This is a genomic window from Nonomuraea sp. NPDC002799 (genome assembly GCF_053592075.1).
This window is the reverse complement of the sequence record NZ_JBSFVA010000004.1, coordinates 339,307-448,458: the sequence shown is the minus strand read 5'-3', so window position 1 is coordinate 448,458 and position 109,152 is coordinate 339,307. Positions and strand designations below refer to the sequence as shown.

The 109,152-nt window shown below is 69.5% G+C and carries 108 protein-coding genes, 2 tRNA genes, 1 pseudogene and 1 riboswitch (1 of these 112 only partly in view); of the genes and pseudogenes, 54 read left to right on the top strand and 57 right to left on the bottom strand.

Translation table 11 applies throughout. The features are described 5' to 3' along the window. Nucleotides 1–406: 406 nt before the first annotated feature. The 6 genes from ACWD0F_RS11470 to ACWD0F_RS11445 form a co-directional block, all read right to left on the bottom strand. Nucleotides 407–2,980 (bottom strand): valine--tRNA ligase, encoded by a 2,574-nt coding sequence (locus tag ACWD0F_RS11470; RefSeq protein WP_449874280.1) that lies wholly within the window; start codon nt 2,978–2,980, stop codon nt 407–409. Between the two features lie 152 nt (nt 2,981–3,132). Then, nucleotides 3,133–4,416, bottom strand: coding sequence for an ATP-dependent Clp protease ATP-binding subunit ClpX (gene clpX, locus ACWD0F_RS11465; RefSeq protein WP_449874279.1), 1,284 nt, complete (start codon nt 4,414–4,416; stop codon nt 3,133–3,135). Between the two features lie 184 nt (nt 4,417–4,600). After that, nucleotides 4,601–5,224, bottom strand: coding sequence for an ATP-dependent Clp protease proteolytic subunit (locus ACWD0F_RS11460; RefSeq protein ID WP_449874277.1), 624 nt, complete (start codon nt 5,222–5,224; stop codon nt 4,601–4,603). An 11-nt stretch (nt 5,225–5,235) separates the two neighbouring features. Beyond that, entirely contained in the window at nt 5,236–5,868 is a 633-nt protein-coding gene (locus ACWD0F_RS11455; RefSeq protein ID WP_449874296.1) for a ClpP family protease, read from the bottom strand. A 463-nt stretch (nt 5,869–6,331) separates the two neighbouring features. Then, complete coding sequence (tig, locus tag ACWD0F_RS11450; RefSeq protein ID WP_449874275.1) at nt 6,332–7,720, bottom strand: trigger factor; 1,389 nt, start codon at nt 7,718–7,720, stop codon at nt 6,332–6,334. Nucleotides 7,721–7,886: 166 nt separating this feature from the next. After that, nucleotides 7,887–8,753 (bottom strand): helix-turn-helix domain-containing protein, encoded by an 867-nt coding sequence (locus ACWD0F_RS11445; RefSeq protein WP_449874273.1) that lies wholly within the window; start codon nt 8,751–8,753, stop codon nt 7,887–7,889. A gap of 233 nt (nt 8,754–8,986) precedes the next feature. Between ACWD0F_RS11445 and ACWD0F_RS11440 the strand changes: the two genes are divergently transcribed. After that, nucleotides 8,987–9,466, top strand: a complete 480-nt coding sequence (locus tag ACWD0F_RS11440) for an ATP-binding protein (protein WP_449874271.1) — start codon at nt 8,987–8,989, stop codon at nt 9,464–9,466. A gap of 62 nt (nt 9,467–9,528) precedes the next feature. Here the strand turns inward: ACWD0F_RS11440 and ACWD0F_RS11435 are convergent, their stop codons facing one another. Both ACWD0F_RS11435 and ACWD0F_RS11430 read right to left on the bottom strand, forming a co-directional pair. After that, on the bottom strand, nt 9,529–10,029 hold the full coding sequence (locus ACWD0F_RS11435; protein WP_449874270.1) for a DinB family protein: 501 nt from the start codon (nt 10,027–10,029) through the stop codon (nt 9,529–9,531). Then, a complete protein-coding gene (locus tag ACWD0F_RS11430; RefSeq protein ID WP_449874269.1) occupies nt 10,022–10,801 on the bottom strand; it encodes a hypothetical protein in 780 nt (259 codons plus the stop codon). The genes ACWD0F_RS11435 and ACWD0F_RS11430 overlap by 8 nt, the downstream gene beginning before the upstream one ends. Before the next feature lie 114 nt (nt 10,802–10,915). Between ACWD0F_RS11430 and ACWD0F_RS11425 the strand changes: the two genes are divergently transcribed. Further along, nucleotides 10,916–11,272, top strand: coding sequence for a hypothetical protein (locus ACWD0F_RS11425; RefSeq protein ID WP_449874267.1), 357 nt, complete (start codon nt 10,916–10,918; stop codon nt 11,270–11,272). Between the two features lie 148 nt (nt 11,273–11,420). Here ACWD0F_RS11425 and ACWD0F_RS11420 read toward each other — a convergent pair whose 3' ends face one another. The 3 genes from ACWD0F_RS11420 to ACWD0F_RS11410 form a co-directional block, all read right to left on the bottom strand. Continuing rightward, a complete protein-coding gene (locus tag ACWD0F_RS11420; protein WP_449874266.1) occupies nt 11,421–12,068 on the bottom strand; it encodes a 2'-5' RNA ligase family protein in 648 nt (215 codons plus the stop codon). A 131-nt stretch (nt 12,069–12,199) separates the two neighbouring features. After that, nucleotides 12,200–12,619, bottom strand: a complete 420-nt coding sequence (locus tag ACWD0F_RS11415) for a YciI family protein (protein WP_449874264.1) — start codon at nt 12,617–12,619, stop codon at nt 12,200–12,202. 376 nt (nt 12,620–12,995) lie between these two features. Beyond that, the gene (locus tag ACWD0F_RS11410; RefSeq protein ID WP_449874262.1) at nt 12,996–13,661 is read right to left on the bottom strand and encodes an EamA family transporter; all 666 of its coding nucleotides are present in this window, start codon (nt 13,659–13,661) and stop codon (nt 12,996–12,998) included. Nucleotides 13,662–13,796: 135 nt separating this feature from the next. Between ACWD0F_RS11410 and ACWD0F_RS11405 the strand changes: the two genes are divergently transcribed. Beyond that, complete coding sequence (locus tag ACWD0F_RS11405) at nt 13,797–14,477, top strand: TRADD-N-associated membrane domain-containing protein (protein ID WP_449874260.1); 681 nt, start codon at nt 13,797–13,799, stop codon at nt 14,475–14,477. A 78-nt stretch (nt 14,478–14,555) separates the two neighbouring features. Here ACWD0F_RS11405 and ACWD0F_RS11400 read toward each other — a convergent pair. Further along, nucleotides 14,556–14,632 (bottom strand) — tRNA-Pro (locus ACWD0F_RS11400). Nucleotides 14,633–14,721: 89 nt separating this feature from the next. On the opposite strand from ACWD0F_RS11400, the gene ACWD0F_RS11395 reads away from it, so the two are divergent. The 3 genes from ACWD0F_RS11395 (at nt 14,722) to ACWD0F_RS11385 (ending at nt 16,914) form a co-directional block, all read left to right on the top strand. Beyond that, nucleotides 14,722–14,792, top strand: a tRNA-Gly gene (locus ACWD0F_RS11395). 137 nt (nt 14,793–14,929) lie between these two features. Beyond that, entirely contained in the window at nt 14,930–15,562 is a 633-nt protein-coding gene (locus ACWD0F_RS11390; RefSeq protein WP_449874258.1) for a uridine kinase, read from the top strand. A gap of 41 nt (nt 15,563–15,603) precedes the next feature. Continuing rightward, complete coding sequence (locus tag ACWD0F_RS11385; RefSeq protein ID WP_449874256.1) at nt 15,604–16,914, top strand: TrpB-like pyridoxal phosphate-dependent enzyme; 1,311 nt, start codon at nt 15,604–15,606, stop codon at nt 16,912–16,914. Between the two features lie 42 nt (nt 16,915–16,956). On the opposite strand, the gene ACWD0F_RS11380 is transcribed toward ACWD0F_RS11385, so the two are convergent. Then, complete coding sequence (locus ACWD0F_RS11380; protein ID WP_371252575.1) at nt 16,957–17,034, bottom strand: 50S ribosomal protein bL37; 78 nt, start codon at nt 17,032–17,034, stop codon at nt 16,957–16,959. A gap of 143 nt (nt 17,035–17,177) precedes the next feature. Between ACWD0F_RS11380 and ACWD0F_RS11375 the strand changes: the two genes are divergently transcribed. From ACWD0F_RS11375 to ACWD0F_RS11340, 8 genes are all read left to right on the top strand, one after another. Continuing rightward, on the top strand, nt 17,178–17,957 hold the full coding sequence (locus ACWD0F_RS11375; RefSeq protein ID WP_449874255.1) for a DeoR/GlpR family DNA-binding transcription regulator: 780 nt from the start codon (nt 17,178–17,180) through the stop codon (nt 17,955–17,957). Then, nucleotides 17,954–19,033 (top strand): galactose-1-phosphate uridylyltransferase, encoded by a 1,080-nt coding sequence (gene galT / locus ACWD0F_RS11370; RefSeq protein ID WP_449874253.1) that lies wholly within the window; start codon nt 17,954–17,956, stop codon nt 19,031–19,033. The genes ACWD0F_RS11375 and galT overlap by 4 nt, the downstream gene beginning before the upstream one ends. A gap of 69 nt (nt 19,034–19,102) precedes the next feature. Then, a riboswitch (cyclic di-AMP (ydaO/yuaA leader) is annotated at nt 19,103–19,245 on the top strand. A 5-nt stretch (nt 19,246–19,250) separates the two neighbouring features. Next, nucleotides 19,251–20,210 carry a coiled-coil domain-containing protein gene (locus ACWD0F_RS11365; protein ID WP_449874251.1) on the top strand — a complete coding sequence of 320 codons (960 nt, stop codon included), beginning with the start codon at nt 19,251–19,253 and terminating at the stop codon, nt 20,208–20,210. Between the two features lie 202 nt (nt 20,211–20,412). Then, a complete protein-coding gene (locus ACWD0F_RS11360) occupies nt 20,413–21,363 on the top strand; it encodes a tyrosine-type recombinase/integrase (protein WP_449874298.1) in 951 nt (316 codons plus the stop codon). Beyond that, nucleotides 21,255–21,512 (top strand): tyrosine-type recombinase/integrase, encoded by a 258-nt coding sequence (locus tag ACWD0F_RS11355; RefSeq protein ID WP_449874295.1) that lies wholly within the window; start codon nt 21,255–21,257, stop codon nt 21,510–21,512. Before ACWD0F_RS11360 ends, ACWD0F_RS11355 begins: the two co-directional genes overlap by 109 nt. Then, complete coding sequence (locus ACWD0F_RS11350) at nt 21,512–21,850, top strand: helix-turn-helix domain-containing protein (RefSeq protein WP_449874249.1); 339 nt, start codon at nt 21,512–21,514, stop codon at nt 21,848–21,850. The genes ACWD0F_RS11355 and ACWD0F_RS11350 overlap by 1 nt, the downstream gene beginning before the upstream one ends. 469 nt (nt 21,851–22,319) lie before the next feature. After that, the gene (locus ACWD0F_RS11345) at nt 22,320–22,973 is read left to right on the top strand and encodes an IS5 family transposase (RefSeq protein WP_449874247.1); all 654 of its coding nucleotides are present in this window, start codon (nt 22,320–22,322) and stop codon (nt 22,971–22,973) included. Nucleotides 22,974–23,026: 53 nt separating this feature from the next. Further along, nucleotides 23,027–23,614, top strand: a complete 588-nt coding sequence (locus ACWD0F_RS11340) for a site-specific integrase (protein ID WP_449874245.1) — start codon at nt 23,027–23,029, stop codon at nt 23,612–23,614. Between the two features lie 59 nt (nt 23,615–23,673). On the opposite strand, the gene ACWD0F_RS11335 is transcribed toward ACWD0F_RS11340, so the two are convergent. The 4 genes from ACWD0F_RS11335 to ACWD0F_RS11320 all read right to left on the bottom strand — a co-directional run bounded on the left by ACWD0F_RS11335 (nt 23,674) and on the right by ACWD0F_RS11320 (nt 25,573). Next, entirely contained in the window at nt 23,674–23,874 is a 201-nt protein-coding gene (locus ACWD0F_RS11335) for a hypothetical protein (RefSeq protein ID WP_449874244.1), read from the bottom strand. Continuing rightward, nucleotides 23,871–24,608 carry a recombinase family protein gene (locus ACWD0F_RS11330; RefSeq protein WP_449874242.1) on the bottom strand — a complete coding sequence of 246 codons (738 nt, stop codon included), beginning with the start codon at nt 24,606–24,608 and terminating at the stop codon, nt 23,871–23,873. The genes ACWD0F_RS11335 and ACWD0F_RS11330 overlap by 4 nt, the downstream gene beginning before the upstream one ends. 5 nt (nt 24,609–24,613) lie before the next feature. Then, nucleotides 24,614–24,886 carry a hypothetical protein gene (locus tag ACWD0F_RS11325; protein ID WP_449874240.1) on the bottom strand — a complete coding sequence of 91 codons (273 nt, stop codon included), beginning with the start codon at nt 24,884–24,886 and terminating at the stop codon, nt 24,614–24,616. Between the two features lie 177 nt (nt 24,887–25,063). Continuing rightward, nucleotides 25,064–25,573, bottom strand: coding sequence for a MarR family winged helix-turn-helix transcriptional regulator (locus ACWD0F_RS11320; RefSeq protein ID WP_449874238.1), 510 nt, complete (start codon nt 25,571–25,573; stop codon nt 25,064–25,066). 96 nt (nt 25,574–25,669) lie between these two features. Between ACWD0F_RS11320 and ACWD0F_RS11315 the strand changes: the two genes are divergently transcribed. Both ACWD0F_RS11315 and ACWD0F_RS11310 read left to right on the top strand, forming a co-directional pair. Then, complete coding sequence (locus ACWD0F_RS11315) at nt 25,670–26,335, top strand: FMN-dependent NADH-azoreductase (RefSeq protein WP_449874236.1); 666 nt, start codon at nt 25,670–25,672, stop codon at nt 26,333–26,335. Nucleotides 26,336–26,387: 52 nt separating this feature from the next. Beyond that, the gene (locus tag ACWD0F_RS11310; protein ID WP_449874235.1) at nt 26,388–27,176 is read left to right on the top strand and encodes an SDR family NAD(P)-dependent oxidoreductase; all 789 of its coding nucleotides are present in this window, start codon (nt 26,388–26,390) and stop codon (nt 27,174–27,176) included. A 252-nt stretch (nt 27,177–27,428) separates the two neighbouring features. Here the strand turns inward: ACWD0F_RS11310 and ACWD0F_RS11305 are convergent, their stop codons facing one another. Beyond that, the gene (locus ACWD0F_RS11305; RefSeq protein ID WP_449874234.1) at nt 27,429–28,214 is read right to left on the bottom strand and encodes a Tn3 family transposase; all 786 of its coding nucleotides are present in this window, start codon (nt 28,212–28,214) and stop codon (nt 27,429–27,431) included. Between the two features lie 47 nt (nt 28,215–28,261). Beyond that, the gene (locus tag ACWD0F_RS11300) at nt 28,262–29,527 is read right to left on the bottom strand and encodes a DUF4158 domain-containing protein (protein WP_449874232.1); all 1,266 of its coding nucleotides are present in this window, start codon (nt 29,525–29,527) and stop codon (nt 28,262–28,264) included. A gap of 128 nt (nt 29,528–29,655) precedes the next feature. On the opposite strand from ACWD0F_RS11300, the gene ACWD0F_RS11295 reads away from it, so the two are divergent. From ACWD0F_RS11295 to ACWD0F_RS11280, 4 genes are all read left to right on the top strand, one after another. After that, nucleotides 29,656–30,897: a tyrosine-type recombinase/integrase gene (locus ACWD0F_RS11295; protein ID WP_449874230.1), complete on the top strand. Its 1,242-nt coding sequence runs from the start codon at nt 29,656–29,658 to the stop codon at nt 30,895–30,897. A gap of 48 nt (nt 30,898–30,945) precedes the next feature. Then, on the top strand, nt 30,946–31,713 hold the full coding sequence (locus ACWD0F_RS11290) for a DUF6193 family natural product biosynthesis protein (RefSeq protein WP_449874228.1): 768 nt from the start codon (nt 30,946–30,948) through the stop codon (nt 31,711–31,713). 222 nt (nt 31,714–31,935) lie between these two features. After that, nucleotides 31,936–32,862 carry a hypothetical protein gene (locus ACWD0F_RS11285; protein WP_449874226.1) on the top strand — a complete coding sequence of 309 codons (927 nt, stop codon included), beginning with the start codon at nt 31,936–31,938 and terminating at the stop codon, nt 32,860–32,862. Nucleotides 32,863–32,979: 117 nt separating this feature from the next. Further along, entirely contained in the window at nt 32,980–33,978 is a 999-nt protein-coding gene (locus tag ACWD0F_RS11280; RefSeq protein ID WP_449874224.1) for an MFS transporter, read from the top strand. On the opposite strand, the gene ACWD0F_RS11275 is transcribed toward ACWD0F_RS11280, so the two are convergent. Continuing rightward, entirely contained in the window at nt 33,939–35,243 is a 1,305-nt protein-coding gene (locus ACWD0F_RS11275) for a M50 family metallopeptidase (RefSeq protein ID WP_449874222.1), read from the bottom strand. The genes ACWD0F_RS11280 and ACWD0F_RS11275 overlap by 40 nt on opposite strands. A 156-nt stretch (nt 35,244–35,399) precedes the next feature. On the opposite strand from ACWD0F_RS11275, the gene ACWD0F_RS11270 reads away from it, so the two are divergent. After that, a complete protein-coding gene (locus tag ACWD0F_RS11270) occupies nt 35,400–35,996 on the top strand; it encodes a response regulator transcription factor (RefSeq protein ID WP_449874220.1) in 597 nt (198 codons plus the stop codon). Nucleotides 35,997–36,122: 126 nt separating this feature from the next. On the opposite strand, the gene ACWD0F_RS11265 is transcribed toward ACWD0F_RS11270, so the two are convergent. Next, complete coding sequence (locus ACWD0F_RS11265) at nt 36,123–37,238, bottom strand: PP2C family protein-serine/threonine phosphatase (RefSeq protein WP_449874218.1); 1,116 nt, start codon at nt 37,236–37,238, stop codon at nt 36,123–36,125. A gap of 118 nt (nt 37,239–37,356) precedes the next feature. Here ACWD0F_RS11265 and ACWD0F_RS11260 point away from each other — a divergent pair, with 118 nt between their 5' ends. Both ACWD0F_RS11260 and ACWD0F_RS11255 read left to right on the top strand, forming a co-directional pair. Further along, the gene (locus tag ACWD0F_RS11260; RefSeq protein ID WP_449874217.1) at nt 37,357–38,586 is read left to right on the top strand and encodes a GNAT family N-acetyltransferase; all 1,230 of its coding nucleotides are present in this window, start codon (nt 37,357–37,359) and stop codon (nt 38,584–38,586) included. A gap of 15 nt (nt 38,587–38,601) precedes the next feature. After that, on the top strand, nt 38,602–38,790 hold the full coding sequence (locus ACWD0F_RS11255) for a hypothetical protein (protein WP_449874215.1): 189 nt from the start codon (nt 38,602–38,604) through the stop codon (nt 38,788–38,790). On the opposite strand, the gene ACWD0F_RS11250 is transcribed toward ACWD0F_RS11255, so the two are convergent. Then, nucleotides 38,787–39,254 (bottom strand): ribose-5-phosphate isomerase, encoded by a 468-nt coding sequence (locus tag ACWD0F_RS11250; RefSeq protein WP_449874213.1) that lies wholly within the window; start codon nt 39,252–39,254, stop codon nt 38,787–38,789. The genes ACWD0F_RS11255 and ACWD0F_RS11250 overlap by 4 nt on opposite strands. Nucleotides 39,255–39,342: 88 nt before the next feature. Between ACWD0F_RS11250 and def the strand changes: the two genes are divergently transcribed. Both def and ACWD0F_RS11240 read left to right on the top strand, forming a co-directional pair. After that, nucleotides 39,343–39,828: a peptide deformylase gene (def, locus tag ACWD0F_RS11245; protein WP_449874211.1), complete on the top strand. Its 486-nt coding sequence runs from the start codon at nt 39,343–39,345 to the stop codon at nt 39,826–39,828. A 9-nt stretch (nt 39,829–39,837) separates the two neighbouring features. Then, on the top strand, nt 39,838–40,569 hold the full coding sequence (locus tag ACWD0F_RS11240) for an SDR family oxidoreductase (protein WP_449874209.1): 732 nt from the start codon (nt 39,838–39,840) through the stop codon (nt 40,567–40,569). A 100-nt stretch (nt 40,570–40,669) separates the two neighbouring features. Here ACWD0F_RS11240 and ACWD0F_RS11235 read toward each other — a convergent pair whose 3' ends face one another. Both ACWD0F_RS11235 and ACWD0F_RS11230 read right to left on the bottom strand, forming a co-directional pair. Further along, complete coding sequence (locus tag ACWD0F_RS11235; protein WP_449874207.1) at nt 40,670–42,073, bottom strand: aldehyde dehydrogenase family protein; 1,404 nt, start codon at nt 42,071–42,073, stop codon at nt 40,670–40,672. A gap of 130 nt (nt 42,074–42,203) precedes the next feature. Further along, nucleotides 42,204–42,806: a mycothiol-dependent nitroreductase Rv2466c family protein gene (locus tag ACWD0F_RS11230; RefSeq protein WP_449874293.1), complete on the bottom strand. Its 603-nt coding sequence runs from the start codon at nt 42,804–42,806 to the stop codon at nt 42,204–42,206. A gap of 107 nt (nt 42,807–42,913) precedes the next feature. Here ACWD0F_RS11230 and pepN point away from each other — a divergent pair, with 107 nt between their 5' ends. The 3 genes from pepN (at nt 42,914) to ACWD0F_RS11215 (ending at nt 47,990) form a co-directional block, all read left to right on the top strand. Beyond that, a complete protein-coding gene (gene pepN / locus ACWD0F_RS11225; RefSeq protein ID WP_449874206.1) occupies nt 42,914–45,478 on the top strand; it encodes an aminopeptidase N in 2,565 nt (854 codons plus the stop codon). Between the two features lie 148 nt (nt 45,479–45,626). Further along, on the top strand, nt 45,627–46,913 hold the full coding sequence (locus ACWD0F_RS11220) for a serine/threonine-protein kinase (protein ID WP_449874204.1): 1,287 nt from the start codon (nt 45,627–45,629) through the stop codon (nt 46,911–46,913). 120 nt (nt 46,914–47,033) lie between these two features. After that, on the top strand, nt 47,034–47,990 hold the full coding sequence (locus ACWD0F_RS11215) for a hypothetical protein (RefSeq protein ID WP_449874203.1): 957 nt from the start codon (nt 47,034–47,036) through the stop codon (nt 47,988–47,990). Nucleotides 47,991–48,024: 34 nt separating this feature from the next. Here the strand turns inward: ACWD0F_RS11215 and ACWD0F_RS11210 are convergent, their stop codons facing one another. From ACWD0F_RS11210 to ACWD0F_RS11200, 3 genes are all read right to left on the bottom strand, one after another. After that, entirely contained in the window at nt 48,025–48,387 is a 363-nt protein-coding gene (locus ACWD0F_RS11210; RefSeq protein WP_449874201.1) for a DUF5130 family protein, read from the bottom strand. Nucleotides 48,388–48,464: 77 nt separating this feature from the next. Further along, entirely contained in the window at nt 48,465–48,755 is a 291-nt protein-coding gene (locus tag ACWD0F_RS11205) for a hypothetical protein (RefSeq protein WP_449874199.1), read from the bottom strand. Nucleotides 48,756–48,856: 101 nt separating this feature from the next. After that, complete coding sequence (locus ACWD0F_RS11200) at nt 48,857–50,263, bottom strand: amidase (protein WP_449874198.1); 1,407 nt, start codon at nt 50,261–50,263, stop codon at nt 48,857–48,859. A 139-nt stretch (nt 50,264–50,402) separates the two neighbouring features. On the opposite strand from ACWD0F_RS11200, the gene ACWD0F_RS11195 reads away from it, so the two are divergent. Beyond that, on the top strand, nt 50,403–51,233 hold the full coding sequence (locus tag ACWD0F_RS11195) for a nuclease-related domain-containing protein (protein ID WP_449874196.1): 831 nt from the start codon (nt 50,403–50,405) through the stop codon (nt 51,231–51,233). 91 nt (nt 51,234–51,324) lie between these two features. Here ACWD0F_RS11195 and ACWD0F_RS11190 read toward each other — a convergent pair whose 3' ends face one another. Beyond that, entirely contained in the window at nt 51,325–52,020 is a 696-nt protein-coding gene (locus ACWD0F_RS11190; RefSeq protein ID WP_449874194.1) for a TetR/AcrR family transcriptional regulator, read from the bottom strand. 69 nt (nt 52,021–52,089) lie between these two features. Between ACWD0F_RS11190 and ACWD0F_RS11185 the strand changes: the two genes are divergently transcribed. Beyond that, the gene (locus ACWD0F_RS11185; protein WP_449874192.1) at nt 52,090–52,899 is read left to right on the top strand and encodes a thioesterase family protein; all 810 of its coding nucleotides are present in this window, start codon (nt 52,090–52,092) and stop codon (nt 52,897–52,899) included. Nucleotides 52,900–52,923: 24 nt separating this feature from the next. Here the strand turns inward: ACWD0F_RS11185 and ACWD0F_RS11180 are convergent, their stop codons facing one another. Further along, nucleotides 52,924–55,671, bottom strand: coding sequence for a hypothetical protein (locus ACWD0F_RS11180; protein WP_449874190.1), 2,748 nt, complete (start codon nt 55,669–55,671; stop codon nt 52,924–52,926). Between the two features lie 144 nt (nt 55,672–55,815). Here ACWD0F_RS11180 and ilvD point away from each other — a divergent pair, with 144 nt between their 5' ends. From ilvD to ACWD0F_RS11165, 3 genes are all read left to right on the top strand, one after another. After that, entirely contained in the window at nt 55,816–57,654 is a 1,839-nt protein-coding gene (gene ilvD / locus ACWD0F_RS11175) for a dihydroxy-acid dehydratase (protein WP_449874188.1), read from the top strand. Nucleotides 57,655–57,738: 84 nt separating this feature from the next. Further along, entirely contained in the window at nt 57,739–58,233 is a 495-nt protein-coding gene (locus ACWD0F_RS11170; RefSeq protein ID WP_449874186.1) for a helix-turn-helix transcriptional regulator, read from the top strand. 66 nt (nt 58,234–58,299) lie between these two features. Next, complete coding sequence (locus ACWD0F_RS11165) at nt 58,300–59,187, top strand: serine hydrolase (protein ID WP_449874184.1); 888 nt, start codon at nt 58,300–58,302, stop codon at nt 59,185–59,187. Here the strand turns inward: ACWD0F_RS11165 and ACWD0F_RS11160 are convergent. From ACWD0F_RS11160 to ACWD0F_RS11150, 3 genes are read right to left on the bottom strand one after another with little or no spacing between them, the layout of a single operon-like run. Further along, complete coding sequence (locus tag ACWD0F_RS11160) at nt 59,184–59,387, bottom strand: FmdB family zinc ribbon protein (RefSeq protein ID WP_449874182.1); 204 nt, start codon at nt 59,385–59,387, stop codon at nt 59,184–59,186. The genes ACWD0F_RS11165 and ACWD0F_RS11160 overlap by 4 nt on opposite strands. A 60-nt stretch (nt 59,388–59,447) precedes the next feature. Then, nucleotides 59,448–60,242, bottom strand: a complete 795-nt coding sequence (locus ACWD0F_RS11155) for a GNAT family N-acetyltransferase (RefSeq protein ID WP_449874180.1) — start codon at nt 60,240–60,242, stop codon at nt 59,448–59,450. Between the two features lie 45 nt (nt 60,243–60,287). After that, nucleotides 60,288–60,794 carry an HNH endonuclease gene (locus ACWD0F_RS11150; RefSeq protein ID WP_449874291.1) on the bottom strand — a complete coding sequence of 169 codons (507 nt, stop codon included), beginning with the start codon at nt 60,792–60,794 and terminating at the stop codon, nt 60,288–60,290. 283 nt (nt 60,795–61,077) lie between these two features. On the opposite strand from ACWD0F_RS11150, the gene ACWD0F_RS11145 reads away from it, so the two are divergent. The 3 genes from ACWD0F_RS11145 to ACWD0F_RS11135 are packed head-to-tail and all read left to right on the top strand — an operon-like array spanning nt 61,078 to nt 64,294. Then, entirely contained in the window at nt 61,078–63,135 is a 2,058-nt protein-coding gene (locus ACWD0F_RS11145) for a prolyl oligopeptidase family serine peptidase (RefSeq protein WP_449874179.1), read from the top strand. A gap of 10 nt (nt 63,136–63,145) precedes the next feature. After that, nucleotides 63,146–63,916, top strand: coding sequence for a helix-turn-helix domain-containing protein (locus ACWD0F_RS11140; protein ID WP_449874177.1), 771 nt, complete (start codon nt 63,146–63,148; stop codon nt 63,914–63,916). 27 nt (nt 63,917–63,943) lie between these two features. Next, entirely contained in the window at nt 63,944–64,294 is a 351-nt protein-coding gene (locus ACWD0F_RS11135; RefSeq protein ID WP_449874176.1) for a VOC family protein, read from the top strand. Nucleotides 64,295–64,336: 42 nt separating this feature from the next. On the opposite strand, the gene ACWD0F_RS11130 is transcribed toward ACWD0F_RS11135, so the two are convergent. Beyond that, complete coding sequence (locus ACWD0F_RS11130) at nt 64,337–64,996, bottom strand: TetR/AcrR family transcriptional regulator (RefSeq protein ID WP_449874174.1); 660 nt, start codon at nt 64,994–64,996, stop codon at nt 64,337–64,339. A gap of 47 nt (nt 64,997–65,043) precedes the next feature. Between ACWD0F_RS11130 and ACWD0F_RS11125 the strand changes: the two genes are divergently transcribed. Beyond that, a complete protein-coding gene (locus ACWD0F_RS11125; RefSeq protein WP_449874172.1) occupies nt 65,044–65,733 on the top strand; it encodes a zinc-binding dehydrogenase in 690 nt (229 codons plus the stop codon). Between the two features lie 32 nt (nt 65,734–65,765). On the opposite strand, the gene purU is transcribed toward ACWD0F_RS11125, so the two are convergent. Continuing rightward, nucleotides 65,766–66,620, bottom strand: a complete 855-nt coding sequence (gene purU / locus ACWD0F_RS11120; protein ID WP_449874171.1) for a formyltetrahydrofolate deformylase — start codon at nt 66,618–66,620, stop codon at nt 65,766–65,768. 268 nt (nt 66,621–66,888) lie between these two features. Between purU and ACWD0F_RS11115 the strand changes: the two genes are divergently transcribed. Together ACWD0F_RS11115 and ACWD0F_RS11110 are read left to right on the top strand one after the other, a co-directional pair. Further along, nucleotides 66,889–67,839 (top strand): anion permease, encoded by a 951-nt coding sequence (locus tag ACWD0F_RS11115; protein ID WP_449874169.1) that lies wholly within the window; start codon nt 66,889–66,891, stop codon nt 67,837–67,839. Between the two features lie 113 nt (nt 67,840–67,952). Next, nucleotides 67,953–68,543 carry a DUF47 domain-containing protein gene (locus ACWD0F_RS11110; protein WP_449874168.1) on the top strand — a complete coding sequence of 197 codons (591 nt, stop codon included), beginning with the start codon at nt 67,953–67,955 and terminating at the stop codon, nt 68,541–68,543. A 53-nt stretch (nt 68,544–68,596) separates the two neighbouring features. On the opposite strand, the gene ACWD0F_RS11105 is transcribed toward ACWD0F_RS11110, so the two are convergent. After that, nucleotides 68,597–69,478, bottom strand: a complete 882-nt coding sequence (locus ACWD0F_RS11105; protein WP_449874166.1) for a TIGR03620 family F420-dependent LLM class oxidoreductase — start codon at nt 69,476–69,478, stop codon at nt 68,597–68,599. Between the two features lie 32 nt (nt 69,479–69,510). On the opposite strand from ACWD0F_RS11105, the gene ACWD0F_RS11100 reads away from it, so the two are divergent. The 3 genes from ACWD0F_RS11100 to ACWD0F_RS11090 all read left to right on the top strand — a co-directional run bounded on the left by ACWD0F_RS11100 (nt 69,511) and on the right by ACWD0F_RS11090 (nt 71,373). After that, complete coding sequence (locus ACWD0F_RS11100; RefSeq protein ID WP_449874165.1) at nt 69,511–69,867, top strand: ArsR/SmtB family transcription factor; 357 nt, start codon at nt 69,511–69,513, stop codon at nt 69,865–69,867. Between the two features lie 64 nt (nt 69,868–69,931). After that, complete coding sequence (locus ACWD0F_RS11095; RefSeq protein WP_449874289.1) at nt 69,932–70,894, top strand: YbgA family protein; 963 nt, start codon at nt 69,932–69,934, stop codon at nt 70,892–70,894. A 26-nt stretch (nt 70,895–70,920) separates the two neighbouring features. After that, nucleotides 70,921–71,373 carry an NUDIX hydrolase gene (locus tag ACWD0F_RS11090; RefSeq protein WP_449874163.1) on the top strand — a complete coding sequence of 151 codons (453 nt, stop codon included), beginning with the start codon at nt 70,921–70,923 and terminating at the stop codon, nt 71,371–71,373. A 13-nt stretch (nt 71,374–71,386) separates the two neighbouring features. Here ACWD0F_RS11090 and ACWD0F_RS11085 read toward each other — a convergent pair whose 3' ends face one another. Then, a complete protein-coding gene (locus ACWD0F_RS11085) occupies nt 71,387–72,208 on the bottom strand; it encodes a hypothetical protein (RefSeq protein WP_449874161.1) in 822 nt (273 codons plus the stop codon). Continuing rightward, nucleotides 72,198–72,824 carry a TetR/AcrR family transcriptional regulator gene (locus ACWD0F_RS11080; RefSeq protein ID WP_449874159.1) on the bottom strand — a complete coding sequence of 209 codons (627 nt, stop codon included), beginning with the start codon at nt 72,822–72,824 and terminating at the stop codon, nt 72,198–72,200. The genes ACWD0F_RS11085 and ACWD0F_RS11080 overlap by 11 nt, the downstream gene beginning before the upstream one ends. Before the next feature lie 86 nt (nt 72,825–72,910). Here ACWD0F_RS11080 and ACWD0F_RS11075 point away from each other — a divergent pair, with 86 nt between their 5' ends. Then, nucleotides 72,911–73,837 carry a zinc-binding dehydrogenase gene (locus ACWD0F_RS11075; protein ID WP_449874157.1) on the top strand — a complete coding sequence of 309 codons (927 nt, stop codon included), beginning with the start codon at nt 72,911–72,913 and terminating at the stop codon, nt 73,835–73,837. A gap of 69 nt (nt 73,838–73,906) precedes the next feature. Here ACWD0F_RS11075 and ACWD0F_RS11070 read toward each other — a convergent pair whose 3' ends face one another. From ACWD0F_RS11070 to ACWD0F_RS11045, 6 genes are all read right to left on the bottom strand, one after another. Then, complete coding sequence (locus tag ACWD0F_RS11070) at nt 73,907–75,049, bottom strand: pyridoxal phosphate-dependent aminotransferase (protein WP_449874155.1); 1,143 nt, start codon at nt 75,047–75,049, stop codon at nt 73,907–73,909. 65 nt (nt 75,050–75,114) lie between these two features. Beyond that, the gene (locus ACWD0F_RS11065; RefSeq protein ID WP_449874153.1) at nt 75,115–75,567 is read right to left on the bottom strand and encodes a hypothetical protein; all 453 of its coding nucleotides are present in this window, start codon (nt 75,565–75,567) and stop codon (nt 75,115–75,117) included. 15 nt (nt 75,568–75,582) lie between these two features. Continuing rightward, complete coding sequence (locus tag ACWD0F_RS11060) at nt 75,583–77,292, bottom strand: tetratricopeptide repeat protein (protein ID WP_449874151.1); 1,710 nt, start codon at nt 77,290–77,292, stop codon at nt 75,583–75,585. A gap of 196 nt (nt 77,293–77,488) precedes the next feature. Beyond that, on the bottom strand, nt 77,489–78,712 hold the full coding sequence (locus tag ACWD0F_RS11055) for a DMT family transporter (protein WP_449874149.1): 1,224 nt from the start codon (nt 78,710–78,712) through the stop codon (nt 77,489–77,491). Between the two features lie 358 nt (nt 78,713–79,070). Next, on the bottom strand, nt 79,071–79,553 hold the full coding sequence (locus ACWD0F_RS11050) for a GNAT family N-acetyltransferase (RefSeq protein ID WP_449874147.1): 483 nt from the start codon (nt 79,551–79,553) through the stop codon (nt 79,071–79,073). Beyond that, entirely contained in the window at nt 79,550–81,100 is a 1,551-nt protein-coding gene (locus tag ACWD0F_RS11045) for an XRE family transcriptional regulator (RefSeq protein WP_449874145.1), read from the bottom strand. The genes ACWD0F_RS11050 and ACWD0F_RS11045 overlap by 4 nt, the downstream gene beginning before the upstream one ends. A gap of 272 nt (nt 81,101–81,372) precedes the next feature. On the opposite strand from ACWD0F_RS11045, the gene ACWD0F_RS11040 reads away from it, so the two are divergent. From ACWD0F_RS11040 to ACWD0F_RS11025, 4 genes are all read left to right on the top strand, one after another. Beyond that, on the top strand, nt 81,373–81,657 hold the full coding sequence (locus ACWD0F_RS11040) for a hypothetical protein (protein ID WP_449874143.1): 285 nt from the start codon (nt 81,373–81,375) through the stop codon (nt 81,655–81,657). A gap of 534 nt (nt 81,658–82,191) precedes the next feature. Continuing rightward, nucleotides 82,192–83,058, top strand: coding sequence for a mechanosensitive ion channel family protein (locus tag ACWD0F_RS11035; RefSeq protein WP_449874141.1), 867 nt, complete (start codon nt 82,192–82,194; stop codon nt 83,056–83,058). Nucleotides 83,059–83,108: 50 nt separating this feature from the next. Beyond that, the gene (locus ACWD0F_RS11030; protein ID WP_449874139.1) at nt 83,109–83,489 is read left to right on the top strand and encodes a globin; all 381 of its coding nucleotides are present in this window, start codon (nt 83,109–83,111) and stop codon (nt 83,487–83,489) included. 16 nt (nt 83,490–83,505) lie between these two features. Beyond that, nucleotides 83,506–85,014 carry a glycoside hydrolase family 13 protein gene (locus ACWD0F_RS11025; RefSeq protein WP_449874138.1) on the top strand — a complete coding sequence of 503 codons (1,509 nt, stop codon included), beginning with the start codon at nt 83,506–83,508 and terminating at the stop codon, nt 85,012–85,014. 55 nt (nt 85,015–85,069) lie between these two features. On the opposite strand, the gene ACWD0F_RS11020 is transcribed toward ACWD0F_RS11025, so the two are convergent. The 3 genes from ACWD0F_RS11020 to ACWD0F_RS11010 are packed head-to-tail and all read right to left on the bottom strand — an operon-like array spanning nt 85,070 to nt 88,106. Then, entirely contained in the window at nt 85,070–86,233 is a 1,164-nt protein-coding gene (locus ACWD0F_RS11020) for an MFS transporter (RefSeq protein WP_449874136.1), read from the bottom strand. Then, nucleotides 86,230–86,649 carry an acyl-CoA thioesterase gene (locus ACWD0F_RS11015; RefSeq protein ID WP_449874134.1) on the bottom strand — a complete coding sequence of 140 codons (420 nt, stop codon included), beginning with the start codon at nt 86,647–86,649 and terminating at the stop codon, nt 86,230–86,232. Before ACWD0F_RS11015 ends, ACWD0F_RS11020 begins: the two co-directional genes overlap by 4 nt. Nucleotides 86,650–86,672: 23 nt before the next feature. Beyond that, entirely contained in the window at nt 86,673–88,106 is a 1,434-nt protein-coding gene (locus tag ACWD0F_RS11010) for an MFS transporter (protein ID WP_449874132.1), read from the bottom strand. Between the two features lie 74 nt (nt 88,107–88,180). Here ACWD0F_RS11010 and ACWD0F_RS11005 point away from each other — a divergent pair, with 74 nt between their 5' ends. Then, complete coding sequence (locus ACWD0F_RS11005; protein ID WP_449874130.1) at nt 88,181–89,080, top strand: SDR family oxidoreductase; 900 nt, start codon at nt 88,181–88,183, stop codon at nt 89,078–89,080. Between the two features lies 1 nt (nt 89,081). Continuing rightward, nucleotides 89,082–89,906: a MaoC/PaaZ C-terminal domain-containing protein gene (locus ACWD0F_RS11000; RefSeq protein ID WP_449874129.1), complete on the top strand. Its 825-nt coding sequence runs from the start codon at nt 89,082–89,084 to the stop codon at nt 89,904–89,906. A 156-nt stretch (nt 89,907–90,062) separates the two neighbouring features. Here the strand turns inward: ACWD0F_RS11000 and ACWD0F_RS10995 are convergent, their stop codons facing one another. Then, nucleotides 90,063–90,674 (bottom strand): TetR/AcrR family transcriptional regulator, encoded by a 612-nt coding sequence (locus ACWD0F_RS10995; RefSeq protein ID WP_449874127.1) that lies wholly within the window; start codon nt 90,672–90,674, stop codon nt 90,063–90,065. A 109-nt stretch (nt 90,675–90,783) separates the two neighbouring features. On the opposite strand from ACWD0F_RS10995, the gene ACWD0F_RS10990 reads away from it, so the two are divergent. Both ACWD0F_RS10990 and ACWD0F_RS10985 read left to right on the top strand, forming a co-directional pair. Next, the gene (locus tag ACWD0F_RS10990; RefSeq protein WP_449874125.1) at nt 90,784–91,938 is read left to right on the top strand and encodes an acyl-CoA dehydrogenase family protein; all 1,155 of its coding nucleotides are present in this window, start codon (nt 90,784–90,786) and stop codon (nt 91,936–91,938) included. Nucleotides 91,939–91,943: 5 nt separating this feature from the next. Further along, entirely contained in the window at nt 91,944–94,052 is a 2,109-nt protein-coding gene (locus ACWD0F_RS10985) for an acetate--CoA ligase family protein (protein ID WP_449874123.1), read from the top strand. 144 nt (nt 94,053–94,196) lie between these two features. Here ACWD0F_RS10985 and ACWD0F_RS10980 read toward each other — a convergent pair whose 3' ends face one another. After that, nucleotides 94,197–94,448, bottom strand: a complete 252-nt coding sequence (locus ACWD0F_RS10980) for an SCO4226 family nickel-binding protein (protein ID WP_449874121.1) — start codon at nt 94,446–94,448, stop codon at nt 94,197–94,199. 403 nt (nt 94,449–94,851) lie between these two features. Between ACWD0F_RS10980 and ACWD0F_RS10975 the strand changes: the two are divergent. Together ACWD0F_RS10975 and ACWD0F_RS10970 are read left to right on the top strand one after the other, a co-directional pair. After that, nucleotides 94,852–95,031: pseudogene (locus ACWD0F_RS10975) on the top strand (three-helix bundle dimerization domain-containing protein); the annotation flags it as partial. Nucleotides 95,032–95,292: 261 nt separating this feature from the next. Further along, nucleotides 95,293–96,315 (top strand): hypothetical protein, encoded by a 1,023-nt coding sequence (locus ACWD0F_RS10970; RefSeq protein ID WP_449874287.1) that lies wholly within the window; start codon nt 95,293–95,295, stop codon nt 96,313–96,315. Nucleotides 96,316–96,534: 219 nt separating this feature from the next. On the opposite strand, the gene ACWD0F_RS10965 is transcribed toward ACWD0F_RS10970, so the two are convergent. The 3 genes from ACWD0F_RS10965 to ACWD0F_RS10955 all read right to left on the bottom strand — a co-directional run bounded on the left by ACWD0F_RS10965 (nt 96,535) and on the right by ACWD0F_RS10955 (nt 98,710). Then, nucleotides 96,535–97,662 carry a thiolase C-terminal domain-containing protein gene (locus tag ACWD0F_RS10965; RefSeq protein ID WP_449874119.1) on the bottom strand — a complete coding sequence of 376 codons (1,128 nt, stop codon included), beginning with the start codon at nt 97,660–97,662 and terminating at the stop codon, nt 96,535–96,537. Further along, nucleotides 97,659–98,066, bottom strand: coding sequence for a Zn-ribbon domain-containing OB-fold protein (locus tag ACWD0F_RS10960; RefSeq protein ID WP_449874117.1), 408 nt, complete (start codon nt 98,064–98,066; stop codon nt 97,659–97,661). The genes ACWD0F_RS10965 and ACWD0F_RS10960 overlap by 4 nt, the downstream gene beginning before the upstream one ends. A 131-nt stretch (nt 98,067–98,197) precedes the next feature. Then, nucleotides 98,198–98,710, bottom strand: a complete 513-nt coding sequence (locus tag ACWD0F_RS10955) for a VOC family protein (RefSeq protein ID WP_449874115.1) — start codon at nt 98,708–98,710, stop codon at nt 98,198–98,200. 233 nt (nt 98,711–98,943) lie between these two features. Between ACWD0F_RS10955 and ACWD0F_RS10950 the strand changes: the two genes are divergently transcribed. Further along, entirely contained in the window at nt 98,944–100,203 is a 1,260-nt protein-coding gene (locus ACWD0F_RS10950) for an MFS transporter (RefSeq protein ID WP_449874113.1), read from the top strand. Nucleotides 100,204–100,480: 277 nt separating this feature from the next. On the opposite strand, the gene ACWD0F_RS10945 is transcribed toward ACWD0F_RS10950, so the two are convergent. From ACWD0F_RS10945 to ACWD0F_RS10920, 6 genes are all read right to left on the bottom strand, one after another. Next, nucleotides 100,481–101,290, bottom strand: coding sequence for a class I SAM-dependent methyltransferase (locus ACWD0F_RS10945; protein ID WP_449874111.1), 810 nt, complete (start codon nt 101,288–101,290; stop codon nt 100,481–100,483). Nucleotides 101,291–101,368: 78 nt separating this feature from the next. Next, a complete protein-coding gene (locus tag ACWD0F_RS10940; RefSeq protein ID WP_449874109.1) occupies nt 101,369–102,526 on the bottom strand; it encodes a winged helix DNA-binding domain-containing protein in 1,158 nt (385 codons plus the stop codon). A 315-nt stretch (nt 102,527–102,841) separates the two neighbouring features. Beyond that, nucleotides 102,842–104,506 (bottom strand): energy-dependent translational throttle protein EttA, encoded by a 1,665-nt coding sequence (ettA, locus tag ACWD0F_RS10935; protein WP_449874107.1) that lies wholly within the window; start codon nt 104,504–104,506, stop codon nt 102,842–102,844. Nucleotides 104,507–104,807: 301 nt separating this feature from the next. Next, a complete protein-coding gene (locus ACWD0F_RS10930) occupies nt 104,808–105,962 on the bottom strand; it encodes a GGDEF domain-containing protein (RefSeq protein ID WP_449874105.1) in 1,155 nt (384 codons plus the stop codon). Between the two features lie 1,063 nt (nt 105,963–107,025). After that, nucleotides 107,026–108,129, bottom strand: coding sequence for a single-stranded DNA-binding protein (locus ACWD0F_RS10925; RefSeq protein WP_449874104.1), 1,104 nt, complete (start codon nt 108,127–108,129; stop codon nt 107,026–107,028). 203 nt (nt 108,130–108,332) lie between these two features. Continuing rightward, on the bottom strand, nt 108,333–109,152 hold the 3' portion of the coding sequence (locus ACWD0F_RS10920) for a GTP-binding protein (RefSeq protein WP_449874102.1). 803 nt of this gene lie beyond the right edge of the window; only the last 820 of its 1,623 coding nucleotides appear in the window; its start codon lies beyond the right edge, outside the window — the gene reads right to left on this strand; it ends in the stop codon at nt 108,333–108,335.

Below are 109,152 nucleotides of genomic sequence, written 5' to 3'. Positions count from 1 at the left end.
CAACCAAAGGAATCCGTCATAAATGACGGGGTTTGTGCATCATGCACTGGCTTTTAACACACTGTTGAGTTCTCAAGAAACGGACGCGTACATCCCCACCAGATTCCCTTACGGACCTTGGTGCAGGAGGCGCACATTTCGTCTCGCTAAGCTTATCAGATCTGGGCGGTTCTTGTCAAACCGCCCTATCCGGGATCTTCCGGACTTGCCCCTCTTGGAGGCAACCCTGCTAACTTACCCGAACTTTCGGCTCTTGTCCAACCATGCGGTCAGACCAGCCCGAGAACCGGGGTCCATCAGAAGGAGTGTCAGGGCTGAGTGGCCCTGCGTTGAAAACTGTAGCAGCCTCTCGGGCCGCGAAGGTCCATTCCAGGTAACGAATGGACCTTCCCAGCGTTCGGACCGTTCAAACACCGAGCCCGGCGAGCTGAGTCTCCAGCCGGGCGATGTCCGCGGCGGCCTGCTCGGCCCGCCCCCGGACCTTGGCCACCACGTCATCCGGCGCCTTGGCCATGAACTGCTCGTTGCCCAGCTTGGCGGCCGCTTGCGAGGCGTCCTTGTGGGCGACCGCGAGATCCTTCTCCAGCCGCTTGCGCTCGGCCACGACGTCGATGGCTCCGGCGGTGTCGATCTCCACGCTGACGCCGCCCACGGTGAACCGGGCGGTGGCGTTGAAGGACGCCGGCGGCTCCGTCAGCCGCAGGAGTGAGCGGATGGCGCCCTCCTGCGCGGCCAGCGGTGTGCCGGCGAGCCCGAGCCGGGCGGCCACCTTCTGGCCGGGCTTGAGCCCCTGATCCGAGCGGAATCGGCGCACCTCGGTCACCAGCTCCTGCAACGCCCCGATCTCACCCTCCGCCGCCGCGTCCGTGTAGCGCGCGTCGGCCTCCGGCCAGGGGGCCGCGATGATCGACTCACCCCCGGTGACGGCCCGCCACAACTCCTCCGTCACGAACGGCACCAGCGGATGCATCAGCCTCAGCAGCGCGTCGAGCACGTGCCCGAGCACCAGCCGGGTGTGCTCCCGCCCCTCGCCCAGCTGGATCTTGGCGAGCTCCAGATACCAGTCGCAGACCTCGTCCCAGGCGAAGTGATAGAGCAGATCGGACGCCTTGGCGAACTCGTAGTCCTCGAAGGCCGCGTCGGCGGCCGTCACCACGGTCTGCAGGCGCGACAGGATCCACCGATCGGCCGAGGTCAGCTCGGCGTCGTCGAGTGATCCCACGGCCGCGCCGTTCATCAGCGCGAAGCGGGTGGCGTTCCAGATCTTGTTGCAGAAGTTGCGCGAGCCCGCCGCCCACTCCTCGCTCACCGCGACGTCGGCGCCGGGGTTGGCGCCGCGCAGCAGGGTGAAGCGGGTGGCGTCGGCACCGAAGCGTTCGATCCAGTCGAGCGGGTCGACCACGTTGCCGAACGACTTGGACATCTTCTTGCCGTACTGGTCGCGCACCATGCCGTGCAGCGCGACGACGCGGAACGGCGGCTCGCCGTCCATGGCGTAGAGCCCGAACATCATCATCCGCGCCACCCAGAAGAACAGGATGTCGTATCCGGTCACCAGCACGGACGTCGGATAGAAGCGCTGCAGCTCCGGCGTCGAGTCGGGCCAGCCCATCGTGGAGAACGGCCACAGCGCCGAGGAGAACCAGGTGTCCAGGACGTCGGGATCCTGGGTGTAGCCGGCGGGCGGCTCCTCGTCGGGGCCGACGCAGACGACCTCGCCGCCGGGCCCGTACCAGACCGGGATGCGGTGGCCCCACCAAAGCTGGCGGGAGATGCACCAGTCGTGCATGTCGTCGACCCAGTCGAAGTAGCGCTTGGCCAGCTCCGGCGGGTGGATGCGGGTGCGGCCGTCGCGCACGGCGTCACCGGCGGCCTTGGCCAGCGGTGAGACGTTCACGAACCACTGCAGCGACAACCGCGGCTCCACCACGGTCTTGCAGCGCGAGCAGTGGCCGACCGAGTGCACGTAGGGGCGCTTCTCGGCGACGATCCGGCCGTCCGCGCGCAGGGCGGCGACGACGGCGGGACGTGCCTCGAAGCGGTCGAGCCCCTGGAAGGGCCCGTGGGCGGTGATCACGCCGCGTTCGTCCATGACCGTCAGCGACGGCAGCGAATGGCGGCGCCCGATCTCGAAGTCGTTGGGGTCGTGCGCGGGGGTGACCTTGACCGCGCCGGTGCCGAAGGCCGGATCGACGTGCTCGTCGGCCACCACGGGGATCATGCGCCCGGTGAGAGGCACCTCCACGAGCGTGCCGACCAGGTGCGCGTAGCGCTCGTCGGAGGGATGGACGGCCACGGCCGTGTCGCCGAGCATGGTCTCGGCCCGCGTGGTGGCCACCACGATGTCGTCGGAGTAGCGGATCGAGACGAGCTCGCCCTCGTCCTCGCTGTGCTCCACCTCGATGTCGGAGAGCGCGGTCAGACAGCGGGGGCACCAGTTGATGATGCGCTCGGCGCGGTAGATCAACCCGTCGTCGAACAGCCGCTTGAAGATCGTCTGGACGGCTCGGGACAGGCCCGGGTCCATGGTGAAGCGCTGGCGCTCCCAGTCGACGCCGTCGCCGAGCTTGCGCATCTGGCCGAGGATCCGGCCGCCGGACTCCTCCTTCCACTCCCAGACCTTCGCCACGAACGCCTCGCGACCGAGGTCGTGCCGCGACAGGCCCTGCTTGGCCAGCTCGCGCTCCACGACGTTCTGGGTGGCGATGCCGGCGTGGTCCATGCCGGGCAGCCAGAGCGTCTCGCGGCCCTGCATGCGGGCGCGGCGCGTCAGCGCGTCCTGAATGGAGTGGTCGAGCGCGTGCCCGATGTGCAGCACGCCCGTCACGTTGGGCGGAGGGAGCACGATGCTGTACGGCGGCCGCGAGCTGCCCGGGTCGGCATGGAAGTGGCCTTCGGAGACCCAGCGCTCGTAGCTACGGGTCTCGACCTCGGCCGGTGTGTACTGGGTAGGCAGCTCTGGCGTCGTCACAGTGACCAATTCTAGAGAGGCGGGCAAGCGGAAAACCCCACGGCACGAAGCGGGGCGGGCAAGCGGATAGCCCCACGGCAGCAAGCCGGCGGGCACCCGGAGAGCCGAAAGCGCCCCGTGACTCCTGGTCACAGGGCGCTCGGTGGGCCGGGATGCGGCGGCTAGGCCGACTTTTCCCGGGGTGTGCGCTGCTGCTTGGCGGCGAGCTGGTCGCGCGGCACGAGCGTCGGGATCGCGTGCTCGATCACCGACTCACGGGTGATGACCACGCGGGCCACATCCTGCCGGGAGGGCACCTCGTACATGACGGACTGGAGCACCTCCTCCAGGATCGCGCGCAGCCCGCGGGCGCCGGTGCCGCGCAGGATGGCCTGGTCGGCGATGGCCTCGAGCGCGCCGTCGGTGAACTCCAGCTCCACGCCGTCGAGCTCGAGCAGCTTGCGATACTGCTTGACCAGCGCGTTGCGCGGCTCGGTGAGGATCTGGATGAGCGCCTCACGGTCGAGGTTGTGCACCGAGGTGATGACCGGCAGACGCCCGACGAACTCGGGGATCATGCCGAACTTCAGCAGGTCCTCCGGCATCACGTCGGCGAAGATGTCGGCCATGTCGACCTCTTCCTTCGACCGGATGATGGCGTTGAAGCCGATGCCCTTCTTGCCGATGCGCGACTCGATGATCTTTTCCAGACCGGCGAACGCGCCACCGCAGATGAACAGCACGTTGGTGGTGTCGATCTGAATGAACTCCTGGTGCGGGTGCTTGCGGCCGCCCTGTGGAGGCACCGAAGCCGTGGTGCCCTCCAGGATCTTCAGCAGCGCCTGCTGCACGCCCTCACCGGAGACGTCTCGCGTGATCGACGGGTTTTCGCTCTTGCGGGCGATCTTGTCGACCTCGTCGATGTAGATGATGCCCGTCTCGGCCTTCTTGACGTCGTAGTCGGCGGCCTGGATGAGCTTGAGGAGGATGTTCTCCACATCCTCGCCGACGTAGCCGGCCTCGGTCAGCGCGGTGGCGTCAGCGATGGCGAAGGGAACGTTGAGCATCTTCGCCAGGGTCTGCGCCAGCAGCGTCTTGCCCGAACCGGTGGGCCCGAGCAGCAAGATGTTGCTCTTGGCCAGTTCGAGGCCGTCGTCTCTGCCCCGGTCGCCGGACTGCACCCGCTTGTAGTGGTTGTAGACCGCCACCGAGAGCGCCTTCTTCGCCTTGTCCTGACCGATGACATAGGCGTCGAGGAACTCGTAGATCTCCCTCGGCTTGGGCAGGTTGTCCCACTTGAGCTCGGAGGACTCGGAAAGCTCCTCCTCGATGATCTCGTTGCAGAGATCGATGCACTCATCGCAGATGTAGACGCCTGGACCGGCAATGAGCTTTTTGACTTGCTTCTGACTCTTCCCGCAGAAAGAGCACTTCAGCAGGTCTCCCCCGTCGCCGATGCGTGCCACCCCAGATACTCCTTTGCGTGGGACCGCCCTGCTCTCGCGAGCAGTGTCTCCGGACATCCTCCGGACTTGGCCGAACCGCTCAGGTTTCGACGTTACCGTCTTCTGGGCCCTCAGTGAGCCCCCTAGCGGCGAGTCGCACCGGAACGTGCCCTATTGGGCAGCGCCCCGGTGCGTCACGTCTCGTCTAGGAAGCTACGGCCGCAGCGCGTTTCTTCCTGGACGGAATGATGTCATCGATCAGACCATACGCCTTTGCCTCGTCCGCGTTGAGAATTTTGTCGCGTTCGATGTCTCTGCGGACTTCGGCGGAGGACTTGCCCGTGTGCTTCGCCACGATGTCCTCAAGGAGGGAGCGCATGCGAAGGATCTCGCGGGCCTGGATCTCGATGTCACTGCCCTGGCCACCGCCCTCGGTGGACGGCTGGTGGATCAGCACCCTGGCGTTGGGCAGTGCGAACCGCTTGCCCGCGGTGCCGCCGGACAGCAGCACGGCCGCGGCGGACGCGGCCTGGCCCAGGCAGACGGTCTGGATCTCCGGCCGGACGAACTGCATCGTGTCGTAGATCGCCGTCATGGCGGTGAACGAACCGCCGGGCGAGTTGATGTAGATGCTGATGTCACGGTCGGGATCGAGCGACTCCAGCGTGAGCAGCTGGGCCATCACGTCGTTGGCCGACGCGTCGTCGATCTGCACCCCGAGGAAGATGATGCGGTCCTCGAAGAGCTTGTTGTACGGGTTCATCTCCTTCACGCCGTAGGACGTGCGCTCGACGAAGGAGGGGAGAACGTAACGACTTTCGATATTCATGTCAGCTCCCCCTAGGAGACCGGGCCCACGGAGGGCACCTGCCGCGCGCTGCGCACGACTTCGTCGATGAAGCCGTAGTCCTTCGCCTCTTCGGCCGTGAACCAGCGGTCGCGGTCGGAGTCGGACTCGATCTGGTCGACAGGCTGCCCGGTGTGGAAGGCGATCCGCTCGGCGAGCGTCTTCTTCACGTAGAGCATCTGCTCGGCCTGGATGGCGATGTCGGCGGCGGTGCCGCCGATGCCGCCCGACGGCTGGTGCATCATGACACGGGCGTGCGGCAGGCCATAACGCTTGCCCCTGGCGCCCGCGGTGAGCAGGAACTGCCCCATCGAGGCCGCCATGCCCATGACCACGGTCGACACGTCGTTAGGCACGTATTCCATCATGTCGTAAATCGCCATGCCGGCACTGACGGAGCCGCCCGGCGAGTTGATGTAAAGCGTGATGTCCCGGTCGGGATCGTCGGCCGCGAGCAGCAGCAGCTCGGCGCAGATGCGGTTGGCGATCTCGTCGTTGACCTCCTGTCCGAGCACGATGATGCGCTCGCGCAGCAGGCGCTGGTAAAGCTGGTCCTCAAGCCGGTAGGACGAGCCGTTCTCACGGCCTCGCGACTCAGGCTGAAAGAAGGTCGGCGGGCTGGTCACAGCGTCACCTTCCGATGCGTCGTAATCGATTGGCTTTGCTTGTGACCTTAACGCGCGCTGCCTATAGGTCATGCCCGGTCCCCGTACTGTTCGCTGACGGCGCATGTTCGAGAAGAGTCGGGGCTGTTACTCTGCGCGGCAATTTGCGGCTTTCGTCCCAGCGTGGGCCCGCCATGGCGACGGTTCCTCCCCCGGCGCGCTGAAGAGACGGCTCACCGCAGCGGACCGGCGTGGCGACCGGCGGGGACCACGGGGGCGCCCAGGAGCCGCCAGAGGGCCCCTCCGCGCCCTGTGGAGGGCCACGCCCCACGAGGGCCACCCTGAGCTTCTCGCTGCGAGGACCGGGGAGCGCAAAGCAGCAGTAAAAGACGAAGCCCCCGAACCGGCCGGCTCAGGGGCTTCGTTCTGCTCTCGAAGGGGACGATCCGCGACGAAGTCGCGGTGTCCGCTCGAAGCGAAAGGCTTACGCCTCGGTCTTGTCCTCGGACTTCTCCTCGGCCGGCGCCTCGTCCTCGACGACCTCTGCACCGTTGATCTCGCTGTAGATCGCCTTGAGGTCGACGTCGTTGCCCTCGGAGTCGACGACCTTGGCGGCGTCGCCGATCACGGCCTTGGCCTTGTCACGGACGATCTCGACCATGGCCAGCGTGAGCTGGTCGTTGTCGGCGAGGTGCTGGGCCAGCTCGTTGGGCTGGACGCCCATCTCCATGGCGCGGCGGACGACGAAGTTGGTCAGCTCCTGCTCGGAGACGCCCAGCTCCTCGGACTTCACGATCTTGTCGAGCACGAAGCCGACCTTGAGCGCGCGGGCCGAGTTGGTGTCGAACTCGGTGAAGCGCTCCTCCTCCGTCGTCTGGTAAAGACGGAAGTAGGCGTCACGGCTGAGGCCGCTCTCGGAGATCTGGTGGTCGAGGTTGTGCTTGCGCGCGTCGATCTCGGCCTTGAGCGCGCTGTCCGGCAGCGGGATGTCGATCTGCTCCAGCAGCGCGTCGAGGGACTTCTCGCGGGCCTGGACGACCTGGTCGATGAGCTTGTTGCGGCGGGCCTGCTCGCGAATGCTGTTCTTCAGCTCGTCCAGCGTGTCGAACTCGCTGGCGAGCTGGGCGAACTCGTCGTCCAGCTCGGGCAGGACCTTCTCCTTGACCGCCTTGACGTTGATGATCACGTCGGCTTCCTCGCCGGCGTTCTCACCACCGACCAGCTCGGTCTTGAAGCTCTTCTCCTCGCCCGCGGACATGCCCTCGAGCGCGTCGTCGAGGCCCTGCAGCACCGAACCGGCGCCGACCTCGTAGGAGACCTCGGTGGCCTGCTGCTCCTCGATGTTCTTGCCATCGATCTCGGCGCGCAGGTCCATGACGACGAAGTCGCCGGACGCGGCGGGCCGCTCGGCGCCGGTCAGCGTCGCGAAGCGCTGGCGCAGCGCGTCGAGCTGCGCGTTCACGTCGTCGTCGGACACTTCGGCGGAGTCGACCGTGATGTCGAGGCCCTGGAAGTCGGGCACGTCGAAGTTGGGCCGGATGTCGACCTCGGCGGTGAACTCGATCTGCTCACCGTCCTCGATCTTCGTGACCTCGATGTCGGGCTGGCTGACGGGGAAAACGTCGACCTCGTCGATGGCCTGGCCGTACAGCTTGGGCACCGCGTCGTTGAGGGTCTCCTCCAGCACTACCGCCCGGCCGAAGCGCTGCTCGATGATGCGGGCCGGAACCTTGCCAGGCCGGAACCCGGGGACGCGCACCTGCTGCGCGACCTTCTTGTACGCCGCATCCATGCTCGGGCGCAGCTCGTCGAACGGCACCTCGACAGTGAGCTTGACCCGGGTCGGGCTGAGCTCCTCGACAGCGGTCTTCACGGAATGGTCTCCTTGATCAAGCTACGAGTGATCGCGGGCGCGTCCATCGGTTCGGCTCACGCGCCGCGCCCACATGTGCGGTGTTGGGGCATGCTCCGCCACGGCGGGATCCAACGCCGGTGGCCAGTCTAGGGCAGATGCACACCCAACGACGACGGCGCCGCCGTCAGAACTCGTCCGCGATGGTCCGCAACAGCTCGATCGTCTCATCCGGAGTGGTGCTCACGGCGCACAGCCGCTCCATCACCTCGGTGTATCGGTCCACGTCCTCACGCTTGTCCAGGTAGAGCGCGCTGGCGAGCTGCTCCACGTACACCACGTCCGGCAGATCGGGGTCGGGGAAGCGGAGGATGCTGAACGCCCCGCCCTCCGAAGGGTGCCCGCCGAAGCTGAACGGCATGATCTGGATCGTGATGTTCGGCTGGCGCATCAGGTCGATGAGGTGTTCGAGCTGAGCCCGCATCACCTCGACGCCGCCGATGGGCCGCCGTAGCGCGGCCTCGTCGATCACCGCCCAGAAGACGGGCCCGTCAGGCCGGTCGAACATCCGCTGGCGCTCCAGTCGGAGATCCACCCGTCTGGCGATCTCCTCCGGCACGATGCCCGCCGATCCGGCGGTCACCACAGCCCTTGCGTACTCCTTGGTCTGCAACAGTCCCGGCACGAACTGGACCTCGTAGGTCCTGATCCTGGCGGCGGCCTCTTCAAGGCCGACGAACGCCTGGAACCACGTGGGCAGGACATCGTTGAACCTGTGCCACCAGCCAGGCTCGTTGGCGGTGGCGACCAGTTCAAGTACGGCGGAGCGGGCCTGATGATCCACGACCCCGTACAGGGTCAGCAGGTCCGCCACGTCGCGTTCTTTGAACCCCACTCGACCCAGCTCCATGCGGCTGATCTTGGATTCGGAGCCCCGGATGAGGTGGCCCGCCTCCTCACGAGTGACGTTCTTTGCTTCCCTGAGCTTGCGCAGCTGGGAGCCCAGGAGGATGCGCAGCGCCGTCGGTCCGGAACCCGGCTGGTTCTGCGTCACTTTGCCTCCTATCAAGGTCCGCACACACAGTGACACCACATTGCCGGGTATGACAAGGTCTCAACCTCGTGTCCGATTCGGAGACTTTTGCCCTGAAACGCCGCTTGCTGTTGCACATGGCACATGCACGTGCATTTGGGTCTTGCAGCAGCCGCGATCGTGACCCATGATGGCTTAGTGCATATTGGGCCAAACATGCACTAACCAAGGTTGAACGGGGAGGTATCGGCAGCATGGTGGAGGATCCTCTGGCCACTGCCGATTGCCTGCAGATCACCCGCGAGGTGGGCTTCGACCACCTTCTGCTGGGTGGCGGCAGACCGTACACGACCGCGTGGCCCTTGCCCTTCCAGGCCGACTCCGTCAAGACCGCCAGGGACGTGACCCGCTCGACGCTGCGGCGCTGGGGGCTGAACGACCTGAGCGACGACGCCGCGCTCGTGGTGTCGGAACTGGTCACGAACGCGGTGCGGTACGCGATGTACGCGGCGGGCCGCCGGGAGATCGAACTGCTGCTGATGCGGGTCGCGCCGCACGTGCTGCTGGCGGTGGCCGATCCGAGCGACGAGGTGCCCCGGCCCAAGGAGCCCGACTTCATCTCCGAGAACGGGCGGGGCCTTTACATCGTGGAAACGTACAGCCAGTGCTGGGGCTGGGACCCGCTGGCTCGCGGCGGCAAGGCCGTCTGGGCGCTGTTCCGCGCCGACTCCTGAGCCCCAGCCCATCTTGATGATCGCGGCCGCGCGATCGGCTTCCGTGCGGCCCGGCCGGGCCGTTAATCGCCGGTGACACCATCGATACGCTCGCGTAGCAGGTCCGCGTGGCCGTTGTGGCGGGCGTACTCCTCGATCATGTGGACGAGGATGTAGCGGTGCGTGCACTCCGCGCCGTTGCGGTCACCGGCCGCGTCCAGCGGCTTGGCGGCCGAGATGACGCGGGCGCGCTCGATCTCGTCCTGCCACGTGACGAAAGCCTCCTTGACGGAGGCGGTGTCGACCTCGTTGAAGTCCGCGTCGTTGTCGACGTCCTTGTTCCACAACTTGGGGATGTCCTCGCCGTTCAGGACCCGGCGGAACCAGACACGTTCGACGTGGGCCATGTGCCTGACCAGGCCCAGCAGGGACAGGGTCGAGGGCGGCGCGGAGCGCAGCCGCATCTGCTCGTCGGACAGGCCGGCGCATTTGACGGCGAGGGTGCCGCGATGCCATTCGAGCCAGGTGTTCAGAACGGTCAGCTCGTCGCCGGACAGAGGTGGAGGGGTGCGGCTATCAGTCATGATGTCCGACCTTATCGATATTCGGCGGTCGCCTGGCGCGGTGTTGGGCCTGAAAGAGGCGGTAGACGGCCTCGCGAACGGTGTCGTCCTGAACGTTGGTCACGAAGTCGTCGGCGGTGTCGCCGCACAGGTGGCGGAGTCCGGGCGACACGTCCAGGAGAGACTGGATCAAGGCCCGCTGGGAGGTCAGGCGCCGGGGGCGGCCCTCGCCGTCGGCCAGGCAGCCGTGCCGCCCCGTGTAGACGTAGGCCCGCAGACGGACGGCCCGGTCCAGCGTGATCGGATGGGCGAGCGGCTCGCGGCGGTAGTTCGGCTCGGTCAGGTCCAGGGCCGCGAGCTGACGCTCGTCGAGCCAGAGGGCGAACAACCTGGAGGTCTCGCCGGGGGTCCTGATCGGCGCGGCGGGCACGTAGCCCCACTTGCTCACGTGCGCGGACACGCCCGGGGCGACGTCTCGTACGCGGGCGAGCGTCATGGGGACGATCGGCCGTACCTGATGGCCGGTCAGCTTCCTGAGCAACTGGCTCGGCGCGGCGTTGGAGCCCACGGCGACGACCACGTGGCGCTCCGGCAGCGGGGCGCAGCCGTGGCGGGCCAGCAGCGCGCCCAGCGTCTCGGCCCCCTCGGCCCCCGCCCGCCACTCCTCCGGCGGGCCGCCTGGGGCGGCTCGCAGCGGCACGTACGCGTCGTCGACCAGGACGCCGGACGTCCCCGGGACGCGCCCGGGATAGGTGAGCGGCCGCGAGATCGGATCGTCCTCGAACAACTCCACGGCTCCAGCGTGCCCCACACCGGGGCGGAGCCGGGTCAGCGCCGCGCGATCAGGCGCACGGTGCTCTGCCCGCGCCCACGGCGATGGCGGCGGTTCTCGACATACTGCCTCATCATGCAGTTCACTTCCGGTGGCACCGAGGGGCCGCGCCTCGACACTGCGGCGGCCGAGCTTCTGCACCTGGGCGACAACGTGTACGGATCGCTTCCATCCGTCTCCAGTGCGCGGCAAGCCGCTGAGGCCTTCCACCAGGCGGGCTGGCGAGTGCGCAGGTCCAGCGAGACCGAGTACGAAGTCGAGCACACCTTCGCTGAGCTGAACCTGAGCCCCCTGGAGCCGGTGACCTTCGCCGGGTTCGTCGACCCGGGAAGAATCGATGCGTTGCACGCTGCACTGAGCGCGCTTGGCCTGCCCTACGAGGTCGAGTTCGAAGCTCCCGACCGCACCTACGGGAGAGACGAGGGGACGTGATCTCCCTGGTCACCCACTCAGCAGGCCCTTTTCCGATCAGGGAAGGGGTTCACCGGCCGGTCAGGGCTCGCTAAGGCATCGCTCACGCACGGGAGCAGCGGCTCCACGAGGACGAGTCGCACAGCGCCATCCGAGCGCTCCACCGTCGCTAGCGAGCCTTCAAGGGCACCGTCGTGAGAGTGTTCCAGCGGTAGACCCACTCGGGCTCGAGGACACGGTTCTGCACGATCAGCGCTACCCGATCGACGTTGACCGCGACTGGTTCGGCTTCGACGGTGTTCAGTGCGTCGATGTACGGCTTGGCCGGTCCCGGCGTGTTGCAGTAGGTCACGCTCACGTGCGGGTGAAAGCCCTCGGCCTGCTCGGGTGCCGTGGGCGCGTGCCCGATCACCTCGGCGATCCCGCTCCTGATCTCCCGCCGGACGCGGTGCACGGACTCTGCGGGACCCGGAGCCAGGACCACTCCCTCACCGAGGACCGCAGGACGCTGGAAGACCAGCTCGACGGGCTCGAGCTCGCCCAAGCGTGCGCTGACGGCCCTGGTCACCTGCTCCAGCTGCTCGTCGGGCACTTCATCGACGAAACCGATGCCTTGCACGGTGAGGTGAAGCCACTGCGATGGGATCGGGTTGTGGCCGGCGATCGCCGCCAGAGCATTCTGATAGCGCGCGACGAGCCGGTGAAGGTGCGGCGCGTGCTCGAAGGTCAGGTGCCAGGTGTAGACGAGGCGGCCCGGCCGCCAGCCTTCTCGTGGCCACCAATGGGAACGCATCTCGTCCGCGTTGTGGATGGTCATCGGCCTGCCTCAGTTCTGAGAGGGAGCATCAGGTACGCATCGATGATCGCGAACGGCACGGGCCAGGCCGAGCAGCCTGGCGGATTCGATCCGCCAGGCCACATCGATCGCCTGCTGGGTCGCCGAGGTCGCTACTCCTTGGCGGCGAGCTCCGCGCTCATCCGCTTCTCGGCCGCCGCGATCTCGGCCGGGAAGGAGGCGTCGAAATCCTCAGCGTCAAGGATCTTTCGGAGTTCGACCTCGCTGCCGCGCAACGGCGAGCGCTTGACCCACTCGACGGCCTCCTCCATGGAGGCGACCTCCCAGATCGAGAAGCCGGCGACCAGTTCCTTCGTCTCGGTGAACGGGCCGTCGATCACCGTGGTGTTGCCGTCGGCGTCGAAGGCGACCCGCTTGCCCTTGCTGCTCGGCTGGAGCCCGTCGCCGGCCAGCACGACGCCCGCCTCGACAAGCTTCTGGTTGAACAGGTCCATCGCCACGAACTCCTCGGCGGAACCGAATTCGCCGGACTCGGACTGCTCCGTCGCCTTGCCCAGAACCATGACCCTCATCGCGATGCTCCTTCACCTCCGCCCGGGATCGGCCCCATTGACCGATTCAACCCTGGCTCACCCCTGCGTCGAACGGGAAGGGCTGAATTCGACATGACGCCGAAGTTTTTCTCGCGAATCTTGGAGCGTCGGCCCGACAACGCCGAACCTGGCGGCCGGTCTATGGGGAGCAATCAGACAGGCAGAAGGCCCCTCCCGGATCGGGAGGGGCCTTCTGGCTGGTCGGGGCGACAGGATTTGAACCTGCGACTCCTTGCTCCCAAATCAGATCGAACACTTGTTCCCATCGAGCTGCCAGCACTCGTCGCCAGGGGGCATGCATCCATGAGAGTCCGGTTACGTCCGCCACTGTCCGCCGCGATTGTCTCCCAGTTCGTCACCCAGCCCGCCCCGCCCAATGGGCGCCTGAGAGCTTCAGGACTGAGGCCGCGAGCAAGGCCAGCACCCATAAAGGCCCGATGCTGCGATCAACTGGCTGGCTGAGAGAACCAGGGGCGGCAGTCCCCGGTTGACAAGGAAGCGATCCATGTACAGGTAGCTGATCGCGTACGAGAAAGAAGCGCCAAGGCAGGCCAGGCCACCCCAGGACAGGATCTGACTCCCAGAGGACCAGGGCGAAAAGATCAGGAAAGCTCCTACGAAGGCCGTCAGAAGCCCGAGAAGCCGAGGGGCACTCAGGTTCCGGTCTGATCTCAAGATGTACGCAAGAACCATGGTCCACAGGGGCGTAGTGCAGTTGATGATGCCGGCGACTGATGACGAGACGGTTTGCTTCCCCCAGGGCAAAGAGCAGGTAGGGAGCCGCGTTGGCGAATAGGGCTGCTCCCGCAAGATGAACCCATAGGTATCGTCCACGAGCCAGCCGTTGCCGCTGCACATGCACGACGACCACAAGAACGATCGCTCCAAGAACAAGCCTCGCGAGCGTCACTTGCGTGGGAGACAGACCCCGCAGAGAAATCTTGATCCACAGGAAGCCTGGCCCCCACAGCATGGCCAAAGCCGCTACTCGTACGATGCCGCCAGCGCCGACGCGAGTCATTCCGGATCGCATCTTCGGGAGACGGAACGCATAACAGGACAATCGGAATAGACCACCAAGAGGCCGGAGGCTGAATCGCCGAGCCGGTTAGGCTGTTACAGGCAGCCAACATCTTCTTCTTATGATCGGAAAAAGATGACACGAGTTCTGGCGGGCGATGATGATTCCGAACGCCCTACCGATCAGGCGAACGTAGAGATCAAGTCCATTGGTGGCGCGGTCTACCAGGCCGGTGGCGACATCTACTTCAGTGATGGGTGGACCGGCGCACCCGCACCTGACGTGGCGGCACAGCGTCAAAGCTTCTTTTTTGACTTTCTTAGGCAGGCATTGAAGCAGGCGGAGACCACCTTCCGCCTTAGCGTGATCTTCATGTCTGCCGGTGCCGTGATTCTCCTGACCGGCGGAGTTCTGGCCCTTGTGAATGCCGGGAATCCGGACTGGAGCTACCTACCCTTGCTCACCAGCTTGAGCGGCTTGCTCATCACCACCTGCGGAGGGGCGTTCGCGCTTCACGCAAACCGCGCTCGGAAACACCTAACCGTCCAAGCCGAGCGTATTCATGAAAATATGCAGGCCGATACCACCCTGGCTCAAGCTCTTGAGCTGATCGATCGGGTGGACGACCCCATACTCCGTGACCGACTCAAGTCTTTCACCGCGATGCGTGTCCTCAACCTCCAGCCAGAGCCCAACCGGGTGGCGGAGCAACTGTTCTCGCCACAGAGGCAGGACCCGCCCCCGGAGATCCAGCAAGGTCGCGCCAAGCGCAAGCCTGGTTCCAAGGGAGAGCACTCAGCCCGCGACGCCACGTGATCGCATCCGCCAGGGCACAGTAGTCACTCACTTAGTCACCCAGGAGGCCCCTCCCCAATCGGGAGGAGCCTCCTGGCCTGGTCGGGGCGACAGGATTTGAACCTGCGACTTCTTGCTCCCAAAGCAAGCGCGCTGCCAAGCTGCGCCACGCCCCGTTTTGCCGAGTGCGCATACGCCCCGCGACTCCGGTACGCTTACGCCCTGACGACCGGATGAAGTCTAGACCAGAGTTCGACCGGTTCGCGCGGACGTAGCTCAATGGTAGAGCCCTAGTCTTCCAAACTAGCTACGCGGGTTCGATTCCCGTCGTCCGCTCGGTAGCGAAAAAGGCCAGGTCATCCGCATGCGGAGACCTGGCCTTCGCCATGTTCGCCGACGCCACACCGTCCTGGTGACGTTTCGCCGGTGATCGCGGGCAAGGACCGGAAGCCAGGCCCATAAGCTGGATCCCGATGCGTGCGCGACCGATCTCCCGTGACGTCCTGATCGAGGAGCTGGCCGGGCTGATCTCCGGCCGGCCACCCGGGTCGTGGGTGCGGGTGGCCGTGGACGGCGCCCCGGCCACGCGTCCCGGTGAGCTGGCCGACGACCTGGTCGCCCCCCTCCGGCTGCGCGGCCGCCCCGTGCTGCGCGTCTCGGCGGACGACTTCCTGCGACCGGCCTCGCTCCGCCTGGAGCACGGCAGGGACGATCCCGACGCCTTCTACGAGGGCTGGCTCGACGTGAAGGCGCTGCGCCGGGAGGTGCTGGAGCCGCTGGACGCGGGCGGGTCGGGGCAGGTGCTGCCGTCGTTGTGGGACAGCCGGGTCGATCGGGCCTACCGGCTGCCGTACCAGGCGCTGCCCCCGGGCGGCGTGCTGGTGGCCGACGGGACGCTGCTGCTCGGGCTGGGGCTGCCGTTCGAGGTCAGTGTGCACCTGTGGTTGTCGGCGGGAGCGCTGGAGCGCCGGACGCCCGAGGAGGAGCGGTGGCGGCTGCCCGCCTACGCGCGGTACGAGCGCGAGGCGCGGCCCCAGGACGTGGCCGACGTCGTCGTCCGGGCCGACCATCCGCGACGACCGGCCGTTCTGGTCCGGGATTTGTGAACACGCTGGAACACAGCGCGTAACCGGCGCAGACTTGGTCGATGGTCCCCAGCAACTGGTACAACATCGTTCCCGATCTGCCGGCCCCGCCTCCGCCGCCGTTGCATCCGGCCACGCGGCAACCCATAGGCCCCGACGATTTGGCCCCGCTGTTCCCGCTGGAGCTCATCCGCCAGGAGGTGAGCGGCGAGCGTTACGTCGAGATCCCGCAGGAGGTGCTCGACGTCTACCGGCTCTGGCGGCCGACGCCGCTGATCAGGGCACGCAGGCTGGAGCGCTCGCTGGGCACGCCGGCCAGGATCTACTACAAGTATGAGGGCGTCTCCCCCGCCGGCTCCCACAAGCCGAACACGGCCGTGCCCCAGGCGTACTACAACGCCGCGGAAGGCGTGCGGCTGCTCACCACCGAGACCGGCGCCGGGCAGTGGGGCTCGGCTCTGGCGTTCGCCTGCGCCCAGTTCGGCGTGGAGTGCCAGATCTGGATGGTTCGCGCCTCGTACGACCAGAAGCCGTACCGGCGCTCGCTCATGCAGGTGTACGGCGCCACCGTGCACGCCAGCCCGTCCTCCGTGACCGGCTCAGGGAGCAAGGTGCTCGCGGACGACCCCGGCTCTCCGGGCAGCCTGGGGATGGCCATCAGCGAGGCGGTCGAGGTGGCCGCGGCGACGCCCGACGCCCGCTACGCGCTCGGCTCGGTGCTCAACCACGTGCTCATGCACCAGACCGTGATCGGCGAGGAGGCGCTCGACCAGCTCCCCGAGCTGCCCGACCTGATCATCGGCTGTACCGGGGGCGGCTCGAACTTCGCCGGCCTGGTCTTCCCGTTCCTGCGCGAGAAGCTGGCGGGAGGGCTCAAGACGGTGTTCCGCGCGGTCGAGCCCGCCGCCTGCCCGTCGTTCACGCGGGGTGTCTACGCCTACGACTTCGGCGACACGGCCGGGCTCACGCCGCTGCTCAAGATGCACACGCTGGGGCATTCGTTCGTCCCCGACCCGATCCACGCGGGCGGCCTGCGTTATCACGGCATGTCGCCGCTGCTGTCGCACATGTACGACCTGGGCCTGTTCGAAGCGGTCACCCGCGCCCAGAACGAGTGCTTCGAGGCCGGCGTCCTCTTCGCCAGGACGGAGGGCATCGTGCCCGCGCCCGAGCCCACGCACGCGCTGGCCGAGACCATCGCCGAGGCGCTGCGCTGCAAGGAGACGGGCGAGGAGAAGGTCATCCTGACCGCGCTGTGCGGCCACGGCCACTTCGACCTGGGCGCGTACGACCGCTACCTGTCCGGCCGGTTGGAGGACTACACGCTTCCGCAGGACCGCATCGACCAGGCGCTCACCGAACTGCCGGGATGATCAAGGGCGAACCTGGGTGGCCGCCGCACCGGCGGCCACCCCTCAACGCGCCGTGGGACGCTTGCCGTGGTTCGCCTTCTTCTTCTTGCGTGCCTTGCCCTTACGCGCGCGCCTGGCCATAAGCTCGCCTCCGGTGATCGGGTGCCGCAGTGTGCTCCCAACGTCTCGCGGCTGCGACCGCCGGGCAAGCCATCCACGCGAACTAACATTCCCCAACAATTCCGTGTCATAATTTGGTGGAATCTGTTGGAAGGAGAGCGGGCGTGCTCGCACAGCAGCGTCAGCAGGCGATCCTCGAACGCGTGCGCAGCAGCGGCGGCGTCCGGGTGGCCGATCTCGTCCGCGAGCTCGGCGTCTCCGACATGACCATCCGCCGCGACCTCGAACTCCTGGCCGAACGCGGCTTGCTGGAGAAGGTGCACGGCGGCGCGACCGCCCTGGGCCCCGGTTCGACCGAGGAGCCGGGCTTCACCGCGAAGTCCGCCCGTCAGCAGCAGGAGAAAGAGGCCATCGCGCGGCGGGCGGCCGAGTTCGTCCACCCCGGCACCGCCGTGGCCCTGTCCGCCGGCACCACGACGTGGGCGCTGGCCCACCACCTGATCGGCGTGCCCGACCTCACCGTGATCACCAACTCGATCCCCGTCGCCGAGGTCTTCCACCGCAACCCGCGTACCGACCGCACGGTCGTGCTGACCGGCGGCGTGCGCACGCCCTCGGACGCCCTGGTCGGCCCGGTGGCCGTGGCCGCGATCCGCCGCCTGCACGTGGACACGCTCTTCCTCGGGGTGCACGGGATGAGCGTGCGGGCCGGGTTCACCACGCCCAACCTCCTGGAGTCCGAGACCGACCGGGAGCTGGTGACCGCCGCGCACCGGCTGGTCATCCCCGCCGACCACACCAAGTGGAACACCGTCGGCATCAGCACCATCGCCGAGCTGACCGAGGCCCACGTGGTCATCAGCGACGCGGGGCTGCCCGAGGACGCACGCACCGAACTGGCCGGACGGGCCGGAGAACTGATCATCGCGGAGGGCACGTCTTGAAGCGCACCATCACCCATCTGGCCGACGGCCGGGAGCTGATCTACTTCGACCGGCGGGACGACGCCGGCCGGAGCGAGATCGACCGGCGGACGCTCGATCCCCGGCCGGTGGCCTCCGAGCTGCGTTACGACCCGCTGACCGAGGAGTGGATCGCGATGGCGGGGCACCGCCAGACGCGCACGTTCCAGCCGGCCGGCACGGCGGCCGAGTGCCCGCTGTGCCCGTCGACGGAGACGCGGTCGACGGAGATCCCGGCGTACGACTACGACGTGGCGGTGTTCGAGAACCGCTTCCCCTCCTTCTCCAGCAATTTGGGGACTTATGAGGAGGCGGGCGGGTTGAGTGAGGTTCGTCCGGGAGTGGGGCGGTGTGAGGTGGTGTGCTTCACCTCCGATCACTCCTCCTCGTTCGCCCGGCTTTCCGACGCCCAGGTCGAGCTGGTCATGGAGGCGTGGGCCGACCGCACGGCCGAGTTGTCCGCGATCGAGGGCGTGGAGCAGGTGTTCTGCTTCGAGAACCGGGGCGAGGAGATCGGCATCACGCTGGCCCACCCGCACGGCCAGATCTACGCCTACCCCTACGTGACGCCGCGCACCAAGCTCCAGCTCGGCGCCGCCGCCCGGTACCAGGGTCCCGGAAACCTGTTCGCCGACGTGCTGGCGGCCGAGCGCGCCGCCGGGACACGGGTGGTGGCCGAGAACGAGTCGTGGACGGCCTTCGTGCCGGCCGCGGCGCGCTGGCCGTTCGAGGTGCACGTGTATCCGCACAGGCAGGTGCCCGATCTGGCGGCGCTGTCGCAGGACGAGCGCGCCGCGTTCGCACCGCTGTACACCTCGGTGCTGCGGGCGTTCGACGGGCTGTTCGGCGTCGTGATGCCGTACATCTCGGCCTGGCACCAGGCTCCGATGCGGCAGGACAGGGAGCTCGGCTACCTTCACCTGGAGCTCTTCAGCGTCAGGCGGGCCGCGAACAAGCTGAAGTATCTGGCGGGTTCGGAGTCGGCGATGGGCGCCTTCGTCAACGACGTGCTGCCGGAGGAGGCCGCACGCATGCTTCGATCACAGGTAGATCACTAATAGATTTCTACTTAAGGTCGCATGACTCGTGATCTACCACTAATATCCCCATATGCCCCGGCCGAAAACGGCCGGTGCACGCCTAATCCCGGGTGTGTCACCCGGGAGCCGGGGACCCACCGCGCCTGGGGTGAATCCACTTCGGTGGTAGGGAAATCGCAGCTCCCCTCCCGAACCCGTCAGCTAACCCGGCCGGCAGAGGGAGAGGAACACCTACGTGGCGGCTTCGTCCCCCGCGGCCATCGCCATCGGCCTCATCGCCGCGGCCGCCATCGGCATCCTCCCGGCCGGCGCGGCGTCGGCCGCTCCCAAACCGACCGAAGCCGAGCTGCGCACCCAGCTCAAGCAGCTCAACACCAAGGTCGACAAGCTGATCGAGAAGTACAACCTCAAGCGGGTGGAGCTGTCCGAGGCGCAGGAGTCGGCCAAGGCCGCCAAGACCCGCCTGGCGACCGCCGAGCAGACGCTGGCCACGGCCGAGCAGCGGGTGGCCGACCTCGCCCGGATGCGTTACCAGAACGACGACCCCTCGCTGCCCGCCTTCCTGCTGTCCCAGAACAACGGCGGCGGCGCCGCCCTGCTGGACCAGCTCACGGCCGAGCAGCAGGCACTGGTGCAGGGCGTGGCCACGGCCCGCGACACGAAGAAGCGGGCCTCCGACGAGGCCGCCGCGCTCACCGTCAAGATCCGCCAGGACACGGCCGAGGTGGCCGGCCGGCGCGACGACGCCAAGGATGTCATCAAGGACATCCAGAAGAAGCTCCAGGACCTGGTCCCGTTCGGCACGGGCCGCAACTCCGACGGGAGCTGGACGCCCGAGCTGCCGTCGGGCTCCGACAACATCACCTCACGCACCCGGCTCATGCGGGCGCAGGTGCAGAAGAACTTCGTGTTGCCGTTCGCGGTGGGCTGCTTCCGCTCGGGCTCCAGCGGCGAGCACCCGCTCGGGCGGGCCTGCGACTTCATGATGAGCACGGGCGGCTCCACGCCCTCCGCCCTCAACAACGCCCTCGGCGACCGGATCGCGGAGTGGGCTCTCAAGAACAAGGGCAAGCTGGGCATCAAGTACGTGATCTGGAAGCAGCGCATCAACCAGGGGTCCGGGTGGCAGGGGATGTCGGACCGCGGCAGCATCACCGAGAACCACTTCGACCATGTGCACATCTCGATGAACTGAAAAAGGGACGAATAGCATCTGATGAGCTATTCGCTCACATGAAGAAGGCATTTGAGCTGGTCATGGACCAGTGAGGGTGACATCCATCCAGGTCGTCCTGTGCATTGATGCCTGGCCGTCTGCCTGCCACTTTTGGGGATCGCCGGACGCGATCTCGCATCAGATGCGAGCATGTCGCATCTGATGCGAGGTGGTGTTTGGGGTGAAACGGGTCTCGGTGGAGGGTGCCGCACACCTGGTACTCGCGGACGGCGTGGTGCCGCTGCACCCGCAGGACGCAGTGTTCGCCGCGATGCTGACGGGGTGGGAGCGGCAGCAACGGGCCCGGCTGCTGGCGGCCTCGACGATCAAGACTCGGGTGGACCTGGTGCGGCGGTTCGCCGCGTTCACGGGCACCCCGCCGTGGGAGTGGCTGCCGGGGGACGTTGAGGATTGGGCGACTGAGTTGTTGTCGTCGCCGGGTCCGGTGGCGCGGTCGACGGTCCGGAACTACCTGAACCAGATCGCGATGTTCTGCGACTACCTCACCGACGCCCGCTACGGGTGGGCCGACCAATGCGTGGAGTACTTCGGGACGCATCCGTCTCAGATCTGCCATGAGGACAACCTGCCGTCCCACTCCTCGCCTTATGAGGGACGGCCGGAGGTGCGGGCCCTGACTCGCCGGGAACTGCAGGACTTCTTCGACTACGCCGACGAGCAGGTGCTGAGGGTGCGCGCCTCTGGCCGGAAGGGATGGTTGCCGGCGTTCCGGGACGCCACCTTGTTCAAGGTGATCTACGGGTGGGGACTGCGGCGGCGGGAGGCTGGGAACCTGGATCTCGCTGACTTCTCCCGGAACCCCAAGGCGCCGGAGTTCCAACGCTTTGGCGCTTGCTATGTGAGGTTCGGGAAGGCGGTGAAGGGATCGCCGCCTCGGCGGCGGACGGTCCTGACGGTCTGGGACTGGTCGGTCGAGGCCCTTGCCGAGTACGTGGAGGAGATCCGGCCTCTTTTCGACGTCGGCAAGCGGCAGCTGCTCTGGCCCTCCGAACGCGGGGGCGGATCACGGGACGGCACATCACCCGCAGGTTCGCCGAATACCGGGACGCGCTGGGTCTGGAGGAGGTGCTGCATCCGCACTGCCTGCGACATTCCTACATCACGCACCTGATCGAGGATGGTGCCGATCCGTACTTCGTGCAGCAGCAGGTCGGGCACGCGTGGGGGTCGACGACTGCTATCTACACCCATGCCGGGTCGGACTTCATGAACAATGCCCTGCGAGAGGTGCTGGACGCCGGACTGAGGGGAGCCGAGTAATGCGGACGATCCGTTACCGGTGGCATCTGCGGGAGCTGATGGCCCGCCGCGGCATGTTCAACACCACCGACTTGGCCCCGCTGCTGGCCGAACGCGGCATCGAGATGTCGGCCTCGCAGGTCCACCGGCTGGTCACCGGCACCCCGGAGCGGCTCAACCTGCAGGTGTTCGCCGCGCTCTGCGACATCCTGGATGTCAGTCCCGCCGAGTTGTTCGAACCGGTCGTCATCACCTCGGCGCGCCGCAAGACCGCCGAGGAGACCGGGCCGGTTCCACCGGCCCCGCCGGGCGAGGTCCGCAGGCCGCGCCGTGCCCGGATCGTCCCTGACGAGCCATGAGCCGGGGCCTGTGCGCCGACTGCGGGCGGGAACGCGAGATGGGCGGCCGTCGCCCGGACACCGCGCAGGTCTAGACGGTGGCTGGCCCAACTCACGGCGACACACCGTGTCTCTAGGGACACAGTCCGCTATGCGGGATTAGTCACCCACATCGCCGATCGCGGCAAATATGCAGCTCAGAGGTTAAACGACAAGCTGAGTGCCCGTGTACAAACTGATCCCTGTCGTGCAGCGTTGGGCCGATATCGGGCAAAACCGTGACGTAGCGCGAATATTCTGCGACATAGAGCGACCTTCCGGTAGCAACAGTGGTTATCCCAGCCACGTCACCAACCGGAAGGTCTGCCGCCGTTGTACGCCACCGCCCCCATCGCTGTCTCCCGCAACGACGAAACTGCCTGCTCATGCGTGGCCTGCCGGTACGGCCGCGGAGCCGATCACCCGATCCGGGCACCCCGCTACCACCGACATGAGCAACGAGGAATGGCAGGTCATCGAGCCGCTGATGCCCTGGCCGGCCTGGTTACACGGCAACGGCGGACGACCCGAGAAGTACTGCCGCCGCCTGATCATGGATGCCATCCGGTACGTGGTCGCCATCAACGGGATCAAGTGGCGCAATCTGCCCGCCGACTTCCTGGCACCCTGGCGCACCGTCCACTCGATCTTCACGCGCTGGTGGCAAGAAGGCGATCTCTACGCTCTGCACAACGACCTGCGCGAACAGGTCCGGACAGCCGACGGGCGCGAGCCGGAACCCAGCGCGGGGATCATCGACTCGCAGTCGCTGCGGGCCGCCGAGACCGTCGCCGCCCGCTCACGCGGATACGACGCAGCCAAGAAGGTGCAGGGCACCAAGCGGCACGTCATCGTGGACACCCTCGGTCTGCTGCTGGTCGTCATCGTCACCGCCGCCGGCATCCAGGACCGCGACGGCGCCAAGCCCGCACTGGAGCGCCTGCGTGACTGGTACGAGCGGATCACGCTGATCTGGGCCGACAGCGCCTACGCCGGCAAGCTCGTGACCTGGGCCCGAAAGCACGTCCAGCTCACCCTGGAGATCGTCAAGCGCAGTGACGATGTCAGCGGCTTCGTGGTCCTTCTCTTAGTTACTTGGAATTAGACCTTCCGGGCTGTGCGCTTCGGTACGGTCTCGCCGGTAGCTGAGGAGCTGTAGTGGGCGCTGTTGTGCTTGAGGAGAAGTGGCCGGTCCTGGGGCGACATGAACCAGCGGCTGGGTGGCTGCGGATCTGGACCGATCTGGGGCGGGCGCCTCGGACCATCGACGCGTACGCGCGGGGTCTGGCGGAGTACCTGGAGGTCTGCGAGCGGGAGGGCGTCGATCCGGTCGCAGCGAACAGGGCGCATGTCGCGGTGTTCGTCCGTGAGCTCACCAGCAGGCCGAGCAAGCGCGGCGCTAACGTCGTGTCGATCGACTCCGGCGCCGGGCTGTCGAACGCGACGATCCAGCAGCGACTGGTGGCGGTCCGGCTGTTCTACGACCACCTCATCGAGGAAGGCCTGCGCGAGTCCAACCCCGTCGGCCGCGGAAGGTACACGCCCGGCCGACGATTCGGGGGCCATGAGCGAGGCCTGGTCCCGAGGCTGGCCAAGCTGCCGTGGATTCCCGATGAGCAGCAGTGGCGTCTGGTCCTCGCGGCCGCTGCCCAGGAGCCGGCGCGGAACCGGGTCATGCTCGCCTTGGGGCGTCCCGGTAGCAATGGAGAAATTTCCACCGAAGTAGCCTCTGACCTGCGGCAATGAAGAGGCTTCGTAAGTTGGATCTCGATTTGCTTACGGTGCGGAAGCTGAACGATGGACGATCAGCGATCGCGGTCTGCCCACAGGTGCGCGAGACGCTCCATCAACTCTCCGATCCGGTCGGCGTGTAGCTGCTGTCGCTGGTCGGCCTGGGCCATCAGGCACGCCTGCACCGCGGGAAGCTCTTCGGCAGGCACGTCGTCCAGCCACTTGGCCAGAGTTTCGGGGCCGTCGAAGTCGTCGAGTGAAACAGATGGCGTCATGGCAGGTGCTTTTCCGGTGGGGTGGCTGCTGCGAGTTCGGGTGGTGATGCGGGGGCATCGCCAGTCTCGATCTGCTGGACGCTGCTGGGCTTGAGTTCGGGCACGTACTTGTAGATCGTGGAGCGGCTGACGCCGAGGAGCCGGGCGATGGAGGAGACGGTGTTCTCCGGCCGGGTGAGCAGGTCGCGGGCGTGCCGGATCTGCTCGGCGGTCATCGCCGGCGGGCGTCCCAGACGCTGGCCGCGGGCGCGGGCGGCGGCCAGTCCCTCGTGGGTGCCTTCCACGATGAGCTCGCGGATGAACTCGGCCAGCGCGGCGAAGACATGGAAGACGAGCCGACCGCCGGCGGTGGTGGTGTCCAGCGCCTCGTGCAAGGAGCGGAACCCGACGCCGCGCTTGCGCAGCCCGGCCACGATGGAGATGAGGTCCTGCAGGGAGCGGCCCAGCCGGTCCAGCGAGGGCACCACGAGGGTGTCGCCGGGGCGCAGGTAGTCCAGCACTTTCCACAGCTCCTCGCGCTCGGCGTTCTTGCCGGACTTCTTGTCGGCGAAGATGCGGAGACAGCCCGCCGTGGTCAGGGCTGCTAGCTGGCGATCCAGGAGTTGGCCGCGAGTGGAGACGCGGGCGTAGCCGATGAGCGCTCCCGAGGGGCCTGTGGGCTCGGCCGCCAGTGGGTTCTCGCCGAGAGATCCCTCCAGCAGCGGGCCCTCGGGAAGCGCGAGGCTTTTGGCCATGGTATTCACCACGAGCCGCCGCCAGGGGCCAGCATGGTGACGGTCACCTTGAGCGGCTCATCATGGGAGGGCTGGCTGCCGCGACCATAGACGGCCTGGGTAACCATCCATCGGCCGATGCACCCCTGGCAGAACCGGCGAGGCGGGCGGCCCGGCGTCCAGGACGGTGGTTCCAGCGCCTCCTCCACGATTTCGAAGTCGGCGTCCATCTCGCGGCACAAGATGCAGTCGTTGCGGGCGTGGGGGTAGGGCAGCACAGGCTTGGCGAGGGGCTCCATGACCCGAAAGTGTAGAGAAAAGGGTGTTGCCGTACTTGCTGAACACCCAGACTTCTCAACACGTTTTTCAACAGACCGCGAAGGCGGGAGGGATCGTTCCGAGCCCGTCCGGCGTGGATGTTGAGAATCGTTCGATTCTCAACATGGTCAACAAGGTGCCGTGACCTCAGGGGGCGGTCAGGCCGGATCGGGCGCGCAGGCGGTTTCGGGTGACCGTCCGTCCTCGATTTTCGCGATGGGCTCGCCGGCGAGATGTTGTAGCGAGCTCTGCAGTGTGGTCCGGGCCAAGGGGGCGAGGTCGGCCAAGAGCTGGTTCTCGATCGTCTCGATGTCGGCGCGGGCGGCTTTGAGGGCGCGGTCGCCCTCGGGGGTGGCCTCGATGATGCGGGCTCTCCGGTCGGCGGGGTCGGGGCGGCGGCGCACCAGGCCGGCGTCCTCCAGTTCGTCGAGGATGAGGACCAGCTTGCTCTTGTCGACCGATACGGCCTGGGCGAGGGCGAGCTGGGTGCGGGCGGGGGCTTCGACGACGGCCACCAGCACCGTGTAGCCCCACAGGGTCATTCCGTGCTCGCGCACCGCGGCGGTCTCAGCGGTGGCCAGGCCTTGCTTTAGTCGCGCGAACAGCCAGTGCAGGTCCTGGTGCAGTCCGCTCCCGTGCGGGCCTTCGGATGTGGGGGCGTGGGCCATGGACAGCATGATACCAAGCCAAGATGTTCTTGACTTGAAATTATCTTGGCCTATATTGATTGCGATTCCAGACAATCTTGAATGTGAGGCAATCTTGTGACGCATCTTCTGCATCTGGACGCCAGCGGACGCAGCGAGTCGTTCTCCCGCAGGCTCGGCGAGACCTTCGTGGCCGACTGGCGTGCCACCCACCCGGACGGCGTCTACACCTACCGGGACCTGGTGGCCGATCCGGTGCCACCCATCGACGAAGACCGGGTCCGCCTCGCCACCCAGTCATCGGTGAACGGGGTGCGCGACATCGAGACCATGGACCAGGTGGCCGCCGGCGCTCCCGAACTGGCCAGGAGTTGGGCGACCACCCGCCCGCTGGTGGAGCAGCTCCTCGCGGCCGACGTCCTGCTCCTGGGCGTGCCGATGTACAACTTCACGGTGCCTGCCGCGTTCAAGGCGTGGATCGACCGCGTCACCCTGCCCTGGCTGCCGCTCAAGGGGAAGTCAGCCGTGGTGCTGAGCGCGCGCGGCGGCGCCTACGGACCCGGCACCCCCCGCGAGCACTTCGACTTCCACGAGCCCTACCTGCGCGCCTACTTCTCCGTGCTCGGACTCGACGACGTCACCTTCGTCCATGCCGAACTCACCCACGCCACGGTTATGCCCTTCCTCGCGCAGTTCCGCGACCAGCACGAGACCTCCCACGCCGCGGCGCTAGGCGCGGTGCACGCCCTGACAACCCGGGTGCGCGCCGAGACGCCGTCCTGACCACGACTCACCGACCCATCAGCGAAGCGAAGACAGAAGGACAACCCACACCATGAACACCGATCTCAGCGGCCGCGTGGTCCTGATCACCGGCGCGTCGACCGGCATCGGCGCCGCGACCGCCCGCGCCTACGGTCGCGAAGGCGCCCGCGTGGCGATCACCTACCGCAACCACCCCGACAGCGCCGAGAAAGTGGCCGCCGACGTCGAGGCCGCCGGCGGGCAGGCGCACATCGTCCGGCTCGACCTCGAGGACCTGGCCACCATCGACCATGCCGTCGCGACCGTCGTCGAGCGCTGGGGCGGCATCGAGGTCCTCATCGCCAATGCCGTGCGCTGGGGCGGCGATGGGCCGCCCGATCCCAGCGTCCGGTTCGAGGACGTGCCCCTGCAGGAATGGGACGCCATGATCGGCGCCAACCTGATCGGAACAGCGGCCACGGTCCGCGCCGTCCTGCCCAGCATGCGCACCAGGAGCTGGGGCCGTATCGTGCTGATCTCCTCAAGCGTCGCCGAGGAGGGCCTGCCCGGTCCGGGGCCCTATGGCACCGCCAAATCCGGCCTGTACGGCCTCGCCCGCAGCCTGGCCTGGAACGGCGGCCGCGACGGGGTCCTGGTCAACGTCGTGGCGCCGGGCTTCACCCTCACCGACAGCCGCCCCGATATCCCCGCGTTCGTCACCGACGCCCTCGCCGCCGCTACCCCCACGCACAGACTGTCCACCTCCGACGACGTGGCCAACCTCATCGTCTTCCTGGGCTCGGGAGCCAACGGCAACCTCACCGGCGAGGTGATCCGGGACGGCTCCGCCGCCGCCCGAGCACCGCACATCGGCGGATAGCGGGAACCACATCAAAAAGCTCCCCGCCCCTGGCGGGTGGGGAGCGCTACCCACTCATCACGGACCGACTATCCGGGTGCATCCTTCTACTGGCGGTGGAACGGAATCCGGCGTTAACCACGTGCAGAGGACCGCATCGGCAGGGGTCGCTGACCTGGGAGAGCCCCGTTGACGCCGGATTCCGTTCCAAATCTCTCTGACCCCCGTCCCATGCGGGAACATCGCCGCAGCGCCATCACCCGCTGGATCAGCTCAAGGTGTCAGACCCAGCTGGCGAAGCTGTACCGGCCGTAGGGGCCGCCAGCCGCTGGTGTCGAGCTTGGCGAGCTCCGCCTCGACGTCCACGTTGATGACGCCGAAGAAGTTGATGTTGTCGCTGTGCCCGGGCGAGATGTGCGACAAGATTTCGTCGCTCACCTCCCGGCCCTGCGAACGCAGCTCCAGCACCGCTCTGGAATAATATTCTGTCGTCCAGGCGACCACCGAGTTGGTCAAGACGGTCAAGCACCACGCCTGCTCCGTCTGCTGCTCCAGATGCGGGCGGGTGATCGTGCCCTGCTGGGCGTAGTGCAGGTCGCGGCGCAGCGCGTGCAGGCTCTCGCCCTTGTTCAATTGCCGCGAGATCTTCCTCCTGAAGGCCGGGTCCGACAGGTACTTGGCCAGGTGAACGGTCCTTCTGAGCATGCCCCACTCCTTCAGTGCGGCGGCCAAGGTGTTCTGCCGGGAGGCGGCCGACCACTTGCCGACGATCAGCGAGGCGGTGGCCTGGCCGTACTTCAGCGACCCGGCCATCCGCAGCAGGTCCGGCCAGCAGCCGGCCACCAGGTCCTCATTCCAGCGCGCGCCCAGCAGCGGCCCGGCGTGCGGGTAGCGCTTGGCGATCTCGGTCGGGGTCTCGTCCCGTACCAGGGTGACCCGGGTCAGGTCCCGCAAGCGCGGGGTCAGTGCCTTGCCGACCAGGTCGAACAACGCGAAGTTGATCAACGTGGCGCCGTGACTGTCTGCCGCGTGCTCGGCGATCGGAAGGTCGGTGGGCACGAACCCGGTCGGCGCCCCCGCGGGCACCTTGCGGCCGCCGAGCCGGTTTACTCCTTCAACACGGCCACCGCCTCCATCAGCTCAGCCGTGCCCGGCCCGCCCTGGAAGTCGATCGCGGCCAGCACGTTCGGGGTGAACTGGCGCAGATAGGTGCAGGAGGACCCCAGCTCCGACAGCCGGCCGTGATCGCGGGGCAACGGCTTCCACGCATCAGAGGTGATCTCCCGCAGCCGCTGCATGCCGATCCGCTCGCGCAGCATCCCACTCACCTCATCGTCCGGGATCGACGGGTCGGCCAACACCGGCAGGATCATCTCCATCACCAGCTGCCGGGCCTCGCCCTTCTTGGCCCGCTCGACCAGCGCCTCATCCGTCTTGGACTTCGCCCGCGACTCCCGCGCGCTGACGGCCTGGTCGAACAAGGCCACCACCTCATCGAGCTGGTCGACCGCAGCCTGCGCGGCGAACGCCAGCAGGATCGGGAACTTACGCTCCTTGCGCCGCTCCAGCCCCTGGTTGGTTGAACGGCGCGCAACCTGGGCCAGGAACCGGCGCCGCTCGTTCGGCAGCACCGACACATCCATCCGGTGGGCGTCGATCGCGCGCAGCCAGGTCAGCTTGTCGATCGCGGTCTTCACCGACGTCGCTGACGCGTCCCTGGCCGGGCTGACCAGCCACTCCAGCCGGGTCATCCCCAGCCCCGCATCCACCGCCAGCATCCGCTCCAGATCGGCGCGGACCTCTGCCGTCAGCAGGTGCCCCACCAGCTGCGAGGTCAGATCGGAGGCCGCTTTGCGGGCCGTGCCGACCATCTTGGCCAAGATGAGCGCACCGGGCCGGATCACCTTGGCCGCCATCAGGTACTCGCGTGCCAGGTTGAACAGCAGCGTCGGCGAGTCGTGCTCCATTGCCCGGTCCAGCAGGAACTGCTCCAGCTCCTTCATCGCCTGGCTGCCCGCCGGGGCGGTCTGCCACCCCAGATACTTGGCGACCAGGCCCAGATGATCCGAGCGGGTCTGGTCGCGCTTGCCGTACAGCCGCAACGCCACCGGCGCCACGCTCAGCCGCTCCGCGACCCGGGCCACGGCGGCCGGTGGCGCCGAGCCCACATCGTCGGGCACGAACCCGAGCCATGGCAGCGCGCAGAGCTGGACCAGCATGCCCAGCCGGTCGACAGGGCCTCGCCCGCCGGGACTCACGAACGCCACGTCAGCCGCTGTCGGCGTGAAATACCGGATCAACTCATCCGCGCTGATCTCCGGGAACGAGCGCAGCTGCTCCAATTGCTCCTCGGAGAACATCTTCTCTGACAACGCACCACTCCACCTGTCGTACCGGACAAAACCGGAACGACCGTAGCGGCAGTGATCACCAACCGGCCACAGGAGGTCAACTCCTCCGTTATCGCAGGTCAGACGTTACTTCGGTGAAAATTTCTTCATTGCTACCGGGACCCCTGACGGCGACCCGGGCGTTCTTCCGCGACTGCCAGGAGTGGGAATGGATACCGCGCCGCTTCGACCCCGTCCGAGTCCTGGCTGCCCCCAGGACGGTGAAGGGACTGCTCGGCCCTGACCCGCGCGTCATCGCCGATGAGATCTGGGCCAAGCTCTTGTGGGCTGGCCTGAACATGCAGCCCGAGGACCTACCCACCAGCTACAACCGCCTGCGCTACCCGATCGAGCTCCTGCGAGCGGTCGCCTTGGCCTGGCTGTTCAGCGGGCAGCGCAGCGACGAGATCGCCCGCCTGCCCGTCGGCTGCGTCCGCTGGCAGCACGACGGGTTCCCCATCCCCGGCGACTCCCGTGAGGTTCTCGTCCAGGACGCGGTCTGCCTGCTGGACGTCCCCACTCATAAGACCGGCACCGCGTTCACCAAGCCCGTCGATCCGCTCCTGGGCAAGGCGATCGAGGCCTGGGAGCAGGTACGGCCCGAGCAGCCGACCTTCACCGACCGCAAGACCGGAGTGCAGGTCCATCTGCTGTTCGCGCTGCGGGCCCGCCGGATGGACAAGCACTACATCAACAAGACGATCATCCCGGCCCTCTGCGCCAAGGCTGGAGTCCCGACCGCCGACGTCCGCGGCAACATCACCAGCCACCGGGCCCGCTCCACCATCGCCTCGCAGCTCTACAACGCCAAGGAACCCATGACTTTGTTCGAGCTACAGGCCTGGCTCGGGCACGGCAGCCCCGAAAGCACCCAGCACTACGCCAAGCTCACCCCCAACACCCTCTCCAAGGCCTACCGGGACGCCGGCTACTTCGAACGCAACGTCCGCACCATCGAGGTCCTGCTCGACCGTGACGCCGTCACCTCCGGCGCCGCCGCCACCGGCGAGCCCTGGCAGTACTACGACCTCGGTCACGGGCTCTGCAGCTACACCTTCTTCGAGCAGTGCCCCCACCGCATGGCCTGCGCCAAGTGCGACTTCTACGCCCCCAAGGACTCCTCGAAGGCCCAACTACTCGAAGCCAAGGACAACCTGCAGCGCATGCTCGCCGCCATCCCCCTCACCGACGACGAACGCGCCGCCGTCGACGACGGCAAAGCCGCCCTGGACAAACTGCTCGAGCGCCTGGCCGACGTCCCCACCCCAGCGGGCCCGACGCCCAGGCAGATCGGCGCTCCAGCCGGAACAGTGCTTCTGCCGATCATCCAAGTCCAGCAGAGATCCACTTGATCGCATGGCAAACGCCGATCAGTTCAGAACCAGGGTCGCTGCGGCACAGTGGGAGGCGTGACACGACCACCGAGCGAAGACTACGTCCGCCTCTTCCCCGAGATCGGCTCAGCCGGAAGCCTGCAGGCCGCGCTGCAGGATGCGTTCGATCAGGCGGGCTATGAGCTGACGGCGCTGCTGACCGGCGCTCCCGGGTGGTGGGACTGCGCTGCACGGGTCGGAGACGGTCATCGGCATGTGAGCGTCGTCGCAGCCAGCCAGGAGCGCTGCCTGTTGATGGAGTTCTGGGGTCAGGGCGTCATGATGGTTGAGGCACAGACCAGCGATCTGACCTCCGCAGCGAAGGCCATCAGAGCCTGGCAGGAGGGCTCTCGCCTGGCTGAGGTGAAGGCCGCGTGCCCGTTCATCGAGTACGGCAGCCTCGCCGAGGCACACGAACGGGGGGATGCGGTCGCAGCCAAGTGGGTGAGCTACCGGACCACCTCGGCCTCACACGTCGACCACGACCTGATCGAGGCCGCCTCCACCCAACCCCTGCTACGAGCCCTGTTCCCCTTCCACAGCCACCGGACGCTGAACTTCAGCCGCTGCACCGGCTTCCCCTACACCCACGACATCCCCGTGATCACTCCTCGGACGGATGGGACATACCGCGTCACCTGGCGCGACCGCTCACCCGACGGACCCGCCATCGCAGAAGCCGACACCCCCCACGAGGCCGTCGCCGTGGTCATCGCCCACCTCCCGGACAACTGCGGCCCGGCCGTCGCTGGCACAGCCAACGACCTTGACAGCCCAGCCGCAGATTCCACATAACTCGCAGGTGGGTGGTGGAGAGGACACTGTCGTGGATCAGTCAGCGCAGGCGGTGCGTACGTGACTATGAGCGGTTATCCGAGCATCACGAGGCCATGGTCTTATGGGCGATGATCATCCTCATGGGACGACGACTCGCACGATCCACATCTCCCCAGTCGACCTGACGATCAGTTTGTACACGGGCACTGAACGAGCGTCTGGTCGTGACACCATGACGCCATGGCCCGATGGATACGCCTCTATCACCCCGCGGAAAACACCTGGTCCTTCTACGAACTTGATGACCAGGAATGGGCCGTCCGGCAGATCGATCTTCAAGGTCCCGACCAGCGCCCCACCACAGCGGCAGACCTTGATGAGGTGCTCCGCCTTCGCGATCAGTACGGGTTGGCCGAGCTTCAGGCCTACGAACGTCGTTACGGCGTCCTTGCCGAGGGCAGCCTCGAAGGCTGGCAGGACGCCGATCAGGCCACCGAGATCACACGCCAGGCGTTCGAGACACTCTGGACCGAGGCCAGACAGCGCCTCGCCGGGCCTGGGTCGACCGAGCCCGCGGCGACGAACTCCGTCGCACACGCGCTGAGCGACCCCGCCGAGCCACCGCTGCGCCCGCTGCCTGACCAGGTTACAGAGCTGTTGAAGGCGCTGAACTGCCCGCCGCGGTTGGCGGCGCACCTGCGTCTCGTCCATGACGTCGCCTGGCAGATCACCGACTGGGTCCAGCAGCGGCACCCCCGTCTTCACTTCGACAGGCACGCCGTGCTTTTCGACGCCGCGACCCACGACATCGGCAAGTCCCTGCACGTCAGCGAACTCTCCGGACCCGGCTCGAGCCACGAGTCGGTCGGGCGGGACCTGCTGATCCGCCACGGGTTCGATGACGCTCATGCTCGCTTCGCGGCCACTCACGCGTCCTGGGGAGACAGCGGCATCACCCTCGAAGACCTTCTGGTGAGCCTCGCCGACAAGGTTGGGAAGAACAAGCGCGTCCTGGACCTCGAGGACCTCGTCGTGACCCGCCTGGCTCAAGCAACCGGTCAGCAGCCATGGGAGGAATACGCCGCCCTCGACGAACTCCTCACCCAGATCGGCGACACCGCCGATCAGCGGCTGACCTTCCAGGCCGCCTATCCGATTCACGGCTGAGACGCACAGCCAGAGCCGAACCCCCAGAGTCAGTCTCTCCCATCAGATCACCCTGGAATTCCCACACTCTGAATAAGACCCTCCGCCACTAAACCAGGGGATATCGCATCTGGTGAGATGGTGATCACGCGACGTCCGGCTCCCTGGCGCAGGCTGGCGGTGCTCGGGGCTCTGATGCTGGCCGCCCTCACCTTCAACACCGCGGAGAACCTGCCCGTCGGCCTCCTGAAGCTCATGTCCGAAGACCTACGGGTGTCCCTGTCGGCGGTCGGTCTCCTGGTCACCGGTTACGGCGTTACCGTGGCCATCGCATCTGTGCCGATCGCCCACGTCGTGCGGGCCGTGCCCCGACGTCATGTGCTGACGGGACTGCTGGCCGCGCTCGTAGTGTCCAGCCTCATTGCCGCGCCGGCCCCCTCTTACTGGCTGCTCCTCGTGGCGCGACTGCTGACCGCGCTCGCCCAGGCGCTGTTCTGGGCCGTGATGGGGCCGGTCGCGGTGGGCCTGTTCGCGCCCGAGGTCCGGGGACGTGTGGTCGGGGCGCTGTCCGTGGCCGGTTCGCTCGCCCTCGTGTTCGGTGTTCCCGCGGGGACCTGGCTGGGCCGGCAGAGTGCCTGGCAGGTGCCCCTCGCCATGCTCGCGGCTCTGGGGCTTGTCTGTCTGGTGACGATCGCCGTTCTGCTGCCGACTTCGCGTCCGGAAGAAGAGCCCGCCGCCTACGCGACCAGTCCTGACACCCGGCGGTTCGGGACGGTGCTGGCGGCCGGGACCTTGTCCGCCACCGGGGCGTTCGCGGGATACACCTACATCGTGACGTTCCTGGGCGACGTGAGCGGGTTCTCCCCGAGCGCGGTCAGCGTCCTGTTCGTGGTTTTCGGTGTCGCGTGTCTGGCCGGAGTGAGCCGGCATCGCGGCAGGTGCCGCGATGGGGGGACTCATTCTGCCGCTCGCCGGCGTACGGACCACCTTCCTCGCCGGCGGGCTGCTGACCGTCGGGTCCTGCGCGGTCCTGCTCGCCGGCCGGCTGCTGCGTGGGCGCCGCCGCACATGGTGATCCTCAGTCGCCGCCCAGGTCGTCAGCCCGTCAGTGTCAGCGGATTGACCAGGTCGGCGTAGACGAGCAGGCCCGCCATGATCATCATGACCAGTGCCATCACGTACGTCAGCGGCAACACCTTGGCGATGTCCACGTAAGCGGGCTCCGGCCGCCGCATGATCTTGGCGTACGCCCGCTTGACGCCCTCCCACAACCCGCCCGCGATGTGCCCGCCGTCGAGCGGCAGCAGTGGGATGAGGTTGAACATGCCGATCGCCAGGTTGAAGCCGGCCAGCAGGTTGACGAAGATGGCGATCTTCTTCTCGTTGGACAGGTCCGAGGCGAGGATCTCGCCGCCCATGCGGCCCGCGCCGACCACGCCCACCGGGCCCTCAGGGTCGCGCTCCTCACCGGAGAAGGCCGCGTGCCAGACGCCGACCATCTTCTCCGGCAGGTTGAGTATCGAACCGGCGACCCGGCCGGTGAGCTCGCCCATGTAGCCGATGACCTGGCCGACGCTCTGCGTCTGCATGACCTCGGTGGGCGCGACGCCGAGGAAACCGACGTTCTTGTCGATCTTCGCCGGGTCTTCGAGGTTGGGCCGGTCCTGGGCGATGAGCGTGACGTTGAGCGTCATGGCCTTGCCGTCGCGGACGATGCCGAGCGCGACGGGGCCGGGCCCGTGGGAGCGGATCAGGCGGGTGGCGTCCTCCCAGGAGCCGATCCGCGCGCCGTCGAAGGACACCATGCGGTCGCCGGCCTTCATGCCCACCTGGGCGGCCGGCGTGGGCTTGTCGGTGGACTTGCAGGCCGCGCGCTGCTCCGAGATCGGGATCACGCAGGTGTTGGTCTCGGGCGACACGATCGGCGCCCAGCTGGGCAGGCCGATGCCGACCAGCAGGATGGTGAAGAAGATGAAGGCGAGCACGAAGTTCATCGCCGGGCCGCCGGACATGATGATGACCTTCTGCCACCACTTCTTGCGGTAGAAGACGCGGTCCTCGTCTCCCGGCCGCACCTCTTCCTGCGCGGCGTCGCGGGCCGACTCGATGAGACCCTGGAACGGCCCCGTCGAGTTGCTCCTGACCTTGGTCGGGTCGTCGCCGGGACGCGGCGGCAGCATGCCGATCATGCGGATGTAGCCGCCGAGCGGGATCCACTTGAAGCCGTACTCGGTGTCGCCCTTGCGCCGCGACCACGCCGTCGCGCCGAAGCCCACCATGTACTGGGTCACCCGGACACCGAAGATCTTGGCCGGCACGAGGTGGCCGATCTCGTGCAGTGCGATGGAGAACATCAACCCCAAGAGGAAGACGATGATCCCCACGAGATAGAGCCAGTTCATCTGGGCGCGCTCCATAGCAGACGACAGGGGAGACAGAAAGGTCCGACAACCTCAGACTAGTCGAACTCGCCGCGCCCCACGGCTGGCATGCCTTTTGACTGCCATTGACAGTGCGCAATCAAACGATCACGCTGAGAGACGACGGAGGGGGACGTCTTGATCCAGATCCTGATCGCCGAGCATCTGCCGCTGGTGCGCCGTGGCCTGCTCGCCACCCTGGAGGCCGAGCCCGACCTGCGGGTGGTCGCCGAGGTCGGGCGACCGGAGGAGGTGGTGGCCGCGGCGCTGTCCAGCGGGCCCGACGTGGCCGTGGTGGATCTCGACCTGCCGGGACTGGCGGTGACCGTCGCGCTCGCCGAGCAGGCGCCGTTCTGCGGGGTGCTGGTGCTGTCCGCCCAGCCCAATCCCTGGCAGGTGCGCCAGGCGCTGGCCGGGCGCGCGCTGGGCTTCATGAGCCTGTGCGTGCCGCCGGAACGGCTGGCCGAGGGGGTGCGCCAGGTGGCGGCCGGCCGCCAGGCCGTCGAGGCCGAGCTGGCCGTGGCCGCGCTGCAGAGCGCGGCGAACCCGCTGACCAGCCGGGAGCTCGACGTGTTGCGGATCGCGGCGGGCGGGGCGCGTTCGACGGAGATCGCCGACCAGCTCTTCCTGTCGGTCGGCACCGTACGCAACCATCTGTCGCGGATCATGTGCAAGACGGGCGCCCGCAACCGGCTCGACGCCGTGCGCATCGCCAGCGACCACGGCTGGTTGTGAGGAGGGGAAACGGGACCCCGGCAGAGCCGCGCCGCTCCACCGGGGCCCGATTCACCTAGAGGATCTCAGTCCGCCGAAGCTCACTGCCAGTGACCGCCATCACGACCTCACCCATGTGAAACGTCATCATGGACGCCAGATGAGCACCAGCGCGCAGTCGTCGTTGTGTCCGGAGGCCATGGCGTTGACGAGCGCCCTGGCCCCGTCGCGAAATCCCGACGGCAGCAGCCGCTCGGCCTCGCCGAGCAGCCGGTCGAGCCCGGCGTCGATGTCGCGCCCCGGCTGCTCGATCAGCCCGTCGGTGTAGAGCAGCAGCGCGTCGCCCTTGCGCAGGGTGCCGCTGTCGGGCTCGCAGTGCAGGTCGGGCACCACGCCGAGCACCACGCCCTTGGCCGTGGCGACCTGCCAGTTGCCCGTGCCCGCGTCGAACTTCACCACCGGCGGATGCCCCGCCGAGGTGATCGTGTAGTCGCCGGTCGCCAGGTCGAGGCGTACGTGCACGGCGGTCACGAATCCCTCGTCGCCCCGCTGGCGGTGCAGGTAGGCGTTGCAGGCGGGCAGGAAGTCGTTCACCGAGCCGAGCAGCCCGCCGAACGTGCCGGACAGCAGCAGCGCCCTCGTGCCCGCGTCGACTCCTTTGCCCGACACGTCGACCAGGGCGATCTCGACGGAGTCGCCGTCACGCATGGAGACCAGGAAGTCGCCGCCGAAGGAGGACCCGCCGGCCTGCTTGAGCACCACCTTGCCGCCCCAGTCCTTCGGCAGCGCGGGCAGCTCGCCCTGGCTGCGGAGCCGGTCACGCAGCTCCAGCAGCATCGCGTCGCCGCGCAGCCCCTGCACGCCCAGCTTGCCCCTGGTGCGGGCCATCAGCACGGCGAGCACGGTGGTGAAGACGATCGTCACGGTGAGGCCCAGCCCGACCCGGGCCACGCCCAGGTTGATCGCGATGTAGCCGAGCGCGACGCCGACGCCCACGAGCAGCTTGACCAGGCTGCGCAGCCGGAGCTGCAGCCCGCCGATCAGGGTGACGAGGATGAGCAGTGACGGCGAGAACCATTCGGTCGAGACCTTCGCCGCGAGCACGCCTATCACGAGGGCGAGCCCGGTCAGCGTGATGAGCAGATTGCGGTCACGGCCCAGCGGGCCCCGGCGGAGGAAGCGGACGACGGCCACCAGGAAGGGCACCCGCACCAGGACCGCACGGACCCGTGGCGGGATCAGCGGCGCGGGTCGGGAACTCATGATGCGCCTGACTGTATCGGTCTGACCCGTGTTTGGGCAGCCCACTTGACCAAGGCCTTGATCATTAAGCACGGATATTGGGTGGCCCTTCCCCTTTGCCCGCTCCTACCTTGGACAGATGACGTACCCGATCCGCCCGATTGACGAATCAGAGTGGCCGGCCTTCCAAACCGTTCTGGAAGAGGCCTTCGGCTGGACGCCGCACCCCGCCCAAACGGCCCGGTACAAGGCCGAGACGGAGTTCGACCGCACGCTCGCCGCCTTCGACGGCGACACCATCGCGGGCGTCACCGCCATCATCAGCTTCACGATGACGGTCCCCGGCGGCCGCCTGCCCGTCGCGGGGGTGACGAGCGTCAGCGTGCTGCCCTCGCACCGCCGGCGCGGCGTCCTGTCCGCTCTCATGCGCAGGCAGCTCTCCGACATCCGCGAGCGCGGCGAGTCCGTGGCCGCCCTGTACGCCTCCGAGGCCCCCATCTACGGCAGGTTCGGGTACGGCAGAGCCGCCGGCGAGTTGTCGTTCCGCGTCCAGAAGCAGGGCTCGGCCTTCGTCAGGAACGCCCCGGCCGACCCGTCGCTCAGGCTCAGGGTCGCCAAGCCCGCCGACGTACGTGATGAGCTGGAGAGCATGTTCGCCTCCGTCGTGGCCGGGCGGCCCGGACGCTACGACAGGGCCCCCGTCTCCTGGGACGGCGTGCTGGCCGACGAGGAGGCCGACCAGCGCGGCGCGGGGAACCTCCGCTCGATCCTGGCCGAGGACGACGGCGGCGTACGCGGTTACGCGCTGTTCCGGATCAAACCGTCCTGGGACGGCAACGGCGTGGCCGACGGCGAGCTGCGGCTGCTCGAACTGGAGGCGGCCGACCCGGCGGCCTACGCGCTGCTGTGGCGCAGCGTGCTGGATCGCGATCTGGTCTCCAGGATCGAGGCGGCCCACCGGCCGGTGGACGACCCGCTGCTGGCGCTCATCGCCGATCCCCGCCAGCTCCGTACGAGCTGGTGCGACGAGCTCTGGGTCCGCCTGGTCGAGGTGGACCGGGCGCTGACCTCGCGGGCGTACTCGGCGCCCGTGGACGTGGTGATCGAGGTCGAGGACGACGTGTGCCCGTGGAACGCCGGGCGCTGGCGGCTGACCGCCGACCTGACCGGCGCCGCGTGCAAGCCCGTCGACGAGCAGCCGGACATCACGCTGCCGGTCGTCGCGCTCGGCTCGGCGTACCTGGGTGACGGCATGCTCATGGAGTCGCTGGCGGCGGGGCTGCTGCGCGAGCACGCGCCGGGCACGGTGCGGGCGCTGGCGCTGGCCATGTCGTGGAGCCCGAAACCGTGGGCGGGCCTGACCTTCTGACGTAGGCTCGGCGGCATGGCACTGCAAAGCCTGCAGATCACCGCGACCATCGCCATGCGCGCCCGCGACGTCTCGAAGCCGTCGAAGGAGCAGCAGGAGGCCGCCGACCGGCGGCCTCTGCGCGACGAGATGCCCAGGCGCGACGCCAAGCGCGAGGCCAAGACCGAGACGAAGACCGAGGCCAGGAGCAAGGGTCAGGGCTAGGGCAGCGAGGGCAGCTGGCCGATCGTCTCGTAGGTGTCGAGCTGCGCGATGCGCCTGGCGTGCCGCTCACCGCCGGAGAACGACGTGCTCAGGAAGACCTCGACGAACCTGGTCGCGTCCTCCTCGGAGTGCATCCGGGCGCCGACGCTGACGATGTTGGCGTCGTTGTGCTCGCGGGCGAGGCCGGCCGTCTCCTCGCTCCAGGCCAGGGCGGCGCGGATGCCGCGCACCTTGTTGGCGGCTATCTGCTCGCCGTTGCCGGACCCGCCGATCACCACCCCTCTGCTGCCGGGGTCGCCCGCGACGCCCTCGGCGGCCCGCAGGACGAACGCGGGATAGTCGTCCTCGGCGTCGTAGACGAAGGGACCGCAGTCGATCACGTCGTGACCGTGGTCCTTGAGCCAGGACACGAGGTGGTTCTTGAGCTCATAGCCGGCATGGTCGGCACCGATGTAGACACGCACCTGCCCAGTCTTCCACAGCCGCGCCGCCCGGGCTCGCCGCTACAGTAAGGGTCTGTTCGATCTTCAGTCCTTACGAAAGCAGAGATTCATGCGTGAGATCCGTGTCGCCGGCGATCCGGTCCTGCGCACGCCCGCCGATCCGGTGACGGGCTTCGACCGCGAGCTGCGCCGCCTGATCGAGGAGATGTTCCAGGCGATGTACGCGGTCGACGGAGTGGGTCTGGCCGGCCCGCAGATCGGCGTGTCGCTCCGGCTGTTCGTCTACGACGTCAGCGGGCGCAAGGGCCACGTGATCAATCCGGCGCTGACCGTCGACGACCCCGAAGAGGTGCTCGACGAGGAGGGCTGCCTGTCCGTGCCCGACCGGCAGACGCACCGGCCGATCTACGCCCCGGTCGCGCGCTCGGCGGGCGTGACCGTCGAGGGGATCGACCGGTTGGAACGCCCGGTGCGGCTCAAGGCCCGCGGCACGCTGGCGCGCTGCTTCCAGCACGAGACCGAGCACCTCGACGGCAGGCTCTACGTGGACCGGCTGCCCAAGAACGAGGCGCGCAAGATCATGCTCAGGACATAGATTGGCCGTATGACCGTACTTTCGGGTAAAGGGGCATTGGTCACGGGTGGCTCCCGGGGCATCGGCAGGGCCGTCGTGGAGCGGCTGACCCAGGACGGCGCGGAGGTCGTCTTCTGCTACCAGCACGCGGGCGAGGCGGCGCGGCAGGTCGCCAAGGAGACGGGCGCGCACGCCGTACAGGCCGATCTGGGGAGCAAGGAGGATCTGGCGCGGCTGTTCGCCGAGGCGGAGGCGCGGCTGCCCGGCGTGGACGTCCTGGTCAACAACGCGGCCACCACCGAGGGGCAGAATCTGATCACCGACGTCACGGACGAGGACTACGAGCGGGTGTTCGCGGTGAACACCCGGGCGGTGTTCCTGGCGATCCAGTGGGCGGCGCGGGTGATGCGCGACGGCGGGCGCATCGTCAACGTCTCCAGCCTCAACACCCAGGTGCCCGCGCCGGCCCTGGCGCTCTACTGCGGCAGCAAGGGCGCCGTCGAGCAGATCTCCAAGGTGGCCTCGCGGGAGCTGGGCCCGCGCGGGATCACGGTGAACGTGGTCTCCTCCGGCGCCACCGACACCGACATGTTGCGCGGCGCCAACCCGCCGGAGGCGCTGGCGGGCACGCCGGCGATGACCGCGCTGCGGCGTCTGGGCCGGCCCGACGACATCGCCGCCGTGGTCGCCTTCCTGGCGGGCCCCGACGGGCGCTGGGTGACCGGCCAGAACGTGCTCGCCACCGGCGGCCTGCTCGTCTAGCCCCGGGGCGGGCCCGGCGCCCACCCCGGCCCCGCCTCGACCTCTGCGGGCCCGCCCTGGCTAGAGCCGCACGGCTTTGATCTCGGCGGGTCCGCTCCCGCTAGAGCTGCACGGCCTTGACCTCGAAGTACTCCTCCAGGCCGTGCTCGCCGAGCTCGCGGCCCACGCCCGACTGCTTGTAGCCGCCGAAGGGGGCCAGCGGGTTGAACCGGCCGCCGTTGACGGCCACCTGACCCGTGCGCAGCCGGCGCGCGACCGCGAGCGCGCGCTCCTCGGTGCCGCCCCAGACCGCGCCGGCCAGGCCGTACTTGGTGTCGTTGGCGATCTCGACGGCCTTGTCCTCGGTCGTGTACGGGATCAGCGACAGGACCGGCCCGAAGATCTCCTCCTGCTCGATCGTCATCCCGGGCTCCACGCCCGCGAACACCGTGGGCTCCACGTAGTAACCCCGGTCGTACGGGCGCTCGGTGCCGCCGGCGACCAGCCGGGCGCCCTCCTCCTGGCCCCGGTTGATGTAGCGGATCACGCGCTCGCGCTGGATGGCCGACACCAGCGGGCCGACCCTGGTCGTCTCGTCGAAGGGGTCGCCGACGGTGTAGCCGCGCGCCACCTCGACGGCCAGGCGGACGGCCTCGTCGTACTGGTCGCGGTGCACGATCATGCGGGTCAGCGCCGAGCACGTCTGGCCGGCGTTGACGAAGCAGGCTCCCACCCCGACCTTGACGGCCAGGGCCAGGTCGGCGTCGGGCAGGATGATGTTGGCCGACTTGCCGCCGAGCTCCAGCGCGACCCGCTTGACCGACTCGGCGGCCAGCGCGGCGACCCTGCGGCCCGCGGCGGTGGAGCCGGTGAAGGAGACCATGTCGACCTCGGGGTGGGCGGCCATGGCCTCGCCCACCACGGGGCCGCGCCCGCTGACGAGGTTGAACACGCCGGGCGGCAGGCCCACCTCGTCGAAGATCTCCGCCAGCGCGTACGCGGCCAGCGGCGCCACCTCGCTCGGCTTGAGCACCACGGTGCAGCCGGCGGCCAGCGCGGGAGCGGCCTTGCAGATGATCTGGTGCAGGGGATAGTTCCACGGCGTGATCGCGGCGACCACCCCGATGGGCTCCTTGACGATCAGGGAGTTGCCGACACGCGACTCGCGCGGGTGGCTCTCGGCCAGCTTGGCGAAGGAGGACAGGACGCCGGCCGGCATGAGCGTCTGCACCTTGAGCGCGAAGCCCAGCGGAGCGCCCATGTCCGTCGCGATCGTCTTGGCGATCTCTTCGGATCTCTGTTTCAGCAGCTCGGCCGCGTCACCGAGCAGTTTGCCGCGTTCTGCGGCAGTTGTCGCGGACCAGGCCGGAAAGGCTTCTCTGGCGGCGGCGGCGGCCGCCTCCACGTCATCGGGAGAGCCGGCGGGCACTCGGTCGATGATCTCTTCGGTGGCGGGGTTGACCACCTCGATGGGCTCGTCCGACGCCGACGCGGTCCAGGAGCCGCCGATATACAACTGACGCATGGCCACCATCCTGACAGCGCCACCGGAGACAATGCGAGGGCTCTGGCGCGGCGGGGGATAAGCCTTCTCCCCCGCCACCGGCCTTCGTTCCCGTCAGCGTATGCCGAATTCCCGGCCCAACCGAGACATGTCAGTCGAACTGGGGACGCTTGGTGCGTGAGCGCTTCAATTCGAAGAAGTCCTCGAACGAGGTGACCGCCAGCACGCCGTCCCAGAGCCGGCCCGCGTCCTCGCCCCGGAGGATCTTGGTGATCACCGGCCCGAAGAAGGCGTTGGCCCCGACGCGGATGATCGGCGTGCCGACCTCCTGGCCGACCAGGCCGATGCCCTCGTCGTGGGAGGCGCGGATGGCGTCGTCGTACGCCTCTGCGTCCATGGCGTCGATGAGGTCGGCCTCGAGCCCGGCGGCCTCGATGGCGGCCTGGACGGTCTCGCGCAGACGCTCGGGCTGCTTGCTCAGGCCCTCGTTGTGCAGGCGGGTGCTGATCTCGGTGTAAAGGGTGCCGATGACGTGGTCACCGTGCTTGGCCGCGGCGGCGGCGATCACCCGGATCGACCCCATGGCACGCGCGGCACGGGCACGATAGTCGTCGGAGACGTCTTTGTCCTCGTTGAGGAAATAGAGCGACATGATGCGCCAGCGAGGCTCGATCGGGCGAACCTTCTCTACTTCGAGCAGCCAGCGTGACGTAACCCAAGCAAAGGGACAGGAAGGATCGAACCACAGATCCACGGGAATCTTTTCAGTCACGTGGGGCCATAACCTGAGGTGGTTCGATTCCTATTCCCGGCATGGCAGGATACGGACAACCCCGACGAAGTGGTGAAAAGGAGCGCAACTTGGCAGGCAACCTGACCCGGGACGAGGCTCGTGAGCGCGCCCGGCTGTTGAAGGTCGAGTCGTACGAGGTGGCACTCGACCTGACAGAGGGGGACGAGCGCTTCGAGAGCGTCACGACGGTCCGTTTCACCAGCACCCGCCCGGGCGCCACCACCTTCATCGACCTGCACGGCGCGCAGGTGCGCCAGGTGACGCTCAACGGCCAGGACCTCGACGTGGCCGGCTACGACGCCGAGAAGGGGCGTTTCCCCCTTCCCGCGCTCGCCGAGTCCAACGAGCTGCGCGTGGACGCCGACTGCGAGTACATGCGCAGCGGCGAGGGCCTGCACCGCTTCGTCGACCCCGTGGACCAGAAGGTCTACCTGCACAGCCAGTTCGAGACGGCCGACGCGCACCGCATGTACGCCTGCTTCGACCAGCCCGACCTCAAGGCCACCTTCCAGCTCACGGCGCTCGCCCCCGCCGACTGGGAGGTCGTGTCCAACGCCGCCGTCTCCGAGATCACGGAGCTGGCCGAGGAGAGCGGCAAGCACGGCACGGTGCAGGCGGCCAGGCGGTGGGAGTTCCCGCCCACGGCGGTCATGTCCACCTACATCACCGCGCTGGTGGCCGGGCCTTATCACAAGGTGACCGCCGAGCACGACGGCATCCCGCTCGGCATCTTCTGCCGGGCCTCGCTGGCCGAGCACCTCGACGCCGACAACCTCCTTGAGGTCACCCGGCAGGGCTTCGACTTCTTCCACCGCGTGTTCGGCGTCCGCTACCCGTTCGGCAAGTACGACCAGCTCTTCGTGCCCGAGTTCAACGCCGGCGCCATGGAGAACGCGGGCTGTGTGACGTTCCTGGAGGACTACGTCTTCCGCTCCAGGGTCACCGACGCGGCCGTCGAGCGGCGCGCGGAGACGATCCTGCACGAGATGGCGCACATGTGGTTCGGCGACCTGGTCACCATGCGCTGGTGGGACGACCTGTGGCTGAACGAGTCGTTCGCCACCTACATGTCCGTGCTCGCCCAGGCCGAGGCCACCCGGTGGGGCAAGGGCGCGTGGACCACGTTCGCCAACGTCGAGAAGTCCTGGGCCTACCGCCAGGACCAGCTCCCCTCCACGCACCCCATCGCCGCCGACATCCCCGACATGCAGGCCGTCGAGGTCAACTTCGACGGCATCACCTACGCCAAGGGCGCCTCGGTGCTCAAGCAGCTCGTCGCCTACGTGGGCCTGGACAACTTCCTGGCCGGCGTACGCGACTACTTCGCCGAGCACGCCTGGGGCAACACCGAGCTGAAGGACCTGCTCACCGCCCTGGAGCGGACCTCGGGCCGCGACCTGTCCTCCTGGTCGAAGGAGTGGCTGGAGACCGCCTGGGTCAACACGCTGCGCCCCTCGTTCGAGGTGTCCGGGGGCCGGTTCACCCGGTTCGAGGTGCTGCAGGAGGCGCCGGCCGACTATCCGACGTTGCGTTCGCACCGGATCGCGGTCGGCCTCTACTCCCTGGCCGACGGCAAGCTGCGGCGTACCAAGCGGGTGGAGCTCGACGTGGTCGGCGCCCGGACGAACGTGGCCCAGCTCGTCGGCGAGGCTCAGCCCGATCTGGTCCTGCTCAACGACGACGACCTGACCTACGCCAAGATCCGCCTCGACGACGACTCGCTGCGGACGCTGGTCGAGGGCGGGATCACCACGTTCACGGAGTCGCTGCCGAGGGCGCTGTGCTGGTCCGCGACCTGGGACATGACCCGCGACGGCGAGATGTCCACGCGCGACTACGTCAAGCTGGTCGTCTCCGGCGCCGGGACGGTCTCCGACATCACGGTCCTGCAGGCGGTGCTCCGGCAGGCCCGGATGGCCGTGCAGCAGTACGCCGACCCGGCCTGGCAGCAGGAGGGCCTGGCGCTGCTGGCCGCGGAGCTGCGTGCCCTCCTCGCCGCGGCCGAGCCGGGATCGGACCACCAGCTCGCCTTCCTGCAGGCGTTCGCCGGGGCGGCCACATCCGATGAGGACCTGGCCCTGCTGGCGGGCATCCTCGACGGCTCGGCGGCGCCCGAGGGGCTGAGCGTGGACACCGACCTGCGCTGGACGCTCGTGCAGGCGCTGGTCTCCGGCGGCCGGCTGGACGAGGCCGCCATCGAGGCCGAGCTGGAGCGCGACCCCACGGCGACCGGCGAGCGGTCGGCCGCGATGTGCCGGGCCTCGATCCCGACGGCCGAGGCCAAGGCCGCGGCGTGGGACCGGATCGTGAGCGGCAAGCTGGCCAACCACATCGCCCGCACCACGATCCGCGGGTTCCAGGACCCGCTCCACCCCGAGCTGCTGACGCCCTTCCGCGCCAAATACTTCGCCGAGGTCGGGCGGATCTACCAGGAGTGGACGTTCGACCAGGCCTCGACGTTCGCGGTGGGGTGTTTCCCCTCGCTGGTCATCGAGCCGGCGACCGAGCAGGCCGCGCAGGACTTCCTGCAGAACGCGCAGCCGCCGCAGGCGCTGCGGCGGCTGATCCTGGAGGGCGCCGACGGCGTCAGCCGGGCGCTGAGCAACCGCGAGAAGGACGCCGCGTCCGCTTAAAAGGCTCACCTTTCGGTAAGGCCTCCGCCCGTGACGGCGGGGGCCTTTCCGCATGACGGGGCGTGAACGGCAGGTGTGAATCCCGGCCCCGGAGCGGCTCGCGCCGACTTGGCCATGCCATCCGAGGTGCGGTGTTAGCCTCGGGTACGTGCTCGGCGCGGGGACCACTCTCAACGACCGCTACGTGCTCACCGGTCGCCTCGGCGGCGGTGGCATGGGCGAGGTGTGGCGCGCCGACGACACGGTGCTCGGGCGCGCGGTGGCGGTCAAGGTGCTCACGCCCGCGCTCACCGACAACCCCTCCTTCACCCAGCGCTTCCAGAACGAGGCCAGGGCCATGGCCACGCTCCGGCATCCCGGCGTGGTCGACGTCTACGACTACGGCATCGCCGATGTCGACGGCCGTCAGGTGAGCTTCCTGGTCATGCAGTATGTGCGCGGCGAGTCGCTCGACCGGATCCTGGCGCGCGGACCGCTGGGCTCCGAGGCCGCCATGCGGCTGGTCGCGGAGGTCGCCGACGCGCTGGCCGCCGCGCACGCGCAGGGCATCGTCCACCGCGACGTCAAGCCGGCCAACCTCATGGTGCGGCCCGACGGCGGCGTGGCGCTCACCGACTTCGGCATCGCGCACTCGGTCTCGGCCGGCCACCTGACGGCCACGGGCACGATGCTCTGCTCGGCCGGCTACTGCGCGCCGGAGATGGCCACGGCCAGCGACGTGACCCCCGGGGTCGACGTCTACGCGCTGGGCGTGGTCGCCTACGAATGCCTGACGGGACGGCTGCCGTTCGAGGGCGACACGCCCGTGCAGATCATCTTCAAGCACCTCAACTCACCCGTGCCCCGGCTGCCCGCCGACGTTCCTCCTGGGCCGCGGCAGGTGGTGGAGCGGGCGCTGGAGAAGACGCCCGACCTGCGCTGGGCGACGGCGGCGCTGATGGCCGAGGCCGCGCGCAAGGCGCTGGCCGCCCCCGGGCAGTTGCCCACGCCGCGCCGGGGCCGCGGCCGCACGCTGCGGGCGGTGCTCACGATGGTCGCCGCCGTGGCCGTGACCGCGGCCGTGGCGGGCTCGGTCTGGCTGCGGCCCGCCCAGCCCAACTCCGGCACCGAGGTGCCGCCGCCGCCCATCGGTGAGACCACCACCGCCGGCGTCGTCCCGACCACGGCGCCGCCGCCCACCGCGGGCCGGCCGTCGGCGCCGCCCACCAGGCACAGCCCCAGCGGCAAGCCGTCCCGCACGACCGGTGTGCCGACCGCCACCGCGACGGTCACCGCGACGCCGAGCGTGACGCCGCCCACGGCCACGCCGACCACCTCCGAGCCCGAGCCGACCCCGCCGCCCACCACGTCGGCGGGCCCCGAGGAGCCCACGGCCGAGCCCACGGTCAGCCAGGCGCCCGGCGAGATCCAGTGCATCCGCGCCCCTTGCCAGTGATCGCTCCGGGCGGACGGCGCTGATCCGGGTTGGGTAGCCTGGGGTCCATGATCGCCGTGTGACCCCGCACGTCGGCTTCCGCATCCGTAACCGCTCCCCGACCGTGAGAAAGTCAATCGCGTGGACTCGACTCGTGACCTGTTCATCGCCCTCGCCCGCCGCTACGCCTTCGCCGACCTCGGCGCGCTCGCGCCGGCGGCGGAGATCGCCGCGGTGTGCGAGTTCGGCCAGCGGCTGCTCTCGCTCGACGCCGAGGACTTCGCGGCCGAGGCGAAGGCCGTGCCCGCCGACCTGCGGCGGCGCGCGCGGGCCTGTCACATGCCGCAGACGCCGCGCGAGCAGCCGCGCGGAGCGCTGGAGTCGTTGCGCCCCGCCTACGACCTGCTCCTGGAAGTGATCGCCGTGCGGTGGCACCGGCGCGAGCTGAGCCCGATGATCGCCGCGGTCCACATCGCCAGCGAATACCTGCCGCTCCTGGCCATCGAGCCGCAGCTCGGCCACGCGGGCGATCCGGCACGCTGGCCGGCCGGGCTGAGCGCCAGCGGCAGCCGGTTCGGCGTGATCGGCGACCGCGACTGCGACCACACCAAGTCCGAGCAGAGCGCTACCAACCGGACACTGCGCGTGTCAGTGGAGCCGGCGGAGGGCTGGCGCGCCTACTTCGACCGCCAGCACAGCCAGCTCGCGGGCGCGATCGGCGTCTGCGTCGCCACCTGCCGCAACCCGTGCTCGGCGATGGACTGGATCGAGCCGGAGCCACGCGCCGACCTCCAGGTGCGCGCCCGCACGGCGCTGGCCTTCTCCGAGACCCCGCTCGTACGCCTGCGCCACGCGGCGCCGGTGGGCCACGGGTTCGGGGTGCCGTCGCCGGAGGAGGTGCTCGACGCGTGGGAGCGCAGCCGGGCGGCCCTCGACAAGAACGTGGTCGGCGCCTCGGCGCTGAAGGAGGACGGGTTCCCGCTGCCGGGGCTGCCCACACTGTTCTCGGCCATCGCCGATGCGCCCATCGCGCCCGCCACCCTGCTCGGCGGCGTCAGCGAGCACGTCGTGAGCCTCCTCGAACGCCTCCCCGCCTGACCACCGGCGCGGGTCGCCGCGCCCGGCCCGGTGGTCAGCGGCGGGCCGTGGCCTGCTCGCCGAGGGCGCCGATGCCGTACAGCAGGCCGCCGACCAGGTCGCCGACGCTGAACGCGGTGGCCATCGACATCGCGGTCAACCGGCACGCGCCGTCGCTCAGCCGCCGCCTGGCCTTCTCCCCGGTCACGATCTCCAAGGCCCGGCCCGTGAGGTCCACGAAGATCACCACGGCGTCGTCCGCCTCCTCGCCCAGGGCGGCGTGCAGGCGCTCGGCGAAGTGCCGCCGCCCGCCCACCGGCTCCCCGAGGAACACGCCGAACCGCAACCCGCTGCGACGTTCGGCGGTGAGCAGCGTCCGCCTGACGTCATCGGCCTGTGCGGCGGTCAGTCCTCGCATCGTCACCTCACCATCCGGCGCGGGCGCCCAGAAGCGGCCGCGTCACCATCCGGCGCGAGCGCCCGAAGGCGGCCGCGTCACCATCCCGCGGAGGCGCCGCCCACGCGGCTGCCCGGCTCGGCGGTCTCGGCCGTGACCACCCAGTCGTGCTCGGGTATGTCCGCCCAGTGCGCCACCCGATCGGCCAGCACGAGGCCCGACGTGCTCACGCCGCGCTCGCTTCTGAACGGCCCGCCCAGCCACACCGGGCCGGACTCGATCCGGCGCTGCGCACCGCGCCCCGGCAGCATGACCATGAGGCTGATCAGCACGAACAGGCCCAAGGACACCCCGATGAGGAAGAGCAGGATCTCTATCGCGCTGTTCACAACAAGAACGTAATCCTCGTTGGCGGGTCCGGCCAGACCCGTCCGAGGGTATCTGCCGGATAAGTTGCGACATGTCGTGCTGGGTGCGCCGGAGTACTGGCCTACCAGACAGGTGGCCGCCGAGCTCCCCAGAAGCCGCCCCTGGCCGCCTCGACCTGCGCCGACAGCGAGATCAGGGTGCCTTCGCCGCCGATCCGTCCCGCCAGCATGACACCGATGGGCAGGCCGCCGGCGGTCCAGTGCAGGGGCAGGTTCACGGCGGGCTGGCCGCTGACGTTGTAGACCGCGGGGAAGGCGGCGAAGCGCTTCATGCGCTCGAACGTCTCCCCCGCGTCGTCCACGTCCTCGAACCAGCCCACCTCCCTCGGCGGCTGGGTGACGGTGGGGGTGAGGACGGCGTCGTAGGCGTTCGTGATCTCCAGCGCGGCCCGGGTGGCGAGCTGGAGCGTGGCCTGAGCCCGCAGGAACGCGGGCGCGGAGGTGGCCAGGCCGCGTTCGCGCAGCCATCGGGTGAGCGGCCTGAGCAGCTCCTGGTGCTCGTCGGCGACCGGGTGCATGCAGGCGAACGCGTACCACATGGTGACGAAGGGGGGCACGAGGTCGGCGGGGAAGGGGCGGGCGATCTCGACCACCTCGTGGCCCAGCGCGGCGAGCGTCTTCGCGGCCTCCTCGTACGCCGACAACACCTCGGGATGGACCTCGGCCCCCGGAACGCCGGGATCGGCGTAGCGGGCGATGCGCAGGCGTCCGGGATCGCGGGTGGCGCAGGCGAGGAACGTGCCCTCGTGCGGGGGCGCCAGGTAGAGATCGCCGGGTGAGCGGTGGGCCATCACGTCGAGCAGGGCCGCGGCGTCGGCGACCGTCCTGGCGATGGGGCCGTTCGTGGACAGGCCGGCCAGGTCGGGGATGATCGGCGCGAAGCTGATGCGGCCCCTGGTGGGCTTGATGCCGTACAGGCCGCAGACCGAGGCCGGGATGCGGATCGACCCGGCGCCGTCGCTGCCCTGGGCCGCGGGCGCGAGCCCGGCGGCCACGGCGGCGGCGGCTCCCCCGCTCGACCCGCCCGCCGACATGCGCGGATCCCACGGTGATCGGGCGGGCGACGAGACGGCAGTCTCGGTGTAGCAGGGTAACCCGAACTCGGGCGTGGCGGTCTTGCCGAGCATGACCGTGCCACCCTCGCGCAGCCGCGTCACGACGGTGTCGTCCACCGGCGCGACGAACCCCCGGTATGCCGCCGAGCCGAACATGATCGGCACGTCCTTCACCAGGTTAAGATCTTTGACGGGGATCGGCACTCCGGCCAGCGGTCCGTCCGGCAGCTCGCGCTCCAGACGGCGAGCCTGGTCGAGCGCCCTCTCACCGGTCACGGTCACATAGGCGCCGACCTGCGGATCGAGGCGCTCGATCCGGTGGAGATAGTGCTGCGTGAGCTCGACCGGCGAGATCTCGCGGGCGCGGATGGCCTGGGCCTGCTCGAGCGCGGACAGCTCGTGTAGTGGTGCCACGTTCCGCACCCTAGGGATCTCTAGAGAGGAACGTAAGACATACCCCGAAAACATGAGTGGAACACGATGAGCTGGGCCATAAAACTATGGACAGGGCAACACTAGGAATCGATCAGAATCGCGAGCTACCGTGAGTCACGTGGACTCCGACAACCAGCGAGAAGACGGTCACAACGCGTCGCCCATCTGGGTGAGCGACCGGCCAGAGAGCGAGCAGACCGCCGCCGCACAACCATCGGCGCCCACCACAACGTACGCGCCGGTCGAGCGCGCGTCCGTGCGTAGCCTGCTGCAAGAACCGCGTTTCCGCCGTCTGCGCAACCGTGCGCTCCTGGCGCTGGCCGTCGGTCTGGTGGTGGGCTTCCTTGTGCGCGACTGGCGGGTGGGGGTGACCGCGGGTGTGCTCGCGGCCATCTTCGAGGCGGTCTACCGCGCGCGCCACAACTCCTCCGTGCCGGCCTGGCGGCGGACGTCCGTGGCGGAGCGCCGCACAGAGGCGCAGCTCCGCAAGCTGGAGCGCAGCGGCTACCGCACCCTGCACGCCAGGGCGATCCCGGGCAGCGAGGCCCAGATCGACCACCTCGTGGTGGGCCCGACAGGCGTGTACGCGGTCGACTCCGAGAAGTGGGACAAGCGGCTGCCCGTCCGCGTGCAGATGGGCAAGAAGTTGTTCCACGGCCCCTTCGACATGAAACCCCGCATCACCGAGGCCAAGTGGGAGGCGTCGCAGGCGAGCGAGCTGATCACGGAGGCGTTCGGCCGCGAGGTCGCCGTCGTGCCCTCCCTCGCCATCTACGGCCCGCCGGTGCCGTGGAAGATCATGACGATCCGCGGCGTGGACGTCTACCAGGGCGACCGAGCCCGCCGGTGGATCACCAAGCGGGAGCGGGCGCTGACCGACGGCGAGATCGACCGCATCTATGACATCGCCGCTGAGGTGCTGCCGGCCAGATACGGCGAAGGCGGCTGAGCCACCGCCCCGCGGGTTCCTTCCCGCGGGGCCCTTTCACGTGTGGCAGTCTCTCGTGACACCCGTCCGTGAGCTCGGCGTGATCCGTGAGCTAGGCGTGATCCGTGCGTTCAGCGCGAGCTGCGAGGCGGGCGCCGAAGTCGTCCAGCTCCGCCGCCAGGGCCGCGCTCGGTGGGAGCGTCCGCGGCAGGCGCGAGTACATCGCGGTGCCGAAACCGGCCATCCGTACGATCTGGTCGATCAGCGCCTCCCTGTCACCCGGCCACGGGAACGACGGCTGCGCGATCATCAGGGAGACGCAGCCGTGCACGGCCGACCAGAGACCGAGCGCCAGCTCCTCCGGGTCGCCTTCGAGGACCCGGGTCGCCACGCAGGCCGAGACCACGCCGACCATGTGGCGGAAGCACGCGGCGGCGGCCGGGGGCACGCCCGGTCCCGCTGACGGGCGCAACATCAGCACTCTGTACTGCACCGGGTGGTCGAGGGCGAAGCGGGCGTAGGCCCGGCCGCACCTGCCGAGGGCGAGGAACGGGTCACCGCCCGAGTTCGCGCTGAAGAGCCGGCCGAGCTCGTCCCACACGCGCAGGCAGACCGCCTCGACGAGGGCGTCCTTGTCGGCGAAGTGCAGGTAGACCGAGGGCGTGGACACACCTGCGCGCAGGGCCACCGCGCGCACCGTGAGCGTCTCCTCGGTGCCGGACTCCGCCAGAAGGTCCTCGGCCGCCCGCAGGATCTCCTCCCGGAGCAGCGGTCCTTCTCCGCGCCTGGCGCGTACGCGTGTGGTCATGGAAGTCAGGTTGACGCCGTCAGGTTAACGATGTCAATCTGAGCTTCGGCGGAAGGAATATGACCAAAAATGGGGACTTTTCAGGAAGCGACCGCATTGACCGCCCTGGGGGACGGCGCGTTCGGCACCGTCCTCGACGCCCAGTGGAGCGTGGGCTCCCGGCTGCACGGCGGCTACCTGCTGGCCGTCCTGGGCAGGGCCGCCTGCGCGAGCGCGGCCGGCGAGGGACATCCGCATGTGACGGCCGTCAGCGGCACCTTCGTGGAGCCGCCGGAGCCCGGCGCGGCCGTGGCCCGGGTGGAGACGCTGCGGATCGGCAGGAGCGTGGCCCAGGTCAGGGCGGCGCTGCTGCAGGAGGGCAGGACGCGGGTCGAGGCGCACGTCACGCTGGGCCTGCTGGACGACTCCGGGCCGTGGTGGTCGGCGCACGAGCCGGTCGCGCTGCCCCCGGAGGAGGACTGCTTCCTGACGCCCGTCGATCCGCCCGGCGCCGGTTTCCCCGTGCCGCTGATGGCCGTGGTCGAGGAGCGCATCGACCCCGATCACCTGGCCTTCGCCTTCGGCGCACCCTCCAAGCGGGGCGTCGTCGCGTCGTGGCAGCGGCTGGCGGACGGCTCGGACTGGGATCCGCTGAGCCTGCTGGTGGCGCTCGACCCGGTGCCGCCGGTCTCGTTCGATCTGGGGTTGTCCGGGTGGGTGCCGACGATCCAGCTCTCGGCGTACCTGCGCAGGCTGCCCGCTCCCGGGCCGGTCAGGGTGCTGCTGACGGCCACGGACGTCGGCGGCGACCGGATGGACGAGGTGGCCCGCGTGTGGGACTCCAAGGACCGCCTGGTGGCACAGGCCACCCAGCTCGCCGCCGTCCGCCTGCCCGCATGAACAACGCCTGCCAACGCCTGACGCCTAACGGTAGATCTCGGGGATCGAGCCGCACCACGGGAAGAACTCGGCCTTGTCGGCCCTGGTGATGTCGCCGCACACGCCGACCTGGGTGGGCCGCTCCGCGCCCTTGGCGTGCAGGATCAGCACGGCCTTGTCCAGCGGATACTGCCGGGGCGAGCCGGCGCCGAAGTCGAGCGCTCCCGTGGCGCCCTCGATGGCGTGGCCGCTCTGATCGGGCGTGTGCAGGGTGCCGAGCTGACGCCAGACGGTGAACGAGTTCACCGGCACGCGGTGCCGCTCCTTGCCCAGCCGCCGGATCGCCGTGATCATCGTCTCCGTGGCGTCGTACGACAGGGCGGCGTGCCCGTCCAGCGTCCGCCCGGGCCCCGGCTCCTCGCACTCGAAGCGGAACGTGGCGAACAGGTCGGCGTAGAAGTCGTGCCGCTGCGGCTCCCCGCATTTGCTGGGCGCGGCGGCGAAGGACCCGTAGTAGTACCCGACGCCGGTGACGGCCGCCCGCAGGCGCACGTCGGCGGCGTACCTGGTGACGTCGTCGCCGCCCAGGATCGTCGGCGGCGCGCCCGAGCACTTGTCGGCCACCCCCTTCACGAACTCGGCGAAGTCGGGGATGCCGCGCCCGGCGAAGTAGACCAGCCCGTCGAACCCGCACGCGGACACCCCCGCGTCCCTCGGCTCTCCGTCGTAGGCGTCGTCGCCGCGGTCCTCGGGGCCCGGCTTGGCGGATCCGACCGGCGTGAACCGGCGCCCCTCGACCGCGAAGCCGCGCTCCTTGAGCCGGGCGACGGCCCGGACGGCCAGGTTGGAGGCGTAGTAGTCGGTCACGTCGTGCGAGTAGTACACCCGGGCCCGCCGCCGCACCTCGCCCTTCTTGACCAGCGAGTCGGCGAAGGCCGCGGCCATCCACGCCTGCCTGGAGTTCTGCGGCGCGACCTGGAAGTAGAACGGCGACTCGCCGACCAGGCGGTCCGCCGAGAGCGTGGAGGCGACCATGGGCAGCCCGGCCTTGCCCAGCTCCTGGATGGCCGCGACGGTCTCCTGGCGGCTCTGGTCCAGGCCGACCACGCCCACGATGGGCGCCTCCTCGTCGCGGTAGCGCAGCAGCAGCCTGGCGATGCGCGAGCCGTGCTGCATCCGGCCGCCGGCGTTGGCGAGCAGGATGCGGACGAGCGGCTCGCTGGGGCCGGCGGCGCCGTTCTGGCGTTTCTGGGCGATCGCCACCCCGGCCAGGCCCTCCCTGGCCGCGGCCAGCGTGTCCCGGTCCGCCGAGGTCAGCGCCGCCAGGTAGACGATCGTCACGTACGGCCGGTCGCTGCTCTCATGGAGCCGGGCCGCCCGCTCGTTCTCCCGCTGGAGGACGGCCTGGACCTGCATGATCTCGGAATTGCCCGGCGTGAACAGATAGTCGGGCCCCGCCACGCCCACGCACTCCGTGCCGGCCAGTTGCCTGCCGCTCTCCGTCCACGGCGTCCACAGCCCGCCGGCGCAGGCGCTGCGGTGCCAGGCGGCGGTCTGGCCCGCGTACGCGCCGGCCGCGCCCGCCAGCACCATCCAGAACAGCGCGATCGCCGTCCACGACGACCACCACGGCGCCACGCGGGCGGGCGGCACCCAGGTGGGGTCCGCGACGTCGTACCTGGTCAGGTCGGCCGGCGCGGGCGGCGCCGCGATGGTGAGCGGCGTCTGGAGCACCTGCCGCCAGACGGTGGCGTCGTCGGCCGTGACGAGCTCCCTGCGCCAGCGGATGAGCGTCCACAGCGGCTCCTCGTCGTCCTGCGGCAGGACGGCGTCGGGAGTGTAGGAGATCACGACGAGCGGGTCGAACCCGCCGAGGTCGGCGCGCCGCTCCTCGATCAGGTCCATGAGGGGGCCGCCGTGCTCGTTGAGCAGCAGCAGGGGGTAGAAGACGTGGCCGGCGCCGCGTACGTGCAGCGGGGTGCGGGCGTACTGCCTGATCAGGTCGTCCATGAACGCCGACAACAACACGCGGGCGACGCGGGCCTCGTCGGCGGGGTCGAAGGCGGCCAGCAGCGCGGCGAGGCCAGGAGCCTGGGGGTCGTCCTGCGACAGGACACGCCGCAACCACCGGAAACGCCCGCCGAGACCGGGCACGCGCCCGCTGAGCCGCAGGTCGTGCAGGAACCCGGGTAAGAGCCTGAGCAGCAGGTTGACGGGGAAGGGCACGTGCTCGGCGCCCTTGCCGGCCGTGTCGACGCCCCAGCCCCAGTTGCGGTCGTGTCCGCGCAGGACGCGGCGGGCCTGCTCCTCCCGGCCGTGGGTCTCGGCCAGCTCCTCGACGAGCTGGGCGGTCAGGTTGTAGCGGGGAAAGCGCAGCCGGGAGCCGCGCAGCGCGGCCACGACGCGGGCCAGGATCTTCGGCGCCCCCTCCCCCGGCAGGATGGCGGGGCAGGCACGCGGAATACCCGGCGAGATGACGTGCGTGACGGGCTTGGCCCCCGAAGTGGCGGGCCTGGCCGTTGAGCTGACGTGCGTGGCGGGCCTGGCCTGGGGCGCCAGGATCGCCGGCCAGTCACCGGCCTCGTTCAGCCTGACCAGCGGGATGCCCTGGCGATCGACGTGCTGCCCGTCGCCCGCGCCGCCGCGCCAGTGCGCGAGGAAGGGCCGCCGGACCACGTGCGGTGAGTCCTGTACGCCCTCACCCCTGGCCGGTCGGCGGCACAGGCGGTCTATCGTGTGAATGAAGTTGCCGACCCTCGCGGGGTCTTCCAGCATGATCGCCCCGTGGCTCATCTGATCTCTTTAACACGGGCTCACCGGGCGGCGGCCTCGTTTGCGGCACGATCCGGTAACCAATGTCCGACCAGTGGACAAGCGTCTCAGTCGCCGGGCGGTGGCCGTAACATGTGAAGACTCGCTATCGATGGGAGAAGCATCATGCCCGCCCTCAGGTCACGCACAGTCACCCATGGCAGGAATATGGCCGGTGCCCGGGCCCTCCTCCGGGCGACCGGCGTAGCCGGGAGCGACTTCGGCAAACCCATCATCGCGGTGGCCAACAGCTTCACCCAGTTCGTGCCGGGTCACGTGCATCTGCGCGAGGTCGGCGACGTGGTGTCGGCCGCGATCAGGGAGGCGGGGGCGATCCCGCGCGAGTTCAACACGATCGCGGTGGACGACGGCATCGCGATGGGCCACGGCGGCATGCTCTACTCGCTGCCGTCGCGCGAGCTGATCGCCGACGCCGTCGAATACATGGTCGAGGCCCACTGCGCCGACGCGCTGATCTGCGTGTCCAACTGCGACAAGATCACGCCGGGCATGCTGCTCGCCGCCCTCCGGCTGAACATCCCGACGATCTTCGTCTCGGGCGGCCCGATGGAGGCCGGCAAGACGCCCGGCAAGAAGCTCGACCTCATCGACCCGATGATCGCCTCCGCCGACGACTCCGTCTCCGACGCCGAGCTGCTGGAGCTGGAGGAGAACGCCTGCCCGACCTGCGGCTCGTGCTCGGGCATGTTCACCGCCAACTCGATGAACTGCCTGGTCGAGGCGATCGGCCTGGGGCTGCCGGGCAACGGCACGATCCTGGCCACGCACAAGCGGCGCAAGCAGCTCTTCGAGGACGCCGGCCGGCAGCTCGTGGAGATCACCCGGCGCTACTACGAGGACGACGACGAGTCGGTGCTGCCGCGCTCGATCGCCACCCGCGACGCGTTCGAGAACGCGATGGCGCTCGACGTGGCGATGGGCGGCTCGACCAACACGATCCTGCACATCCTGGCCGCGGCCCGCGAGGCCGGCGTCGACTTCGGGCTCAAGGAGATCAACGAGATCTCGTTGCGGGTGCCGTGCGTGTGCAAGGTCGCCCCGGCCACCGACAAATACCACGTCGAGGACGTCCACCGCGCCGGCGGCATCCCGGCCATCCTGGGCGAGCTCGACCGGGCCGGGCTGCTGCACCGCGACGTGCCCACCGTCAACGGCGGCACGCTGGCCGACATGCTGGCCGCCTGGGACGTGCGCTCGCCGACGGCGCTGCCCGAGGCCGCGGAGTTGTGGCACGCGGCGCCCGGCAACGTGCGCACGATCAAGCCCTACTCGCAGGACAACCGCTGGGACACCCTCGACCTCGACCGCGAGGGCGGCTGCATCCGCGACCGGGAGCACGCCTATACCGCCGACGGCGGCCTGGCCGTGCTCTACGGCAACATCGCGCGGGACGGCGCGGTCGTGAAGACGGCCGGGGTCGACGAGTCGATCTGGAAGTTCAGCGGGCCGGCCGTGGTGTTCGAGTCGCAGGAGCAGGCGGTGGAGGGCATCCTCGGCGGGCGCGTCAAGGCGGGCGACGTGGTGGTCATCCGCTACGAGGGCCCCAAGGGCGGGCCCGGCATGCAGGAGATGCTCTACCCGACCTCGTTCCTCAAGGGCAGGGGCCTGGGCAAGGTCTGCGCGCTCGTCACCGACGGCCGCTTCTCCGGCGGCACCTCCGGGTTGTCCATCGGGCACGCCTCGCCCGAGGCGGCCGAGGGCGGCGCGATCGCGCTGGTCGAGGATGGCGATCTGGTCGACATCGACATCCCCGGCCGCTCGCTGGAGCTGCGGGTGCCGGAGGAGGAGCTGGCGGCGCGGCGCGAGCGGCTGCTGGCCGACCTGGGCGGCTACCGGCCGCGCGACCGTGACCGGTCGGTGAGCGTGGCGCTGCAGGCGTACGCGGCGATGACGACGTCCGCCTCCACGGGCGCCTCGCGCGACCTGTCGCAGTTGTCGCGATGATCTGACGAACCGGTACGGGGGCGGCTCCGGCAGCCCCCGTACAGGTTTTCGAAAATTGTCGGTGGTCGTCCGTATTCTTTGGGTATGACGACAGTCGTGAAGCACGATACTCGCCCGCTGACGACCGCCGAGATCGCCGCCCTCGCTCTCTCCCTCGCCCATCTGGGCACGGGTCCCCAGGCCGTCACCGCCAGGCGCGGCCTGCAGCACGCGTTCGAGCACCTGGAGCTCGACGACGACGTCATCGCCACCACTCTCACGACCCTCACCGAGCCGCTGCCCGTGGAGGTCGCCTCCAGGGCCAGGCTCATGGCCGACGCCATCACCAGCCGTCTCATGATCCGCCTGCACTACCGAGACGCCTCCGGCACCATCACCGCGCGCGACGTCGAGCCGGTGACGTGCCTGGTCCACCGCGAATACTGGTATCTGGTCGGCGTGTGCAGGATGCGCCGGGCGATCAGGGCGTTCCGGTTCGACCGGATCATCGCGGTCGAGCCCACCCTGACGCCGTCCCGGCCGCATCTGGCCGACCGGTTCCTGCCGTTCCAGCGCCGCAAGCGCTCCAGGGCCGCATAAGGAAACTGGCCGGCGTTTGACCGGCCGCGCCCCGGCCGTTGGGGTGGTGGATGGCAGGCTCCGCACATGCGTGTTCGGGGGATCTCGCTCATCGCCACCCTCACGGCCGTGGCCGGCTGCGTCGGCTCCGCGTCGGTGGCGCCGCACCGGGCCACCGTGGTCCGCGGGCCGGGTGACGCGGCCGTCGTCGAGAGCGTGATGCCCCTGGTCGAGCGGCGGGCTCTGGACCGGTCGCTGGAGCGCTACCTGCGGGCCCGCCCGGGTCGCGCGGCGCTGTCCGTCCACGACCGGACGACCGGCGCCAGATACTCCTTCCGCGAGCACACACCGTTCATGCTGGCCAGCGTGGCCAAGGTGGACATCCTGCTGGCGTTGCTGCTGCGCCGGCAGCACGCGCGCCAGCGGCTGAGCGCGACGGAGCGGAGCCTGGCCGAACGGATGATCCGCCACAGCGACAACGACAGCGCCCACGACCTCTACACCCGCATCGGCGGCTCGGCCGGGCTGAGCGAGGTGCTGCGCGAGCTCGGCGCGCGGCATACGGAGCCAGGACCGGGACTGTCGTGGGGAGCCACCCGCAGCCGGCCGTCCGACCAGGTCAAGGTGCTGGAAGAGCTCCTCGGACCCGGGGGGTCGCTCTCGGCGCGCAACCGGCGTTACGCGCTGGAGCTCATGTCGTCCGTACGCGAGTCACAGGTTTGGGGCGTCAGCGCGGCCGGGGGCGAGGTGGCGCTCAAGAACGGCTGGCTGCCCGCCCGGGTGCACGGCGGCCTGTGGACGGTCAACAGCGTGGGACGGGTCAGCGTGCACGGGCACGAGCTGCTGATCGCCGTGTTGTCGGAGCGCAGCCCGGACATGGCGACGGGGATCGCGACCGTCGAGCGGCTGACCAGGCTGGCGGTGGGCGCGCTCACGCGTTCGAGGACGACCGTCATGGCCGCCGCCTCCCGCTAGGAGCAGCAACCGCCGCCGCAGCAGCCGCCCCCGCTCGCCTTGGGTGCGGCGGCGCTGCCCGTCATGGAGACGGTGGACAGCAGCTTGACCGTGTCGTGGTGGCCGTCCGGGCAGGTCGCCGGGTCGTCGGAGGCGGACATGGGACGGGAGAGCTCGAACGTGGAGCCGCAGGCGCGGCAGCGGAAGTCGTATCGCGGCATGAGTGCAGCGTACTCATGGGCGACCTGATCATCCAGGCCGCCGTCCCCTCAGGCCGTCTCTCAGTAGGTGAGGTGCGCGTAGTCGGACACGGGCTCGTAGCCGATCGCCTGGTAGATGGCGTTGCTGGTGGGGTTGGCCAGATCGGTGAAGAGCACGACCTGGTCACAGCGCTCGCTCACGCCGACGTGGCTGGCGAAGGCCGTGACGGCGGCGCCGTACCCGTGTCTGCGGCACGACGGCGGCGTGTAGACGGGACCGATCCGGCAGACCCCGCCGACCTCGGGGGAGAGCGCGGCGAGCGAGACGGGCGCCGCCGCCACCTCCCACACGAACAGCTCGCGGGCCGCCAGCCGCCACGCGACCCGCTCGACCACGTCGCCCTCGCCCATCCCGGCCTCCACGCCGAACGCCTGATACCAGCTCGCCAGCAGCGGGAAGTCGGCGGGCACGGCGAGCCTGCCACGCCCCGGCACGTCGGGGACGGCGAGCGTGCCCAGGCGGTAGAGCCGCTCACTCACCATCCGCGCGGGCGGGCCGAGCAGCCGCACGACCTCCGCGGTCAGCTCCACGGGGCCCACGGTCATGGGCAGCGTGCCGCCGAAGGCGTCGACCAGCGGCGCGACGGCCTCGACGGGCAGGCCGGCCAGTCCGATCGGATGCGGCGGGGTGTGGAAGACCGCGCCGCGCACCTCGCCGCCGGCCGTCCACCAGCCGAAGCGGGGATCCTCGGCGGGCAGGCCGGCGCGCAGGTTGGCGAGCACGGTCAGCGCGACCGTGTTACGCACCGGGTCGCCGAGCAGGAACGGCTCGGCGACCGCGGCGTACTCCTCGACATCGGAGGTTAAGGTCCACATGCCTGCTCATGGTGTCAGGCAGTGGCCTGCCGGTTCACAACGGTTTCAGGCCGCCGCTTCGAGGTAGGGCGCCCACTGCGGGTCTCCGACGAGCGAGGCGCCGATGAGTCTCCAGTGGGCGCCCCGTGGCACAGCGGGGCTGACGCGGAGCGTCCACCCCAGCTCCTCAAGATATTTGTCGGCCTTCCTGTGGTTGCAGGTGGTGCACGAGGCGACGCAGTTTTCCCACGTGTGGGTGCCGCCCCTGGACCGTGGGACGACGTGGTCGATGGTCTCGGCCTTCAGGCCGCAGTAAGCACAGCGGTAGTCGTCGCGGCGCATGAGCGCCGCTCGCGTCAGGGGGATGCGCGACCGGTAGGGGATTCGGACGTATCTCCGGAGCCTGATCACCGAGGGCACCTCGAGCGTGCAGCTCGCGGAGCGCAGCACCGCGCCCCGGCCGTCGCGGTGGACGACGTCGGCCTTCTCCCGCAGGACGAGCACGATGGCCCGGTGCAGGGAGAGGGTGGTCAGTGGCTCGTAGGTGGCGTTCAGCAGCAGGACTTGGCGCATCATCGGGCCTCTCCCTGCTGCGCAAGTATCAAAGGGGACATGCCGCAGCATGTCCCACCCGTCTGCCCCTCCTGGGGCACTTGTGCTTCCGTCACGTGGACCTCCGCCGGACGGCCCAGCGATGGTCACCACGGCACCGTCCTGTCACCAAGTCTGGCGTTTGCACCGTGGTCCCCGCCACCCCAAAAAAACCGTCGGCCGGAATGACCAGAGGGACGCACGGTACGTTTTATGCCCACTTCACCAGCGCTTTACGCCTGCACGTTGGCAGTAGGGTTCCTGCATGACGCCAGAGCCTTATCCGGCCGCCCGCCGCGACGACACCGTCGACATCCTGCACGAGACACCCGTGCCAGATCCCTATCGGTGGCTGGAGGATCCCGACAGCCCGGAGACCAAGGGATGGCTGCTCGCGCAGGCCGAGCTGTTGAGCCAGGGCCGCGGGCAGCAGCGCTTCAAGAACCGCATCGCGGAGCTGCTCAGGTCCGGCTCGGTGGGCCCGCCGACCTGGCGCGGGGAGCGCTACTTCTTCAGCCGGCGCACGCCCGACCAGGAGCACGCCGTCTACTACGTGGTCGAGCCCGACGGGACCGAGCGCGCGCTGATCGACCCCATCGCGATCGACCCGTCCGGCCTCACCACGCTCGACGCCGTTCAGCCCGACAAGGAGGGGCGCCTGCTGGCGTACCAGATCTCCGTGGGCGGCAATGAGGAGTCGGTCCTCTACCTTCTGGACGTCGCGACCGGCCAGCGGGTCGAGGGGCCGATCGACCGGTGCCGCTACTCGCCGATCGCGTGGTTGCCGGGCGGCGAGGCGTTCTACTACGTACGCCGGCTGCCGAGCACCGAGGTGCCGGAGAACGAGTCGCAGTTCCACCGCCGCGTCTACCTCCACCGTGTCGGCACCTCCACCGAGGACGACACGATGATCTTCGGCGAGGGCCGGAAGATGACCAACTACTACGGCGTCTCGGTCTCGCGCGACGGTCACTGGTTGCAGATCTCCGCCCACGAGGGCACCGCGCCGCGCAACGACCTCTGGGTAGCCGACCTGACCTCCTCCCCCGCCGACAAGCCCGCGTTGCGGGTGGTGCAGGAGGGGGTGGACGCGCAGTCGGGGCTGGTGTTCGGCCGCGACGGCCGGCTCTACGTGCACACCGACCGCGACGCGCCGAGGGCCCGGGTGTGCGTCGCCGACCCGGCCGAGCCCGCGTTCGAGAACTGGCGTGACCTGATCCCCGAGGACCCCGAGGCCGTGCTGAGCGACTTCGCGATCCTCGACGACCTGGAGCGCCCGGTGCTGCTGGTGGGCTGGACCCGCCACGCGATCAGCGAGATCACCGTGCACGACCTGGCCACCGGCGAGCGTCTCGGCGAGGTGCCCACGCCGGGCCTCGGCACGATCGGGGGCCTGGCCGAGCGGCCCGAGGGCGGCCACGAGGCGTGGTTCGGCTACACCGACAACACCACGCCGCCGACCATCCAGCGCTATGACGCCGCGACGGGCGAGACCTCGCTCTGGGCCGCCTCACCCGGCTCCGTCGATGTGCCGCAGGTGCGCACCTCGCAGGTGGTCTACCGGTCCAAGGACGGCACGGACGTCCGCATGCTGATCATCTCCCCCGCCGGCGAGACGCCCGGCCCGCGCCCCACCATCCTGTACGGCTACGGCGGCTTCGGCCTGTCCATGACCCCCGGCTACTCCGCGTCCATCCTGGCCTGGGTCGAGGCGGGCGGCGTCTACGCCATCGCCAACCTGCGCGGCGGCGGCGAGGAGGGCGAGGAGTGGCACCGCGCGGGCATGCTGGGCCGCAAGCAGAACGTGTTCGACGACTTCCACGCCGCCGCCGAGCACCTGATCGAGACCGGCGTGACCACGGCCGCCCAGCTCGGCATCTCCGGCGGCTCCAACGGCGGCCTGCTGGTGGGAGCCGCGCTGACGCAGCGCCCCGAGCTGTACGCCGCCGTCGTCTGCTCCGCGCCGCTGCTCGACATGATCAGGTACGAGCTCTTCGGGCTCGGCGCCACCTGGAACGTCGAGTACGGCTCCGCCGAGGATCCCGAGGCGTTCGGCTGGTTGTCGGGCTACTCGCCCTACCACCAGGTCAAGGAGGCGGTGGCCTACCCCGCGACGCTCTTCACCGTCTTCCAGTCCGACACGCGCGTGCACCCGCTGCACGCGTGGAAGATGTGCGCGGCGCTGCAGCACTCCTCGGCGTCCGGCCGGCCGGTGCTGCTGCGCAACGAGGCCGAGGTGGGGCACGGGGCGCGCTCGGTGAGCAGGAGCGTCGACCTGTCGGCCGACACGCTGACCTTCCTCGCGCAACACACCGGCCTATAGTCTCGAACACATGAGCACGCTGGGGCTGGCCATGGTCGAGGCCACCCCCAGCGCTGCGCTGCGGCCCTATGTGACGCGGCTGTGCGCCTACCGCGAGCACTACGACGCCCCCGTGACCCGGTCCGAGCCGGCCATGCCGGGGGCCGTGCTCATCCTCGCGTTCGGCGGGTCGATGGAGGCGGGCGGGCGGCGGGTCACGGCGTTCTCGGGCGGGCTGGGCGACCGCTTCACCGTCACCCGCACGGCGGGGCCGATGGAGGGCGTGGAGGTGGTGCTCACGCCGTTCGGGGCCAGGAGGTTGCACGGCCTGCCGATGCGGCACCTGACCAACCTGATCGTGCCCGCCGAGGACCTGCTCGGGCCGTGGGCCGGCATGGTGGTCGGCCGGCTGGCCGCGACACCGTCGTGGCGGGAGCGGCTGGCGCTGGCCGACCGGCTGCTGACCCGGCGCATCCTGGACGGCCCCGAGCTGAGGCCCGAGGTGCCGTGGGCGTGGGCGCGGCTGCTGGAGTCCGGAGGCCGCCTGGGTGTGTCGTCGCTGGCCGCGTCGCTGGGGTGGAGCCATCGCCATCTCGTCGCCCGCTTCCAGGACCAGGTCGGGCTGGCGCCCAAGACGGCCTCGCGGGTGATCCGCTTCGGGCGGGCGACGCGGCTGCTGCGGTCGGGGACGGGCATCGCCGAGGTGGCGGCCGTCTGCGGCTTCTACGACCAGGCGCACATGAACCGGGAGTTCCGGGTGCTCGGTGACACGACGCCAGGTCAGATTCGTCCAAGACTCTAGGGGCGGGCCGCTGGCATCGTGGTCGTCATGAAGCGAACCGTCTACGCACTGGCCCGCTACCACGACTGCCAGGCCGCGCTCGACTTTCTGGTCAGCGCGTTCGGGTTCCGGGTGCACGAGGCCACCAAGAACGACGAAGGTGTCGTCAACCACGCCGAACTGCTCGTGGGGGACGACATGATCATGATCGGCGAAGGGGCGCCGGGCGGGCCCGGCGTCTACGTCGCGGTCGACGACGTCGACGCTCATCACGGGCGGGCCGAGGCCGCGGGGGCGCGGATCACCATGGGGCTGGTGGATCAGCCCTACGGGTCACGGGAGTACGGCTGCGCGGACCCGGAGGGCAACCTCTGGTTCTTCGGGACGTACCGGCCCTGAGCGCCGGCGGGTCCGGGGGCCCCGCCGGACGTCGGGGCCGACTCACACCGAACCGGCATCGCCGGGCTGGGCCGTCGGGGCCAGGGAGGTCGGGGCCGCTACGGGCAGCGGATGGGCGGCTTCGGGCCGCAGCCCGTCGAACACCATGCTCAGATAGCGTCGCCAGAGCCCGGGCGCCCCGTCCAGCACGGGCACGGCCGCCTGCGTGACGGCGTTGATCAGCAGCACGATGTCCGGCCCCGTGATGTCGTCCCGAACGTACCCGTCCCGCTGTGCCCTGGCCGTGAGCGCGTCGGCGACCGCCACCAGCCGATCGCTGGCGGCCCTGACCTGGGGCTCGTGCCGGAGGTCTGTCGTGACCGCCTGGCAGAAGGACCGGTCGGCGACCTGCAGCCCGACCCCGCCGACCATGAACTCCAGCAGCGCCGCGCCACTGTCCGCCCCACTGCCGGCGCCACTGCCGGCGCCACTGCCCGCGCCGTCCAGCAGCGCCTTTCCCGTGGCGGCCAGCCCGTCGAGCTGGTCGCTGAGGATCGCCGTGATGAGCTGCTCCTTGGTGGCGAAGTGCCGGAACACCGTGCCCTTGCCGATCCCCGCCCTGGCCGCGATGCGCGCGATCGACACCTCCATCCCGTGCTCCGCGAACTCGGCCGCGGCCGCGTCGAGCAGCGACCTCCTGTTGCGTACGGCGTCGGCGCGCATCCTTCTTCGGCTTCGGCCTGGCGAAGGCGGCCGGCAGCATGGCGGCCATGGTCTCCTCTCCGCCGTCGGTGACCACGGGGACGATGGCCGGGTACGCGCTCTTCGACGGCGGCACGCCGGCCCTCGCCCGGCGGCCGGCCGGACTGACCGCGGAGCACGCCGCCAGTCTGCCCACGGTGGCTCTCACGGCCCTGCCGCTGCTTCGCGCGGGCGGCTTCGAGCAGGGGATGAAGGTGCTGGTCATCGGGGCTGCGGGCGGGGTCGGCGGTGCCGTCGTGCCGTTGTTGTCGGCACGGGGCGTCCATGTGATCGCCACGGCCATCCCCGGCGACGAGGCTTACGTGCGGGCGCTGGGGGCGTCGGAGGTGATCGACTACCGCTCGGTGGACCCGGCCGAGGAAACCCTGCGCCGTCACCCCGGTGGGGTCGACGGCCTGCTCAACCTGGCCCTCCCCGGTCCGGCCCTGCCCGCCGTCGCGCCGGCCGTGCGGACGGGCGGGCGCCTGCTGAACATCGCCTTCCCCAGCCCCGACCCCTCCCTGAGGATCGAGACCGTCTACACCAAGGCCCTGCCAGGAGACCTCGACGAGGTGGCCGCGCTGGCCGTGCGGGGAACGCTCCCGTCGACCGTCACCCGCCGGTACCGGCTGGACGAGGCCGTGCGGGCCTATACGGATCTGGTGCACGAACACGTCACGGGCAAGCTGCTCGTCGTCATGGACCCGGATGATCAGTGACGGCGAAGCCCTCAGGCTCGCCGGCGGCGGCGCTAGCGAGGGAAGATGATCGTTTTGTGGCCGTCGAGCAGGACGCGCTGCTCGGCGTGCCACTTGACCGCCCTGGCCAGCGCCACGCACTCCACGTCCCGCCCGATCGCCGCCAGATCCTCGGGCGAGTGGCTGTGGTTGACCCGGGCCACCTCCTGCTCGATGATCGGCCCTTCGTCCAGGTCCGAGGTCACGTAGTGGGCCGTCGCGCCGATGAGCTTGACGCCCCGGTTGTGGGCCTGGTGGTAGGGCTTGGCACCCTTGAAGGACGGCAGGAACGAGTGGTGGATGTTGATGGCGCGCCCGGCCAGCTTCTCGCAGAGCCCCTCCGACAGGACCTGCATGTAGCGGGCCAGCACCACCAGGTCCACCTGGTAGTGCTCCACCAGCGCCAGCACCTCCGCCTCCTGCCTGATCTTGGTCTCGGGCTTGACCGGCAGGTGGTGGTAGTCGATGCCGTAGGACTGCGTGAGCGGGCGCAGGTCGGGGTGGTTGGAGGCGACCGCGACGATCTCGATGTCGAGGGACTTCGACCTGACCCGGTAGAGCAGGTCGTTCAGGCAGTGGTCGAACCTGCTGACCATGATCAGCACCCGCGGCTTCCTGGCCACGGCGCGCAGCCTGAACTCCATGGCGAAGTCGGGCGCGAGCGCGGCGAAGGCGGTGTTGAGGTCGTCCTCGCCCAGGGGCCCGGCGAACTGCACCCGCATGAAGAATCGCTGCGCGACCCCGTCTCCGAACTGCTGACTCTCGATGATGTTGCATCCGCGCCCGGCCAGCAGGCCGGAGACGGCGGCCACCACACCGGGGCGATCGGGGCAGGACAGGGTCAGGATGTATTCGGCGGGGATGGTCATGCGTTCACTCTCACGGCCGTGGGGATCGTCGGGCGCCTTGCGGCTGATCTCGGCAGATTACCGGTCGGCGGCCATCGTCGAGAGTAACCGGCGCGACAGGCTTCGCGCCTCGGGACTATGGTGGTCTTTCATGCAGATTGAGTAGGGATTTGGTGGCGGCGGAGCCGATCTCCGGCACCGCACCGGCGGATGTTCGTCCATTAATCACCCGATCTCGGGTAGTTAATCGACATTGCGGACATGCGAGCGGGGGATGGAGTGCGTGCCGTTGGAAGCAGTCGTACTGATCGTGCTCGCCTGCCTCTTCGCCGTCGTGTCCGGGATCAACGACGGCGGCGCCCTCCTCGCGACCGGGCTCAAGCTCCCCAGCGTGCGCCCCGCGGTCGGCCTCCTCACCCTGGTGGTGCTGGTCGCGGTGGTCCCGCTGATCAGCGATCAGGTGGCGTTGACGTTCGCGACCAGGCTGGCCACGTTCAGGGGGCCGGACGACAGGATCGCGATGATGCTCGCGGTCGTCTCGTCGCTGACCGTGGTCACCGTGCTGAGCGCGAAAGGACGTCCGACCAGCCTGACGCTCGCCGTCGTGGGCGGCGTGACAGGGGCGGGGCTGGGCTGGGGGCTGCCGGTCTCGGCGGGGTCGGTGGCGCAGGTGCTGGCCTTCGGGCTGGCGGCGCCCATCGTCGGCGGGCTGCTGGGGTGGGTGGCCATCCGGCTGCTGGCGGTGACCACCACGACGCAGGGGTTGCGGCGCCGGCACTGGGCGGGCTTCCTGCTGCAGAGCATCGCGTACGCGGCCAACGACGCGCAGAAGATGCTGGCCGTCTTCATGATCATGTTCGGCTTCTCCGGGGCGCCGCCGGCGTACACGTCGCTGGCGGCCGTCCTGTTCGGGCTCGGCGCCCTGTACGGCCTGCCCAGGGCGGGACGGACGCTCGGCCGCGAGATCATCGTCTCCCGGCCCGCGCATGGAGTCGCGGCCGAGCTGGGCGCGGGCACGGCGGTGATCGGGTGCGCCATCGCCGGCATGCCGGTGAGCATGACCCAGGCCATCGCCGGGGGACTCATCGGGGCAGGCGTCTCACAGGGCGGCGGCCGGGTCCGCTGGTACGCCGCCGTCAAGATCGTCACGGCCTGGCTGCTGACGTTGCCGGCCAGCGCCCTGCTGGGACTGGGCCTGGCTCTGCTGGTACAGGGCTTCGCGGAAGTGGAGGTCCCATGACAGGTACGGGTCCCGTGGTGGTGGGGATGGCGAGCGTACGGCGGCGCTGCGCCTGGGAAGGCGGCTGAGCGGTGAAGCGGCTGCGGCGGATTCGGGATCTCATGACCGGGCGCATGGACAGTGCGCTCACCGGCGCCCTGCTCGGGCAGCTCCAGGCCACCAAGGAGGGCGCGTGGCTGGCCATGGCCATGATCGGCGGCGAAGTGGGGCGGACGGGGGCGCACGAGCAGATGCGTTCGATCGAGCACCTGGGCGACGAGGAACGCGCCCGGCTCATCGAGGAGCTCAAGACCGCGCTGGTCACGCCCATCGATCGGGAGGATCTGTTCCGGTTGTCGCGCTCGATCGACGACGTCCTCGACTCGCTGCGGGACTTCGTCCGGGAGTCCCATCTCTACCGGGTGCCTGAGCAGATTCGCTTCACTCCCCTGCTCGATCAGGTCATCGTCGGCATCGACGCTCTTGAGGCGGCCGTCCGCGACCTCACCTCCCGGCCGTCCGTGGTGCCGCACGACGCGTTGGAGGCCAAGAAGGCGGGTGGGGCGATCCGGCGGATGTACCAGTACGAGATCTCGCGCATCTTCTCGGGGGAGATCACGGCGGATGCGATGAAGGAGCGGGAGCTGGTGCGCCGCCTGGAGATCGTGGGTGTGGCCATCGGCGAGGCTGCGGACGCCATCGCCGACGGCGCGATGAAGCGATGACGCCGGTCGCTTCGCCCCAGCCGGTCGCTTCGTCGCAAACCGGGCCCAGTCCGCTACAGGCCGAGTGCCGGGGCGAGGCGGGTGAGCTGGGCCACGGCGTCGGCGAGGTCGGGGGTGTCGGCGGAGAGCGGCTGGAGGAGGACGTGGTCGGCCCCGGCGTCGAGATGATCGTGCACGCGCCGCACCACGGCGTCCTCATCGCCCCAGGCCACGATCGCGTCCGCCAGGCGGTCGCTGCCCCCGTCGGCGAAGTCGGCGTCGGCGAACCCGAGCGTGCGCAGGTTGTTGACGTAGTTGGGCAGTTGCAGGTAGAGCGACATGTGGGTGCGGGCGATCGCACGGGCCCGCGCCGGGTCCGTCTCCAGGAGCACCGCCTGCTCCGGGATGAGCAGTTTCCCGGCGCCCAGGATCTCGCGGGCCCGCGCGGTGTGCTCGGGCGGCACGAAATAGGGGTGGGCGCCGTCCGCGTGATCCCTGGAGAGCTCCAGCATCTTGGGGCGCAGCGCGGCCAGCAGCCGGGGCGCGTCGGCCTTGGGCAGCGTCTGCCGGGCCTCGTCCATGGCGTCGAGGTAGGCGCGCATCGTGGCCAGCGGCTTGTCGTAGTCGTGGCCGCGCCGGCCGACCAGGGGCGCGTGGCTGACGCCCAGGCCCAGGACGAAGCGGCCGGGGAAGGCGTCGGCGAGCGTGACGGACGCCGCGGCCGTCGCCGTGGCGTCACGGGCCCAGATGTTGGCGATGCCGGTGCCGAAGGTGATGCGCTCGGTGGCCGCCAGCAACACCGCGGCGCTCGCGAACGGCTCCTTGGCGCCCGGGCCCTCACCGGCCCAGAGTGAGCCGTAGCCCAGCTCTTCGATCAGTGCCGCCGCGCGCCGGACGTCCGCCGCCGGAGCCCTGCCGACCAGGGGATGCCACACGCCAACGCGCCCGATGTCCACGCCGTCTCCTTCGCATAGAGTGTTCGACTGAGATGGAACCTTACCCCGATGTTCGACCGCCGCCGAACAGGACACGCGGCCTCACCCACACCTCGCCGATCGAGGTGTCGCTCCAGGCGGCCCTCGACGCGCTGGGCGACCCGATCCGCCGCCGGATCGTGCGTGAGCTGGCCGCCGTCCCCGACTGGACCCTGGCCTGCGGCACGTTCGCCCATCTGCCGGTGGTCAAGTCCACGCTCAGCCACCACTTCGCCGTTCTGCGCACGGTCGGCCTGCTCCAGCAGCGCGACGAGGGCACCCGCCGGTTCAACCGCCTGCGGCGCGCGGAGTTCGAGGAGCGCTTCCCCGGGCTGCTGGCGCTGGTCCTCGTCGAGGAGCAGACGGATTAGAGACCTGTAGGAAACCCGGCCTTTGTTCCCTTCCGTCCGCTCACGCGCTGCAATGTAAAGTGTGATCGCCAGTCCCGTACGTCCCCGGCTCGCCGTGTCAAGCTGCCTGGTGGGCGAGCTGGTCAGATACAACGGAGGCCACAGCCGCGATCGTTTCCTGACCGACGCGCTCGACCCGTACGTCGACTGGCTGCGCGTCTGCCCCGAGATGGAGGCGGGCCTGGGCACGCCCCGCGAGACGATGCGGCTGGAGACCTCGGCCGGCGGCCCGCGCCTGATGACGCGCATGACGGGGATCGACCTGACCGCCCGCATGGAGACGCTGGCCACCGAGCGCGCCGCGGCGCTCGACGTGGACGGCTACGTGTTCAAGTCCAAGAGCCCCACCTGCGGCATCCATGGCGTGCCCCTCTACCGCTCGGAGGGACCGCCGGTCGATCGGCGGCAGCGGGGCCTGTTCGCGGCGATCATCATGGACGCGCATCCGCTCCTGCCGGTCGAGGACGAGGGCCGGCTGCACGACGCGCTGCTGCGCGAGAGCTTCGTGGAGCGGGTGTTCGCCCACGCCAGGCTCCGTGCGCTGCTGGCCGCCGACTGGCGGACCCGCGACCTGGTCGAGTTCCACGCGCGGCACAAGATGCAGTTGCTCGCCCACGATCCCGAGCGCTACCGGAAGGCCGGACGCCTGGTGGCCGGCGCGGGCGCCCGCGAGCGGGACGAGGTGGCCGCCGAGTACACCACGGCGTTCCAGGACACGCTCGCCGTGAAGACCACCACCGGCAGGAACGTCAACGTGCTGCAGCACTGCCTCGGCATGCTGGAGCTCGACCCGACCCGCCGGGCCGACGTGGTGGAGGTCATCGACTCCTACGGGGCGGGCCTGGTGCCGCTGAGCGTGCCCACGACCCTGCTGCGCCATCACGCGCGCGGGGAGGCCGCCGGATATGTCCGGGACCAGACCTACTTCTCCCCCTTCCCCGATGACCTGCGCCTGCGCAACCACGTCCCGGCCCGGCCGGACGCCTGACCGCGCCGCCGGATAACGTCTGTCCGGTGGAGGACGAACAGGGGCCCAGCGACCGCCCCGCCGCGCGGGTCGTCTGCCTGGACCGCGACGGCAGGGTGCTGCTCATGCACTGGTACGACGGGATCGCCCGCGCCGACCTCTGGGAGCCGCCGGGCGGCGGGATCGACCCGGGGGAAACCCCGCTGGAGGCCGCCAGGCGGGAGCTGACCGAGGAGACCGGGCTGCCCGGCTCGGCCGTGCTCGACCGGTACGTCCTGGTCGAGCGCGACTTCCCGTGGCTTGGCGTGCGCTACGTGAAGACCGAGCCGTTCTTCCTGGCCAGGCTCGACGAGGTGCGGCCGGAGGTGGACCCGGGCGAGCTGACCGAGGAGGAGCGCGCGGCGTTCCTCGGTTACACGTGGGCCGAGGAGCTGCCCGAAGGCGTCCAGCCGCCGGAGCTGGCCGAGGTCGTGACGCGCCTCACGGCGGATTCACGGTGACACCCGCCGCGGGCTACGGCCCTGGGACCGGCCTGGGCGCGTGGCCCAGCTCGGCGAGCGTCGTCGTCAGCAGGCCCCTGAGCAGCTTGCCCGCCACCCTTTCGTGCTCGCCCTCCACCGCCAGCCCCTGGGCGATCCGGTCCTGGTAGACCTCGCGCTCGCGCCCGTCGGTGTAGGGCAGCGCGGTCATGCCGACCACGACGGTGGCCCGGGTGCCGGCCCGGGGCAGGACGGCCACGACATGCGTGCGCAGGCAGGTCTCGTCGGGCGCGCCGTACCAGCCGCACTTGACCCCGGCCTCCGGCGACCGCGTCGCCTCGCGCGCGCCGAACGTCTGCGATCCGCTGACCTGCCGCATCCACCCGAGGATGGTGGCCGCCACAGGGTCGCCCGCGACGGCGGCCTGGGCGAACACCGCGTACGCGGCGGCGACCTCGTCGGCGGCGACCTCCACCGATCCGAACCGCGACGGATCCCCGTTGGGCGGCGACCACGCGATGCCGGTGCGCCGGCGGAGGTCGTCGAGGATGACGCGGGGCCCGACGGACAGCCAGAGGTTGAGGGTGTCGGAGTTGGAGGAGATGACCACCGCGGGCTCGGCGTGGCGGCGCCACCGGTCGGCGTCGGGGATGTGGGCCGCGCTCACCCAGGCGTAGAGGGGCTTGAGCAGCGAGGCGCAGCGCAACCGAGCCAGCCCCGATCTGACGCTCACCGTACGCGCCGGCGGCCCGCCGTAGCCGCGCCGGATGCCCGCGGCCTGGGCGCTGGCACTATGGTCAAGATCTTTGAGCAGCTCGTTGAACACCACGAACACCACCGTAGACCTACGGAGCACTTCCCCAGCGACCTTCGTACCACTCCAGGCTCGGCGCCGGGTCCGGCAGCTCCGTCGCGCCCGGCGCGCGCAGGCCGTCGAGCGCGATGGCCAGCAGGCGCTCCTTGACGTGCTCATGGTGCTCGCTGGGCGGCCCGGGGGCCGGGCGGCTGAACTGCTCCATGAGCAGCGAGATGTCCAGCTCCGTGACGTCGCTCCTGAGCACACCCGCCTCGTGCGCCCTGGAGACGATCCGGGCGGCCAGCTCGGTGGCCCTCCTGGAGGTGCGCCACATCTCCTCGGTGGCCTCGATGGTGCCCGCCACCGGCGCCAGCGCGCCCGACCGGTAGCCCACGCAGGTCCTGATGTAGAGCGCCAGGCCGGCCCACGGGTCCTCCTCGGCCAGCCCCGCCTCGGCGGCCTCGGCGCCGCGCTCCATGGCGATCAGGCACAGGCGCTGGAGCAGCTCCTCCTTGGTGCGGTAGCGCCGGTAGAGGCTGCCCATGCCCAGGCCGGCCGCCTTGGCGATGGCCGACACCGGCGCGTCGAACCCCTGCGTGGTGAACACCTCGTGCGCGGCCCGCAGCAGCCGCAGGTCATTCCGCGCCGCCTCGGCCTGCCTGCCGCGTGTGCTCATGCCGTACAGGATAGGCCCGTTGCGGAGCGATGCGCTCCGATATAGATTGCGGAGCGGAACGCTCCGATAAAGAGGGATGGTGGGTCATGCGCGCGGTGGTCTTGCGGCGGTACGGCGGGCCGGAGGTGCTGGTCGCCGAGGAGGTGCCGGATCCGGTGGCCGGGCCAGGGCAGGCGCTGATCGGCGTGGCGGTGGCGGGCATCACGTTCGTCGAGACGCAGGTGCGGGCCGACCGGGGGCCACGGCGGGCCGAGCTGCCCGCGATCCTGGGCAACGGCGTGGCAGGGACGGTGCTGGCCGTCGGCGCGGGCGTGGACGAGAGGCTGCTGGGCGCACGGGTGGTCAGCACCCTGAACGGGTACGGCGGCTACGCCGAGCTGGCCGTGGCCGGCGCGGACGACCTCATCGCCATCCCCGGGGGCCTGACGCCGGAGGTCGCGGTGGCGCTGCTCGCCGACGGACGCACCGCCGTGGGCCTGGCCGGCGCCGCCGCCGCGAAACCCGGCGAGTGGGTGCTGGTGGAGGCCGCGGGCGGCGGCGTGGGCAGCCTGCTCGTGCAGCTCGCGAGCGCCGGGGGCGCCCGCGTGGTCGGCGCGGCCGGCAGCGCGGCCAAGCGTGACCTCGCCGCGCGCCTGGGCGCCGAGCTGACGGTCGACTACACCGATCCCGGCTGGACGGACGTGGTGCGCGCGGCGACGGGCGGGCTGGACGTGGTCTTCGACGGCGTGGGCGGCGAGATCGGCGCGGCGGCCGAAGGGCTGCTGAAGGACGGGGGCAGATTCAGCGCGTACGGCATGGCGGGCGGCCCCATGACGACCCCGGGCCCCCGCGTGACGGCGGTCTCCTGGCCCAGGACCGACCTGCGCGAGCTGGCCCGGGACGCCCTGGCCAGGGCCGCCGCCGGCCACCTGCGTCCCACGATCGGCGCCACGTATCCCCTGGCTGCCGCCGCCGGCGCGCACGCCGCCATGGAGGCACGCACGGTGACCGGCAAGAGCCTGCTCCTGCCTTAAGACCGCCGCCGGGCTTTCGCACGGTCACTGACATGAGCCTGCTCCTGCCTTAGGAACACCGCAGGGCTCTCAGAGCGAAGCCTCGAAGCGGGCGCGCAACTCGGCCAGGCGCTTGACGGGCTCGTTGCTGAAGACCAGCCGCACGTACCTGGGCGCCACCGTCTCCCCCCAGGCGGTCATGGGGGTGGCGGCGACGCGACCGCGTTCGAGCAGCCGGGCGGAGAGGCCGGCCGCCGTCATGCCCATGGCCTCGGCGTCCACCAGGCAGGACCAGCCGCCACCCGCCCGCACCACCGGCAGGCCGTCGAGCTGCTCGGTCACGGTGTCGTGGCGGGCCTGGTATTCGGCCACCGCCTCGGCCACGCCGCCCGGCCCGGAGAGCGCGGCGGCGGCGCCGAGCTGGTGGAACCCGCTGGCCACCGTGGTGTTGTAGATGACCGCCACCATGATCCGGGTCATGATGTCCGGCGGGCCGGCGATCCAGCCGATGCGCCAGCCGATCATGCGGTATTCCTTGGACATCGAGCCGACGATGATCGTGCGCTCGGCGAGCCCGTCCACCTGGCACGGGTTGATCCGGGGATGGCCGTCGAAGACGATCCGCTCCATGGCCGCGTCGTAGATCAGGTAGGCGCCGGTGCGCGCGCACACCTCGGCGACCGCCGCCCAGTCCTGCCGGTCGAAGACCACGCCCGACGGCATGGACGGGCTCATCAGCAGCAGCGCCGCCGCGCGCGTCACCCGACCGAGCGCCTCCCGGTCCAGCCGCCAGTAGCCGCCGTCCACGCGCAGCGGCACGAGCTCCGGGCGCGCGCCGGACAGCCGCACCCGCTGGAGCAGCCCCGCGTACGTGGGATCGGTGAGCACCACAGGATCGCCGGGCTCGGTGGTGGCCAGCAGCACCGGCATGACCGCCGACGTGCCGCCCGAGGTGATGACGACCTGGCGCAGCGGATCGAACTCCAGCCCCGTGCGCACCCGCAGGTCCGCCGCCACGGCCGCACAGAGCACCGGCAGCCCGGTGAACGGCAGCCAGCTGTTGCCGGTGCCCTCCGCCAGCGACTGCCTGGTCGCGGCGACGGCGGCGGGCGGGGGCTGGACGTCGGTGTCGAGGTTCTCCAGGCGCAGCACGTCGGGGTCGGCCCCGGCGGCCGCCGCCACCTTGTCGATGTCGAACGGTCGCACGTGCGCGAATCGCGAGTTGGGCCGCATATCAGCACCTCCGCCGGGGTTCCGTATACGGAACGATGCGCTCGGAAGGGACGGCTGTCAACCGGTCAGACGCCGAACCGCAACCACGAGACCACGAGCGCGACCGGCACCAGCGCGACCACCGCCAGCGTGGTCACCACCTTCCACCGCCGAGCCACCCCCGCCTCCGTCACGAACGCCGCCAGGGCCCCCGCTCCCGCGCAGGTCACCGCGGCGGTGACGGCGTGCGCGAACGACGACGTCCAGGAGGGCAGCGCCTCCCCCACCGCCCGGAACACGATCAGCACCCCGGCGGCCACGATCACCACCCGCCGCCCTGGCCGCACGTCCACCCGCTCCAGCGCCAGCGCGGACCCGGCGAGCAGGACGAGCGTGATCACGACCACCATCCCGACGGCCGGCGCCAGGCATCCCCAGTCCGCGCAGCCGACGCCCGTCCACGCCATGCGCACGGTGGCCCACCAGAACACTCCCAGGGCCCCGCACACCGCGGCCGACCGCACCATTCGCCCCCTCATGAGCCAATGGTCCCATCAGGGCAGCCGGGCCGCCCGATGCTCGTCCCCCTCGGCCTCCGCGTCGCGGCCCAGCGCGCGCAGCGCGACCGCCCGGTTGGCGTAGAGGTCGGCCTGCGGCTGGAGCTCGATGGCCTGGGTCAAATCCTCGACCGCCCCTTCCAGATCGCCGACGGAGTACCGCAACACGCCCCGGTTCCCCCAGGCGGCGGCGAGGCGGGGCGCCTCACGTACGGCCTGCTCCAGTGCCGTCTGCGCCTCGGAGAAGCGGCCCTGCGCCATCTCGATCTGGCCCAGCACCGTGAGCAGGTGCGGCTCGCCGGGCGCGAGCGCGAGCCCGGCGACGACGTCCGCCCTGGCCTCCGCGTCCCGGTCGGCGACGGCCAGCAGCCCGGCGCGGTTGATGTAGGCGTTGAGATAGCCGGGATCGAGCTCGATCACCCGGCCCAGGTCGGCCAGCGCCCCGTCGACGTCACCCCGCACGGTACACAGCTCGGCCCGGTTGTAGTACGCCTCGGGCAGCGGCGGCCCGGCCCGGATGGCCCGCTCGAAGTCGGCCAGCGCCTCCTCGTGCTGCCCGAGCCGCAGCAGCAGGTTGCCGCGCTCCAGGTAGTGGTCCGGAAAGCCGGGATCCAGCGCGATCGCGGCCGCGTAGTCCTCCAGCGCCTCCTTGGTGTGCCCCATCGAGGCCAGGAGCTGGGCCCGGTTGGCCAGCAGCACCATCCGGTGCACGGGATGGTGCTCCCCCAGCTCGCGCGCCAGCTCGATGGCCGACTCGACCAGCGACAGCGCCTGGCCGAGCCGGCCGCCGCGCAGCTCGATCAGCGCCAGGCCGTTGCGGTCGAAGCCGAGCTTGAAGGCCCGCTCCACCGGATCGGGCAGGAGGCTGGAGATGGCGATCGCCTCGTTGACCCAGCCTCTGGCCCTGACCAGGTCGCGGTGGGCCGGATCGGGGTGGCGGGCGTCGAGCATGGCGGTGCCGTACGCGCTCGCCGCGTGCATCGCCGGATCCTGGCTGACCAGGCGGACCTGGTCCCACACCACGCGGGCCTCGCCGGTGCGTTCGAGCCCGCCGAGCGCGGTCGCGGTGCGCTGGGCGAAGCGCCACCACTGCTCCCCGCCCGGCTCGGTACGCGACATGCCGCGCTCCCCCAGCTCGATCGCGGCGTGCAGGAAACCCTCGCGCATGCAGCGGTCCACCAGGGCCCATAACTCCCCGGTGTCACGGGTGTCGGGCTCCGGCCGGGGGCCGGCGGCGTACAACATGATCGTGAGCGTCTCGGGCGGGATGCGCCGCATCATGACGTCGAGCAGCTCCACGTCCGTCGGGTCCGCCTCGGCGCCGTTGCCCACCGCGATCGCCCGCCCCGGGGGCACGGTGTCGCGGAAGAACTCCGTGAGCCCGTTGGCCAGCCGCAGCGTCCGGCGGGGCGCGGGCACGAGGATGCGCTCGTCGTCGGGCAGGCCGGCGTCGATCGCCGGCCGCCTGGCCGGCACCAGGCCGGCCAGCTCGGGTGCGGCGGCCAGGATCTCGATGTCGTGGGCCGCCACCAGGTCACCCGAGTGCTCCAGCGCGGCCGGCACCAGGTGGCGCAGTAGCGCGGCGGCGACAGTGTAGGGGCCGCGCGGCCGGCGATGTCCGTCGATCGGTGGCATCAGCAGCCGCACGGCCCCCCATCGGGCGGGTGGTTCGCCCGGCGCTCTGAGGTGGGACCTCTCCTCAGTCACCCCTTGTGAATGACACTGGAGGTCCCTGTGAGCCTCGCCGTTCCCGGCTTACGGACAACGATGCGCTTCATGACGTACCTCTCCACTGGGGTTAATTCACCATTATTAGGTCACCACAACGAATAGCAAGGTATATGGTGAATAAGTGGGAGGGTAATGGATAAAAAGCACTTGCCTTTTGATTGGGATATGTAACCTATGGGTGCCGCAACCAGCGGCGCAATGCCTGCATGCGCGCTTGCTCCGATTCTTCCATCAAGTCGCACAGACAGCGGCCGAGCAGCGTGACCGACCGGCAGCAGCCTGGCCCCGGCGGATTCTGCGCGCGGACGATGGCCGAGGCCCGCGCGATCAGCCGTTCGAGACTGGGCTCCCCATCGCCCTTGAGTGAGCCGGTGTGCCAGGAACACCTCTCGGTGTTCCCGCAGGCGTCCTTGTCGAGGTACGGCGCGGCGCCGGCGCGGGACGGCACCGGATCCTCAGGCTTGATCTTCAGACCCGCCAGGGCGCTGGCGGCCTGTTCCGCGATCACGAGGAGCTCGCCGTTCCGGCGCCTGCGCTCTTTTCCCAGGGCGGCCTTCCTCGGCGGCAGCGCGAGGAGCATCGCCCCCACCATGAGCCCGCCACCCGCGGCCATGCTCCAGCCCACCTGCTCGTCGAACCAGATCACCGCGATCGCCGTCACCCAGACGGGCTGCGTCGACATCAGGATCTGGCTGGGCACGGCGGGCACGTGCTGCTGGCCGTACGAGCGGGCCAGAAAGCCCAGGGCGCAGGACACCACGGACAGATGCGCCAGGATCGCCCAATCGGCCGGGGCGCCCGGCAGGGTGATCCCGTCGCGGACCGCGAAGCCCCCGCAGAGCAGGCCGATGGTGAAGAGCTGGATCGCGGTCAGCGAGTACGCCCGGAAGCCTCCCGCGCGCTTGGTCAGGTGCGCGAGCAGCAGCGTGTGCCCGGAGTAGAGCGCCGCCGCGAACAGCGTGGCCACCAGCGCGAGCACCGACAGCTCGTGCTCCTCCACCCCGCGCAGCAGCGTGAACACGGTCATCCCCGCCAGCGCGAGCGCCACCCCGGCCCAGATGCGCCGCCGCACCTTCGCCTTGAACAGGATGAGCGTCAGAATCGGTGTGATCACCACGCTGCAGCCGACCGCGAACCCCGACACGGCCGACGGCAGGCTGTGCAGCGCGACCGCCTGGGCGACCTGCCCGACGCCGAACATCACCCCGAGCGCGGTCCCGTGGATCCACGTGTCCCGCGGCAGCCCGCGAAGGCAGCCGGGCCTGATGCACAGGAGCGTCAGGGCGGCGATGAGGTAGCGCTCGGCGAGCAGGTCTTCGACTGGTAACCGGGTGATGAGGTCCTTCATCAGCGGAAACGCCGACCCCCAAGCGGCGCTGACGAACAACAGAAGCACGGCTCCCAAGAGGGGTCGGGGAGCGGGCACGACTGCCATGGCAGAAAGCATCTCACTACGATCAGCAGCCGGTAATGCACAGCGCGCAGCCGGTGATGCTCCCTTATACCTCGGTGGTAAGTGGTTCACCCGCAGGCTCGTACATCCTTATCCGTGGGGACCCACGAACCGGCCAATTCTTACATATCCGCCTTAAGAATTAGGCGGTAATTGCCCACTATGCGCAAGAGAGTGGGTCACGCAACGTGACGAGAGGAGCCAGCGGGAAAGTCACGCCGGGAAGAATCCGGGAAAGCGTCACCGGACAACCGGCCCCGGAGGGGGAGGTGGGGCCGTCGCGCACACGAAGGTGCGGGAACTACAACACTGCCGGCGGGTTCAGCCGCTTCTCTCCATAGACGACGATCAGGTCGCCGACCGCGCGCCTGGTGAGCTCCCGCCAGCCCTGACGCTCGTACAGTGCCAGGGCGGCCGCCTGATTGAGGGTCGTGTCGCCTCTGACACGCCGGAACCCGAGCTCCACCGCGCGCCGCTCCAGAGCGACGAGCATGGCGGCGCCGAAGCCCCGCCGCTGGAACTCGGGATGCACGCGCAACCGGCAGACCTCGGCCGTCCTCGTGTCGACGGGTCTCAGCCCGCCCATGGCGACGACCCGCGACGCGACCTCACCGACCAGGAAGTCGCCCCCGCAGGCGAGGTAGATCTCCTGGATGCGCGGGAAGTCGTCGTCGTAATAGACGCCGTCGCCGGGAACCAGACCCACCTCGGCGAGGCAGATCCGGTGGAGTGCGACGATGGCGTCGAGATCGGACCAGCGGTACCTCCGGATCTTCACCTTCATTTACCGCCTCCTTTCACCGGGCTCCTGGGCCGACGCAACTCGGCCCGATACTCCTTCAGCTTCGGATGGTTGGCGTCCTTGGCCGCGACCGCCTGCTCCAGTGCCCGGGCCGGGCGCATGATGAGATCGGTCAGGTATTCGTCGCTGACCATGCGCAGCGCTTTGCGCGCGATGTCGAGCGCGTCGTCGAGATCACCGTCGATCATGCGGCACTGGGCCTGGTCCAGCCGGATCAGCGTCTGGTCGAGGATGTGGTCCTGGTATTTCTCCAGAGCCTGGTCCAGCACCACCTCGGCCTCGATGGTCTGACCCAGCTTGGTGAGCACGTCACCCTGGTAGAAGTAGAGCTGCTTCTCGGTGTAACCGAAGGCCATGTCCTCCTGGTCTTCCGTCCGCATGTGCGAGAAGGCGTTGCGGGCCCTGGCCAGCGCACGCTTGGCCTGGTCGACGACCTCCTTCTTGCTGTCGGTCCCCGACAACATGGCCAGCGCCCTGGCCTCGACGACCGGCGCCATGGCCTGCGCCGGGCACGGCGTCGAGCCGGCCAGGTCGCGGCTCTTCTTGGCCAGGTTGAGGGCTTCGCGGGCGTCGCCGAAGTAGAGGGGCACGAGCGACTCGCGGGCCGTGATCCACGCCCGCAGCGCGCGGTCGCCCGTCTCGTCCGCCGCGGTGCGCCCGGTGCGGAAGAACGAGCGGGCCAGCCGGTGGTCGCCGAGGTTGATCAGGATCATGCCGCTCAGCCCGGAGAGCTGAGCCGCCATCCTGAGCAGGCGGTCCTGCAGGTCGATGGGCTGGCGGCGGGACATCGCGGCGCGCACGGCGCTCATTTCGAGCAGCACGTCGCACAACAACCGCAGCGGGGCCGTCGTGGTGTACTGGCGGCCGAAGCTGATCGTGGCCTCTTCCCACTGGTCGAGCATCGCGGCCGACACGGTGGCCGACACGAGTGTCTCGTCCATCCGGCGCCTGATGCCCTCGCACGCCCCGAGCACCGGCCCGTCCAGCGCTTCGGCCAGGCTGGTGTCGGGGCTGAGCAGATTTAACAGCGTGCGCCGGAGGATGTTCTCGTCCTCCTCGGTGTCGGGCTCGATGTTCACCGGCGGCGCCGGCAGCTCGCGCTCCACCGGAGGCGGCGGCCGCTCCTGGCTCTCGCACGACGGCACGCCGGGCGTGCGATGGCCGTGACCGCAGATGCACGGCCCCTCGTAGCCGAGCGCGTTGGGCTCGACCCGGTAGACGGTGCACAGGTAGTGGAGGTATTCGGGGCCCGGCCGCTTGAGCCCGCTCTCGTAGGCCGACAGCAGGGTCTCGCCGATGCCCGGCATCGCTTTCGTGTCACGCTCGAACAGGGCGCGTATCTGCTCGATGACGTCAGCCAGAGCGATCCCGTAGGACAGGCGGTGGGCCTTGATGCGGGTTGTGGTGAACTGGGTGGTGCACGCTTCGTGGATCTCTTCGGCTATCTGGGCCGACGTGCGCCCGGCAGCAAGGCCCCTGGCCCTGATCCGCCGGGCGATCTCCGTCTCCCTATGCTGTCTGCCGGACATACCGGCCCCTCTCACGCATGTCTCGACCGGTCTGCAACTGGTGACTCAGCGTAGCCTCCAGATCGCTGTGCGCCTACCCATGACTATGCAGCAACGGCGACGGCTTGGAAACGCCCCGACCCAGCGTACGGTTGAGGATCGTCCTCCGAGGGACTGTTTCTTACAACCCATGAGGGAGAAGCGACTCCCCGTGAGCAGGGGCCCTCGTTGCGCCCGTCCTTGACATGAGACATCTTTGGCCCACCAGCAACGATTCCCAAGGAGGGACGACGGTGGGGGACGACAACTTCGAGCATCTGCAGCGGCTCGTGTCCGAGCTCGGCGCACGTGGATTGCTCGCACGTGTGGTCCAGGGACAGAACGGTCGCAAGTTCGTCCGGGTCATCAACCCGCAGGCGACCAGCCTGTCCGAGAACGTCACCTGTCGGCCGGCCAGCGTCTCCGACATGCCGGACTGGTGGTTCTGCTGGTCCTGGGGCGAGCCGATGCACACGGCCGACGATCCGGCCGGTGCGGCGACGAAGGTCGCCCGCGTGCTTGCCGCCGTGGGGGAGTGACGACGTGGTGAACCGGGTGGAGCGCAGCCACCGCGGCTCACCACACCCACGGCGGCCCCGAGGGGGCCGGCGGGGTGGCCGGTGCGGAGGGTCTCCCCTATCCAGGAGCCCTGGCCACCCCGCCGGTTCCGGCTCTGGCACACCGCACCCACAAAGCCGTCCGCCTGGTCCGCCAGGCGGGCGTTCGGGGGGATCCCTCCCGGAACCGGCACGAGACATGCTTCCGGGTGTGTGTCCCGTTCCGAGCCGTCCGTCATCGGAGCGCCCGCTCTCTCCCTCCGCGGCCCAGAGAGCCGGCGACCCCGTCTTCCCCGGCGTGATGTGACGGCGGGCGGTTCGGTCGGCGGTATTTTTGGATCGTTCACGGTCCATAGCCGACCGAACCGCTTCCGGAGGGGGATCCACTCAGTGTTACTGCTGGTGACAGCATCACCACCACCCGCTTCACCGTCGGTGCTCGGTGACATCGACAAGATGAGCCAGAACATCGGGGGTTACTGTGCGCAAGACCCCCTGTGCTCTACGCTCGTCGGGGTGTTGAACAACGCGCCCTGGGCGCCCCTGGTGGCCAGCGCGATCGCCATCCTGCTGATCCTCATCCTTGCCATCATTCTCCGCAACATCGCGCAACGACTGATCACCAGGGTGGTCAACCGCGCGGCCACGGGCGGCTCTCTCACCAGCCGGTTCCGCAGGGGCGGCGCGGCGACCGACGGCATCGACGCGCTGTTGCACGAGCGCCGCAAGCAACGGGCCGAGACCATGGGCTCGGTGCTGAAGCACGTCGCCTCGATCGTCATCATGGGCACCGCCGTCTTAACGGTGCTCGACCGGCTGACGATCCCGATCGCGCCCCTGCTGACCAGCGTCGGCATCCTCGGCGTGGCCATCGGTTTCGGCGCGCAGGAGCTGGTGAAGGACTTCATCGCGGGCATGTTCATGCTGCTCGAAGACCAGTACGGCGTGGGCGACGTGATCGACGCGGGCGCCGCCGTGGGCACGGTCGAGGCGGTCACCCTGCGCGTCACCAGGCTCCGCGACGTGGACGGCCGGGTCTGGTACGTCCGCAACGGCACGATCACCAGGATCGGCAACGAGTCGCAGGGCTGGTCGCGGGCCTACCTCGACGTGCCGGTGGCCTACAACGCCGACGTGGTGAGCGTGCGCGTGCTGCTGGAGCAGGTGGCGGAGGAGGTGTGGGCGGACACGGAGCTGCGCGAGAGCAAGGTCGTCGAGCCGCCCCAGGTGTTCGGCGTCGAGCAGCTCTCCGACAGCTCGCTGGTGTTCCGGATCAGCGTCAAGACGCTGCCGTCCGCGCAGGCGGTGGTGGCCAGGGAGCTGAGGCTCAGGGTCAAGACCGCGCTCGACAGCGCGGGCATCCCGATGGTCGGCAGCGGATAGCGATGCGCCCCTGGTGTGCCGCTGTCCGCGGCACACCATAGTCTAGGAGGGTGACTGAGACCTCCTTCTACGACGCCGTCGGGGGCGAGGAGACCTTCCGGCGCCTCGTGCACCGCTTCTACGAGGGGGTCGCGGAAGACCCGTTGTTGCGGCCGCTCTACCCCGAGCCCGATCTCGAAGGCGCCGAGGACCGGCTGCGGGGCTTCCTGATCCAATACTGGGGCGGCCCCAATACCTACAGCCAGGAGCGCGGCCACCCCAGGTTGCGCATGCGCCACACGCCGTTCGTCATCGGCGAGCCCGAGCGCGACGCCTGGTTGCGGCACATGCGGGACGCCGTCGACTTCCTCGATCTCCCCGAGGAGCAGGCGACCCGCCTGTGGGACTATCTGGTCTACGCGGCGCACAGCTTGGTGAACTCTCCCGCATAACGGGCATGACCGCCACATGGATATCCCCTGGTGGCGTGATGCCGTCGTCTACGAGATCTACGTTCGCAGCTTCGCCGACGCCTCAGGAGACGGCGTCGGCGACCTGGCCGGAGCGCGGGAGCGCCTGCCCTATCTGCAGCGGCTGGGGGTCGACGCCATCTGGCTGACGCCGTTCTATCCGTCTCCGATGGCCGACGGCGGCTATGACGTGGCCGACTATCGCGGCGTCGATCCGCTCTTCGGCTCGCTGGACGACTTCGACGCGCTGGTGGCGAGCGCGCACGAGCACGGGCTGAAGGTGCTCGTGGACATCGTGCCCAACCACAGCTCCGCCCAGCATCCCTGGTTCCAGGAGGCGCTGCGCGGCGAGCGGCGCGACCGCTACGTCTTCCGCGACACGACCAACAACTGGCAGTCCACCTTCGGCGGGCCCGCCTGGACGCAGGTTCCGGACGGGCAGTCCTACCTGCACCTGTTCGCGCCCGAGCAGCCCGACTTCAACTGGCGCAATCCCGAGGTGCACGAGGAGTTCCGCGACGTCCTGCGGTTCTGGCTGGACCGGGGGGTGGACGGGTTCCGCATCGACGTGGCGATGGGGCTGTACAAGGCGGAGGGGCTGCCCGACGTGGGCGACCAGTCGTTCAAGGCGGTCTCGCCCGTGTGGGGGCAGCCCGAGGTGCACGAGGTCTACCGTGACTGGCGGCGGATCCTGCGCGGTTATCCCGGCGAGCGGATGGCCGTGGGCGAGGTGTGGACCGACAGCCCGGAGGATCTCGCGCTCTACGTGCGGCCCGACGAGCTGCACCAGAGCTTCAACTTCGCCTGGTTGCAGGCGCCCTGGTCGGCGACGGCGTTCAAGAAGGTCATCGACGACACGCTGGGCACCGTGCCGTTCGCGACGTGGGTGCTGTCCAACCACGACGTCGTACGCCACCGCACCCGCTACGGCACGGCCGACCCCGGCACGGGGCCGGCGCGGGCCAGGGCGGCGCTGCTCACGATGCTGGCCCTGCCCGGTTCGGCCTACCTCTACCAGGGCGAGGAGCTGGGCCTGCCCGAGGTGACCGACCTGCCGGACGAGGCCAGGCAGGATCCGGTGTTCTTCCAGTCGAAGGGCAAACTGCCCGGACGCGACGGGTGCCGGGTGCCCATCCCCTGGACGGTGGACCCGCCCTCGCACGGCTTCTCGCCCGGTGGGGCCGAGCCGTGGTTGCCGCAGCCGGCGGCGTTCGCGGAGCTGAGCGTCGAGAAGCAGGAAGGGGACGCCGAGTCGACGCTGGAGTTCTATCGCCGGGCCCTGACCTGCCGTCGCGAGCTGGCCGCGAGCATTCCTTACACGCTGGAGTGGCTGGAGTCCCCCGACGGAGTGCTTTTCTTCACCCGTGGCCCGCTGATCTGCGCGATCAACTGCGGCACGGGGCCGGTGCGCCTGCCGGAGCACGATGCCGTGCTCCTGGCCAGCGGCCCGCTCAAGCGGGAGCTGCTGCCACCCGACACGGCGGTGTGGCTGCGCCGCACGTCATGAACGCCGGGGCCATGAACACCGGGGCATGAACGCCGGGGCCATGAACACCGGGGCGTCATGACCCGGTGTGCCGCTCGCCGCGAAAGGGGATGACGGGCAGCGAGAGCAGCGCGCAGGCCAGGCCGACCGCGAAGCCGGCCCACATCCCCGTGCGCTCCATCAGCACGCCGGCCAGCGGTGTGACGGCCAGGGAGACGGTGTTCTGGACGGTGTTGTGGGCGCCGAGCACCCGGCCCGCCCAGCCGGGTCCGGCGAGCTCGCCGGCCGCGAGGTAGGCGAGCCCGTTGCCGGCCACGGTCATCACCGCGGCCAGCGCGATCGTCACGGGCCCGAGCCAGGTTCCGCCGAACGTGCCGGCGACCAGCAGCGCCAGCACGCCGAGGGTGACGCAGGTGATCAGCAGCAGGGGCCGCATGCGCAGGCCGGTCCTGTCGGACCAGCGGCCGACCGCGATGCGCACCACGGCCCCGCCGATCGCCGCCACGCCGAACAACTGCCCGGCCCCCACGCTGTCCCAGCCGTAGAGCCTGACCAGGCAGGTGACGCCGTACGTGCTGACCACGATCTGCGGGACCACGTGCAGCGCGCTGGTGGCGTGCACCCGCCAGAGCGCCGGCTGCCGGTACGGCGAGCGCACCGGCCCGGCGCCGGCCGCGGAGATGTCGTGCGGGGGCTCGGCCAGGAAGAGCCCGGCGAGCACGGCGGCCATCAGGCTGACCCCGGCGCAGAGGAGGAGCACGCCGGTCAGGCCGTGCGCCCGCGCGATGGGCGGCAGCGCGAAGGCGCCGACGGCCATGCCGAGGGTGAAGGAGACCTGGCGCAGGCCCATGGCGACGCCGCGTTCCGGGGGCTCGAACCAGCGCAGCACGATCCGGCCGCCGCCCACCACCGCGGCCGAGCCGGCCGCGCCCGCCAGGGCGAGGAGCGTGACCACCGCCCAGATCTGCTCGACGAAGGCGACGGCGGCGAACAGCAGGGCCGCCAGACTGACGCCGATGCCCAGGATCAGCCGCTCACCGTGCCGGTCGGCCAGCATGCCCCAGGGGACGAGGGCGAGCAGGATGCCGAAGGCCGGGGCGTTCGCGATGACCCCGCCCACCGCCAGCGTGACCCCGAAATTTCGCATGATGTCGGGCATGACGAGCGGCAGGCCGAACAGGCCTAAGGTGACGCCGGCGTGGGCGTTCACGCCCAGCCCCAGCATCACCCAGCGTTTCACTGACAGAAGCGCTTGAGGTAGGCCAGCTCCCCCGCGCTGAGCCGGCGCGGCGCGGCCCGGTCGACGTCGAAGGCCGCGAGCACCGACTTGGCGGTGACGTACACGCCTTCGTCGTCGCGGATCTCGTACTGCAGCGTGAACCGCACCGCCCCGATGTCCGTCACCCAGGTCTCGATCCGCACCGGGAAGGCGCGGAACCCCAGCGCCCGGCGGTAGTCGATCTCGTGCCGGGTCACGACCAGGCCCTTGAACGGCTCATCGCCCGCGTTGTGCGGATCGATGTGGAACATGCCGAAGCGGGCGTCCTCCAGGTAGTCGAGGAAGCGCACGTTGTTCACGTGCCCTTGGGAGTCGATGTCGGCGAACCGCACCGTTCGCAGATAGACGTGCCGGTGGGCCGGGGTGCTTTCAACCACATCCGCCACCGTATCGGGCTCGCTCAGGTGGCCTTGCGCCGGGCCAGGCAGGCCAGCACGGTCAGCACGGAGATCGCCGCCATGGACGCCAGCGCCCAGCGGTAGCCGGTCACGAGCTGCTCGACCGCGCCGCCCGGGAGGTGCGAGAGCGTGCCGGCGAAGACGCTCTGGTGCAGCTCGGCGGGGAGCGGGGCGGTGATGATCGACAGGACCATGCCGGTGCCGACGACGTTGCCGGTGTTCTGCACCATGAGGCGCATGGCGTTGACGATGCCGATCCGGCCGGTGGGCATGCCGTCCAGGATGGCCGTGGTGTTGGAGGGCAGGAAGACGCCCGAGCCGAGGCCGATGAGCACCAGGCCGGCGGCCATGGCCGCGTACGGAGTGGTCGTGGACATCGCCGCCAGCATGACCAGCAGCCCGCAGGTGGTCGTGACGGCGCCGGCCGCGGCGAGCGTGCGCGCGTGCAGCACCCGCTGGAGGAAGCCCGAGGCGGCCGAGGCGATCATGGCCGCGATGGCCAGCGGCAGCACCTTGAGCCCGGCCGCCACGGGATCCTCGCCGCGTACGGCCTGGTAGTACAGCGCGACGAGGAAGACCATGCCCATGCGGGCGACGGCGTTCAGGAACGACGCGAGCGTGCCGAAGGCGAACTGCCGCTCGCGGAACAGGTCCATGTCCACCACCGGATGCGCGGCCCGCGACTCCCTGACGATGAACAGCGGCAGCCCGATCACGAAGCCCGCCATCCCGGCCAGGATCACCGGGTGTTGCCAGCCGAGCCGGGTGAACTCCGACAGCGCCAGCAGCAGCCCGCCCAGGGTGAGCAGGACGAGCACGTTCCCCTGCCAGTCGAGCCCGCGCTCGCGCGCGTCCGACGGCTGCGGCGGCCGCAGGACGATGGCGCCCCACGCCAGGCAGATCAGGCCGAGCGGCACGTTGAACCAGAACACCCAGCGCCAGCCGAGGCTCTCCACGAGCAGCCCGCCCAGCGTCGGCCCGATCAGCCCGGCGATGGAGAACGAGGCCACGTAGACCCCCATCCCCTCCCCCAGCCGCTCGCGCGGGAAGGCGTCGCTGATCAGCGCGGCGCTGTTGGTGAGCAGCATGGCGGCCCCCACCGCCTGGAGCACCCGCATCGCCACGATCATCCAGGCGTTCGGCGCCAGCCCGGCGAGCAGGGCGGCGACCGTGTACGTGGTCAGCCCTAAGAGATACATCCTGCGCCTGCCGAACATATCCGCCAGGCGACCGAATACCACCATGAGGACGGTCGTGGTCAACTGGAAGCCCAGGAGGATCCAGCTCGCGGCCGTCGCGTCCGCGCCGCTGTGCTTGGCGATCTCGGGGAGCGCGACGTTGATCGCGCTGCCGCCGAGCCCGGTCAGCACGCTGGCCAGGCTGACGACCGACAGGGTGCGCCAGGCGTACGAGACGGGAGTGCCGGTATCGAGCAAGGGCTCTGTCCTTTCTAGATTTTAATACTAGAATCTAGTTCGCATCGTCAGCCGGTCAAGGATCGAGGTGTCGGATGAGCGGAATAGTCGAAGGCCGCGTGGTGATCGTCACGGGCGCGGCCAGGGGCATCGGGCGGGGTCACGCGCTCGAGTTCGCCAGACAAGGCGCGAAAGTGGTGGTCAACGACCTGGGCGCGGAGGTGGACGGCACCGGTTCGTCCGGAGCCGCCGCCGAGGTGGTGGCGGAGATCGAGGCCATGGGCGGCCAGGCCGTCGTCAACGGGGAGGACGTCGCCGACTTCGACGGCGCCGAGCGGCTGGTCCGCGCGGCCGTCGAAACCTTCGGCGGCCTGGACGTGCTGGTCAACAACGCGGGCATCCTGCGGGACCGGATGCTCGTCAACATGACCGCCGACGAGTGGGACGCCGTGATCAGGGTGCACCTGCGTGGCACGTTCGCGCCGCTGCGCCATGCCGCCGCCTATTGGCGGTCCAAGGCCAAGTCGGGCGAACGTGTTGATGCCCGAATTATCAACACAACGTCGTCCTCCGGCATCTACGGTAACCCGGGGCAGGGGAACTACGGCGCCGCCAAAGCGGGCATCGCGGGCCTGACCGTCATCGCGGCCCGCGAGCTGGAGCGCTACGGCGTGACCGTCAACGCCGTCGCGCCCGCAGCGCTCACCCGGATGACGGAGAACCTCATGCCCGCCGGCGCCAAGGGCGCCGACCCCGACGACATCGCCCCGCTCGTCGTCTGGCTGGCCAGCGCCGAGGCGAGCGCGATCACCGGGCGCGTGTTCAACGTGCGCGGCGGGGTGATCAGCGTGGCCGAGGGCTGGCACGCGGGCCCCGGCGTCGACAAGGGCGGCCGGTGGGACCCGGCCGAGCTGGGCAACGTCATCCCCGCCCTGGTCGACAAGGCCGCGCCGAACGCCCTGACCAACGGCCGCATCCCCGGACGGGAGGACTGACATGCCGCTCGACCACAACCTGATCGGCGCCGAAGGCCCCGCTCACGAGCGCACGTGGACCGCGAAGGACACCATGCTGTACGCCCTGGGCGTCGGGGCCGGGATCGACGAGCTGGAGTTCGCGACGGAGAAGAGGCAGCGGGTGCTGCCGACGTTCGCGGTGCTGGCGGCTCAGGCTCCGGGGCGGCGGCTGGGCGACTTCGACCCGGCCATGCTGGTCCACGCCGAGCAGTCCTTCGACCTGCGCGCGGAGCTGCCGCCGGCCGGTGGGGTGCGGACGACCAGCAAGGTGACCGGGATCTACGACAAGGGCTCCGGCGCGCTGATCACCACGGAGGCCACCGCCGTGGACCTGAGCAGCGGGGACGTGCTGATCGTCAGCCGCAGCGCGGTCTTCATCCGGGGCGAGGGCGGCTTCGGCGGGGACCGGGGGCCGCGCGACGACTGGACGCTGCCCGAGCGGGCGCCCGATCACAAGGTCACCTGCTCGACCCGGGCCGAGCAGGCGCTGCTCTACCGGCTGTCCGGGGACTACAACCCCCTGCACAGCGATCCGGAGTTCGCCGCGAGGGCCGGGTTCGACCGGCCGATCCTGCACGGGTTGTGCACGTACGGGATCACCGGGCGGGCGCTGCTGCACGCCGTGGCGGGGGCGGATCCCCGGCGGTTCAAGGGGATGTCGGGGCGGTTCAGCCGGCCGGTGTTCCCCGGGGAGTCGTTGACGGTGTCGATCTGGGTGGATGGGGGTGAGGTGCTGTTCCGGACGGCCAAGGACGATGGGACCGTGGTGATCGATCGCGGCCGGGCCACCATCACCGACGCCTGACCTCCCCCGCGCGACGCGACACACCCGCGCGGCCACCGTTCGCCGGTGGCGGCGCGGGTGCGCGCGGTGAGTGGCCACCATTCGCCGGCGGCGCGGGCGTCGTGCGCCCGGCTTTCGCCGGTGGTGGCGCGGGCGCACGCGTCGCGCGGTGGGTGGTCAGTCGTCGTCGAGGACCCTGAGGGGGTCGAGGCGGTGGATCAGCGTCACCGCCGCCTTGATGATCTCGGTGGCCTCGGCCTCCGTGTCGGAGGTGGCCACCTCGCGCGCCGCCTCGCCGATGATGCTGGTCAGCACCGCCACCGTGAACCGATCGAGCGGATCTCCGCCGGCCCCGAGCAGCACGGCGTTCTGCCGCACCCACTCCCGGCCCCGCGTGCGGCGCATCAGGTCGAAGCCCGGCGGCCCGTCCCCGTCGATGAACAACCGGACCAGGTCACGCCGCTCCCAGGCCCCCGCGAGGTAGGCCCGCGCCCCGGCGATCAGCAGCTCGACCGGGTCGCTGATCCCCGCCTTCTTGGCCTTGGCCACACTGGAGGCCGAGGCCTGCTCGTGGGCCACCTGATGATCCTCGTAGAGGGCGAGGAACAACTCGGTCTTGCCGCCGAAGTGGTGGTAGAGGCTGCCGACGCTGGATCCGGCGCGGGCGACCACCTCGGAGACGTTGGCATCGGCGAAGCCGTGCTCGCTGAAGACCTCGCGAGCGGCCTGCAGCATGCTCTTGCGCGTCTGGGCCGTACGGCTCCACTCCCACGAGGACTTACGTGCCATGCGGGCCATCCTATCTCGACGAATTCTAGAATCTGATTCTTGACACACGGGCAGCGTAGCTAGAATGTATTCCTAGAGACACGTTCTAGAAATACGCCAGGAGGCGGCTGTGGACTTCTCGCTCACCCCCGAGGAACGGCAGATCCGCGACACCGTACGGTCCTTCATCGAGAAGGAGGTCATGCCGCTGGAGCCCGAGGTCCTGCGCAACGAGCGCGAGGGGCGTCCGGCGCTCGCGCCCGACGTGCTGCGCGACCTGCGCGCCAAGGCCAGGAAGTCGGGATTCTGGGGCATCAACACCCCCGAGGAGTACGGCGGCGCGGCCCTCGGCCCGATCATGTCCGCCATCATCGCCATGGAGATCGGCCGGACGTTCGTGCCGTTCTCCTTCGGCGGCAGCGCCGACAACATCCTCTACGCGGGCACCGAGGAGCAGAAGCAGCGCTATCTGATCCCCACCATCGAGGGCGAGCGCCGTTCCTGCTTCGCCATCACCGAGCCGGGCGCCGGGTCCGACGCCCGCAACATCCGCGCCCGGGCCACCCGCGACGGCGCCGAGTGGGTCATCAACGGCGAGAAGACGTTCATCACCGGCGGCAGCGAGGCGGACTTCGTCATGGTGTTCGCCGTGGCCGAGCCGTACGGGGCCACGTGTTTCCTGGTGGACCGGGACATGGGCTGGACGTCCGAGCCGATCCCGACCATGGGCGAGTGGGGCCCGGCGTCGCTGGTGTTCCAGGACGTCAGGGTCCCGGAGGAGAACATCCTGGGCGAGCTGGGCAAGGGCTTCGAGCTGGCCATGCAGTGGATCGGGCAGGGGCGCTACATGATCCCGGCGCGGGCCATCGGGTCGGCCGAGCGCATGCTGCAGATGGCCATCGACTACGCCAAGATCCGCAAGTCGATGGGCCAGACGATCTCGGAGTACCAGGCCATCCAGTGGATGATCGCCGACTCCCAGGTGGAGATCGAGGCGGCGAAGTGGCTGACGCTGTACGCGGCGTGGCGGGTGGCGGAGGGCCTGGACGCGCGGCACGCCTCGTCGATCGCCAAGCTCAACGGCGCCGTGATGGCGAACCAGGTCGTCGACCGGGTGCTGCAGATCCACGGGGGTATGGGCTACACGAAGGAACTGCCCATCGAGCGGTGGTACCGCGAGCTACGGCTGTTGCGCATCTTCGAGGGCACCGACGAGATCCAGCGGCGGACGATCGCCCGCAACCTGATCAAGGGGCACGCCAAGCTCGGACTCATCGGAGAGTGAAACACATGTCGGTCGGAGCACTGTTCAATCCACGCTCCATCGCCCTCGTGGGCGCCACGGACAAGTCGGGATGGTCGATCAGCACCCTGCTCAACCTGCGTACGCACGGCTTCACCGGCCTCGTGCACCTGGTCAACCCGCGCGGCGGGGTCGTGCACGGCGAGCCCGCCTTCCGCAGCCTGACGGAGATCCCCGAACCGGTCGATCTGGCCTACGTCATGGTGCCGACCACCGCCGTGCTGGGGGTGCTGCGCGAAGGGGCCAAGCTGGGGATCCGGTGTTACGTCATCCTGACGGCCGGATTCGGGGAGGTGGGGGCGGAAGGCGCCCGGCTGGAGTCCGAGATCTCCGACTTCGCCCGGGAGAACGGGCTGACCATCCTCGGGCCCAACGGCAACGGCTACATCAACGCCGCCGCCGACGTGACCCCGTACGGGCTGCCCATCCCCGCGCCCCTGCTGCGCGGCTCGGTCGGCGTGGTGCTGCAGAGCGGCGCGCTGGCCAGCTCGGTGCTCGCCTTCGCGCAGGCCCGCAACGTCGGCGTCAGCCTGCTCACCTCGATGGGCAACGAGTCGGTCGTCACGGTCACCGACGTGATCGACTACCTGGTCGACGATCCGGCCACCAAGGTCATCGCGCTGTTCCTGGAGAGCATCAGGAACCCGGCCGAGTTCGCCCGGGTGGCGCGGCGGGCGCTGGAGGCGGGCAAGCCGATCGTGGCGATCAAGATCGGGCGCAGCAGGCTGGCCTCCAACACCGCGCAGGCCCACACGGGCGCGCTCGTGGGCGACGACGACGTCATTGACGCCGCCCTGCGCCAGCTCGGCGTGATCAGGGTGCGCTCGCTGGAGGACCTCATCATCACGGCCGGGCTGCTGGCCTCCACCGGCCCGCTGCCGGGGCGGCGCATCGGCGTCGTCACCCCGTCCGGCGGCGCCTCGGAGATCATCGCGGACCGGGCCGAGGACGAGGGGCTGGAGCTGCCCGCGTTCGCGCCGGAGACCGTGGCGAAGCTGGCCGAGATCGTCCCGTCCTTCGGCACCGTGCAGAACCCGCTCGACGTCACCGGCTACGTTCTCATCGACCGCACCCTGCTCGGGCGCGCGCTGGAGGTGGTGACCGCCGACCCCGGTATCGACGCCGTCATGCTGCTGTCGGAGCCGCCCAGGATCGCGCCGCCCGACCCCTCCCCCGCCTTCGCCCTGTTCTCCGCCAGTGCCCAGCGGATCGCCGCCTCGCCGGTGCCCGTCGTGGTGGTGAGCAACGTGCTCACCGATGTGACCGAGTTCGGGCGGCTGGTGCAGCAGGAGACCGGCTTTCCGTACGTGGTGGGCGGGATCGAGCACGGCCTGCACGCCATCGGCGCGGCGGCGCGCTGGACCGAGACGCGGGACCGGGTCCTGGCCCGCCCGCCCGCCGTCGCGCCCGAGATCGCGCCGCCGCCCGGAGCCGCCGGCGTGTGGGCCGAGCACCGCGCCGCCGCGCTGCTGGCCTCGGCGGGGCTGCCGGTGGTGCCGTCCGAGCTGGCGCGCGCGGAGTCGGAGGCGGTGGCGGCGGCCGAGCGGTTCGGCTATCCGGTGGTGCTCAAGGTCGCCGCGGAAGGGCTCGGGCACAAGAGCGACATCGGCGGCGTACGGCTCGGGCTGCGCGGGGCGGATGAGGTGCGCGAGGCGTACCGCTCGATGACGGACGCGCTGGCTGCGGCGGCCGGGCGGCCCGAGCTGGCCGGTGTGCTCGTGCAACCGCAGCGGTCCGGCGGGATCGAGCTGCTCGTGGGCGTCGTACGGGATCCGGCCTGGGGCCTCACGCTGGCCGTCGGGCTGGGCGGGGTCTGGGTGGAGGTGCTGCGTGACGCGGCGCTGCGGGTGCTGCCGGTGGACGCCGACGAGATCCGCCTGGCGCTCTCCGAGTTGCGCGGCGCGGCGCTGCTGCGCGGGGCCAGAGGCGCCGAACCCGCCGATCTGGACGCCGTCGCCGAGGTGGTGGCCGAGATCGCGGCCTTCGCCGAGAGCCTGGGCGACGACCTGGAGTCCCTGGAGATCAATCCGCTCCTGGTCACGGGCTCCCGCGTCGAGGCCCTGGACGCGCTGGTCACCTGGCGCAGCACGCCATAGGAGCCGGCTTCGCCGGTCATGGCATCCCTGCGCGCCCTGCGCGAGCCTGCCGGCAGATCATAAGGCCGGCCGGACAGGTCATGGCAGCTTGCGCGGATCGCGGGAGCCTGCTGGGCGGCTTTTGCGGCCGCCCAGCGCCATGGGCTACTGCACCTCGATCGGCAGCTCGTAGATCTCGGTCGTCGGGTGGCCGGCCTTCTCGTGCACCCGCAGCACGGCCTCCTTGGACGGCCCGGACGACAGGCAGAACACCTTGCCCGAGTCCGGGTCGAGCCAGGCGCGCTCGAAGTGCACGCCCTCGGCGTCCTCGATCGCCAGGTCGCGCTCGTGCGCCTCGCGTAGCTGATCCTCCGTGACTCCCACGAACCCGCTGTGCACGTCCATGAATTTCGCCATCGTGTATCCTCCTCGCCGCCCTGGTGCCTTCGCAAGCAAAGGCGTTCCATCACGTGCCACAGTCCTGCCGTTCCCGGCGCCCGGCCAGAGCAACCCCGGTGCGGTTCCCGCAAGTCCCCAGCACCACGGCGCCCGGTCGCGCGACCCGCTGCCCCGGACGGGCGGCTCGCCGGCTCCGTGAACGAAAATGAACAGCTGCTCTTTTCGCCGAAATAAAAGGCCACCCGAAAGTGAACATACGCTTTCTGGATGTCCGGCCGGACAGCCGTCACCGACGGGATCGAAGTAAAGATCGACTCGGTTATCGACGCACCCGAAAACCCCTATAAGGTTGGCCCCGGCGCCCGGGCAGACACGGCTGCTTGCCGCTATTTCTGACCAATCCTAGGTCTAGGAGATACTGGTGAGCGTCGATACTCTCCGCGAGGAACAGGCGATTATCCGGACGACCGATCACCTGATCCAGGTTTTCGCCGGCAGCCATACCCCCGAACATGTCGAGGGTGTGATGGAAGCGGCCCGGCTCCGCTTCGCCGGCCATCCCGTCAGGGATTTCGTCCCCATCCTGGTCGAACGCATCGTCCGCGGAGAATTGACGGCACAGGCGGCGCCCCGGGCCGAGGTGCCATCAGAAGCGCCCATCGGCGTCCAAGGGGAGACCGCCCCGGCCACCGATGCCGCGACGACGGCGAGAGCGGACCCGGACTTCGCCGCCGACATTGCTGATTCATCTGGCATTCATTCTCCGGAAAGCGACCGGCCATCACCGTTCCGGCTTTCGCGAGTTCGCAACAAGGGACTTCTTTCGCTCGCCGCGGTTGCCGCGGTTGCTGTGATCGCCGCCGTGGTGGTGGTGAATGTCAGGCAGGAGGAGGCCCCTTCCCCGCCGCCGTTGACGATCGTGCGCGGTGTGATCGGCTCGGAGAAGAAGGCCTTCTTCGAGGATCGGCGAGTGGTGCGGGCTCTCGCCGCCAAGGGCCTGCGGGTCGACGTCGAGCCGGCCGGCTCACGCCAGATCGCCACCTCGATCGACCTCGGACGCTATGACTTCGCGTTCCCGTCGAGCGCGCCGGCGGGCGAGTGGATCCAGCGTCAGCGCCGGGTCAGCACGAAGTACACGCCGTTCTCCTCGCCCATGGCCATCGCGACGTTCCAGCCGATCGCGGACCTGCTGATCAAGGCGGGCGTCGCGAAGCAGGGCCCCGTTCTGACCTTCAACGTCGGCCGCTACCTCGACCTGGTCACCACCGGCGCGAAGTGGGACCAGCTCTCGGGCAACACCGCCTATCCCGTCGACAAGAGCGTCCTGGTCTCCACGACGGACCCCCGCACGTCGAACAGCGCGGCCATGTATCTGGCCATCGCCAGCTACGTCGCGAACGGCGGCGCGATCGTGCACGGCGCCACCGACGAGAAGAGCGTGCTGCCCCTGATGACTCGGCTCTTCACCAGTCAGGGCTATACCGACAACACCTCCGAGGGCCCGTTCCAGCAGTACCTCACGGCGGGCATGGGCCCGGCACCGCTGGTCTGGATCTACGAGGCGCAGTTCGTCGACGCCGCCACGCGCGGGCAGATCAAGCCTGGGATGGTGCTGATGTACCCATCGCCGACCGTGCTGTCCCAGCACACGCTGGTGCCGCTCAACGCCTCCGGCGACCGCATCGGGCGTCTGCTGAGCACCGACGCGGAGCTGCAAGGACTCGCTGCCGAGCACGGGTTCCGCTCGGGCGACACGGCCCGGTTCGCCAAGGTCGCCGCAGATCACCGCGTGCCCATCGCGACCGATCTCATCGACGTGGTCGACATCCCGTCCTATGACACCCTTGAGCACCTGCTCGACGGGGTCGCCAAATCGTACGGCTGACGCCGCCGCGAGGCCCGGGCGCGCCCGGCCGGCCCGCGCACCGGGCGGCCGAGGCGGGCCAGAGCAGACCGCTGCCCGTCGCGAACGTCAGCGCCAACAGCACCACCCCACAGGCGGTCCCGCCCCATCAGGACAGGCGGTTCCGCCCAATCGAGGCAAGCGGTTCCGTCCGATCAGGACAGGCGGTTCCGTCCGATCAGGACAGGCGGTTTCGCCCGGTCAGGGCAGGTGGCTGGAGAGGACCAGGGTGGCGGCCGAGGCGAACATGCCGCCGTTGCCCAGCACCACGCTCACCTCCACCCCCGGCACCTGGGCCGCCGCCTCGCCGCGCAACTGGCGCACTGACTCCTGGATGGCGAACATGCCGTACATCCCGGTGTGCGTGTAGGACAGACCACCGCCGTTGGTGTTCATGGGCAGCCGTCCGCCCGGCGAGGTGTGGCCCTCGGTGATGAAGGCCCCGGCCTCGCCGCGGCCGACGAACCCCAGGTCCTCCAGGCCGTAGATCGGCACGTGGGCGAAGGCGTCGTACACCATGAGGTGGTCGACGTCCGCATGATCGATCTTGGCCTCGGCGAAGGCCGACTCTCCCGAGAGCCTGAAGGCCTTGGAGGTGGTGAAGTCCTCCATCTGCGAGATGATCGGCGACTCCGCCGACTCGCCGGAGCCGAGCAGGTAGACCGGGGATCGGCGGGCCCGCTCCTCCGACGTGACGATCAGCGCGCCGCCGCCGTCCGTCACCAGACAGCATTCGAGCAGGTGGAACGGGTAGGCGACCAGGCGCGAGGCGAAGACGTCCTCGACCGTGATCAGGTCCTGGAACATGGCCCGCGGGTTGAGGTGGGCCCAGCGCCGCTGCGCCACCGCGACCTGCGCCAGTTGCTCGTGGGTGAGGCCGGTCTCCTTCATGTAGCGCAGAGCCGTGATCGTGAACGACGTCGGCGGCCCGACCACTCCGTACGGCAGCTCGAACTGACCGAGCAGCGAGTCGGCCCCCATGCCCCAGCGGCCGGCCCCGACGCGCGACCGGCCGGACTCGCCGTGCGTGATCAGGACGGTACGGCACAACCCAGCGCGGATGGCCGCGGCGGCATGACGCACGTGAAAGAGGAACGAGGACCCGCCGACGCCGGTGCCGTCCAGCCAGGCGGGAGTGATGCCCAGGGCATGGGCGATCTGGATCGGGCCCGGCGTCCCGACGGTCGCGATGCCGTCGATGTCGTCCTTGGTCATGCCCGCGTCGGCCAGCGCGTTCCTGGCGGCTTCGAGGTGGAGTTGCATGGTCGAGTGGCCGGGCAGGCGCCCGACCTCGTCGGTCTCGGCGGCTCCGGCGATCACCACGGTCATCGGGGGCCTCCCGCAGGCTCGAAAAGGGGCACGTGGACTTCCCCGCGCTGCTCGAACACCACGCGCAGCTCCATGTCCAGCAGCAGGTTCTCGGGGGTGTTGGGGACGCCCACGATGTTCGTCATCATCCGCACGCCCTCCTCCAGCTCCACGACCGCTATCGCATAGGGTCCGTCGCCCTCGAAGCCAGGCGCCGGCCGGTGATTGATCACATAGGAGTAGAGGGTCGCGCGACCGCTGGCGCGAACCCATTCGACCTGGTCACCACCGCAATGAGGGCAGCTCGGCCGCGGATAGAAGTAGTGCCGCGCGCACGTCTGGCAGCGCTGGATTCTGAGCTCTCCCGCTGCCGCGCCGTCCCAGAACGGCTGGGTCTCGGGCGTGGGCTTAGGTGCCGGCTTCATCGGCCTCCCCAATCTAGTTCTAGAATCCCACTCTAGATCTAAGTTCGGTACGAGCTCAAGACCCCGACCTCCGCCACCACGTCGTACGACCCCAAGGACTCAGGCTCTCGCCACCCCTGGCCCGTACGACCTCAAGGACTCGGCACCCCGTCGCCGTTCCTGCCCTGTCCGGCCAGCACCTCCTCCAGGGTCGGGCGGCGCTCGCCGGGGTCGCGCGAGCCCGGCTGGGCGAGTTGCACCAGCACACCGTGCGCCTCCTTCGGATGCAGGAACACCTCCCGCCACCGCGAATCCCCCTGGTTGAGGCCATGGAGCCGATAGCCACGCTCGGTCAGCCGACCAACGGCCGCCTCCAGGTCGTTGACGTGGAAGTTGAGGTGATGGACGCCGCCCCTGCCCCGGGTGAGCTCGAAGAAGCTGTCGAAGAACGTCGAGCCGGCCAGCGGCTCCATCAGCTCGACCTTGCCACCGTTGGCGTAGGTGAGCTGCAGGGTGCGATAACCGACCACCCGGTTGTCACCACCGCCTCCCAGATGACGGCCGCCGAGCAGGTCGCGATAGATCGGCAGCAGGTCCCTGATCCGGGGCGCGGCGACCGCCGTGTGGTCGAAGGAAACTTCGAGGTCGTCCAGTTGCAGGTCCACGTAACGACTCCTCGCTGTAGGCAGATCCTAGAACTTGATTCTAGACCTTGGCCGGCTGCTCACTCTTGACTGCGGCGGACGTGAGGGGCAGCATCGCAGAAATAGATTCTAGAGCTAGCTTCTAGAACTCTACGGGGGGACCAGCCCGACCAGAAAGGCTAGCCATGAGGCTGTCTTACGTCCGTGAGCTCGACGAATATCCAACCGGTGGCCGGCGGATGAAAATCCTCACGATGGCCGTGTTGGCCATCCTGATCGGCTCATATGAAGGACAGATCGCGCCCGTCGTGCCCCTGCTCCTTGAAGATCTCGACATGTCGCTGACCACGTATGGTGCGGTGTCGGGCCTGGCGGCGATAGCCGGGGCGATCGCCTCCATCCTGGGCGGCAGACTCACCGACCGGGTCGGCCGGGTGCGGCTGCTCATCCCCCTCATGGCCCTGACGGCCGTCTGTTGTTTCGGCATGACGCTCGTGCACAGCCCACGCGACCTGCTGTTCGCGCGAATCGTGCTGGCCTTCGTGGACGGCGTGGCGATGGCCAGCACCGCGCCGCTGATCCGTGACTTCTCCCCCAGGCTGGGACGGGCTCAAGCCTTCGGCTTCTGGACCTGGGGCCCGGTCGGCGCGAACTTCCTGGCCGCCGCCGTCGCAGGCTGGACTCTGCCGATCTTCAATGACTCGTGGCGCTCGCAGTTCGTCATCATGGGGTGCTTCTCGCTGGTCATCTCGATCGTCATCGCGCTCAACATCGCGGACCTGTCGCCCGAACTGCGGGCCAGGATCCAGCACACGGAACGGGCCGCCTCCGAGGTCGTCGATTTCCAGCGGCCACCGCGCCTGCGCTCGCTCTTCGCCCGGCGCAACATCTGGGCGCACGTCGTCGGCATCTCGTTGTGGCTGGTGCTCTATCTCACGCTGTCGATCTTCGGTCAGACGATGCTGGTGGGGTCGCTCGGTATCAGCAGTGCGCAGGCTTCCACGATCATGGCGGCATTCTGGAGTCTCAACCTGATCACGTTGATCGTAACAGGGCGGCTGTCCGACCGTCTGCAGCTGCGTAAGCCGTTCACCTTGGGCGGAACGATCGCGGCCGTGCTCGTCACCGCCTATCTCGCCGTCTCCATCGGGCAGGAAGGCGTGTCCACCGGCACGCTGATGGTGGTCGGCGCGCTGCTCGGCGGCTCGCTCGGAGTGGCGTACGGACCCTGGATGGCCAACTACTCCGAGGACGCCGAGGACGCCGACCCGCGGTTGCAGGGGACGGCCTGGGGGATGTTCGGGTTCCTGAGCAAGGGCATCGCCGTGTTCGCGTTGCTGGTGATCCCGGGCGTCGTCGAGGCGACCAGCTGGCAGACGTGGCTGTTCGTGGCGTTGGGGTGCCTTGTGCTGTTCATTCCGGCGATCCTGCTGTTCAACGGACCGTGGCGGCGCACCGCCCCCACGCCTGTGACGGTCCCCCTCGAAGGTGCCGAAGGATCAGCTCGGTCTTAACCCGAGACGCGCCCCGCCCTCCCCCCTGAACGCGGGCGCACCCACCATCCACCCCGAACACGGGCACACCCACCATCCGGTCCGGTACGCGGCACTGCCGCCGGAACCGGCGATCGAGGTGTTACTGCCGGCCAGGGAACGCGACATCGAACGAGTCCGTACCCTGGCCCAGCCCTTGGACGAGCGACACCAACGGTGTTGCTCGCCATGGCCTGGCTCACCTTGAGCGATGTGACGGCGGTGTTCAAGTGAAGTGCTCGCTCGCCGGCGTGGTCAGCTAACCGTCCGAGCCCGCAGCCGACGGCAATGCCTCGACGACGAAGACCAGGAAGCTGAGTTTGGCCGAACGGTTCTCGAAGTCGTCGGGGATCAGCTCTTGGGCGGCCGGGTCGAGCTGCGGCTCGCTGATGACAACAAGGCGGAAGCCGGCGGTGGTGAAGGCCTCGGTCATCGCCTGCAACGGCCTGCGCCAGAAGATCATCGGGAAGGACTGCCCATTGAACGTCCATGCTTCGGTATAGCTGGTGGTCGCGAAATAGTTGTGCCGGGGATTCTGGGTCAGGTGCTCCACCAGCGGGTGGTTCACCGACACGATCAGCCGGCCGCCGGGCCTGAGCACTCGCCGCATCTCGGCCAGCGTCGGCCCCCAGTCCTCCAGGTAGTGCAGCACCAGCGACGCGACCACGTCGTCGAACGCACCGTCGTCGAACGGCAGGCGGTCGCTCAGGTCGACCACGTGCAGGTCCGCGTCGTCACCGAGCCGCTTCCTGGCCAACGCCAGCATCCCGGTGCTGGCGTCGACGCCCGTGACGACGGCACCGCGCTCGCGCAGTGCGGCGGACAGGGGGCCTGAACCGCAGCCGGCGTCCAGGATCCGACGGCCGGCCACGTCTCCGACGAGGGCCATGATCGCGGGCCGCGCCAAGTGCGCGTTGATGATGTTGTTCTCGGTTTCCGCCGAGTACGCCTCGGCGAAGCTGTCGTAGTCATTCACCTGGACCGTCGGATCTGCAGCCTGGGAGTCGGTCGAAACCCAGGCGGGCCTCCATCGTCCAGAACTCTCGTGCACGTCGGTTACGCGTTCCATCGCGGCAGCCTAGCGATCCTTGATCGCATTTCTTGACGTTTGTGGCGAAGCCGCCGGTCGTCAGAGTGGCGGTGGAGGTCAGGTCGACAGCGCGCGTTCCAGCGGGGTTCTGAAGCGGGGCGTCACCCTGACCCCGCCGAGCCACGCGGCCAGCCCCGCCGCCTCGGCTTCGATCGCCGCCCGGCCGTCCGCGCCCACGTCCGCGAGCAGCCGCCACACGATCTCGCCGTCGGCGCGCTGCGCCCAGCCGCCCACCACCTCGCCGGCCCACCACACGGTCGGCCCGACGTTGCCGGTCCGGTCGAACAGCTCCGCCCGGTGCGCCTGGGGCAGGTACCAGTCGCGGGCCTGCCAGCCCATCGGCGTCGGGTCGAGCCCGGGCAGCAGCGACGCCCACGGCTCCGGCTCGGCCGTCTCATCGAGGTCGCCGGGCAGCACGTATCCAGTGACGCCGCCGTCGAGCTCGATCGCGACCGCGCCGACGGCGGCCAGCGCCCTGCGCACGTCACCCAGATTCCAGCCGGTCCACCACTTCACGTCGGCCTCCGTGCCGGGCCCGAACGCCGCCAGCCACCGCCGCGCCAGCTCGGCCTGCGCCTCGTGCACGGTGAACGCGGCCAGCTCCGGGGCGACGCCCCACCGGTGCTGGCCGCTGGTCCACGTACCGGCCGGGCGGCCCCGTCGCACCAGGCGGCCCTCCACCGCCATCAGCGCCAGTACGCGGCCGGCCACCCGCACCGTCGCCTCGCCCGGCCCGCCCGCCGCCACCGTGAACTGCCCGCGCAGGCGCGGCTCCAGCGCGCCCAGCTCGATCGCCGTCGCCTCGCCCACCCCGGCCAGCGCTCGCAGCACCGACGCCGACACGTCGTCCAGCCACGCCTCGTCCAGGCCGCCCTCGGCGAACGTTTTGAGCATCGACCGCCGCTCCCTCGCCGCGATCGCCACCCCCGACGAGTGGTGCACGACCGCCGCCAGCTCCGCCGGGACCACGAACATCGTCCGCCGCATTCCCGTCATCCGCACCAGCGTGCGCGCCTCGTACAGAGCCCGCTCGACCGGCTCGGGGCCGGGCGCGGTCAGCCGCGCGCCCGCCGACAGGAACACCGTCGCCGGGTCGGTCGCGTGCAGGGCCACCATCGACACCGCCGTCTCCTCGGCGCTCGACGCCTTCGACCCGGGTGCGAGCCGATGCCGCACGCCCAGCCTGGCCCGCCTGTGGGCCGTAGAAATCCGCATGCCCGCTCTCCTCCCCTCAGACCGTCCTGGTGCAGAGGAGCTTAGACGCTGCCGGGACGGGGTTCGATCGGTCGCGGCCGGCATGTGACCGGCGTTCATCCAGGTGGTGCTGCCGTTCCTGTCGAACGGCCGCTGGGGTCGCACGTCGATCATCAGCACGGTGCGGCTCGTGCCGTCCTGTTGAGCCGCGATCGATCAGCCGGGTGGCGTGCCGTACGAGAGGGATCTGGAGTGGTCACAGAACCGGACGGGGCGGAACAACGCATGCGCGTCGCCCCGCCCCGTCAACCCAGCACTTCACCCGGCGAGCAGAGATCAGTCCCGGTGCAGCTTGCGGTAGGTCACCCGGTGCGGACGTGCCGCATCCGCGCCCAGCCGCTCGACCTTGTTCTTCTCGTAGTCCGCGAAGTTGCCCTCGAACCAGAACCAGTTCGACCCTTCCTCCCACGCCAGAATGTGGGTGGCGATGCGGTCGAGGAACCACCGGTCGTGGGAGGTGATGACCGCGCAACCCGGGAAGTCGAGCAGCGCGTTCTCCAGCGACGACAGTGTCTCGGTGTCGAGGTCGTTGGTGGGCTCGTCGAGCAGCAGCACATTGCCGCCCTGCTTGAGCGTGAGCGCGAGGTTGAGCCGGTTGCGCTCGCCGCCCGACAGGACTCCGGCCTTCTTCTGCTGGTCGGGCCCCCTGAAGCCGAACGCCGCGATGTAAGCCCTCGACGGCATCTCCACGTTGCCGACCTTGATGTGGTCGAGCCCGTCGGAGACGACTTCCCAGACGTTCTTGTTCGGGTCGAGGCCGCCGCGGCTCTGGTCCGCGTATGAGAGCTTCACGGTGTCACCGACGAAGATCGAGCCGGCGTCGGGCTTCTCACTGCCGGTGACCATGCGGAACAGCGTGGTCTTGCCGACGCCGTTGGGGCCGATGATGCCGACGATGCCGTTGCGGGGCAGGTCGAACGTCAGCTGCTCCATCAGCAGCCGGTCGCCGAATCCCTTGGTCAGCTCGTCGGCCTTGATCACCGTGGTGCCCAGGCGCGGCCCCGGCGGGATCTGGATCTCGTCGAAGTCCAGCTTGCGGTGCTTGTCGGCCTCGGCCGCCATCTCCTCGTAGCGCTGGAGACGGGCCTTGCTCTTGGTCTGGCGGGCCTTCGGGTTGGACCGGACCCATTCGAGCTCGTCCTCGAGGCGCTTCTTGCGCTTGACGTCCTTCTGCCCTTCGACCTTGAGCCGCTGGGCCTTGGCCTCCAGGTAGGTGGAGTAGTTGCCCTCGTAGGCATACGCGCGGCCGCGGTCGAGCTCCAGGATCCAGCCCGCCACGTTGTCCAGGAAGTAGCGGTCGTGGGTGACGGCCAGGACGGTGCCGGGGTATTTCTCCAGGTGCTGCTCCAGCCACTGCACGCTCTCGGCGTCGAGGTGGTTGGTGGGCTCGTCGAGCAGCAGCAGGTCGGGCGCCTCCAGGAGCAGCTTGCACAGCGCGACCCGGCGACGCTCTCCACCGGAGAGGTTGCTCACCTCGGCCTCGGGCGGCGGGCAGCGCAGGGCGTCCATCGCCTGCTCAAGCTGGCTGTCGAGATCCCACGCGTTGCGGTGCTCAAGCTGGTCCTGCAGCTTGCCCATCTCTGCGAGCAGCTCGTCACTGTAGTCAGTGGCCATCTGCTCGGCGATGTCGTTGTAGCGCTGGAGCATCGCCATTGTCTCGGCGACGCCCTCCTGAACATTGCCGAGGACGGTCTTCTCCTCGTTGAGCGGCGGCTCCTGCTGGAGCATGCCCACCGTGAAACCGGGCATCAGCTTGGCGTCACCGTTGGACGGCTGCTCCAGGCCTGCCATCATCCGGAGCAGCGTCGACTTTCCGGTGCCGTTCGGCCCCAGGACACCGATCTTGGCTCCGGGCAGGAACGACAGCGTGACGTCGTCGAGAACGACCTTGTCGCCATGCGCCTTGCGCACGCGCTGCAGGGTGTAGATGTACTCCGGCATGTCCTCTAGCTTAGGGGCTCCCAAGCCAGGCTTCCGCCGCTCCTTCCCGGGGAGGGCCGAAGCGGATCACGCCAGGCCCCGTTCGGCCACGCGGGTCAACCGGCACAGGGACGAGCAAAGCCAAACGCGCCACCACAGCCGAAAGAACCCGGCACGACGACAGGCGAAGCCACACGCGCCACCACAACCGAAGGAACCCGCACGGCGACAGGCCAGGCCACACGCGCCACCACAGCTGAAAGAACCCGCACGGCGACGGGCCGGGGCCACACGCGGCGCTGTGCGCGAGGCCGCCGGCAGGTCACGGGATGGTGTCTTTGGGGAGGGGACGGGGGGGCGGTTGGACGGCCGGGATGCAGACACGATCTCGGCCCAGCTCCTTGGCCCGGTAGAGGGCCACGTCGGCGGCGGCCAGGAGGTCGATCAGGTCGTCGCCGTGGATGCTCATCAACGCGACCCCCGCCGAGATGGTCACCCTGATCAGGGTGTCGTCGGCAGGGACGGCCATGTGGCCGATGCGGATGCGGAGGCGTTCGGCAACGCGGCGTGCCTCCTGCATGTCGGCACCCGGCAGCAGCACGACGAACTCCTCACCCCCGAACCGGCCCACCACGTCGTAGTCGCGCAGTTGACTGCGCAGTGTCGCCGCCACCCCGATGAGCACCTGGTCGCCGGCCAGGTGGCCGTGGGCGTCGTTGACGCGTTTGAAGTGGTCGATGTCGATGATGAGAACCGCCAGGGTGTCGCCGGTGCGGCGGGCCCGGACGATCTCGGTGTCCGCCTCGCGCTGCCAGGCGGCGGCGTTCAGAAGGCCGGTCTTGGCGTCGGTACGGGCTGCGGCCTGGAGTTGCGCGTGCAGGAGGCTGCGCTGAAGCAGCACCACCGGCGGCAGCGCAAGCACCAGCAGGGCGAGGTTGAGACCGCAGCCGATCGAGACCGTGACGCCGAGGCACAGCTCGACGATGTCCAGCAGCACGCTCTCCCTGTCCCAAAGGACCTCCCGCCAGGTGATGTCGGGGTCGGCCGTATGGGCGGCGATGGCGATGAGGGCGATGTTGAGCAGGGAGAAGAGCACGGCCGCCGTCACCGCGTAGACGATCGGCGAGCCGCTGCCCCTCGACAGCACCCAGGGGTCATCGACGCACCAGTGGAACACGACGGAGGCCGTGCATCCGGACAGCCCGATGGCGGCCGAGCTGAACACCCGGCGGTAGAGCACCGTCGCGCGGACGCGGACCTGGAGCAGGATCTGCAGCACTATCGGCGCGAAGAGGGCATAGACCGGCGGCAGAAGCAGCGCCACCGGCAGCCACCAGGCCGACAGAAGGTCCCGCGAAACACCGGCCGGCACGCCCAGGCGCCTGGTCGCCTCGATGCAGACCGCACCACAACCCAGCAGCGCACCGAACGTGAGCACGTCCTGCCAGGCGAACTCAGTAGAAGCCGCGAACACCATGATCGCAGCAAGATCAAGAGCGACTATCGCGCACAAGTAGACCACGAGCGGGCGGCGTTGCCCTAGCAACGGCCAGCGATCGGTCAGTGTTGACACACCGTCGCGAGACTTGACCGAGGCGTGACTGGTAGCCGCCATCTCGTCTCCTCCCTGACTAACGATGTGTAACACAATAATTGCGGAGTGTGCGACGCGCGATGGGAACCGATACGTTGGCAGGGACCACACCTGCTCACTCCGCGAGCGGGCCGTGCTTGGAAAGGAGCAGCCATGGTGCGGGGCGTAACCTGGACCTGACAGATGCTCTAGCCATCTGAACGTGGGCAACACCACCATCGGCCGTCCCTCGGGGTGTCAACGGGACGCAGCCGGTGCCCCCTCCCCCCTTATTCGGCTGACCTATACGATCCGCTCCCACCCGACCGCTGAGCCCTTTTCAGGCGCCTAACAGCATCGGTCTTGGCGGACACAAAGATTGCGGCCACAGAGATATAACGCTCCTTCTGCCAGCACGGCAATGTCGATCTGTCCGTAAGGCAACCCCATCCGCCTGTAGGCGAGGCCATATCTTCCGTTCCGTTTGGTGACGAACGACGGCTGTTCCGTGGCAGCACACAACGACCGTTCCGTGGCAGCACACAACGACCGTTCCGTGGCGGTACACAACGACCGTCCTGAGGACACACGTACGACGACCGTGCCGTAGGCAACGATGACCGCGCCTCGGCGACCACCGCACTGACGATTCGTGCCTGTCCACGGTCACCGCGACGACGATCCGCCCACGAGCAACACCGCAGGACGTTGCGGGAGCAGGTACGAGCAAGAGCACGTTCCAGAACACGTGGAGGCAAGAGCAGGTTCGGATGCAGGCAGGAGCAGGTTCGGATGCGGCGGAGCAGGACGCGGCTTGCTTTCGCCGCATCCCGCCACGCACCACCGTTGCACTCACGCGGTGGCACTACGAGCAGCAGCAGCGCCGCTTAGCTGCGGGCCGCCGCTGTAGCGCCCGGCCCGCCGCTGTAGCGTCCTGCTAAGTCACGGCCTGCCGCCGCACTGTCCGTTACGCCGCTGCTCGCTCTCGCGCCGTCAGCGACTTGGCGTCGCCTTCGGCCTTGTCGACGTTCTGCGTGCTGGACGACTCGCTGCCTTCGGCGCCCAGGATGCGCACTGTTTCGCCGGCCGCGCCAGGCGTGCGTGCCGTTCCTCGGCTGGGGGTTGTGTTCCGGCTGCGGGTTGTGTCCCGGCTGCTCGTTCCTCGGCTGCGGACCATGTCTGCGCTGGGCCCTCCGGCGTGGTCAGGGCTGCCATGCCCTCGGATGCTTCGGGTTTCTCCGTCCACCGCCGCCTGTGCTGGCGCTGGAATTTCGCCGGTTCCCACGGTGCGCGTCAAATCTTCGCTGGTTTCCCCGGTTCCCACGGTGAACATCGAATCTTCGCTTGTACCCCTAACCCCCACGGTGCGCGACGGGCCTTCGCTTGAACCCCCAACTCCCACGATGTGCGACGGGCCATCGCTTGTGCCCCCGGCTCCCATGGTGTGCGACAGGTCTTCGCTTGTTTCCCAGGTGGGTGCCGTGTTTGCGCTCGTTCCCAGAGCTCCACCGCTGAAGTCAGCCGAGGTGAGCGCGGTGGCGTCCTCCGCACCGGAAGTGCGGACGGCGCCCAAGGTGTGCGCCGCGCCGTCTTGGGCGAAGGGCCCTGGGCGGGTGAGACCACGGACGCTCCGGGTGCCCATCGCCCAGTCCTGGGTCTCTTCGTCGAGGCGGTCGCGCATGTCCTTGCTCATCGACGTCACCCCTCCGCTCCGGTCCGGCTTGGTGAAGGCGCCGGTGCCCCAGCGCAGGTCATGCCCGACCGCGCTGGCCTCTATCTCGGGCATGAAGCGGCGGTCTCCCTCCGCGCCGAACTCGCGGATGCGTAGCTTGCCCGACACCACCACGGGGTGTCCCGCTCGGATGGAGGCGGCGACGTTGTCGCCCAGGGCACGCCAGCAGCGGACGGTGAAGCAGATCTTCTCGCCGTCCGTCCACTGCCCCGTCCGCTTGTCGAAGTAGCGGTGTGAGGTGAGCACCTTCAGCGAGGTGACCTTGCTGCCCTCGTCGAAGCTGTATTGCCGTGGCTCTGCTGCGACGTTGCCGGTGAGGGTGATGTAGATGTCGTTCATCCCGTGCCTCCCATGTGGCGGGCCGGCTGCCCGCGATCTGGGAATACGGTGCCGTGGGAGAGGGTGGGCGCGGGCCGTGGAACGGGGTTCTGTGGATAAGGCGTTCGAAGGGGGGTTGGTTGTGGACAAGCTCGGTCGCGGTTGGAACGACTTAGCCGACCAGGGGAAGCGCTCTGGGGGCGGTGCACCACCCCCAGAGGACGTCAGGTGGACAGGTCGCGGAGTGCGGTGTAGAAGCCGTGGTGGCGGCCGAGCTCGCGTTCGACCGGCTCCACCACCATGGTCGCCGACACCGCCGCCACCCTGCGCCTCATCTCGCGTTCGAGACGCTCCCGCTCCCGCGAGGCCCCCAGCTCGACGAAGTTGCGTGACGCGATCCCGGACAGCGCTCCCAGGCCCAGCACCGAGGCCATCATCAACCCCACCCACGGCAGCGTCGCGCTGTCGCCCAGCAGTTCCAGCGCCGGCGGCAGCTGACCGGGCATGATCAGGCCCACCGCCAGCCAGGCCAGCCCGGCCACGAACGCCGCCACCAGGACGTACTGCCACACCTTCAGCACCCGCCACCAGCCGGGGATCCGGTCGAGCTGCGGCGCCACCTCCGCGAGGTCCTCGGTCAGCGCCTGCGGCAGTTGCCCTGAACGGGACCTGGCCGCGCCGTGCACGGCCGTGCGCCAGACCGGGTTCATCCCCACGGACAGCCCGTCCGCCAGCGCCTGCACGGCGTTGGTGACCTCGGATGACTGGGCGCTCACCGACGCGGTGCTGATGCCGCGGATCTCATCGCCCACGTCCTGAAGGCGCAGGCGTTTGAGCGGGTTGGAGCGGAATTTGGAGATCCACCTCGGGTACGGCCAGCCGACCCAGTGGCTCGACCGCTCGGCGTAGACGTTCTCCATGGCCTCGCCCACGGCGGGCACGCCCACCGCGTCGCAGAGGGCGTCGGTCAGTCCCATCCGGCGGGCCTCGTCGACCGAGGAGGGCGCGGACAGCGACTCCCCCAGCGGCATCGCCTGGCTGAGG

What these genes read in the sequence shown, in the direction of transcription:
- ACWD0F_RS11460 (WP_449874277.1), bottom strand. Translation starts at nt 5,224, where the DNA reads ATGAATATCGAAAGTCGTTACGTTCTCCCCTCCTTCGTCGAGCGCACG.
- ACWD0F_RS11440 (WP_449874271.1), top strand. Translation starts at nt 8,987, where the DNA reads ATGGTGGAGGATCCTCTGGCCACTGCCGATTGCCTGCAGATCACCCGC.
- ACWD0F_RS11435 (WP_449874270.1), bottom strand. Translation starts at nt 10,029, where the DNA reads ATGACTGATAGCCGCACCCCTCCACCTCTGTCCGGCGACGAGCTGACC.
- ACWD0F_RS11425 (WP_449874267.1), top strand. Translation starts at nt 10,916, where the DNA reads ATGCAGTTCACTTCCGGTGGCACCGAGGGGCCGCGCCTCGACACTGCG.
- ACWD0F_RS11420 (WP_449874266.1), bottom strand. Translation starts at nt 12,068, where the DNA reads ATGACCATCCACAACGCGGACGAGATGCGTTCCCATTGGTGGCCACGA.
- ACWD0F_RS11415 (WP_449874264.1), bottom strand. Translation starts at nt 12,619, where the DNA reads ATGAGGGTCATGGTTCTGGGCAAGGCGACGGAGCAGTCCGAGTCCGGC.
- ACWD0F_RS11410 (WP_449874262.1), bottom strand. Translation starts at nt 13,661, where the DNA reads ATGACTCGCGTCGGCGCTGGCGGCATCGTACGAGTAGCGGCTTTGGCC.
- ACWD0F_RS11405 (WP_449874260.1), top strand. Translation starts at nt 13,797, where the DNA reads ATGACACGAGTTCTGGCGGGCGATGATGATTCCGAACGCCCTACCGAT.
- ACWD0F_RS11390 (WP_449874258.1), top strand. Translation starts at nt 14,930, where the DNA reads ATGCGTGCGCGACCGATCTCCCGTGACGTCCTGATCGAGGAGCTGGCC.
- ACWD0F_RS11385 (WP_449874256.1), top strand. Translation starts at nt 15,604, where the DNA reads ATGGTCCCCAGCAACTGGTACAACATCGTTCCCGATCTGCCGGCCCCG.
- ACWD0F_RS11380 (WP_371252575.1), bottom strand. Translation starts at nt 17,034, where the DNA reads ATGGCCAGGCGCGCGCGTAAGGGCAAGGCACGCAAGAAGAAGAAGGCG.
- ACWD0F_RS11350 (WP_449874249.1), top strand. Translation starts at nt 21,512, where the DNA reads ATGCGGACGATCCGTTACCGGTGGCATCTGCGGGAGCTGATGGCCCGC.
- ACWD0F_RS11345 (WP_449874247.1), top strand. Translation starts at nt 22,320, where the DNA reads ATGAGCAACGAGGAATGGCAGGTCATCGAGCCGCTGATGCCCTGGCCG.
- ACWD0F_RS11335 (WP_449874244.1), bottom strand. Translation starts at nt 23,874, where the DNA reads ATGACGCCATCTGTTTCACTCGACGACTTCGACGGCCCCGAAACTCTG.
- ACWD0F_RS11330 (WP_449874242.1), bottom strand. Translation starts at nt 24,608, where the DNA reads ATGGCCAAAAGCCTCGCGCTTCCCGAGGGCCCGCTGCTGGAGGGATCT.
- ACWD0F_RS11325 (WP_449874240.1), bottom strand. Translation starts at nt 24,886, where the DNA reads ATGGAGCCCCTCGCCAAGCCTGTGCTGCCCTACCCCCACGCCCGCAAC.
- ACWD0F_RS11320 (WP_449874238.1), bottom strand. Translation starts at nt 25,573, where the DNA reads ATGGCCCACGCCCCCACATCCGAAGGCCCGCACGGGAGCGGACTGCAC.
- ACWD0F_RS11310 (WP_449874235.1), top strand. Translation starts at nt 26,388, where the DNA reads ATGAACACCGATCTCAGCGGCCGCGTGGTCCTGATCACCGGCGCGTCG.
- ACWD0F_RS11285 (WP_449874226.1), top strand. Translation starts at nt 31,936, where the DNA reads ATGGCCCGATGGATACGCCTCTATCACCCCGCGGAAAACACCTGGTCC.
- ACWD0F_RS11280 (WP_449874224.1), top strand. Translation starts at nt 32,980, where the DNA reads ATGGTGATCACGCGACGTCCGGCTCCCTGGCGCAGGCTGGCGGTGCTC.
- ACWD0F_RS11275 (WP_449874222.1), bottom strand. Translation starts at nt 35,243, where the DNA reads ATGAACTGGCTCTATCTCGTGGGGATCATCGTCTTCCTCTTGGGGTTG.
- ACWD0F_RS11265 (WP_449874218.1), bottom strand. Translation starts at nt 37,238, where the DNA reads ATGAGTTCCCGACCCGCGCCGCTGATCCCGCCACGGGTCCGTGCGGTC.
- ACWD0F_RS11260 (WP_449874217.1), top strand. Translation starts at nt 37,357, where the DNA reads ATGACGTACCCGATCCGCCCGATTGACGAATCAGAGTGGCCGGCCTTC.
- ACWD0F_RS11255 (WP_449874215.1), top strand. Translation starts at nt 38,602, where the DNA reads ATGGCACTGCAAAGCCTGCAGATCACCGCGACCATCGCCATGCGCGCC.
- def (WP_449874211.1), top strand. Translation starts at nt 39,343, where the DNA reads ATGCGTGAGATCCGTGTCGCCGGCGATCCGGTCCTGCGCACGCCCGCC.
- ACWD0F_RS11240 (WP_449874209.1), top strand. Translation starts at nt 39,838, where the DNA reads ATGACCGTACTTTCGGGTAAAGGGGCATTGGTCACGGGTGGCTCCCGG.
- ACWD0F_RS11235 (WP_449874207.1), bottom strand. Translation starts at nt 42,073, where the DNA reads ATGCGTCAGTTGTATATCGGCGGCTCCTGGACCGCGTCGGCGTCGGAC.
- ACWD0F_RS11210 (WP_449874201.1), bottom strand. Translation starts at nt 48,387, where the DNA reads ATGCGAGGACTGACCGCCGCACAGGCCGATGACGTCAGGCGGACGCTG.
- ACWD0F_RS11190 (WP_449874194.1), bottom strand. Translation starts at nt 52,020, where the DNA reads ATGACCACACGCGTACGCGCCAGGCGCGGAGAAGGACCGCTGCTCCGG.
- ACWD0F_RS11185 (WP_449874192.1), top strand. Translation starts at nt 52,090, where the DNA reads ATGGGGACTTTTCAGGAAGCGACCGCATTGACCGCCCTGGGGGACGGC.
- ACWD0F_RS11180 (WP_449874190.1), bottom strand. Translation starts at nt 55,671, where the DNA reads ATGAGCCACGGGGCGATCATGCTGGAAGACCCCGCGAGGGTCGGCAAC.
- ilvD (WP_449874188.1), top strand. Translation starts at nt 55,816, where the DNA reads ATGCCCGCCCTCAGGTCACGCACAGTCACCCATGGCAGGAATATGGCC.
- ACWD0F_RS11170 (WP_449874186.1), top strand. Translation starts at nt 57,739, where the DNA reads ATGACGACAGTCGTGAAGCACGATACTCGCCCGCTGACGACCGCCGAG.
- ACWD0F_RS11165 (WP_449874184.1), top strand. Translation starts at nt 58,300, where the DNA reads ATGCGTGTTCGGGGGATCTCGCTCATCGCCACCCTCACGGCCGTGGCC.
- ACWD0F_RS11160 (WP_449874182.1), bottom strand. Translation starts at nt 59,387, where the DNA reads ATGCCGCGATACGACTTCCGCTGCCGCGCCTGCGGCTCCACGTTCGAG.
- ACWD0F_RS11155 (WP_449874180.1), bottom strand. Translation starts at nt 60,242, where the DNA reads ATGTGGACCTTAACCTCCGATGTCGAGGAGTACGCCGCGGTCGCCGAG.
- ACWD0F_RS11150 (WP_449874291.1), bottom strand. Translation starts at nt 60,794, where the DNA reads ATGCGCCAAGTCCTGCTGCTGAACGCCACCTACGAGCCACTGACCACC.
- ACWD0F_RS11145 (WP_449874179.1), top strand. Translation starts at nt 61,078, where the DNA reads ATGACGCCAGAGCCTTATCCGGCCGCCCGCCGCGACGACACCGTCGAC.
- ACWD0F_RS11140 (WP_449874177.1), top strand. Translation starts at nt 63,146, where the DNA reads ATGAGCACGCTGGGGCTGGCCATGGTCGAGGCCACCCCCAGCGCTGCG.
- ACWD0F_RS11135 (WP_449874176.1), top strand. Translation starts at nt 63,944, where the DNA reads ATGAAGCGAACCGTCTACGCACTGGCCCGCTACCACGACTGCCAGGCC.
- ACWD0F_RS11130 (WP_449874174.1), bottom strand. Translation starts at nt 64,996, where the DNA reads ATGCGCGCCGACGCCGTACGCAACAGGAGGTCGCTGCTCGACGCGGCC.
- ACWD0F_RS11125 (WP_449874172.1), top strand. Translation starts at nt 65,044, where the DNA reads ATGGTCTCCTCTCCGCCGTCGGTGACCACGGGGACGATGGCCGGGTAC.
- purU (WP_449874171.1), bottom strand. Translation starts at nt 66,620, where the DNA reads ATGACCATCCCCGCCGAATACATCCTGACCCTGTCCTGCCCCGATCGC.
- ACWD0F_RS11110 (WP_449874168.1), top strand. Translation starts at nt 67,953, where the DNA reads ATGGACAGTGCGCTCACCGGCGCCCTGCTCGGGCAGCTCCAGGCCACC.
- ACWD0F_RS11100 (WP_449874165.1), top strand. Translation starts at nt 69,511, where the DNA reads ATGGAACCTTACCCCGATGTTCGACCGCCGCCGAACAGGACACGCGGC.
- ACWD0F_RS11080 (WP_449874159.1), bottom strand. Translation starts at nt 72,824, where the DNA reads ATGAGCACACGCGGCAGGCAGGCCGAGGCGGCGCGGAATGACCTGCGG.
- ACWD0F_RS11075 (WP_449874157.1), top strand. Translation starts at nt 72,911, where the DNA reads ATGCGCGCGGTGGTCTTGCGGCGGTACGGCGGGCCGGAGGTGCTGGTC.
- ACWD0F_RS11070 (WP_449874155.1), bottom strand. Translation starts at nt 75,049, where the DNA reads ATGCGGCCCAACTCGCGATTCGCGCACGTGCGACCGTTCGACATCGAC.
- ACWD0F_RS11065 (WP_449874153.1), bottom strand. Translation starts at nt 75,567, where the DNA reads ATGAGGGGGCGAATGGTGCGGTCGGCCGCGGTGTGCGGGGCCCTGGGA.
- ACWD0F_RS11050 (WP_449874147.1), bottom strand. Translation starts at nt 79,553, where the DNA reads ATGAAGGTGAAGATCCGGAGGTACCGCTGGTCCGATCTCGACGCCATC.
- ACWD0F_RS11045 (WP_449874145.1), bottom strand. Translation starts at nt 81,100, where the DNA reads ATGTCCGGCAGACAGCATAGGGAGACGGAGATCGCCCGGCGGATCAGG.
- ACWD0F_RS11025 (WP_449874138.1), top strand. Translation starts at nt 83,506, where the DNA reads ATGGATATCCCCTGGTGGCGTGATGCCGTCGTCTACGAGATCTACGTT.
- ACWD0F_RS11005 (WP_449874130.1), top strand. Translation starts at nt 88,181, where the DNA reads ATGAGCGGAATAGTCGAAGGCCGCGTGGTGATCGTCACGGGCGCGGCC.
- ACWD0F_RS11000 (WP_449874129.1), top strand. Translation starts at nt 89,082, where the DNA reads ATGCCGCTCGACCACAACCTGATCGGCGCCGAAGGCCCCGCTCACGAG.
- ACWD0F_RS10995 (WP_449874127.1), bottom strand. Translation starts at nt 90,674, where the DNA reads ATGGCACGTAAGTCCTCGTGGGAGTGGAGCCGTACGGCCCAGACGCGC.
- ACWD0F_RS10985 (WP_449874123.1), top strand. Translation starts at nt 91,944, where the DNA reads ATGTCGGTCGGAGCACTGTTCAATCCACGCTCCATCGCCCTCGTGGGC.
- ACWD0F_RS10980 (WP_449874121.1), bottom strand. Translation starts at nt 94,448, where the DNA reads ATGGCGAAATTCATGGACGTGCACAGCGGGTTCGTGGGAGTCACGGAG.
- ACWD0F_RS10965 (WP_449874119.1), bottom strand. Translation starts at nt 97,662, where the DNA reads ATGACCGTGGTGATCGCCGGAGCCGCCGAGACCGACGAGGTCGGGCGC.
- ACWD0F_RS10960 (WP_449874117.1), bottom strand. Translation starts at nt 98,066, where the DNA reads ATGAAGCCGGCACCTAAGCCCACGCCCGAGACCCAGCCGTTCTGGGAC.
- ACWD0F_RS10950 (WP_449874113.1), top strand. Translation starts at nt 98,944, where the DNA reads ATGGCCGTGTTGGCCATCCTGATCGGCTCATATGAAGGACAGATCGCG.
- ACWD0F_RS10945 (WP_449874111.1), bottom strand. Translation starts at nt 101,290, where the DNA reads ATGGAACGCGTAACCGACGTGCACGAGAGTTCTGGACGATGGAGGCCC.
- ACWD0F_RS10940 (WP_449874109.1), bottom strand. Translation starts at nt 102,526, where the DNA reads ATGCGGATTTCTACGGCCCACAGGCGGGCCAGGCTGGGCGTGCGGCAT.
- ettA (WP_449874107.1), bottom strand. Translation starts at nt 104,506, where the DNA reads ATGCCGGAGTACATCTACACCCTGCAGCGCGTGCGCAAGGCGCATGGC.
- ACWD0F_RS10930 (WP_449874105.1), bottom strand. Translation starts at nt 105,962, where the DNA reads ATGGTGTTCGCGGCTTCTACTGAGTTCGCCTGGCAGGACGTGCTCACG.
- ACWD0F_RS10925 (WP_449874104.1), bottom strand. Translation starts at nt 108,129, where the DNA reads ATGAACGACATCTACATCACCCTCACCGGCAACGTCGCAGCAGAGCCA.